This is a genomic window from Povalibacter sp. (assembly GCF_036735925.1).
Taxonomy (GTDB): Bacteria; Pseudomonadota; Gammaproteobacteria; order Steroidobacterales; family Steroidobacteraceae; genus Steroidobacter.
Window position 1 is genome coordinate 1 of record NZ_DAINNK010000001.1, and the last position, 115343, is coordinate 115343.

Consider the following 115343-nt stretch of genomic DNA (forward strand, 5'->3'; position numbering starts at 1 on the left):
GAGCACTGCTTTCACACGGCAGGGGTCACAGGTTCAATCCCTGTACCGCCCACCATCTCTCGTCGCCATGCGACGCCGACTTCGTCCCGCGTCGGGTTCACAAGTCGATACGAACTCAAGAATTCCAGACGGCTTCATCGCACATGTCCGTTCGCACCCGTTTCGCCCCCAGTCCCACCGGCATGCTGCATATCGGCGGAGTCCGGACTGCGCTGTTCTCCTGGCTGTACGCGAAGCGCCATGCCGGCACGTTCGTGTTGCGCATCGAGGATACCGATCGGGAGCGATCGACCGACGAAGCCACGCAAGTCATTCTCGACGGAATGGAATGGCTCGGACTGAGTGCGGACGAGGGTCCGTTCTATCAGACGCGGCGCATGGATCGCTATCGCGAAGTGCTTGCGAAATTCGTCCAGGACGGGCACGCGTACCGCTGCTACTGCACCAAGGAAGAACTCGCCGAGATGCGCAGCCGGCAGGAGGCCGCGAAGCAGAAGCCGCGCTACGACGGAACGTGCCGCCACCGCACCGAACCGCGCCCCGGCGTCGATCCGGTGATCCGCTTTGCCAACCCCGTCGACGGTTCGGTCATCGTCGAAGACGTGATCCATGGCAACGTCGAGTTCCAGAACACCGAACTCGACGATCTCATCATCGCAAGATCGGACGGCACGCCGACCTACAATTTCTGCGTCGTCGTCGACGACATGGACATGAAGATCACGCATGTCATTCGCGGCGACGATCACCTGAACAACACGCCGCGCCAGATCAACATGCTCAAGGCGCTGGGATCGACCCCGCCGGTATACGCGCACGTGCCGATGATCCTGGGCGCGGACGGCGCGAAGCTGTCGAAGCGTCACGGCGCAGTCAGTGTGCTGCAGTATCGGGAAGAGGGCTTTCTTCCGTCGGCGCTGCTGAACTATCTCGTGAGACTCGGCTGGTCGCACGGCGACCAGGAAGTCTTCACGCTGGAAGAGATGCAGGCGCTGTTCGATATCAAGGATGTCAACAAGTCGGCGTCCGCCTTCAATCCCGACAAGCTGCTGTGGCTGAATCAGCAACACATCATGCGATCGACGCCGCAGTCGCTCGTGCCGCATCTGCAGTTCCAGTTCGCGGCGCTGGGTGTCGCGGTCGAGGACAACGCCAAGCTTGCCGCTGTGGCTAAGGCGCAGCAGGAAAGGGCCAAGACGCTGAAGGAGATGGCGCAGAACAGCGTGTTCTTCTTCGCCGAACTCAAGGGTTACGACGAGAAGGCGGCCAAGAAAAACCTCACGGCAGAAAGCGCCCCCGTGCTGGCCGCGGTTCATGAGCGTCTGTCAGCGCTTCCGCAGTGGAATGCTGCTGCTATCCACGATGCCGTCAACAGCGTCGCGGCAGCACTCAACGTCGGGTTGGGGAAGGTTGCGCAGCCCATCCGCGTTGCGGTGTCCGGGACGTCGGTATCGCCGCCGATCGATGTAACGCTGGAAGTGCTGGGACGCGAGACGACGCTGCTGCGCATCGATGCGGCACGCAAGGTTGCACTGGCGGCCTGAGCAAGGCATTTCCTGAAGCGCTCGGAACTCCGAAGTTGCCTTGACAGGTCGAGGGCCCTTCAATACATTGCGCGCCTCCCGCGTGGGGCTATAGCTCAGCTGGGAGAGCGCTTGCATGGCATGCAAGAGGTCGCCGGTTCGATCCCGGCTAGCTCCACCAAGCCCCGTCGGTACGTGCGTCCCCATCGTCTAGAGGCCTAGGACATCGCCCTTTCACGGCGGTAACAAGGGTTCGAATCCCTTTGGGGACGCCATTTCTAATCAAGTACTTAGGGTTAAATCAAAGCCCGGGCGGTCGACCCATGGGAAAATTGTGGGAAAAACACCGGTTCCTGGAAGCGTGCGTAGCACTTGAAACCGACTGACGGAGCCGTCAGTATCGCTATCGGGCATCGCCCACGAGGTCTTCGCAAGAAGGCCGCCGCAAAGGCTCAGATCGAGGATCTGGGCCTTTGTCGTTTCTAGCCCCCGCGTTGGTGCCGCCGCACGAGTTCAAAGCAACTGTATTTGGACCCGCAGACCTCGGCTTGTCCCTCCCTCAGACGAATCTCGATGAGGCGCTTTGCGTCTCGCAGTGCCACGTAGGCGCGGTTCAAAGGGTCGTAACCGGCGATAGCCATTGGCCACAAGAACATATCCGCGACTTGCCCCATGGGGGACGACTTTGATTTAAACCGGATCTCGTGAAGGGTCTCAGCAAATTCCTTTGCCGTCAGCGGGGCATAGGGTGCCGACGTCGTTGTCTCAAAGGGCGGGCCCGCCGTTCTCAGGTCACTGTAGTAGCCAACCAGTCGCTCGTCATCGGCTTTGCTGCTGCGCTCTGGCATGACGCGCAGCTTTCGACCGTCGCGTCGCGCGAACTTCGCCGCACGCTCGACCGCAATGGCGAATGCTGTCTGGCAGAGATGCCATTGTCGGCGGCCGTATTTCTCTCGGTAGCGAGCGTCGTATCCCGGTCGATCGATCGCGCAGGTCACGCCTAGGACCTCCATCGCCAGCAAGGTCTTCGTAAGGTCGTTCATGAACCGGCCGTATTCCGTGCCGTCACGCTTCAGCCAGGTGAATCTGCCCGTGCTGTGGCGGATTTCCACGGAATGCAGTGGATAGTTGATGGACCACCGCGAACAGAAATCCGAATGCAGCTTGCGAGCGCCTGCCTCGTCCTCTTCATTGATCAGGACGCCGCCGAGCGCGAAAAAGTCGCGGACGTTAGGATTAAACCTCAATGGCTTGCGATTCGGTAGGCGTGTGCCTGAATCGTCCATGTAGAAATTTAGAACACGTGGCATGCGGGCAGGATCGGATCAGTCGTTGTTCTTGAGGAGCATGAGGCTGTTGATGGCATCTGGGGATCGTAACGCGGTCAAAGGGTCCGCGCGTCCCTACGTGCCCTATACGCGGCCTTCGGGCTAGAAGGCGAGACAGCGGCGCGCATCCCTGCGCGCTTGGGTGGAGGCGTCCTATCCGGCGCTGAAAAGCGGCTCAGTGAGCATGTCCGGCGGCACTTGATTGCCCGCGGCTGAGGATTCCAGGGCCCGGCGGATGCTGGGAGGGGGATCGATATACACAGCCATGGCAGACCGGGTGTCTCCCGCCTCTAGGAGCGCCTGAACGAGTTGCAGCCACCTCCCGACATCCGAGCCCACGGCTCCCTCGATCAGGCTGTACCACTGCCGCTGTTTCTCGGACTGGGCGAATTCGATCCGGCTCAGCCGCTCCTCGCTCTCCCTCAGGCGCTGCCTGAGGGCGTCCCTCTCGCGGGCATAGTGCTCCGCCACCCGTGCGTTGATGGCAGCCACGTCCTGCTGGCAGCTCTCCACGATCTGGCTCGCCTTGGCGAAGTACTCTGCATCGGGCAGGTCCTCTGTCAGTCCGAGGTCGGCCAGCAGTTCCGCCTCGTCCGCCGGTTCACTAGGGTCCGAACTGTCCGCGGTCTGTGTTCTGCAACAGTCGGCCGCAGTGATGGCAGTCGGCGCTGGTGCCGTGGGAGGAGTCGCGTCGATCGGGCTGGCCGACCCGGCGGGTGGTTCTCCCTTTCGCGGCTGGCCCGTCATCCAGGCAAGCACCTCGTCTTCCCGCCATCCGACGGCTTTGGGGCCGAGTTGGATGGCTTTCGGGAAGGAACCCTCCTTGATTCGCGCATAGAGGGTCGTTTTGGACAGGGTGGTCATGGCGCAGATTTCGCGCCGGCGAAGAATTCGAGACATGGCGAACTCCAATGGTTGACAGACGTGGAAGCCATCGGAGAGCCCAGAGCGCGATCTCGTCATGAGTAACATACCCATCCATGGGTCCTCGCCTCAGAGTGCGATGGGAGCACGAGGCATAGGTCGGTTTACTTTGTGCTCCGCCAGTTCTTCCTCGATCACTGGGATATCGTCTCACCCGATCTGGAGCTTGCCATCCATTTTCAGGGTCGCCGGGAGTGCCAACTGTGTCACAGATCTGGCTGATAGTCCGCGGACTGCGGCAGGCGGGGTGGGGGCGATGGGCGGACCGCTTCAGTCTGGATTCGCCGCTTATAGTTTCTATGATCTTCCTAACAATCATCGCCATGGCATTGTCATAGCGATGCAATGGCAGTACCAAGACATCATAACAATCGCGCCATGAAGCTCTGTCAACCGTTTCCGCGCCGAGAGTCCCAAGCAGACCATGCGGGACAGATCACGAAGGAGTGGCGAACCAGGGCGGACAAACTTTTGGGGGCGAGCTGATCTGTTGTGCGCGAAACATGATCGCTGGAAAACAGAAACTTTTTGAGCCTGCCGAAGCCAAGCAACATACGTTGGCTGGCTGGCTCCAGATTTTTCCGGTGCCTGAGCGCGCCCAGACGCAGGCGGCGCCCGCTAGCGGTCCGAGACCATCGCTAGTTTTCCCACTTTCACCCTGACGCGATACACTGCTGTAAGGTTGCGCAGTACAACTACACGGAGGAGCACCGGCGATACGTCGCTGCGTCAGCGTTCTCGATGCCGCAATTCAGAATGCATGTGACGCTGTTCAAGGGCCAAGAGTCCATCGAACTGTCGCGCCTATCTACGCTGCCGGAGGAGTTGGCTAAGCTCTTCAAGTCCATCGGCGACGATGCGGGCCTGTTGCCCGTGGAAAACCAGTGGCGCGCATCCAAGTTCACGGACGGCTCGCTTCGATTCGAGGTTTCGACTCACGAGGGTGTCTCAGCCAAGACGGCGGCAGCCTGCCGCCGCATCGCCACGTCTGTGTTCGAGGGAAAGCCGCAGGCGGCGCATTCTGCTGGCGCCACTGAAAAGACCTTCCTCCAGTACGCCCAGGTCGCCAAGAAGATTCATCCGGGCGAGGCAGTGTCGGTTGCGGTGCTACCTGCAAAGAAGAGCCCCAAGAAGCCCCCCAAGCCCTACTTAGTCACTGCCGAAGTTGTCGAACGGCTCACCGAATCAGTCCGGCAATTCATCGAGTACCACGGCACCGTTCTGGGCGTCATTCACGCGTTTTACAAGGAAGCAGAGCGCCCACATTTCGACCTGCGCGACGTATCCCGCGGCAACATCATCAAGTGCTTCTTTCCCCGCGAGCTATACGGCGACGTCGTCAGCGCCTTGGCACCCAGAGACCGGCGCGTACACGTATCAGGAATGGTGCGCGCGAATCGCCTCAGCAAAGAAATTGACCAGATCGGCGTCGAGCGACTGAAGCTCGTCGATTCCATCACTGACGAAGAGTTCGAAAAATTCTTTGGCAGTGCCCCGTCAATGACCGGGAGTGTGGGCGCGGCGGACTTTGTGTCTGCCATCAGGGACGATGAGCACTAAAAAAATCTACCTCGACGCCTGCTGCTTCATTGAACTTGCGCTGGATGCCAACGGCAAACAGGTGCATGACGGCGGGAAATTTCTCTGGCATCTGAAAACAGCACTCCGTGCTGGGCGCGATAAGAGACTCACGGTCGTCACGTCGCTCTTCAGTATCGTGGAATGCACTTCCGCCGACGGGGACATCAGCGAAGAGACGCAGAGAATTTTTCGCAGCATCCTGACGTCTGGGTCTGGCGGGGTCACGCCATGGCAGACCGATATTTTCGTTCTTGAGCGGGCCAGGGACCTCAGGTGGAAATACGAGATGAACCTGCGGCCAGCGGACGCGCTTCATGTGGCGAGCGCAATCGACGCCCAGTGCGACGAGTTCTGGACCTGGGATGGCGTCGGTAAATCGGCGAAGTCCATTCTCAATGCGAAGGCTGCGATTGCGCGCCAGGGTGTCGCGGTCGTTGTCCCATCCGACACGCAATGTATCCCTTCCGAGTATCGCCAGGGCTTGCTGCCGATTGACCAAAAGCCCGAAGCTGAATCGCCAGCCACGCCAGGTTAGCTTGGGGCGACGCGTGCGACCTGAGCCAGAGAAGGTCAACCTCAACGTCCGACACGATTTGATCCAGACGACTCATCAACTCCTGAACCAGTTCACGGGTGTGAACCGCGACGGTAGAGCAGGCACTCGCATCGGAGCCGTGTGTCAGCGCCATCTCAAGGCAGTGCAACTGTGCATCGACGGTCATCAGATCGGTGCGCACGTTATCGATCGCAGTCGCGAGGTTAGGCATATGTCACCGATCCGCAATTGAGTGCGGCGACAGAAGTCCAAGCCTCGGTGTCGGAGTCGGGGAGCGAATGCCTCGGACCACGAGTCTGCGGAAGATCCTGTCTAAGGAGCGCCCCTCGTGGTTATGCGATTTGCGGTTCGAACATCTGCAAGCTTCACCCCGCCTGCAAGAAGGCCCTGTCTGAGTTCCTGAAATACGTGCTCTGTTTTCTTGGGATCTTCAATCGTAAGCAATACCGAGAAAGGCACGCCATTGGTTGGAAAGTTGAAGCCAGTCCGCGTGAGCCCTTCGATTACCAATCGCCACTGAGAAGAGGCGCCAATACCTTGGAACTTTTTTTCGTACTGCTTCACCGGGGACCACTTCTGGCCATGCTCGATCAACTTCTTCTCGTATGTCTTGTCGGTCTCGCTTCTCAGTCGGCCTGTCCACGCGATGTCACCGGTATTCGAATCGAATGATTCTTGTCTCAGGTGTGCGTCGAGATTTACGCGAACAAACTCTGCGTCGAAAGATCTATCAACCGGTGGGCGGTAGACAAGAGTCAGCTTGACTCTGCCTCTGCAGTTGCCGGATGAATCTGTCAGGCTCGCGGGCCATGAGAAGGGGAAGACCAGCTCCCGGTCGCGCTCTAGAACGCCATTGAAGAGCAGCGTGATTCCATGGTCCTCCGTTTCGAGCATCTGGGCGCTCTGAGCTGGCAACCCAAACCCCACGAAGTCGCGGGCAATCCGGCGTAGTGATTTGGCGGCAAGATCCTTCGGCGTGCGTGCGTGGTGAATTAGAAGGGCCAGGAGTGTCTCTCTTTCCACTTGTCCTTCGATCTGGTTGGACAAGGCTGCGAGTTGTCTGGCAACGAGTGGTGCCGCGTAGCTAGTTCCACAGCCATCCGTCACATTCCCTGAAGTGTCGATTGACATCAACTCATGCTTGGCGCTGCCACGACCACCGACATGTGCCACGTCTGGCTTCATGCCCAGCGCTGCGCTGGGCCCTCGCCGCGTGTAAGTGGTCGGACGCAATGGCCCCGAACATTTCGGAGGATTCAATGCGCCAACGACGAGGGAGCGAATACTCTCCGCCGGCTGCAGGAGTCGATCTTTGCCTGTATGTCTGTAGTCGGCCAGCATCTGAAGCACATCTGGTGGATCATCTGGCCATTCGGACCGGAAAGTTGACGAAGACAGGTTCCCAGCGGGGAGTACAAAAATGACGTCGTGGAGGTCGGCAATAACATCGAGCATCCAAGCGAACACGCCATAGGCATCATCAGCAACCTGTCGTTCCAGTGCGAGGCTCATGTTGAACACTCGCACGCCAGTCGCTTTTGCGGTGAGGATCTCGATCTCGAGCTGTTCGAGGAAATCTAAGAAGCCCCTTGGATAGAAGGCTTGATAGCCGCTACTGGTGGTAGGGTGCAGAGCGAGGTCGAAGAACTTGCACGGCACTTCTGCAAATAGCTTGTCATCATTAAATTGATCCGACGCTGCAACAAGACCGGCAATGAATGTTCCATGCGACCGATCTTGGCCGCCGGTCGAGCCGACAAAGTCAGTTCGACCTGCGCACCAGCCGTCGAGCGCCTTCAATTTCGCGATGCCAGTGTCGATTACGCCGACGACTGGATACTGGGAAGTCTCATCCGGTGCTTTGAGCGTAGCAGGACCAGCGGGGTTACCCGGCACGGAGTGACCAACTTCGACGATCGGCGGCAACATGATTCTCCGAACAGCGGGGTCTTTGTCTAGAACATCGAGGACAGCTTGGTGCTGTGTCAGTTTGCTCCGTGCGTTGTCTGCGACTCGGAGGAAGATCAACCGTGAACCTTCGTACCGAGCTGGGGGTTTAACCACTTCGACGGGCATTGATCGTAGATTCATCCGGAGGCGATCGAGGTTCTGTTTCGCTCGCGTACGGCGAGTGTCGGACGCAACCTCGCGTGGGTCGGCGAATGTTTCAACAATGTACACGCCGCCAGTTTGCGGGTGCTTCAGCCAATTCATCGCCTCTTCGGCGGAGAAGCGTCGGCGATCAGTTGGTTCATGTGGTCTGAGGATTTGGATTGCCCCCACCTCGCCACGCGCGCGGCTGGGGTTGGGTACAAGTTCATCGGTCTTCTTGTTTTTCTTGTAAGCGACCTCGATTTCCGCGCGATCGACAGCTTGATGAACGGCCGCGATGTTTTCGCTCGTAAGCTCGACAATCATTTCACCAAGCTCGCCGCTTCCAACAATGGGCGTGCGTGCCGGAGGAAATACCGCGGTTGTGGGTCTTCTGGTCTTGGCCCAGGCGTCCCCTTGCAGAACTACGTGAGCGTATTCAACCCCTACATCGGGATTGGCCTTCAGCCTTTTTTCTATCTCCGATAGCTCGCCCAGGATCTTTGTCTTGTGAGCTTCGAACTCGGCGTCGCGTCCTTTGAAGAAATCCTTCACCGAACCCCCGCCATTGTCCTCGGGTCTCTCCAGATAGTTCTTGGTATTGAGAATGACCTGGACTGGATTGTTTGCCATTAGCGCCTCCGCGGAACGCCGTCCTGTTTCAGCCATCGGCTAATCGTCGATTGATCGCGATTGAAGATCTGAGCAAGCTCCCCTTGTGTGAACCGGACGTCTTCATCGGTTACCAACGTCCTCGCTAAGGCCTCAAATTCGCCAACGAGCTTCTGCTGCCGTGGTGATTCACGAAAGTCGGCGCTGAGCTGTGCGTTAACGCGAAGAGCTTCAGCCATGCTGAAGTCGTCGGACTTCTTCAGTACAAACATTCGAAGGATCGCATTGCATAGCGTTTCAATCTCGGCGCCACTGCGTCCTTCTGTGAACCAAGCAAGCAACCGTCGATCAGCATCCGATAGTGTAATGCCCGCCGTGTAACGCTCGACTATGGCCTGCCTCGATGCGAAATCAGGTTTCGGTACATGAACGCGGACATCGAAGCGCCTCCAGATCGCGCTATCGAGGAGTTGTTCATGATTGGTGATCGCGAGGGTGAAGCCGATGCTGGATCGCGAATCTAGGCATTGCAGAAGCGTATTGACTACGCGCTTGATCTCGCCAACTTCATGAGGGTCGTCTCTGATTTTGGCGATCGCGTCGAACTCGTCGAGAAGCAGAACACACTGGTATCTGTTCGCAAAATCGAAAAGCGAAGCGATATTGCGAGCTGTTGTGCCAAGGAACGAGGAGATCAATCCATCGAGTCGCGCAACAACCAGTGGCAGCTCTAGCCGCTTTGCGATGGCGCGGGCGAGCTGTGTCTTTCCGGTCCCTGGCGCGCCGAACAGTAAGCAATTGAGTGGCGGACGTACTGACAGTGCGAGAAATTTTTCAAGATGCGTCCATTCTTCGACGAGTGAGTCAACCGCCGGTTGGAGAGAAGCATTGAAAACGAGGGGGCGGTCATTGAGTTGCGCAGGATGAACGATTTGCGCGAGTAAGTTGCCGGTTTCCCTATCAGCCGGTGGCCTTACTGTAGGGCTCATCACTTCGCCTGCAACGACCGCGCGAGTGAGGATCACTCGCGTGGGCTCGATCTTTCCGCTGCGCTCGTCGCCCGAAAGCAGTTTGGAGAGAGCTCGCGCCTCTTCGGAAGAGCCGGCGGAGGTCAACGCCTCCTGCAATCGTTCGAGGTGCTGGCGAACTGCAACATTAGGATTTTGCAATGCGGAACGCGCCAGCGCCAAAACGATTGAGAAGTGGTCCATAATGCATCCGAGGCCGTGTAAAATGCGCAAGATAGCATTTTAATGCATCGTACCCTATGAATTGATGGGTCTCAACCCGAATATTATGCATAACTGGACGGCTGGCGAAGTTTGAGGGCGCTTTGCGCTTTTCCCAGGTTAGGAGCCGTTTTTCCACCGCGCCGCCGTGGGCTCGTGATCATGTCGTCCTGAAGGCGCACAGCATTCGTCTGCTGGCAGAGCTTTTCCGCACTCTCCGCAAACTCTGGGCTTGTACTTGGTTGGGCGACCAGCCATTTGAATTCACAGCTTCCAGCAGTTCATCGACGCCACCGCAGCGGTCGCGCCGTTCTGCAGCACGCGAATGCTGTGCGCCTTTGTCGAGATGTGGCAGGCGGGTCTCCATCCCCATTCGAGAGCGCGTCGCCTAGAGCGAGAGGTATTGATGCGGACATGGCATGAGATTGCGCAGACAGGCTCATCCAAATGCATTTGCAGAATGGTGCGTCCTGGTCGCGGCCCCAAGGCACGCAGGTCCGGAAGAGGGGAGCAGCACGCAGTAGATTGCTGTAGCTCGGATTTTGAGCTGACGTAGGGGTCCCGCTCCTAGTGTCATCAGGATCGGAACAGGCTGCTTCGCATGTGGCCGATGCAGCGATGTAGATACGTTTTCCCACGGTGCCGGAGTAGGCTCATGTCGCACAGTCGTCGGGTGTCGAGTGTCGGATCTCAGGCAGCGCCTCGGCGGCAAGTTCTTGTTCTGCATTGATGGTCATGAACGTCCTTGATCTCAGCGTGCGTCGTGCTTCCCGCAGAACCTCGTTATGAAGTTCTTGCAAGTCGTCAAGTGGCAATCCCGCCTGATAGCTACGTCGCATGAACGCGAGCGTCGTCTGTCGGATGACCTCGTTGCAGACCAGGCGGATTTCCTTGTGGAACACGCCTGGCGCGCGGATCAATGCGATGACCACGCCGACGAGGGCCGATGCGACGATTGCCGGCCAGACCGGTGCCTGTTGGAAGGCCGACACCAGAATTCCTGCCAAGCCGAAGAGAAGGCCGTGGACGACCGAGTTTCTGATCACAAACCGCCGGAAAGGAAACGAGTCGCTCATCTAGCTGTTCACCAGGATTAATTGAACATGTCTCACAGAGTTTCGACCGCTTTGGAGGTTGCAGTCGCCGCGATCGCAGCTGGACTTCTGGCCGGTGCATACCGCCTTTGGTTCGTAGGCCGATTCTGGTGGTTCGTTGGGTTCTGCATCGCCGTCGTGGCCATCATCTACGCTATCGACGCGCTGGTTCGGAGCCGCCAACGGCGCCAGCCGCGACGTACGGCAGTGATCGATTGACTGGGAGCAGGCCACGTACAGCCTGACGAGCCTGCGACGCACTTCCAGCCTGTGCGGCAGCATTGATCCCTTGCATCGCGGCTGCTGTTTCAAGATTGCCACTCGCCACCATCGCAACACCGAGCTTCTGCCCGAGCTGCTGCAGTCCTTTCATGAGCACGTTGCCGGTGTTCGAGTAGTTGACGACGCCTTCCTTCGGCACCTTCGCGAGTACCAGGCGATAGAACTCATTCAGCGTCGCCATGTCCTGCGGAGAGAAGACGGCTTGCATGTTCTCTCTGTATTGCTTGATGAAGAATTGCTCGTAGCGTGACTTGAACATGCGTGGGCTGACGCCGTTGTCCTTCAAGGCAGGGCGGAACACGTACTCGAGCATGCCTTGCTTGAGCGCCTTGTGAGCTGGGCTGTCCTCGCCGTGGATCTGGACGATGCGCTTCGCAAGTGCGCTGTTGAACGCAGCGGACTTGATGACCTGCTCGCCGGTGGCCGATTCACTCTTGAGCCAGTCCTGGACGGTACGGCCCGCACGACGCTCCGCCAGTCCTTCTGCGCGGCCGGGCGAGTAGAGATCGCGGAATCTGGCATACAGATCGCGGCCACGCTTCCAGGCCTCGACCGCTACTTTGTCACCGGTCACTTTGCCGCTATCGATCGCGCCATTGACCATCTCATCGAATTCGCGGCGCAACACATCGAGGCCCATACGATCCGTCGCATCGGCTGATCGCCACTGCGCGTTCATCAGTTTGCGCAGGTTCTCAAGCTTGGAAAGCGGGATGTTGCCCGGCGTCTGGCCTCGCTCGGCGACAGCGACCATCCATTCCTGCCGAGCCCGAAGGTTATCGAGCAGCGTTGCCGTCTTCGGAAACAACGCCGGATCGTAGTCGATGGAGTTCTTGAGCTTCGCCTCGACGCCATCGAGGAACGATCGATAGCTTGTGGAGTTCAGGGCCGAGCCGGCTTCGCGAGCCGTTGCGTACGCTTCACGATACGCGCCTTGCGCCTTGTCGGCTGCGCGACGCGTTGCAGAAAGCAATGCCTGGCCGGCGTCTGCCGTGTCTCCTGCCAGAGGAGTGTTGCCCGCAATTTCCCGCTTTACCAGGCCGAAGCCGGTTTCATTGTTCGCGCCACGAAGTGCAGCATCGGCGGTCTCGCCTTGGCTGCGCATGATGTTTCCCGCTTTGGTGGTGACATCCATGCGGCGCAGATTCTCCTCAAGAGACTGTTGGGCGTAGTCATCGGTCAATTCGCCTTTCGTCAGCGGCACGCCGAAGCGACGTGAGAGGGCCAACCGGTCGGCGACTCCCGGCACGCTGTGAACGCCAACGCCTGCGTTGGCTGCATCGTCGGCGGCGCGTGACAGTTCACGCAGCAACTGCGGGGTGATCTGATCGACCTTCAGCCCAAGCTGGCGGGCGGCGGCGCGGCCCTGCTCGGTAATGGATTCGCCACGAACGTGAGGGCGAAGGGCGTCCCATGCTCGCTTTACGCTCGTTCCCGCGCTTTGCAGCCATCGTGCTAGGACAGGCGCCATAGCTTGACCTGCTGCGCCCGCTACCCCTGTAACGCCCGCACGCACAGGATCGATGCCCTGCTGTGACCCTTGAGGAATGGCGGCGATGTCCTCGGCAACGCTCGTGGCGCCCGATGCTGCCCCCATCAGAGCGACCTTGCCGAGTAGCGGCCGTGCCAAGCTGGCCGTCCGTCCCGCCGGCAAGTACTTGGCAATGCCTTCTCCAACGCCGAGGACGTCACGTAGGGACGCGCCGGGCTTGTTCACGTAGCCCATCTTCCCCTTGTACGAAATGATCGGGGCCCCGCTCGAATCACGAATGACCGTCGCGTCTGGGAGTACGGTACGGATGATGTCCGCTCTTGCCTCATCATTCGGTGATGTCAGGTAGCCGAGTGCCAATCTCCACTTTGCAAGCTCGGGAGCACCATCGGCATCGAATTCACCTAGCTGCGAATAGTCCGGCTCCGGCTCGTCGAACGGGTCGTCGAGTACGCCGTACTCGGAAGCTTGGTTGCCAGCGGCCCGCAGGCCCAATGGCGAGCCCATCGCATCGGCAGGCTGATCGAAGGGATCAACGAGCGGCATACGTGCGCCTCCACTGATCCATGATCTCCTCGTCCGACGCCTGCGGATTCGCAGCCCTCATCTGGTCCAGGTATTCATTCCAGAACACGAGACGACCGCTCTTTGGGTTCTTGCCGGCGAGCGGCGTACGGCGCATGTAGTCGCGCCATGCGCTCTCCCAGCCTTCGATCTTTCCGGTCTGCTGGCGATAGTTCTCGGCGAACTCGGCGCGCTCGATCTTGCGATCGGCGAGAGCCAAGCCGTAGCCGACGATCATGCGATTTACTTCCGGTAGGTTCTTCGCGTTCGCTACGGTTGCCTGAATGACCACGCGGTCACTGTCCGTCTGCGGGCCCTTCTGCTGCATCTGCTTCGAGAGCACGAGATCATTCGCGGCGGCCTTGTACGCGCCAAAGTCGCTGATCTGGTTCAGCCGGGATTCCGAGATCGGCAGGCCCAGATCGGCAAACAGCGAACCGGCAGCAGCTCGGAAGTCCTGTGTCGGACCGGTGCGCGCCTGGTTGTCACGGAGTGTGGAGAGAATGTCCTTCTCATCTTGTGCCATGCGGCCGTCGCTCAGGACTTGGGCAAAGTCCTCGCCAACCCTCCTACCGTACGACTTCTCGGCTTCTGTCTCGGATCGCTGATCGAGCGTGACGCTGACCGGAGGATTGCCTTCGATGATGCGCCTGCGACGAGCGAGGAAATCGTCTTGAGTGATGAGACCGGCGTTGTAGTCCGCGTGGAGCTGTGACAACGGGTCTTGCGGCTTTGCCGTCTGCGGGCTGCTGTAGATCACCCGGCCGGCCTCATCGACCAGCGCACCATTCACGACATGCGCCTTCGGAGTCGGCTGCTGTGCCAACTTCTGCTTGAATAGCATCGTCTGAAGCGCGTTCTGCAACGACTGGTCCTGAGTGGACTGACCCGTGAGCATCGCATTGCCGATCAACTCGCCGGTGCCGCGCGGCGTTGGCGACGGTCCACCACCTGCGAGCAAGGACGCCGCCATGGCCATCGTGGCGCGTCGGCGGGCTGCTTCGACATCGCTTGGTCCAAGGAGGCCACCATAGGTCTCGGCTGGACCAAGAAGTCCGGTCGTGAGGCGATCCATAAACGCCGGCTTCTGCTGCGGCTGCGGCGCTGGTGTGGGGAATCCCATGCTCATGCTTTGGCCCGGCTGCAATGGCGTCGCGGAGGGTGCCGGGTTCGGAGGCAGAGCGGCCGCCTTCGGCACGCGCTGCTGTTTCTCCTTCTCCTGCTCCAAGAGCAGCGCCATGAGATTCGCTTGCGGTTGCGCTCGAGGGAAGAAGGGGGTGTATTGGGCCATGCTGTTACAGCCTTATCTTGGGTGATTCACGCAGACTCGCGATCAGGCGTCGTGCTTCTCGCGTCTCATGCGACCTCGCGCCGTGCTTCCAACTGTTCTGGCTCGACGCCCGCTTTCCTTCCGGCGTTCTTGGTCCCGTGGATCGCTTCCAGGGTTGCCATCTTCGAATTGCCAAAGCTTGCTTCTTGCGACGTTCGACGCTCCAGCCGTTCATGTGACTCCAAAAGTTCGTTTGCTTGAATCGATGTTCCGCGCGCGGTACTGCCTACTCCGTTGTTCACCTGCTGGTGACCACTGGCGATGTTTGCTTGCTTGACGAAGGCCACCGCCGGTGGATTCTTGACCGTGGCGAGTGTCTCGATGGTCGCGCGACACTGTGACTGTGCCTTCAGTGCCAGACGCATGAATGACTCCGACGCAGGGAGGTGCTCTCGAATGTTGAGCTGCGCAAGCACGGCGTACTCGTTGAACAGCGCGTCGAGGGTATGGGCCTGAATAGCGAGCATGCTTTCCAGCCGGCTGAAGTCCCCGGACGAGGCCTTCGCCCCCTGGTCGCTGAGATCCTTCACGAGTTCATTGATGTTGGCATTGCGGAACCGTCTGTTGTTCCAGCTTGCAATCGTAATGCCGGCTTTGACACTCGGCCGCTGAGTGAATGCAGCAAACTGTCGCTCCTGCTCGGCAGGTTCGCGTGATGTGACTTCGCACACCAAAGCAGCCGCAGGGGCGTGGGCGCTCGCAGGAGTTTGCTTCGGCACTTCGCCGCGGCGCCTCGAAGGCTTGGCATTTGTGTGCTTTCGTGCCACCGCTGCTAGTACCTTGCGCTATGGAGCTCGTCTGCCGCGATGACGCCCGGAGCGCTGCGTGAGAAACGCTCCGCCACTTCCAGCAACGTCTCAACGCGGCCCGACTCGAACTCCGAGAGGTCGCGATGCTGTTCATCCGCTTTGGCGAGAATGTCGCGCGCCTCTGCAACGAACAGTTGTGCCGCGACCGTCGCTAAGCTCATGGGAACCTCACATCTCACGACGTCGAAAGCTACAAGGCGCCATTCCCACGTGCACAACGAAAATGAGAAAAGTGAGAATGGAGCCGCGCACGTCAAATGAGTCCGCGCTCGATCGCATCGGTGCGGATTCGGTAGTACTTCGATTGCGACCAGCCTGTTCGACTGCAGACAATCTTGGCCCGCTCGCCGGCCTCGGCGTCCTGCAACAAGCGCCAGAAGTGGAGAAAGCGTTCGACGTTGACTTCCGTTGGACTGACTTGACGATCTTCGGCGCACTGAGGATCGTCGGGCAGGGAATCGCCGCCCATGAGGGCGGCTTGGCATTCGGCCAGCAGGATGAATGCGCGCGACAGCTTCTGTGCTCTGGGTGACGGCAGCTCCCTTGCGAGTTGAGCTAGCTCGCCCAGGGCCAATGCGACCTCCTGTGCGCCAGAGATTCGAAGGGCAGCCTCGCGGGCCAGGTCGGCGTCGCTCATGACGGTCCCCTCTCAGTTGCGAAACCTGCTTCTGGCTCTGTCGCCTCGTACCGATCGCTTTCCTTCACTGCCTCGGGTTTCGGACCATCACCCTCAGTCTGCGTAGCCCCCACCCCCTGAGTCTTAGAGGCCTCCACCACGGTGGGAGCGAGAAAGGGCAGTTCCTTCTCCCCCATGGTGGGAGCGGTATTGCGGTTCCTCGCTCCACCACGGCGGGAGCGGCCCGCTCCACCATGGGTGGTGTGTGGATTTTTCTTGCCTCGGGCGAGGATTGGGCCGTCATCGCCCTTGCGCCCCTTCATGAGACGCGCTGTTTTCCGTACGAACTCGGGCCAATCGGCCGGTCGTTTCCAGCGTGCCCACGTATGGGATGGCACGGGCGAAGTCGCAACGCCGGGGTCGAACTGAACGGACTCGAACACGTCGATACCGCGCCAGGTCAAAGCGAAGAGACTTGGGAGTTTCGTGCCACGTGAGAGATGACCACGTCGGGTGCACACGATCAGATCGGCGCCTTCGAGCAAGCGCAGACCGGCGTACAACTTCCATTGGGAGGTGATGCCAAGCCGCTTGGCTTCGCTGAACGGCAAAGACAAGTCGCCATTGTTGTGGCTGTTGAATCGTGACGCGAGCGCAAAGAGCACGCTTCGACCCCAGTCCGGCTGTGCGTGATAGGCCTCAGATTCCATGAGTTCCTCTGGAATGAGCGCGTAGCGCTCGCCGCGAGCAACTCCGAGGCGGCTGGCATGAGAGCGACGCGCCATGGATCGGAACGTCAGAGGCTTTCATGTCGCGATACGAACATCCGGGTCAGCCGGGTGGCTTGTTCGATCGCCTTCGGTGCCAACGAATACCGCGCGATGTGCGCGGGCTCGCCACCGTAGCCGGCAACCGTGACCATCTCCGTGCGGATGTCGATCCCTTGCTTGCGCCACTCGCTGACCGTGGAGTTCGCGCAGTGATCGAAGACCGGCGCTTTCTCGAGTTCGAAGGAGGTCTTCGGACCGGTCAGAAGAGCGTCAAGCAGTCGAAGTTTCTTGGCGCGGGGCTTGAGTGCAGCGCCGTGATGGCTAGACTCAGTTGTGCAGTGTTGCTGATCTTGCGGGCTGCCAGTCGGGGCGGCCCATTTGCTGTTAGGCATGTTCACCCGCCCTGGGCGCTCATGCGCTCGATCAGACCGCGGATATCAGAAACGCGCCACGCGGCTGCCTTTGAGCTTCCAGTCAGCTTGACCGGCTTAGGATAGCGGCCGGCTTTGATGCCTTCGTACCAAACGGTTTTTGAAACTGGGAAGACTCGGAGAACAGTCGCGATCTTGATGAACCCCTCTGCTGGCAGATCGGAGTTCGGGGGGCGAGCAGCCATGTGATTGAACCCTCGAAAACCTCTGGAGCGACGCGACAGTTCGGGATGAACGGTCTTGGTTGTCCGAGGCGCGGGGTAATCGTTGCTGGTTAGGGTGGAAGCGAGAACGGTGGAACGAGCGCCAACAAATGCTCCTTTCCTTCACCGAAAGAAAGCGAGGGAAATTCATTTCGATTTCTTTCGCCTCAACTCCGCAAGCTGCATTTCGATAACTCTCTCACCCAGCTGCGAACCAACCGCTTGCGCGAGATGCTTGACGATCCCTGGCGAGATGTTCCCGAATGCTGAGTGCAGATCTTCGGCTACGCGAGCGATGAACGCGCGGTATGGATAGCTACTGTCGCGGCGCGTCCTTCTCCGCTGTTTGTCAGCATGCTGCTTGAGGCTGCGCAGTTCATGCTCTAGCAGCAATGTTCGTACCGGATCTCCATGGAATCCGACACCGAGCTTCTGGATATCACGTACCACTGAATCGATGTGACGCGCAGCTGCTTCTCTCTGCGGCGCGGTCGGCTCGGGGTCTGTGTATCCGCCGGTTAGGCGGAATGATCCAATGGCGAGAATAGCGATCCTGAGAAAGCGGAACTCGGCGCGAGCGTGGCGATATCCTTCAGGTGACGTTCGGCGAGTTTGGAGATTCTGAAAAGTGCGCGCCGCGGCTTTGAAGCTTGCCTCCTTCGCAGTGGCGACTAGGGCCGAGTGTTGTTTCACCAGCTTCAAGTGCTCGGCGACTCTGCGGGTCTGTGACGAGCGCAAAGAATCTATGTCAACATCCAATGGAATGGCCAACAGGCCTCCCGGCGGGACGTGCTCTGGATGTAGGGGATGAAAGAACGGGGAGCGTGGATCTATGCCTCGTTCGTCCATGGGATAAAACACCTCGTCCAAAGATGTTTCGCTAACCAATCTATCGAACGATGCGTAGATCGATGGATCGAGCCCATCGATCGTTGCCTTCTTTTTCGGCATTGCGCTACCCCTCTGCGCATCCCTTGGAAAGGACACCGCGCCAGCCCGGCAAGGGTTTCCGGGTCTTCGGTAGCGAGCCTAGGCGCGATGGTTTCTGATCAACTCGCCGTCAACGTAGCCGAATCCTCGCAGCGATCCAGCACAGCTTTCAGGCGCGACGCGGCGACATCCAACTTGCTTGCCGTCAGGCGCAGATAGTCCGCTTCGCGCTGAAGCCATGACGCCGCGTCGGTGTATGTCTTCGCGAAGCCGGGACTCTGGCTCACGCGTGTGTATAGAGCCTGATCGTCGTCACGAAGAACGACGGCCATCATGCGGACGGCCGCGCCGCGCTTGCGGTCCCATCCCTCATCGTATTTGCCAACGTTGAGCTTGAGACCGCGAAACTTCTGGCGCACCGGCGCCGCACGATTTGCCTTGAACTCACGCTCAGCGAGAGCGAACAACTTGTTTCCCATTGCCATATGAACTTCACCCGTATCGAATCGGCCCGACCCTAACGGGCTGAGTCCCTTGAAATGATTTGTGAGGGAGGCCCCGCGACTTTCGTCGGCGGGGCTCGAAATTTTTCCGAACTCCTACGGCTTCCAAATTAGCGGCGACAATGCACTGACGAGTACATTGAACGCCGGAAAGTCCTTTTCATCGTTGTCGCGGATGAAGGACTCGACACGAATGCGCCCGGTTGCCTTGGATCTGGTGATCTTTCTTCTGCCACCTCGCACGCCGCACGGTGGTAGCGAATCGAGTTCTGTGCGACTCACCAGACCTGCAGCGATCAACGCATCAGGAATTCCAGAGACGTTCAAATTGACAGTCATTCGGCCCGAGCGTTCGCTGTGATCTTGGCGATTGTCGAACTCAAAATCCAAACGAAGGACACGCACCCCCGGCCATGCTCGCTCAAGTGCATCCACCCAGCCGCCGCCGTCTGCATTGCACCAGCGTTGGTCATTGCCCGGATGCTCAATGTTCGTCATCTCCGGCCACTCGGCAGCCGATGCGCTTCTGTTAGCCATGAGCATGACCCCCACTGACAAGCGCCTTCGCCTCGCGGATCGTGGCTTCGGCGGTGCGCCAGAACATCGCGGGGTCCATCTGGTCAGCGATTCTGCTGAGAATTTCGTCAGCGGCGCGCAATGCAAACGTCGGGTGCTGGTCGCCTCCTTCTTCTGCTGACAGCGTATCGATCGCGCCGGACACGATTCCCTTGGCCATCATCAAATCATGTTGCAGTTTGACCAGTTGCACAGCGCCCGCGTGCTTTGGTGAATCGATATTGGGCCTTGCCGGTTGAGCAGACCTCTTTCGATTGGTCTTCGACATGATTGTCACTCCTGTGTCTCGAAATAGGGATGGACGGTGAGCATCGGGGCAGGCTTGCGCAGATGCGGAAAGCTGTCCCAGATGTCCTGCCGATACTGATCCGGCTTTGCCGACGAATCAGTCGGCCGAGTGGGCATCGAGAGATGGAGGACGTTGCCGACGCGGCGAACGGGCGTTGAACGCCTTGCCGGTCTACTATCGCGTGTAGCCATATCTGCACTCCCTTTAAGTGCGGTTGTGGTTAGAGGCGCCGGACCGCTGCAACGGGCCGTGCGCCTCGCTTATTGGGGAACCCTTGCCCCCAAATCTGGAATTCTCATTTCGGTTTCAGTGCCTGGACCTTCTTGTCCACGGTGATGCCGAACGATGGCAGCCGCTCGCGAATCGACTCTGCGACATGCGAGTGGGCGAAGTGGCCGTAGTGTTTCTCCACCATGCGCGTGTCTTTGTGGCCCAGCGTCGTCGCGACGAACATCAGCGGCGTACCTTTCTGCACCAGGTGCGATGCGTAGGTGTGACGCAGCGTGTAGAACGTGGCGGGCGGCGAAATCTTCGCGGCCCCGCAGGCGCCGTTGATCGCGCGCACCCAGTCGATCTTCTTCCATGGGCGGCCATCGCTCTGCATGAAGATGAGATCGTGTCCACCCAGACCGGCGGTCAGAGATTCGAACAGGGCAACGCCGTCATCCGTCAGTGGCACGCGGCGCGGCGGTCGCGTCTTGTCGGTGACCAGTAGCGTCTTGGAATGTGGATCGAAGTCGCGCGCTTCGGCGCGAGCGAGTTCACCGGGGCCGCATCCGGACATCAGTGCGCCCTGGGCGAACTTCCGGAAGTCGGGAGCGCTCGCATTCAGCAGGCGTACCGCTTCGGCCTCGGTGAGCCAGCGCAGCCGTGCGGAGTCCACGCGCGCGAACTTGCCGAGCTTGGCCCACGCATCGTCGGTCGCAATCTTCCGGCGACTCTTGGCGTGATTCAGCATGGCCTTCACAGGCGTAATGATCCGGTTGACCGTGGACCGGCGGCGGCGGCGAAGCTCATCCGTGGACAGTGCCGGGATATCGGCTTTCCTCTTCTCAGGCTTCGGTGGTCGAGGCTTCTTGAAGGCGCGCGGGGTAGGGGTGGGAAGCGTCTTCGCCTTGAAACGCCGCGGCCGTTTGAGGGCCCAGCTCAGCCAGGTGTCCATGTCGGCCGGGGTGAGATCGCCGAGGCGCTTGTCGGCCAGATCGGACTCGAGCACGTAGGCCCTGAGCTTGGCTTCGGTGTCGTCTCCACTCTTGTTGTTGTCTTTCGCCCAGGCGACATAGTCGGCCACGGCATCGGCGACGGTGTAGTGCTTGCCGGCGGCAGCTTCCGCTTTGTGTTTGGTGTCCGCCATCACCAGGCGCTGCGCCTGGCTGAAGGTCAGAACCTCGATGCCGTCGGCGTCCCGGTTGTCGTCGGCTTTCGCCAGCCGGCTCTCGGCGTTCTTGCGGGTGAGGGGGTCATATCGGCGGACAATCCAGGCACTCCCGGCCGAGGACTTGCGATAGCCCAGCGCCAGTCCCTTCTCGATGACCATGAAATAGGGCTCAGGTCGGATTCGGAGCTTCCGCCGAGCCTCAATCGAGGAGAGTTCGTTGCTGCGTTTGACCCGTGCCACGGCGCGTCCGATCGCCGAATCGGGCCCATGGGAAAATCATGGGAAAAATACCGATCCGGACTATGCTGGACAGTGTAGGATAGAAAATACTGTATTTCTAGGGATTTCAGTCACATTCTGGACTATGCCGGTCCGCTCCGGACTGTCTTAACGGCCCTTTCACGGCGGTAACAAGGGTTCGAATCCCTTTGGGGACGCCATTAATGGCCGCCAGGTCAACCTGCCAGCAGATTTCGGCGCCCATCGCCCAAGGTCTGCGGAGCACCCGCTCCGGCCGTCTCGACGCTTGTCATTCTCTCCTAGTCGAAACTACGTATTCCCGCGCCCACTGATGTCGCGACTTCGCGACGTCAGGAAACCTTTTCCATTCAATAAGTTGTTTCCTTCAGCGTGCCTGTTGCACGTCAGCTGTGGGCTGCTGGCGACATTCCTGCGGACATCCAAATTACAAGCATATGATTTTTAAAGAAATAAGCGGATCAGTAGCGTTGGCACGACATTTGTAATTCACCACCTCAATGTTTTCGTCTCGACTTTAGGGAGTTGGTAAACGAGTGCAGCCCAGGATTTTTCTCATTCTTTTCGTCGCGGCGTTGATCACCGGCTGTGGTGGCGGGGATGGAGCTACGAGTTCATCACCTCAGGCGAATCCTCCGCCGGTTACGGGCACGAATTCGGCGCCAACGATTCAAGGTCAGCCGGCGACGGCAATTGTCGTGGGCGAGACATACAGCTTCCAAGTCGCGGCTAGCGATCCGAATGGCGACGCGTTGTCCTTTACTGCCGCCAATCTGCCGGCATGGATGTCGCTGAACGCCAGTACAGGCAGGCTGACCGGTACGCCCGGAGCAGGGGACGTGGGAACGTTTGCCGGAATCAGGATTTCCGTATCGGATGGTCAGGCAGAAGCATCCTTGGTTGCCTTTTCCGTGACCGTGTCCGCTGTCGCCACGGGAAGCGCGGCGCTGTCCTGGTTGTCTCCGACGCAGAATACCGATGGCTCGAGCCTTACCGATCTGGCGGGTTTCACGATTCGATACGGACGTTCGGCCGACGAATTGACGCAATCGGTGTCGATCACGAACCCATCGGTCAGTAGCTACGTGATCGAGAATCTCAGTGCAGGCGCCTGGTTTTTTGCGGTTGTTGCTGTGAACAGCACGGGATACGAAAGCGCGCTGTCCAACGTGGCGACCAAGACGATTGCGTGAGGATCAGGATTTGTCGACCTGCATCTGGCAATAGTTTTCGATGCCGATCCGCTCGATCAGTCCGAGCTGCGTCTCGAGCCAGTCGATGTGTTCTTCCTCTGATTCCAGGATCCGTTCGAAGATCTCGCGGCTGATGTAGTCGCTGGTCTTTTCGCAGTCTGCGATCGCTGCGCGCAGGTCGGGATGCGCCTGCATTTCCAGTTTGAGGTCGCATTCCAGCGCCTCTTTCACGCTTTCCCCGATCAGCAGCTTCCCCAAGTCCTGCAGATTCGGCAGGCCATCTAGAAACAGAATCCGCTCGATCAGCTTGTCGGCGTGCTTCATCTCGTCGATCGATTCTTCCTTCGAATGATGTCCCAGCTTCTTAAGCCCCCAGTTGTCGAACATCCGGGCATGCAGGAAATACTGGTTGATCGCAGTCAGCTCATTCTTGAGGACCGCATTGAGGTGCTTGAGGATGGTTGCGTTGCCTTTCACGGCCGAAGCTCCGGTTCGTCGAAGAGAATCGAGGAGCCCGGATCTTGGACGAGCGGGTGCGATCAGGCAATGTGTGAGAAGAGAAAAACCCGAGGATTTACCTTGAGATACGAACGAAGGGGCGAATGCAAATCAGTTCAGGCGGCGACCGGCCGGCTTGCAGATTCGATCTGACAGGAAATGATTTCCTGAGCCGTGTCTTCACAGCGGCCGCAACAGTTTGCCACCGGTAGATAGCACTGCACTTCGGGAAGCGTTCCAGCACCCCGATCCACGACTTCGCGGATCTGCCGATCGCTGATGCCATTGCAAAGACAGACGTACATGCGCTTGCCCGGTAGGATGGGTGAGGGCAATCTAAATGGAAATGCGAATGATTGTCAATTGTCCGCCACCAGAGACCACGAGCGCGGGCGATTTGACAGTAGGTTCGTGTGAAACCCTTCACGCGGTTGTGAGGGTGGAGTGATTAGACTTCGGTCCGCTTGCTGAATGCGGGCAGGCCGGGTTCCATACCGCTGCTTTGCGCAACGCGCTGAATCCTCAAGTGGTTTTCTTGCCGGTCTACGGGCTTTTGCCTGAGGCTAGGCAATTGCATTTACCAAAGGCACCGGACGAAGTGGCAATAAGAATCTTTCAGCACTACTGGCAGCTTCCACTTGCCCTTCTTGCCCTCGTCGAGGCTTCGCTGTTCTTTCTTGCTCTGTATGCCGCCACTTTGACGGGTTTGGATCCGGCGATCCGCCCGGCAAATCCGTTCCTTCCAGAGATATGGCCGCAGGCCCTGTTGTTCTCCGGCGCGCTGTTTCTTTCGGGGACTGCCATGGGGTTGTACAACGCCCGTCAGCGTTCGCGCCTGACTGGCGTCCTTGCGAGAGTGGGGGCCAGCATGGTGGGCGGCGTTCTCCTGATAGCGGTGATCTTCTACCTGTTTCCGGCGCTGCAAGTCGGGCGTGCGTTGCTCATGACGGCCGCTGTGCTTTCTTTCGTCGGAGCGGCAGTCGCGAGGATCATCTTCGACCGGGTTGCCGATGAGGATGTCTTCAAGAAGCGCGTGTTGGTCTATGGTGCTGGCAAACGTGCGCAGAGCATCGCAAGGCTACGTCGTCGTTCGGACCGTCGTGGATTCCTGCCCGTAGGTTACGTCGCGGCGGGTGGCGACGATCCCGATGGCGTGCCAGAGGCAGCGAGAATCAACTCTTCGGACTCGTTGCTCGGTATCTGTCGCAGCCTGGAGGTCGATGAAGTGGTCGTCGCCATGGACGATCGCCGACGTCAGTTCCCGATGAACGAGCTTCTTGAATGCCGGCTGGAAGGGATCGAAATCATTGAGCTCATCAGTTTTCTGGAGCGCGAAACCGGCAAGGTGCGGCTCGACGTGCTCAATCCGAGCTGGATGATTTTCTCGGAAGGGTTCCGCCAGGGACGAATCCACAGCACCCTGGAGCGCGCATTCGACGTGCTCGCGAGCCTGATTCTGCTGGTCGTGGCGTTGCCGTTCATGCTGCTGACCGCCATGGCGATCAAGCTCACGGAAGGTCCGCGTGCCAGCATTTTCTACAGACAGCTTCGGGTGGGGCAGCATGGCAGGCCCTTCAAGCTTCTCAAGTTCCGCAGCATGCGTGAGGATGCCGAGCGCCACGGTGCGCAGTGGGCGCAGAAGAACGACAATCGCGTTACGAAGGTTGGGTCGTTCATCCGACTGACCCGCATCGACGAGTTGCCGCAGATTCTCAATGTACTGCGCGGCCACATGAGCTTTGTTGGTCCGCGCCCTGAGCGTCCTGAATTCGTTGCACAGTTGAACGAGCGCATCCCGTACTACCGGGAACGACACACAATCAAGCCCGGTATCACGGGATGGGCGCAGTTGTGTTACCCGTACGGCTCGTCCGAACAGGACGCCGCGGAGAAATTGCAGTACGACCTGTTCTATGTGAAGAATCATTCATTGCTGTTCTATCTCGCGATCATTCTGCAGACAGTGGAAGTCATCGTCTGGGGCAAGGGTGCACGCTAGTGTGAGCTGGGTGGCGTGCACCGGCATCCGGCGCGCGAGCTGTGTTTCGGGTGTTCTTCCATGAGCAATGCAGGAGTGGCGACTTACGCGATCGCAGGACTCGGCTTCTTATTCCTGACGCTGTTGCTCGCGATCAGTTGGCGCGGCCGCAGAGTTGGTGCAAGGCTGATCGGCGCGTGCGCTGCGACTTGCGTCTGGGCATTTCTGTTCGCCGTCGAAGCCCGGTTGGGTTCGGCACCTCTCCTTGTCGTCTACGTGGCCGAGGTGCTGCGGGACGCTGTCTGGATACTGGTACTCACCGAACTTGCGCGCCCGACGGCGCCGCGGCTGTTGCTGACCGGCGCGCACGTATTGTGGATCGGTTTGCTGGTGTTCGCCTTGGCGACGCCGTGGCTGCCGGGATTCGGCAGCGGGTCGATGCTGTTGTCGCGTTCAGGGCTGCTGCTGACGCTGTGCGTACTCATTCTGCTCGAGCAGATCTACCGAAATGCATCACACGCGGGACGCAACGCGCTGCGCTACGTCGTTCTCGGTATCGGAGGCATGTTCGCCTACGACCTGTTTCTGTATTCCCAGGCCGAACTGTTGCGCCGCATTTCCATCGATGCCTGGATCGTTCGAGGGATTGTCACCGCACTTGCTGTTCCCATGATTGCTCTGGCGGCGCGCCGCAATCCGCAGTGGTCGTTGGAGGTGTTCGTCTCGCGCCAGGTGGTCTTCTATACGACCACATTCGTCGCGGTGGGCATCTATCTGATCGCGATGGCAATTACGGGATACGTCATGCGCGATCTCGGCGGAGACTGGGGCGCAGTAGGTCAGATTCTTTTCTTTGCCGGTGCCGCGGTGGTGCTGGGATTTCTCCTCTTGTCCGGTGTCCTGCGACGGCAGGTGCTCGTATTCATTAGCAAGCACTTCTACAGCAACAAGTACGACTACAGAATCGAGTGGCTGCGATTCATTCGTACGCTTTCGACGGCAACCGAAGAGGACGCCCGGCGCACTGCGATTCGTGCTGTTGCGCAGATCTTCGATAGCCCGGCCGGACTCTTGTTCGTCGCCGACGAGCGCGGGCGGCAGTTCGTCCCTGTCAGTGCTTGGCCAATGAAGCTGGATGATGTAAGCGGCCTCGCGCCGCTCTGCAACGATTGCGATCTGGTGAAGTTCGTCCGCAAGCGTCAGTGGATCGTCGATCTGCACGAGCACCAACGTATGCCCGACGTCTACGAAAACATCGAACTGCCGGCATGGCTGGCCCGGAATGTAGATCTGCGTATCGTGTCTCCGCTGCCGGAACTGGATCGGCTGTTCGGCTTCTTCGTGCTGTATGACCCGCCGCCGCCATTCGAGCTAACTTACGAGGATCGCGACCTGCTGAAGACTGTCGGCAGGCACGTTGCAACACAACTTGCGCAACACGATGCCGACCGGCGCCTAGCGGAAAGTCGGCAGTTCGAAGCCTACAACCGGCTGACGGCGTTCATGATGCATGACCTGAAGAATTCCGTGGCGCAGCTACAGCTCATCGTGACCAACGCACCCAGGCACAAGCACAATCCGGAGTTCGTGGACGACACCATCGAAACCATTGACAACACGGTCGATCGCATGACCCGATTGATCGAACAGTTGCGGCAGTCGACGGCCGGGCATGTGGTGGAGATCATTCGGTTGGACGATATGGTGCGCAACACGGTGGATCGCTGCAGTCTGCGTGCGCCAGTGCCGCGGTTCGACACGGAAGAGCGGGCGATTCACGTCAAGGCTGATCCGCAGCGCCTGTCGGCGGTCGTCGAACACATCATCAGGAATGCCCAGGATGCCGCACCGGCGGGCGAAATTGTGGTTCGGCTATCGTCCGGAGCGGACGTCGCGACACTGACAGTCACTGACAACGGTAAGGGCATGGACGCCGAGTTCGTGCGGGAGCGCCTGTTCCGCCCGTTCGACAGCACCAAGGGGTCTAAGGGCATGGGAATTGGCGCATACCAGACGCGCGAGTACGTGCAGATGCTCGGCGGATACGTGGAAGTGCAGAGCAGTCCCGGTCGCGGAACGCGATTCTCGATTACCCTTCCGACGGAGCCATTCGAGCGCCCCGTCCGCTACGGTCGATAGTCGACATGGATTGCCGTCGTCTACGGATGTGGCGGAACTCTGATTGTGGCTCAACACGCTAACCCATTGCCGAGCCGGACCCTATCGTGAACGACACCAAGCCTAGGCTGCTCATCGTTGAGGACGACGCTGGACTGCAGCGGCAACTAAAGTGGTGCTTCGACGATCATGAAGTGCTCATGGCGTCCACTCGCAACGAAGCGATTGCGCAATTGCGCCGTTTCGAGCCGCCTGTGGTGTTGCAGGATCTGGGTCTGCCGCCGGATCTGGAAGGCGTGGGCGAGGGCATGGCCACACTCAAGGAGATTCTGAATATCGCGCCTCAGACCAAGGTGATCGTGGTCACAGGCAACCACGACCGCGACAACGCCGTGACGGCCGTTTCCTTGGGCGCTTACGATTTCTACGAGAAGCCGGTCGACACCGATGTGCTGCGCCTGCTTGTCAGCCGAGCGTTCAACCTCCACGCGCTGGAACAGCAGAATCGGCAACTGCGGGAGGCGCAATACAACACGCCATTCCAAGGATTGATAGCCACCGATGAGGCCATGCTCAAGGTCTGCAGGATGGTGGAGAAGGTTGCGCCCGCAGATGTATCGGTGTTGATACTCGGCGAGAGCGGGACGGGTAAGGAACTTCTGGCTCGCGCGGTTCACAACCAGAGCGCGCACACGGCTGGCAGGTTCGTCGCAATCAATTGCGCCGCGATTCCCGAGCAACTCCTCGAAAGCGAATTGTTCGGTCATGAAAAAGGGGCGTTTACCGGCGCAGTCAAGCAAACCCTTGGTAAGGTGGAAATGGCCAATAGCGGTACGCTGTTCCTAGACGAGATCGGCGACATGCCGCTGGCATTGCAGGCCAAGCTGTTGCGGTTCCTGCAGGGGCGGGTGATCGAACGTGTCGGCGGCCGCGAGGAGATACCGGTCAACGTGCGTGTGGTATGCGCGACCAACAAGGATCTTCAGGCGCAGATTGCTGCGCAGCAGTTCCGACAGGATCTCTTCTTCCGCATCGGCGAAGTTACGATCAACGTGCCGCCGCTGCGGGACCGACCGGGCGCCGCAACCGTCCTTGCGCATTCTCTGCTGCGAAAGTTCGGAGGGATTCATGGTCGGCCGAAGCGGGGATTTACGGAGGAAGCCATCGCCGCGCTCGAGGCCTATGAGTGGCCTGGAAACGTTCGTGAGCTTGAGAATAAGGTTAAGACCGCGATGATCATGGCCGAAGGAACGCAGATCACTGCGGAGGATTTGGGCCTGCGTGAAGCCGTCGACGGCACATCGCTGTTCAACCTGAAGGAAGTGCGCGCGCGCGCCGAGCGGCAGGCGATCCGACAGACCTTGATCATCACGGACGGCAACATTTCCAGGACCGCGGAGATGATCGGGGTCAGTCGGCCGACGCTATATGATCTAATGGAGAAGTACGGAATTCGGTCACCGCAGTGAGATCGATGCCGCAACCCGTATCAACATACCAAGGCTCGACTTCATATTTGCCATCGAGCGCTGGTTCGGCGAGTCGTGCAAGGCTCTTGGCTTGTGCGATCGTGGCCTTGCTAGCCGGCGTGTTTGTGCTGCATTGGCCCAGTTCTGACTCGCTGCTGCAGTTGTGGAGCGATACGTCAAAAACTACTTATACGCACGGCTTTGCGATTGCCGTCCTAGTCTTATGGCTGGTGCTGCGTAAACGCGACCAGTTCATCGGTAAGCTCTGTCGGCCGAGCATGCCGGCGGCGCTGTTCGTTCTCCTGGCGGGACTGGTCTGGATCGTCACTGTGCGCAGTGGCATAGAACTCGCGCACCAGTTGCTGTTGCTCGCGATACTGTGGTTGTCGGTGTGGGCGGTCTTCGGGAGGTTGATCGCCTTGCAACTGTGGTTTCCGATCGGATATCTCATCTTTGCGATCCCCCTCTGGGATCAGGCGAACTCGCTGCTGCAGGGTGCGACCGTTGTGGCGGTGCAGTTCCTACTAAAACTCAGCAGCATCCCGGCCTACGTCGAGGGAAACTTTGTGCATCTCGCCGCCGGCGTGTTCGAGGTGGCGGGCGGCTGCAGCGGCATCCACTTTTTCATCGTGTCGCTGGCCATTTCGACACTCTACGGTGAGATTGGGCGTGACAGTGCAAAGGTTCGTGTGCAACTGGCCGCAATCGCCGCCGCTCTCGCGTTGCTGACGAACTGGTTGCGCGTTTACATTATTGTCGTCGCTGGTTATTTGACGAACATGCAGCACTATCTGGTGCGGGTCGAACACTACAATTTCGGTTGGGTCGTGTTTGCAGTGATGATGACCGTGTTCTTCGTGATCGCCCGACGCTTCGTGCCGCCGGCCGAGAAGACGACGCAGGCTGCAGGTTTCGCGGCAGCATCGGTGCCGTCATGGAGCAGGGTTGTTCTGGGCATGTTGATGGCCCTGATCGCCATTATGGCTGCGCCGAGCTGGCAGATCCTGACGCCAGTACAGCCGGCGGCGCTACCGTCGATCGATGCGTTGCTGCCGCAGGCTTCGGGAAGTTGGTCACTCATTTCAGATGAGTCGTCGGCGTGGAATCCTGTGTTCGTTGGAGCGGACTACACGTCAAGGCGCGAATACACGAGCCGCGACGGCTTGCGTGTGCAAGCGTTCGTCGCGAGCTACGCCCTGCAATATCAAGGCAAGGAGCTGGTGGGGTATGGCAATGCGTTCATCGGACCCGGAGAGGGCACGGTTGTTGCTTCGACGCGCGAGTATGCAGACCATCCTATCACGGAGCTGATCGTTCAAGGCCCGCAGGAGCGGTCGGTGATTCGATACTACTATCAGGTCGGAACCCATAGAACAGACCGAGGTATCGTGGCGCAGCTCCGGTATGGCCTGGTTGCGATCCGTGGCGGAGCGTCGTCGTCCGTGATCGCGTTGCGCTCCGTCTGCCGTCTCGATTGTGATGAAGCGCGAGCGATACTGACCGGCTTTGCTGCTCCCGTACCAATTACTTCCACGCCCCGGGTTAACAAATGAGAAGCGAGACAATGTGCCCGATCTTGCGTGCTACAGCGCTCGCGTGTGCGATGGCGTTGTCGGGTTGCGATTGGTTCATCACGGGAGAGGAACGCGTCGCCCGGGCCGAAAATTACCTCGCATCTGGCGACGACCGAGCGGCGGTCATTGAACTACAGAACGCGCTCAGTTCTGACCCCGACAACGTCTCCGCCCGGTTGATGCTGACGCGGGTCTCGCTGCGAATCGGCGATTTGCAGGGAGCGGAGAAAGAATTGCAGCGCGCCATACAATCCCAGGCGCCGGCCGAGGATGCGGCCGTGCTCACGGCGGAGATTGATCTCGCCCAGGGTGACTACACAGGCTTGCTGAAGCGAATTGATGAAGGATCGATCCCGCTCGATTCGACGCAGGCATTGACGTATCGCGGCCTCGCACTGCTGGGGAGCAACGACCGCGCCGCGGCCATCGAAGCATTCAATGCTGCGCTTGCCGCTGATGCGACCTCGATCCGGGCTCGACTCGGCCTCGCTGAGGCATTCGCCCAAGGTGGAGAGTTGGATGCCGCGCTCGCAGAGATCGACAAGATTCTCGTGGACCATCCCGACGATTCGCATGCTTGGCTACTGAAGGGGCGAGTTCTTGCGCGGCTTGGTCAGTTCAAGGCGGCGAACGAAGCTCTAGCGGCAGCACGCAGAGTCGATGGAGGTGAGCTTACTGCTATCGAGCACCGTGCCTTACTGTCGGTGCTGGTCGAAACGGAGCTTGCCGCCGCAGATGTCACGGCGGCACGAGAGGCTCTCGGTGAGCTAAGCCGGCGAGCCGGAGATGCACCAATGGTGCACTTACTCGCCTCACGCATCGCCATGGCGGAACAAGACTACTCCACGGCAGTGGCGGAAGCGCGGAAGGTGGTTGCTGCAGTTCCGGAGCTACCGCAGGGCAGACTGCTGCTCGGCGCGGCGTTGCTTGCCAATGGCAGTCTGAATCAAGCGGAGGTTCAATTGTCGGAGCTGGTGCAGCAGGCGCCGGAGAACATCGAAGCGCGCAGATTGCTGGCAGAGGCGAATCTTCGATTGAGACGGTCTGAAGTGGCTATGCAGGTGCTCGCGCCGTCACAGCAGGCAGCCAGCAGCGATCCTCAAGTCGATGCAATGCTGGGCTGGGCAAATCTCCAGCGCGGCGACCACGCGGTTGTGGTCGATCTGCTGGAGAAAGCTACTACAGCGCAGCCGAACAACGAGAATCTCAAGCTGGACCTCGCGTTGGCCTATATCAGCGCTGGCCAACAGCAGGATGCGATCGATTTGCTCGATACGTTGCCGCCGCGTGTGGGCGACGTGCGTCGGGAACGTTCGGTGATTGCGGCCATCGCCAAGGGAGGAAGTTATGAGGCCGTGCAGCGCGATGTGGAAAGAATCGTATCTACCGACGGTAATGATGCGCGCGTGCTCAACGTCGCTGCAGCCTTCTTCGCGCAGCACCGCAACTTTTCTCGGGCTCGCGATCTGGTGCGCAAGGCGCTGGCGTTGGACCCGAACAACGTCGGGACGTTGTCAAACGCTGCTCGATTGGAAATGGCGGCAGGAGACGACGTAGCGGCCGCCAAAGTCTTGCGAGAATTGCTGGCCATGGATCCCTCGTATCAGGCCGCACGCATTTCACTCGCTCGCTTGGCGCTGCGGAAGGGGAATGTTAAGGAGGCTGCCGCTCAACTAGAGGAATCACGGCGCCTTGATGCCAAAGCTGTAGAGCCGCGTTTGTTTCTTGCCGCGCTGTATTTGAATGAACGTCAGACGCGCCAGGCGAACGAGGTACTCGAAGAACTGAAGGTGCTGGCGGATAGCAGCGCGACGGCGGCTGTAATGACCGGTCGGCTCTATCTAAAAGCAGCGCGCTACGACGAGGCATTGAATCTTTTTCGGGCTGCAGCTCAGCGGGAGCCGGGCAACCCGTCGTGGTTGCTCGAGGTGGCGAGCGCGCAACTTGCGCGTGGCGACAATACTGGCGCGCGCGAATCGATCCACAGGTCATTGCATCTGGATCCGAACTCCATTCCGGCGAACGCGATAATGATCGCGCTCGATCTAAAGGAAGGCCGCAAGGATCAGGTGCTGGCACGTGTTGCACAACTCAAGAAGACTCATCCAGGCAGCGCTATGGTCTCCCTCCTTGAGGGTGACGTCTTACTCGAGTTGCGAGACGCGCTGGCTGCGTCCGACGCCTTCAAGACTTCCTACAGAATCGCACCGTCAAGTGCTGCCGCGATCCGCAGTTACAGAGCGCAAGAGCTTGCTCGCAAGCCGGGATCGACGACGCTGCTCGCGGACTGGGTTCGGCGTCAGCCGGCCGACGTCGGTGCCCGCATGATTCTCGCGCAAGGGCTAATGGTGCAAGGGCAGTCCGCCGCCGCGATCCGACACTACGAACAGGTAGTGGAGAGCGGTGGGGCCAGCGCCATGGTGCTGAATAACCTCGCATGGCTGTATTTCGAAGCAAAAGACGCCAGAGCTGAGTCGACGGCGAAGAAGGCCTACGAGCTTTCTCCGGACGTGGCGGCGATCGCCGATACGTACGGGTGGATCTTGGTTGAAAGAGGTCATGTATCCGACGGGCTTCCCATACTCGAGCGCGCGGTTAGCGCGCCTGGGGCCTCCGCCGAAATGCACTACCACCATGCGGTTGCTCTGGCGAAAAGCGGCCAGCCGGATAGGGCTCGTGACTCACTAAGAAAGCTGCTATTGGTTCCAGAATTTGATTATGCGACCGAAGTACGCAAGCTATTGACGGAACTCGGTGGGTAAGAGGAGGGGTGAGGAGACCGCATACCTCGCTGTCCACCACTGAGATCGTGCCTTAAGGACGACGTTCGTATCGGCCAAAAGCTGGGACATCTCTGCCGCCGGTAGCACAGGTATCTGATAGGCTTGCGATGCTCGGCCCGGCGCCGCGGGCCACACACGTAATGATCATGACCTCGATATCCGCCAAATGGCCCCGCCCCTGCGCGGCGATTGGTCAAATGCTGCTGGTTATGTTCGCCATGGTGTGCGAGCTGGGCTGGTCAGCAGTGCAAGCGGCCGAGTCGGCTCCCCCATCGACGACGTCAGCGGCCATGTTGCCGACCACGGTTGCCACCGTTCCGGCGGAGGCCAAAGTCGGTGATGACTACATAATCGGTCCTGGTGACACGCTGCAGGTGTTCGTGTGGCGCAATCCTGAGCTGACCGTCACGGTTCCGGTGCGTCCTGACGGCAAGATTTCGACGCCACTGGTCGAGGACATGGTCGCCGTAGGCAAGACGCCCTCGCAGCTCGCGCGTGACGTCGAAAAGGTGCTTGAGGAATATGTGCGTTCCCCACAGATCAACGTAATAGTAACGCAGCCGGCGAGCGTGTTCAGTCAGATCAAGGTTATCGGCCAAGTCGTTCGCCCGCAGTCGATCCCGTATCGCGATGGGTTGACCGTACTCGATGCCGTGCTGGCAGTCGGCGGCCTTGGGCCGTTTGCCGCAGGCAATCGTACCAAGATTGTGCGCACCGAGAACGGCAAACCTCGCGAGATCAAGGTGAAGCTCGCAGCACTAGTGAACAACGGCGACATGCGTCAAAACATCGCACTAAAACCTGGCGATGTCATCGTTGTCCCTGAGTCGCGGTTCTGACGATGAAAGAGCTGTTAGATCAGGTTCTTGAAATCGTGAGCGGCGCGTGGCGTTTCCGACGGTACGCGCTAATTACAGCGTGGATTGTGGCCATCGTGGGCTGGCTCGCGGTGTTCGCGATGCCCGACATTTTCCTGGCCAGCTCACGCGTGTTCGTCGACACACGCACGGCGCTTCGGCCGGTGCTGGCCGGATTGACGCTCGATCAGGATGTCAACGCTCAGTTGAACCTTGTGCGGCAATCGCTGCTGGCTACTCCGCAGCTTGATCCTGTGGCGCAGGAGGTCGGGCTGGTGGACGTACGTACTATGAGCGCGCAGCAACGTGCGCGCGTGCTCAGTGGCATGCGTGATCGGATTGCGATCGGAGTGCAGGTCGCAGGTGAAGGTAATGATCGCGATGCGGCTGGTAGCATCTATACTATCCAGTATCGTGATCAGTCCCGTGACCGCGGCCTGCGGGTGGTCGATATCCTCAAGACGCACCTGATCGAAAATACCTTGGGTGGCAAACGCACCGGCTCGGAGAACGTACAACGCTTCCTGCACGAGCAAATCCAGGACTATGAGAAGCGCCTACGTGAGGCCGAGGATCGCCTCGCCGATTTCAAGAAGCGTAATGTCGGGCTGATGCCGGATGAGCAGGGCGGCTACTTTGTCAGGCTGCAGACGGAGATCGACGCCGTAACCGCAGGTCAGGGCAGGCTCGCGATCGCGACGTCGCGCCGCGAAGAGTTGCAGCGGCAGTTGCGAGGCGAAGCTCCGCTCGCAGCGGCAACCGGTATCACCGGTGTCGTGGGCGCGGGTTCGAGCGGCGACACCCTATCGCGCATCAAAGAAACTCAGGCGCAGCTGGATGAACTGCTGTTTCGGTTCACAGACAAGCACCCAGACGTGATCGCTGCGCGCGCGACGCTGCAACAGTTGCAGCAACGACGCGACGCGGAGCTAGCTGCACTACGCCGCGGCGATCCCAATGCGGCGGCGGTTAGCGGCGCGAGTTCCAATCCGGTATACCAGAGCATCCAGCTCGCGCTGAACCAGACCGACGTGGAAATCGCATCGTTGCGGCGCGAGCTGGCCGACCGGCAAGGCAAGGTTGCCGAGTTGCGCGAGATGCTCGATACCATGCCGCAGGTAGAGGCGGAGTACGCACGCCTGAATCGTGACTACGACGTAACCAAGGCAAATTACACGGCACTGGTCGAGCGTCTGGAGAAATCCAGACTCGGCGAGGAAGCGTCAACCAGCGGTTCGGTGCGGTTCGACGTCATCGAGCCGCCGACGGCGTCGTTCAGTCCAGTATCACCGCAGCGCTCGTTCCTCATCATCGGCGTGCTTGGCCTGGCGCTTGGTGCGGGTGCCGGCGTAGCCCTTCTCCTGCATACGCTCAAGCCGGTGTTCACCTCTGCGCGCGGTTTGGGCGAGGTCACAGGTCTCCAGGTTTTGGGGGTGATCAGCATGAGCTGGCTCGAGCGCCAACGTCGGGAAATCCGCCATTCGTATTGGCGTTATTCCGCCGCGGTCGCAGCCCTCTTCATCGTTGGAGTTGTCGTATTGCAGTTGAGTCGCATGGGTATTCGACTCGGTTCGGCGGCGGGTGCATGAGGTACGCATGAGCCTGGTAGAACGTGCCCTGAAGAAATTACAGGAATCGCGCGCAATCACGGACGCAAAATCGCATCAAACCTCGGTGCCCGCCGCGCGCATCATCAATGCGCAGCCCTCAGGCAGTGTCGTCATCCGCGGCATGCCAACACCCGAAAATTTGCCAGTGCCGCGTCGCACGCTGCACATCGATCGCGACATCCTGAGAGACATGCAATTACTTGCGCCGGTGGATTGCGAACGTGCGATCGCCAGCCAGTATCAGCAGGTGAAGCGGCCACTGATCAGCTCGGCGCAGGGCAAGAGCGGCGCCTCTATTCCGAGCGCGCATTTGATCATGCTGACGAGCGCGCTGCCGGGTGAAGGTAAGACGTTTACCAGCATCAACCTGTCTCTCAGCATGGCTCTGGAAAAGGACGTCGAGATCCTACTGGTCGACGCCGACGTCGCCAAACCGCACGTCTCGCGACTGTTCGGACTGTATGAGGAACCTGGGTTGCTCGACCTTCTGGTCGATTCCAGTCTGCATGCCGAATCGCTTATTTTGCCGACCGACGTGCCAGGATTGAGCATGCTATCCGCTGGGAAGCCGATGAACACTGCGACCGAACTGCTTGCAAGCGAGCGCATGACACAGGTAGTGACTCAGCTCGGGAAACCCGGGCGCATCGTGCTGTTCGATTCGCCTCCGCTGCTGCTCTCGACCGAATCACGCGCGCTCGTTCACCATATTGGTCAAGTAGTGCTGGTGGTGCGGGCGGATGTCACGCCGCAGCGCGCGGTGCTGGACGCGATCGACATCATCGGCACAGACAAGCCGGTTAGCCTGATACTCAATCAGGCCAATACACCGCCCTCGAGTGGTTATTACGGTTACGGCTCATATGGCGACGTCGGCGGGGCACCAGCAGCCTCCTGATCGCTCGCGCCTGGTCCGGGGCGCCAGAATTTCGCAAGGGTGGATACTAAAGATGGCAACTGGCACTGCAATGCTTCGCGCTGGCGCCCGCCGAGCTGTATGGGTCTTCCTGGCCAGCCTGACTCTTGCAAGCGCTGTCGCTGCGGAGGTTGCGTACGACGTCAGCGTCGGGATTGGTCACAGTGACAACATACGGCGCACGGAAGTGAACGAGATCGACGAGAACATCACTTCGGTCGGTACGCGATTCTCCGTCGACCACCGTAGCTCGCACGTGCGCGCTGACTTGGTTGGCGATCTGGCCTACGCTGAGTATCTCGACAATACGTTCGATTCCGAGGTGCTGGGTAACTTCACTGGCAAGGCGCGCTTCGCGTTCGTGCCGCAACGCTTCGAATGGGTCTTTACCGACAACTTCGGCCAAGTACTGAGCGATCCATTTGTGCCCGCGACGCCGGAGAATCGCGAGAACATCAATTATTTCACGACCGGTCCGGACTTCACGGTGGGATTTGGCTCGCAGACGCGTGTGCGACTGGGCGCTCGCTATTCGCTCGCGACTTACGAGGACTCACCGCTCGACTCCAGTTCCCTGTCGGGGGAGCTGGCACTGGTCCGTCAACTGTCTACGTCGAACTCGCTGTCCGCGCAAGCGCGTTTCCAGCAAGTCGAATATGATGAGGCGGCGCTGAGCGCGGACTACGAGCAGAGTGAGGCGTTCCTTCGCTACGAGGGGCTCGGCGCGCGCACGCACGTTGGCATCGAAGTTGGCTACACGGAACTCGACCACGAAGCGTCGGACCAGCAAGAGGACGGCCCGCTGGTGCGTGTGGATGTGATGCGGCGGCTGTCGCCCTCGACGACCCTGACGCTATGGGCCGGTCGCGAATTCTCCAACTCCGCCAGTGCCTTTGCGTCCACGCAGGATGCGTCCGGTGCCAACATCGGTGCCGCTCCCGGCCGCCAGGAAGTGCAGCCGTTCATGCACGACTTCGCGACGCTCGGTTGGGTGTGGTCGCGTCAGCGCACGGAACTCGGTCTATCAGCCGCGTGGGATGAGCGTTCCTTCGACCAACAGCCGCTGCTCGATCAAACCACGATGACGTACTCTGCGCAGTTGAGCCGCGAACTGTCCTCGCGCATATCGCTGATGTTGGGTGGCTCGCTCGTGTCCAGCGATTTCGAGCAGCCCGGAGACTACGACGAAACCAACGCGACGGTCGGTCTGCGTTGGCGTCTCGGCGGCCATGTGTCGATGAGTCTGCGCTACGAGTACGCGGACCGCGACGGCGATCTGCCGGACGCGAGCTTCACCGAAAATCGCTATTGGCTCTCTTTTGCGATTAGCCGCGGCGAGTTGCGCAATGCTCCAGTCGGGCCTGAGTTCGCCGTAGATCAGATCCCACAAGGAAACTGATCAGTGCGTTCGGCGTCCACTATCCTCAACGCTATGACGGTAGACGTAGAAGATTATTTCCACGTCGCTGCTCTGTCCGGTTCCATCGATCGATCGCAATGGGAAAACATGGAGTTTCGTGCTGACTCAAGCACACGCCGGCTGCTGGACATATTCGATGGCGCAAGTATCAAGGCCACGTTCTTCGTGCTGGGCTGGGTAGCGAAGAAGAGTCCTCAGCTAATTCGCGAGATCCACGCCCGCGGCCACGAAGTGGCCAGTCACGGCATGAGTCACAAGCTGGTGTTCAACCAATCTCCTGCGGAGTTCGCTGCGGAAACCTATGAGTCCAAGGCATTACTTGAGAACCTTATCGCAGCGCCGGTGCTCGGCTATCGGGCGTCCACTTATTCGATCACCAAACGTTCACTGTGGGCGCTCGATATTCTTAAGGAAGCAGGATTCCAATACGACTCCAGTATTTTTCCAATCCGCCATGATGTCTACGGCATCCCTGATGCCCAAGAGGTTCCGGGGCCGATCCTTACGCCCAAAGGCGCTACGTTGGTGGAATTTCCGATGTCTACTGCATCGTTACTCGGAGTGAAAGTGCCAGTGTCCGGCGGCGGATACTTCCGGCTGCTGCCTTTCTGGCTCACACGTGCCGGACTTAACAAATTGAACCACCGCCTACGGCGGCCGTTCATCTTTTATCTGCATCCGTGGGAGACCGATCACGATCAGCCGCGGATTCCGGCAGGCAAACTATCGCAATTTCGTCACTACACCAATCTGCATCGATGCGAGGCACGCTTGATGCGGTTGTTGGGCGATTTCCAGTTCGCTTCGGTGCGCGAAGTGCTGTCGAGCGCCTCCCTGCTACCCGGCGCACACGATGCGCCGTCACTCTTCGGAGAGAGTAGGCTCTGCTAGTCCGCGTGCCGGTTCGCAGTGGGCGTTTTTTCGTTTCAAATGGTCCTCGTATCTTAAGTTGCTTTCATGCTCGAAGTCGCTTTTTGGTGCCTGCTGCTCCTGGGCGTTTATCCCTACGCAATATATCCAGTGCTAGCCTCGGGAGTCGGCCGATTGCGGCGTCGTGTCGTGCACAGCGACGATGCGTACCTGCCATTCGTGACGGTGATCACAGCGGCCTACAACGAAATCCGACACATGGAGTCAACGATTCGTAACAAGCTAGCCCAAGACTATCCTGCCGAGCGACTCGAAATCATCGTGATCTCGGATGCTTCCGACGACGGGACCGATGCCGTCGTGCAACGCCTAGCCGCTGCGCACCCCAATGTCATCCTTCTGCGCAACGAACCGCGGCAAGGAAAGACTGCTGCACTCAATATGGCTGTTCCGCGTGCGCGAGGTGAAATCGTTGTTTTTGCCGACGCAAACTCAATTTATCGCCCAGACACTATCCGTAAGCTGGTGCGTAACTTCGCGGATCCGGAAGTTGGGTACGTTACTGGCAAGATGCTGTATGCAAATCCCGACGGTTCCTTGGTTGGTGACGGCTGTAGCGCGTTCATGCGCCACGAGAATGCTTTGCGCGTCGCCGAGACGGCGCTAGGTTCTGTGGTCGGTGTTGATGGCGGCGTGGATGCTCTACGCAAGACGCTTTACCGGCACATGAATGCGGATCAGCTGCCGGATTTTGTTCAACCACTTGATGTGGTGGCGCAGGGATATCGCGTCGTGCACGAGCCACTGGCGGTCCTGACAGAAGAAACGCTCACGACGCAGTCTTCCGAGTATCGTATGCGTGTGCGGGTGGCGCTGCGCGCTCTGTGGGCGCTCTGGGACCGGCGCGTGCTTTTGAATCCGTTCCGCTCGGGCATCTTCGCGTGGCAGCTTTGGTCGCATAAGCTGCTGCGCTACATGAGCTTTGCGCCGCTCGCGGCGGCGATGGTTCTGAACTGGCAGTTGCTGCAGCACGGGCCGATCTACGTTCTGGGCGCCGTCGGGCAGGTTCTGTTCGCGCTCTTCGTTCTGTTCGCGTGGGTCGGCCCGAGCGCCCTGGGCAGGTTCGCCCTCAGCCGCTACTGCATGTACTTCGCGCTGCTCAATTTCGCATCCGCCGTCGCGTTCGTACGCTTCGTCCGCGGACAAAAGCAGGTTCTATGGCAGCCGAGAACCGGCTAGCTCAGGGGCGGCCTCCGGTCCCGGTCCTCTACGTTCTCGACGAGCTACGGAACGCGGGCGCAGGCACCGAGACGCAGTTTCTACGGTTGCTGCGTAATCTGGATCGCGGCCGCTTCACGCCAAGCGTGGCGCTGCTGCGTGGCGATGACCGTTACTTCGCCGGCCTGGCCGACGTACACGTCGACGTGCTCGGTATCCGCAGCCTCAGAACGATGAACTTCCTGAGCGAGGCGCTGCAGCTTGCGCGCCGCATGCGCTCGGGGCGTGTCGGCATCGCGCATGTTTACCTGAATGATGCCGCGATCGCGCTGCCGTCGTTTCTGCGGTTGGGTGGTGCGAAGGTGATCGTTTCGCGCCGGGATCTCGGCTTTTGGTACACACCGTCGAATCTACGGCTGCTGCGCGCACAGCGTTTCGCAGTCAGTGCGGTCATCGCGAATTGCGATGCCGTCAAGCAATCGGTGGTGCAGCACGAAGGCTATTCCCCTGATCGCATCGCGGTCATCGAGAACGGATTCGAGCAGCGCAGCGAGCTGCTGGGTCGCAGCGAGGCGCGCCGCAGACTCGGCATCGAGATACAGCGGCCGGTGGTCACCATCGTGGCCAATCTGCGCCCGCTCAAGCGCATCGCGGACGCGATCCAGGCTATCGCCGCCGTGCGCGAGGAATTTCCGCAGATCCTGCTGCAGCTGGTCGGTGAAGATCCGCCGCATCGAGGCTCGCAATCGCATGGACAGGAGATGCGGCAACTCGCCGCCTCGCTTGGGATTGCAGGCCACGTCAGTTTCGTCGGCTCGCAGAGCGATCCGATGCCGTATATCGAGGCGGCCGACGCATGCATGCTGTGCTCCGAAACGGAAGGGCTCTCCAATTCTGTGATCGAATATCTATGGGCGGGCAAGGCGGTGATCGCCACCGACGTAGGCGGCAATCCGGAGCTGATCTCGCAGGGGCGCACCGGCTTCCTCGTACCGGTGGGCGACGTGCGGCAGATGGCGGACAGGCTGCGCGTCGTGCTCGGCTCCGAAGGCCCGGTCATGGGACAACGGGCGCGAGAGCATGCGGTGAGTAATTTTTCGACGCACGTGATGGCGCAACGGCACGCCGACCTGTACGAGCGCGTTCTCAATGGCGGCGGCGAGGGTGCCGGCGTAGCGGTGCGAACCTCATGAGCGCTGGTGAAGCGCGAGCCACGAGCCTCGGGTTCCTGGCGAAACACTCGGCGATCTACGCGGCCGGCAGCATGCTGTCGCGGGTCGCGAGCTTCCTGATGTTGCCGTTGTACACGGCGTACCTCACCCCATTCGACTACGGCGTGCTGGACCTGATCGAGACGACCGTCGGCATGTTCAGCCTGGTTGCGAGCCTCGGAGTCGCGCAGGCGTTGGGCAGGTTCTACTTCGATGACGAGGATCAGCGGCGGCGCAACGCCGTGGTGAGTACCACATTCATCATGGCGACGATTGCGGGAGTGTTGGTGTTCCTGGTGTCGCTGCCGCTGTACGAGCCGCTTACTCGTCTGCTGTTCAAGGAGCCTGTGGATCCCCGCGCTTTCCTGCTGGCGTTCGTGACCATCGCGATCGGCTTGGTCATCGACCTGGGCATGGTGTACCTGCGCGTGGTCAACCGATCGATCCTGTTCGTGGTCGCCTCGATGGCCAACTTGGTGATCGGCGTCGGTCTCAACGCCTATCTCATAGTGGTGGAGAAGCTTGGCATCTTCGCCATCCTGATCGGCAATCTCGCGACCAAGCTCGTCGTCGGACTGCCGCTGTTGGTGTGGATCGTGTCGCGCGTCGGGCTGAAGTTCGACCGCCCTGTGGCCAGGAGCATGTACCGTTTCGGCTTGCCGCTGATGCCATCCGAACTCGCCAGCGTCGCCATCAGCTATTCCGATCGCTATTTCATCAACGGCTTCCTGTCGACCGAGGCGGCCGGTATCTGGGGCATGGCCCAGAAGCTCGGCACGGCGCTGCATCAACTCATCACCAGTCCCTTCCTGATGGCCTTCGTTTCGCAGCGCTTCGATATGGGCCGCTCGCCCAACGCGACCTGGCTGCTCACGTCCTCCTTCCGCTATCACATGGTCGTGCTGATCGTGCCGAGCGCGGTGCTCGCGCTGTTTGCGCCGGAAATCCTGGCCCTGATGACCGCGCCGGAGTTCCAGAAGGCCGGCTGGATCATCCCGTTTGCAGCGCTGTCGATGATCATTCTCGCCACCAAGTACCACTTCGAGTACGGCATCCTGCGAGAGAAGGCCACGCACTATCACATGTTCATCAACACCGGTTCGGCGGCGCTACATGTGGTGCTGAATGCGACTTTGATCGCGTGGCTGGGCCTGCCGGGCGCTATCATTGCGCTGCTGGCCGCGTACTTGGCGAAGAGTGTGAGCTATCTCACGGTCAGCCAGAAGTTCTTCCCGATTCCATACCCGATCGGTCAGTGCACGGCCTTGCTGGCTGCCTCGGCGGTGGTCGTCACGATTGGGCTGACTTTCGCCGGACCCGGCTGGACCTGGATGGGCTTGGCGGAAAAGAGCGTCCTGCTGGTCGCGCTGGCTGTGCTGCCGTTCATCACCAAGGCGCTGTCGCGTGGCGATCTTGCGCGCGTGCAGGATCTGCTGCGCCGGGTGACGGGGCGGCCGGTCGAGCGGGCCTGAGCTTAAGGGAGCGACATGCTGGAAATCCTGTCCAGATTCGTCCTGCATCCGTTGTGGGACCTGAGAGATTCGAGCGTACGAATGCGCACGTATCGCGAGCTACTGCGCTCGCAGTGGGCGCCGATCGAGCAGTTGCGGGCGACGCAAGCCCGTCGACTGCAGGAGATCGGCCGTTACGCGGCCGCGCATTCGCCGCACTATCGCGAGCAGTTCAAGCAGGCCGGGGTCGATCCGCAGCAGTTGACGCTCGAGTCGCTGCAGCGATTGCCGCTGCTGACGAAGACGGAACTGCGCGAGCACACGGAGCAGATGCTTTCGGACGAGTTCGCGCGCGACCAACTGGTGGTGCATAAGACCGGCGGCTCTACCGGTCAGTCGGTTGTCGTCTATCTCGACAAGCTCTGGCAGCAGATCCGCAACGGGGATGAGCTGCGCGCCAACCATTGGGCGGGCTGGTATCCAGGCACCAAGGTGATGGCGATCTGGGGTAATCCGCCGCAGCCGGACAGCTGGCGAGCAAAGCTGCGCTCGGCTCTGCACAGCCGCATGATCTTCCTCGACACGATGAATATCAGCGACGTGACGCTGCGAGAGTTCGTCGAGCACTGGCGGCGCGAGCGGCCGCGCATCGTCTACGGTCATGCGCATTCGATCTTCATCGTTGCGGAGTGGCTGGTGCAGCAGGGTGTTACTGACCTGCATCCACGCGGCATTGTCGCCACTTCGATGATGCTGCTGCCGCAGGAGCGGGTCGTGATCGAGCGCGCGTTCGGCTGCAAGGTCATAAATCGCTACGGTTGCGAGGAGGTCGGTCTGATCGCCGCCGAATGTGAAATTCACGACGGCATGCACCTGAACATCGAGCACCTCGTCATCGAGGTGCTGCGCGAAGATGGATCACCAACGGCGCCGGGCGAGGAGGGGGTGATCGTGGTGACCGATCTGCTCAATCGCGCCATGCCGATGATCCGCTATCGCGTCGAGGACGTCGGCGTGCTGAGCGAAAGGCACTGTACCTGCGGGCGGCAGCTGCCGCTGCTGGAAAAGCTGGTGGGGCGCGTCGCCGACTACCTCAAGAAGGCCGACGGCAGCCGCGTCGCCGGTGTCTCGCTGGTCGAGCGCACGCTGACCCGGATCACCGGCCTAGGCCAGATGCAGCTCGTACAGACGGCGATCGATCGGTTCGAGGTGCGTGTGGTGCCGACCTCGTCGTTCGATCAATCGACGGTCTCGGCCGTCGAGCAGGAGCTGCACGAAGTGTTCGGCGCGAACGTCCAGGTGAGCGTCGAAAAAGTCGAGCGCATTGCGCAAGAGCGTTCCGGGAAATATCGGTTCTCCATATGCAAGATCTAACCTCCAAGCGCACTTACGTGCCGGGTCGCGTCAGCACGGTGATCGCCACGTACAACATGGCGAAGTTCCTCAGCCAGGCGGTCGAGTCCGCGTTGAACCAGACCTACCGCGATGTCGAGGTGTGCATCGTCGACGACGGCTCCACCGACAACACGGCCGAGCTGTTTGAGCGCTGGTGCGGCGATCCGCGCATCAAGCTCGGCACACAGAAGAATGCCGGCCAGGCGGTGGCGAAGAACCATGGTGCGCGTCTGGGCAGCGGCGAGTACGTCGCTTTTCTCGACGCCGATGACTTCTGGACGCCCGACAAGCTCGATAAGCAGCTACCGCTGTTCGCTCTGCCGCGCGTCGGTGTCGTCTACGCGGGATGCCAGCGCGTCGACGAGACAGGTCAGCGGCTGCCGCGCGGCGACTGGAATCCACACAGTGGCAAGGTGACCGGCGAGCTGCTGCTCGAGAATTTCGTGCCCTACGTGACGGCGGTTGTGCGCCACGAAGCCTTCGACAAGGTGGGCGGCTTCGATGAATCGCTCGGCATGGGTATCGACTGGGATCTGTGGCTGCGCATGTCGGTCGAGCACGAGTTCGCGTACGTCGAGGATGTGCTGACGATGTACCGCGTCTGGCCGGGTCAGATGTCCAATAAGTACCGCCAGCGTCTCGACGCGGCCTTGCACATCATGGGGCGCTTCCTGGATCGCTATCCGCACTCGGTGCGGCCGGATCAGATGAAGCAGGCCTGGGCCGAAAGCTATGTCAAGCGCGGCGATGTCCTGCTCACTGCCGAGCGCCGCCGCGTGCCGGCGATCAAGGAAATGATGAAGGCGCTGCGCTACAAGCCGGCATACTGGCCGGCGTGGCGTTCGATCGCGCGGGCGATTGTCACCACCCGTCCGTTCAAGACTGCCACCTGAGCAGCCGCGAGGGGTCGAGCATGAGCATTCGGAACCTGGGGATCTCAGCTGCGCTGCAATCGGCGCGGTTGCTGACGCGCAACCGGCCGCGCATCGTCATGTACCACCGCTTCGGTGTCGAGCCGCATGTGCGCAAGGTTTCGGCCGCCGCCTTCGAGGTGCAGCTGCAATTGATCCGGCAGCACTATCACTCATTGTCCTACGAAGAGCTACTGCAGCGGCTCGCTGATGGCAGCGGCTTTCCGGCGAACTCGGTGGTGCTGACGATCGACGACGCGTATGAGGACGTGTACACAATCGCGATGCCCTTGCTGCTGCGCTGGAAGGTGCCGGCGATCGTCTATGCGCCATCCGCGTACGTCGATCGCGAGACTTGGCTGTGGCCTGACGCGGTCCGGTACATGCTTTTCACTACGGTCAAGCGCGAGCTGCGTCTCGAACTGGCCGGCGTCGAGCATGCGTGGACGTGGGACCGGGACGATCAGGTCGAAGGCATCTGGAACGTCGTGGCGGACGTCGTCAAGACGTTCGAGCGCGAGGACTGCTTGGTGGCGCTCGAACAGATGTCGTCGCAGCTCGCGGTACCGCTGCCCACCGAGCCCGTAGCGGAATATCGCGCGATGACCTGGGAGCAGCTGCGCGCATGGCAGGCCGCGGGTCTGTCGGTCGGCTCACATACGCGAGTGCATCCCAACCTGTCGCGTGAGAGCCGCGACACGCAGGCGCAGGAACTGTTCGGGTCGAAGCAGCGCATCGAAGAGATGCTGCAGAAGCCCTGCGATCACTTCTGTTATCCGTTCGGAGGCATTGAGGACTTCACCAAGGAGACCGTCGAGCTGGTGGCGAAGGCAGGCTACCGTTCCGCGGTGACTACTGTGCTGGGCATGGCCGATGGCGCGCACTTGCTGAAGATTCCGCGCTTCGGTGCTTCCGAGTCGTTCCTGGAGTTCCGCAAGACTGCGACCGGCTGGCGCGGGTTGTCGCACGAGCGCGAGCGCTGGCTGCGGCCATTTTCCACGTCGGCCCGACCAGTCCAGGTTGGCAGTCGAACTTGATCGACGCGGCCACGTGAGTATCGCGTCCGACACTAGGGTGCTGCACGTCATCGACAGCGGAGGGCTGTATGGTGCCGAACGCATGCTTCTCGATCTGGTCGCCGAGCAACTGCGGTCCGGAATGAGTGCCATGGTTTGCAGCCTTGGTCGCGTCGGTGAGCCTACCAAGCCACTGGAGCGTGCCTGCGCGGAGCGCCGCGTGCCGGTGGTGCGCACATACGTGCAGAGCGGTATCAGCACGACGGGTGCCAAAGACATTGCCGCCTCTGCGCGTACGATCGGCGCGAATGTGCTGCATACACATGGCTTCAAGGCTGATTGTCTCGTCGCCTCATTGCCCAGGGATACTCGAGGTGCCAGCGTCGCGACGCTCCATGGCTGGACTGCGCAGCATTGGACCTCCCGTGCCTACTGGTACCGCAAAATTGATCTGCTGGCGCTGCGGCGGCTCGACGCGGTTATCGCCGTCACGCAGGCAATGGTAAGCAAGCATTGCCTCGATCGGCAGTTTGGTGCGATGTTGGGTGTGGTCACAAACGGCATCGACGTGAATTTCGGGCCGGCGCGCACGGCGCTGGAGCCGCATGAGCATGCGGCACTCGATTTTTGTCGAGGTGGCCCGACGGTCTGCATCGTCGGACGGTTGTCCCCGGAGAAAGGTCACGCGCTGTTGCTCGAAGCCGTGGCTCGCCTGCGCGATGGCGGCGCGAAACTACGCGCGCTGGTCATTGGCGCTGGCGCCCTGCAGGCCGAATTGCAGCAGCACGCCGTCCGGCTTAAGCTCACGGAAGCCGTCCATTTCTGTGGATACGTCGCGGATCCGAAGCCGCTGATGTCGGCCTGCGCTGCGCTCGTGAGTAGCAGCTATTCTGAAGGCCTGCCGGTGAGCATGCTCGAAGCCATGGTGTTACAAGTGCCGATCGTGGCGACCGCGGTGGGCGGCGTGCCTGATCTGCTCGGCCACGGCAGGTTCGGCATGCTGATACCTCCTGCGGACGTTGCTGGTCTTGCGGAAGGTCTTGCAGCAGTCGAGAAAGGACCGCAGCGGCTCGCGGCCCTCGCTGCTGCCGCGAATGCGATGGTGCATGAAACATATAGCGCACAACGTATGGCGGCAGGCTACCAGGCGGTTTATGAACTTGCGCAGCATCGTCATGCCGCGCGGGCAGCCTGACCATGCAATCCATGCGATCCCGTTCCAATTCGATCGCAGCGGCCCGGGCCGTGCCGAAGGCTGGCTTGGCCGTTGCTTCGGTCGATGAGAAGCTGCCGCCGGCATTCATCTGCTATTGCCTGTTTGTCGTCAGCTACTTTCTGCACATGGGCTCACGCGTGCCGCCGCTCGGTACGATTCGCATCGACCTGCTGCTCGCCGCGGCGACGATCGCGTTCCTCTTCATGGGAAAGAAGCAGGTCGGCGCCCCGCCGGCGCCGATCGCCACGGCTTCGCGCATCCTGCTGATCATCAGCATCTACGTGCTGGTGTCGCTGCCATTCGTCCGCTGGCCGGGTACGGTGTTGCGTGGCGGCTGGGAAGTGTTCCTGAAATCGCTGTTCTTCTTCATCTTCACCGTGGCCACCGTGAAGACTGAGAAGCGATTGAAGATCTTCCTGTACGTGTTCGTCGGAGTGCAGACGTTCCGTGTGCTCGAGCCCTTGTTCCTGAACATCACCACCGGTTACTGGGGCTCGTTCACGGATATGGGCGACGCGGAGCTGATGAATCGTCTTGCCGGCGCGCCTAGCGATGTGATCAATCCGAACGGACTTGCGTTCGTGATCATCATCGCCGTGTGCTTCCTGCATCACCTGCTCGGGCGCGGTTCGCGCAAGCACCAGGTGGCGTACGTGCTGCTGCTCGCCCCGCTGCTCTATGCGATGCTGCTCACCAGTTCGCGTTCGGGGGCGCTCGTGCTCGCGCTGTTCGGCTTGCTGGTGATCTGGCGTTCCAGGCACCGCGTGGCGGCGCTGAGCGCGGTCGGCGTCATCGTCGTGGTCATTTTTGCGTCCATGTCCGATCTGGAGCGCCAACGCTATATCTCCATCGTGGATCACAGCGCCAAGGGCGGCGCGTCCTCGCAGGGCCGCGTCGAAGGCCTGTGGATCGACCTTGGGGTCGGGCTGCAGCGTCCGCTGTTCGGGCACGGTCTCGGCACGTCGGCCGAGGCGAACTTCCATGCGTACGGCAAGGCGATGCCTTCGCATACGCTGTACACGGAGGTGCTACAAGAGCTCGGCGGCATCGGCCTGATCTTATTTGTGACATTCATGGTCACGACGTGGAAGAACATCAAGCTGGCGATCGCCGAGGCGGAACGCCAGCAGCGCGAATTCTCGCTGCGGGCGGCGCAGGGCCTGCGCGATTTCTTCATTCTGCTGATGATCTTCAGCGTAGCCAGTTACGGCCTCAATGAATACCAATGGTACCTGGTGGCCGGTCTCGCAGTGGTGAGTTGTCGAGTGCTCGGAGTCTTGCCCCAACCCGGCAAACGCGTGCGCCGACAGGCGATAGCCGCCCGTGGCGGCACTGCGCCGCCTCCGGCCCGCGGCGGTATCAAATGACCACTGCCGTGGCTGCGCGCAAGCTGACCGTATTGCTTGTCGTCCGTTGGCCGGTCGGCGGCATCCGCAGCTACCTGCGTTACACCTACGGGCTGATGCCAAGATCAGATCTCGATCTCGTGCTGTGCGGCCCGCGCTCGGAGGATCTCGATGAGTGCGTGAAAGCGCTCGCGGCCTTCGAGCCCAAGGTGTATCGCGCAGCATCGGCCGGTATCCGCGACATCTTCAAGGCCGCTCGACAGGCGCTGAAGGAGAACCATGTTGATGTAATGCACTCGCAGGGCTACAGCTCCGCGGTTTCGGTCGCGCCGCTGGTCGTCCTAGGCCGCAAGCCGCACGTGGTAACGATCCACGACATGTTCACTGAAGCACTGCGCAAGCAGTGGTCGATCAAGATCGGACGGTGGGTGCTGGCAGGCGCGCTTGGCGTGAGTGACGTGGTCCAGCCGACCGGCCGCGCCGTGGAAACCAACTTCAGGCGCCACATGAGCTTCTGGCCGGCGACGCGGCCGACGGTGGAGACGATTCGCAACGGCATCGACCCGCAGCGCTTCTGCGCCCCGGCGCGGCGCGATCTGCGCAGCGAGCTGCAGCTCGCTGCGCAGGACTTCGTGATCGGCTTCATGGGTCGATTCATGGCCATCAAGGGTTTTCACGTGCTGATCAAGGCGATGCAGGAGCTGGTCGGAACGCTGGCGCCACCACGGCGGCCGATCGTGGTCGCGATTGGTTCAGGCGGCTTCGTGCGCGAAGACCGGGCCGCTATCGAGCGCAGTGCGCTCGGAGACCATTTCAGGTTCCTGCCTCATACGAACGAAGTGGGTGCGACGCTGCGTGGCCTGGATGTGCTAGTGATTCCATCGATGTCCGAGGCCAGCCCGATTCTGCCGATGGAGGCGTTGATCTGCGGTGTGCCCGTCATCGCGAGCGCCTGTGACGGGCTCGTGGACGTGCTGCAGGGAACTCCGGCGAGCCTGTTTCCGATCGGCAATGGACATGAGCTCGCGCTCAACTTGCGCGCACGCATGGACGCTCCCGGAAGGCAGGAGGCCGAGGCATACGCTCCGGCAGCGCGTGATCGTTTCGATGCACGCAATTCCGCGGCCAGTCTCGAAGCCGTATTGCGCAGGTTTTCGCGGCGGACGCCAGCATGAGTGCAAGCATCGCGGCATTCTCCACCATCGTGCCCTCCGAAGCTCTAGCACAACCGCTGCCTGTTGCGGTCGTCGCTGACGGAGGTGCGGTGGGCGACTGGGCGCTCAAGATCATGCGCGCGCTGGGGCGACAACAAGAGATTCGGATCAACGCTCTCGCGTGTGTCGATGATCGCTCGGCGACATTGTTCAACTCGACTTCGGCTGCCGGTGATGACGGCCTCGCGTCGTTGGCGTCGTTCACCTCGCAGTCATTGCAGCAGATCGCTGTCGACACAAGAAGCGTCGCGCAAACCGTCGCAGTCGACGCGCTTCTCGAAGCGATCGGCACGCTGCGCCCCGCTGCCGTCTTGTGGCTGTCCAATGTCTCTGTGCCGCGTTTGTTGTCATCAGGCGGTGTCGTCGTGTGGCGGATCGCGACCGCGGTCGGGGACATACCCAGCGGCGGCCTGCAGTGGTCGGCGCTCTCGGAGGATCGACGAGCCATTCGCTTGACCTTGCTGCAAATCGCACCCGACGAGCGCGAGTTCTTGAGCACCGCTCGTATCGGCGCGACGCCGTGGTCTCTCGATGCGACCTTGGATCAGCTCGCGCTAGCTGCTGCAGATGTGTTGGGGAAGGCCGCACGCCAGCCGCAAGGGCGCGCACCGGCTGCGTCGCTCGATGAGAGCGTGGACCCGGCGAATCCGCGATCTGCGCCGCGCTCAGGACTGTTGGGCCAACTCGGGGAACGGCTGCGCCGCGCCTGGTATGCCGCATTCCAGGTGCAGCGCTGGACGATCGGCCTTGCACCGGGGCCGCTGACCGCAGACTGCGGCTGGCTCGCTCGCGGCCGCTTGCTGCCACCGCTGCCGGGCGGGAATTTCCTGGCCGACCCATTCGTCGTGCCGGGCCTTGGGGGACGCGTGTTGCTCGCGGAATGGATGGAAGTGCGGCGTGGGCGCGGCGTGATTGCTCGCGTCGAGCTGAACGAGGCCGGGAAGATCGTCGAGATTCACAAGCTCATCGACAAGCCCGGCTACCACCTCAGCTATCCGCACGTGTTCAGGCACGACGGTGCGCTCTATTGCTGCCCTGAAGCGAGTCACTCGTTCGAGATCACGCTGCATCGCCTGTCGGACGATGCGCGCCAGGTGCTCGACTCCAAGCCGCTGCTGGAGGGAGTGCCTGCCGTCGATCCGACCGTGTTCCGTCACGGCGGCCGCTGGTGGATTCTGTGTACTTCGGCCGCCCGCCGGGGATCGAACACCCATCTGCACGCGTATCATGCCGAGTCCCTCGAAGGCCCGTGGCACGCTCACCGGCTCAATCCGATCGTCATCGACATTGCACGTGCGAGGCCTGCCGGGCGGGTCTTTCAGGCCGGTGGTGCGTGCTACCGCCCGGCTCAGGATTGCACGCAGCGTTATGGCGGAGCACTGCGTCTATATGAGATCGTGGCGCTGACGCCGGACGAATACGAAGAACGTTTTTGCTGGCGCATCGCGCCGCCGCTCGGTCCGAGGGGCAGGCACGGTGTGCACACGCTGAACGAAGCGGACGATGTGATCGTCTACGATGCTTACACGGAATCGTTCTCACCGCTCGCATGGCTGTACCGGCTACGCGAGAGGTCTCGCTGAGCGGATCGCCGACGCCGCACGCTTACCAACCGATGTGGGAGGATTTAATGAGCGAGTTCATTATCGAGCTGAGACGGCGCTTCTGGCGTGCGACGATGCTCGGACTGCCACGTGGCATGCATATGACGCGCTATTCGATGTACAGGCGGCTGACCGAAGTGGGCAAGCAACTGCGCTCGCAGGTGGCTAGCGGGTTGTCGATCAGCCACTCCAAGCACCTCATGGACATGATGGGCGTCAAGCCCGCGCAGATCACCGAGGCGAACTACCCTGAGTACACGATCACCTCGCTGCCGTTCGAGAACGATCAGTTCGACATCGTGACTTCCGACCAGGTGTTCGAGCATGTCGAGGGCGATCCGTTCACGGCGATGGAGGAGAGCCGTCGCGTGCTCAAGCCGGGCGGCATCGCCGTGCATACGACGGTATTCGCCTTTCCGGTGCACGGCTCGCCGAGCGACTTCTGGCGCTACACTCCCGACGCCCTGCGTCTGCTGTGCAGGAAGTTCTCGAATGTCATCGAATGCGGCGGCTGGGGCAGTTTCGAGGCCCTGCAATGGATGCGCCGCGGCCTGCACTTTGATCCCGTGCCGCACGCCACTTGGCACCCGCTGCATAAGGTGGCCACGCGCACAGATCCAGAATGGCCGATAGTGACCTGGATCGTGGCACAGAAGTGACCGCAGTTAAGAAGATACGCTCGATGTCAGCCTGCTGCGGGGGAGCCTAGTTTGCAAGTCTGTTACGTCTTTCAGGATGAGTATCCTTGGGACATTCGCGTTGAGAAGTTCACCTCGAGCCTCGCAGACGCTGGTCATCAGGTCGTCATCCTGTCGCGCAATCGCGCCGGCAAGCCGCGGCAAGAGAATTTGCGCCCGGGCGTGGAGGTGCACCGTCTGCCGATCGGATGGACGCGGATTGATCGCGACCTGATGAACTTCCCGGCCTTCTTCTCGCCGTGGTGGATACGGGCGATCGCGCGCACTGTGCGGCAGCAAAACAGCGACGTGATCATGGTGCGCGACCTGCCGCTGACCGCCGCCGCCGTGTGGGCTGGCCGCACCACCGGGAGACCGGTGGTGCTCGACATGGCGGAAAACTACCCGGCGATGATCCAGGCCACGTGGGATCTGTTCGGGCCACAGCCTTGGGACTATCTGCTGCGCAACCCCTCCTGGCTGCGCCGCCTCGAGCGCTGGATCCTGCCGAAGCTCGACGGCATCTTCGCGGTGTCCGAGCCCAGCCGGCTGCGTGTGATCGGCCTGACGAACGGCGGTGTGCCGGCGTGGACCGTCGAGAATACGCCGCGGCTCGACCTTGTCTACGAACCGGTGCGTGGCGAGGTGACAGAGCAGATCGCGCGTCATCAAGGTTTGAAGCTGCTGTACGTCGGCAACATGGATGGCAAGCGCGGCCTCGACATCGTCGTGCGGGCCTTGCCCGGCCTGCGGGAGATCGATCCGGACGTGCTAGTGATCCTGGTCGGCAAAGGAGTGATGGAGCCGCAGCTGCGCAAGCTCGCAGCCGAACTCGGTGTCGAGCGCAACCTGCTGCTGCCGGGCTGGGTGGACCAGAAGGAGGTGCCGTCGCTGATCGGTGAGGCGGACATCTGCCTGATACCGCATCTGCTCACCGAGCACACCGATACAACGATTCCAAACAAGATCTACGACTATATGGCGCAAGGCAAAGCGGTGTTGGTCACGCAGTGCCGGACGCTGCGACAGATCGTCGAGGGGGCTCGGTGTGGCCGCGTGTACCACGACACCGACCCGTCGCAACTCGTCCAAGCGGTGAGAGGGCTCACGGACGCGAACACGCGTGAAGCGCTGGGCGCCGCCGGCCGCCGTGCGGTCACCGAGAGATTCCATTGGGAAAGGGACGCGGCGACGATGCTGGCGGCACTCGCGACCGTGACCGATACTTTCAACGTCAGACACGCCCGTTCGTAGCCATTCGTAACAAAATGAAGAAAATTTTCTGTGTCTTCGGCACTCGTCCCGAGGCTGTGAAGATGGCGCCGGTGGTACTGGCGCTGCGTGCGCGGCCGAAAGAATTCGATTGCCGTGTCGTCGTCACCGCGCAGCACCGCCACATGCTCGATCAGGTGCTGGCGCTGTTCGGGATCGTTCCCCACCACGATCTGGACGTGATGACGCCCAAGCAGTCGCTCACGGCGATCACTGTGAAGGTGCTGGAGCGGTTGGAGAAAGTGCTGAAGGCAGAGTCGCCCGACATGGTGCTCGTCCATGGCGACACCACGACTTCGCTGTCCGCGTCGCTGTCCGCGTTCTATCACCGGATACCCGTAGGTCACGTGGAGGCGGGCCTTCGCTCGTTCGACAAGGCGAATCCGTTCCCGGAGGAGTTGAATCGTGTGGCCGCCGACGCGGTTTCGAGCTTGCACTTCGCGCCGACCGCGAAGTCGCGGCAGAACCTGCTGAAGGAGGGCATCGATCCAAAAGGCATCTACATCACGGGCAACACCGGCATCGACGCGCTGCGCATCATGAGAGACAGGCTGCGTAAAGGCGTGGTCGCAGCGCCGTCGGCGCAGTTGCAGCGCCTGGCGGCGAAGCCATTCGTGCTGATCACGGCGCATAGGCGCGAGAACTTCGGTGCGCCGCTCGAGTCCATCTGCGCGGCGCTCGCGGATGTCGCCAGCGCCAAGCCGGATCTCAACCTGGTTTATCCCGTGCATCCCAATCCCAACGTACAGGGTCCGGCAACAGCCGCGCTCGGCGGCCTGCCGAACGTGCATCTGCTGCCGCCGCTGGAATACGGTGACTTCCTGTACTTCATGGAGCGGGCGCGCTTCATCGTTACGGATTCCGGGGGGCTGCAGGAAGAGGGCCCCTCGCTGGGCAAGCCGGTGCTGGTGCTGCGCGATGTGACGGAGCGGCCGGAGGCGGTGCGCGCCGGAACGGCGCGGGTCGTCGGCCCCGACCGCGCGACGATCGTGCGCTGGGTCCGCAAGCTGTTGGACGACCGCCGCAGCTTCGACCGCATGGCGAACGCGGTCAACCCTTACGGCGACGGACGTGCGGCGGAACGGACGATCGAAGCGATCCGGCACTTCTTCGGTTACCGGCACGCGCGTATCGGCGAGTTCACGCCGAAGCGCTGAGCGGCTACCCACCGCTCCAGGCTCGACGCATCTAGAGTTTGCGGTAGAAGAACAGCTCGGTCCGGTATTTGGGATCGCGAATCTTGACGCGCGAGGCGTCGATACCGGCAAGCTCGCAGGGCTCGAAGCGGGTGAGTGCGTGCAGATCCTGCATTTGCACGCTGTTGCGAGGCGGTATGTCATCACGACTGACGATGAGGACGCCGCCGTCACGCAGCACCTCCGAGATCGATTCGAGCGCCGCGTTGGCCTGCTCACGCGTATTCAGGCCCCAGCCGATCACTCCGATCAGGAACACCATGTCGAAGGACTGTTTGCCGAACAGAGTGTCCACTTGGGTCACCGAGCCCACGCGGTGTACGGCCGCGCCATAGCGGGCGACGGAAGGCTCGATGTCGATGGTCGCGACCGTCGCTGGAGCAAAGCGCTGAGGATAATCGCGTGTGTAGTGTGCTACGCCTACGTAGAGGATGTCGCCGTCGCCGATCCTGGCGCGCGCGGCGGGAATCAGTTTGCTCTCGATGTAGCGGCGGATCGGGGTCAGCTTGACGCGAATCGTAACGACTATTTCCCAAAGGGAGGGTGCGTACTTGCGTGCGAGAGCAATAAGGCCGGATTTCATTACGCGCGACATTGATTGAAAACGCGCGCGTTATACACCATCCGTGGCGACGCCTACTATCGAACGAAGTACTGAAGCTGCGCGGACGCGCTGTCGCGCAGTGAGAGTGTCGATCTGTCTTACGTCGGCCTAGTTTGCAGTCAGGCTGCTGGGCGCGTTGGGACGCGGGGAGTCCAAGCAGCCGATGCGCTCTGTTGATACGACAATGTTGTCGTACATGTGTCCGGCCGAAGTGTGCGTATTGTGGAAGAACAGGCCGAGGCTGAAGATGTTGATCTTCAGATTTGATGTCGTGCGAAACCATAGGCCGGTCCAAGGTCCGTACTCGACGCCGTCGATCCAGTAGTTGAGCGAGCCGTTGGCGCCCGCCTCGGTGGAGGTCGGCGTGCCGGCATTCATTTCGACTTCGAGGCAATACCAGCGGTTGGTTTGCAGCAGCGGTGGCATGATGCGCTCGCGATGCTCGGGCTTCTTGCAGTAGCCGCCGTCATCGAGGAAGCAGGGGAAGTGATCGCCCCAGCAGGAGCCGTTCGGGTCGGCACAGTCCTGGTACATGCCGCGATAGTACGCGTAGAGATTGAGGCGGCCCTTAACGGGCTCCATCCACGCCGAAAACCAGTCGGAACCGGTCGGGCGATTGCCGGAGCGCCCCATGTAGTCACGATGCCCGGCGTGGAAGCCGCCGCCGTGGTTGTCGGCGTTGAAGTCGTAGCCGCTCTCCCACTTCTGATACCAGCGCACGAACAGCCGATCGTGCTGGCTCGGAAGGATCTTCACCACGTCGTGGCCGCCGCGGCCCTCGGGCACGCGGACGCGGGCGACGGTGTTGTCGCTCAGGGAAAGCGGGCCGGGTTCGAGCACAAGCGTGTTCCACGGCGCCGGATTGCCATCGTAGTCATCCCAGATGCCAAAGCTGCCTTCCTCGAAGCCGCTGCAGAAGATCGTCACGGCGCGCGAGCACAGCGACTCAGGTTCGGGGGCGGAATGGCTGATGCCTGCGGCGAACATAGCCAGCGCGGCGAGCCAGCGCATCGGGAGGCGGGCAAATGGAGTCATCGTGAACCTGCGAAAGGAGACGAGAGCTGCGCGGGACGCAGGCAGTGCCCGATGTCTGACGGGCACTGCCTCTTTCGACTGTTACTGTACAGAGACCGAACTCGGCGGACGGGGATTGGTACTCGCGTCACCGATGCGGAAGCCACTGCTGTTCACCGGGTTGCCGTCGGCTCCGATGACGTACAGATACTTGCCGGTGAGGCTGCTGTAGCCGCCCTGACGCACCGAGATCTCGATGCGCGAGTCGCTCCAGGTGATCGGAATCTGCACTTCACGGCTGCGCTCGGTGCCGCCGCTGCCGTAGACGATGTTCTGCCAGGTCGCCTCATCGCTGATCACCACGCGGTGCCAGGTGTCATCGACGTAGATGGCATCAAAATGCAGGTATTTGCCGGCGCTCAGCTGGTTGTTGCTAATCTGGTCGAAGTACAGGACGCTGTACGAGTTCGGATATGACGACGTACGCATCTGGATGCGGTTAGCGCGCGGGAAGGCAGAGATGCCGCCGCGAGTGTAGTTGAGGATTCCATCGACCGCGCCGATGCTGCCGGCACGATACTCCCATTCGTCGATGATCCACTTGTCCGACTGGTGCGGCAGCTGGAACCACGTCGTTGCCGTGCCCGTCATTTCGGCCACGACGCGTCCGCTGTTCGCGCCGCCGCTGCCGCCCGCATAGCTCGAGTAGACGTTGTGCGTGTACGGGTACCACAAGCGGAAGAACTTCAGGTTGAGGCCATTGGAGGCGGCATCGGTGACGATGTTGAACTCGTAGTACTTCTTCGCCCACACGTACAGCGAGTTCGAGGAGAAGGGCACACCATCCGGACCCATCGCGTCGGATTGACCGGCGACGTCGATGGTGAGAATGCCCCTCGAGTTGAGCGGCTTGAGCGAAGTCGCGGTCGACAACGCGCCGCGCACACCGCCGTCGAACGAGTTGCGGCTGAGCGGCGAGGTCGCCGTGCCGTTCTCGAAGTCCCAGTAGTAGAGCGGCTTGGCATTGGCCTTGCTGCCGAAGCCAGAGCCGTTGATGACGATCGTCTGACCGTTGGCGACCGTGCCGCTAATGCTGTCGATCTGCCCTGCGTGGGCACCGAACATGGTCAGCGCGGCAGCGGCCGCGAACAAGGTGCGCACTGCGCGCGCGATCAATTGACTGCTAGACAATCTCATTCTCATTCCGTCACTCTCGCTGTTGTTGGAGGGAGCACCTGACGCCAGTCATCCAGTGTCCGGTCGCAAGCGTCGACCCTGGAGGCGCCCGCCGATATCGTTCGCGGCAGGCTAATTCACCGGGGTCGGATCCCGCAACGCGTCGCCCGACGGCAACAGCGCGCGACGTACCGGACATAAGCGATGCGAGAATAGGGCTTCGCTGCATCCCACGTAGATAAGGAACTTACTGAAAGGCCGCCTAGTGCGAGCATGAAAGCAAAGCTCCGCGTCGCGGCACCGCGACAGAGGCTCGCTTACGCGAACAGCAAAAGCGGAACTGCGTCACAGAACTCCGCTGTCGGCCCATGCGCGACGCTGTCGAGCGCGATCGACTCAGGTAGGCGAGTTGGCCTTCGATGTCGGTTGCGCAAGGCCGATGCGGTGGACCAGTTGCTGCAGCAAGCGCTGCAGCGCCCGCCGCCCGGGAACATCGACGGTCACTGCGATCACGTAGGCGACACCCAGAGCCAGCACGCAAATCAAGGTCAGTCTTGCCGGTACGCCGAGGACGGGTGCCAGCGCCTCGTAAACGAGCTTGCCCACGATGGCATGTACAAGATACAGGGGATATGTCAAAGCGCCGAGCTGGGATGCGATGGGCGATGCGCCTGTTGTCGAATCGCGGCGGTGTATGGCGATGAACGCAAACGCCGCGAAGAAGGTCGCGACGAGGATAGGCACTACCCACGCGGACAGAGCATCGGGCGTGATGAACTGCGAGCGCTGTGTCACCGACACCCACATGCTTGCGCCGGCAGCGACCAGTAGTGACAGCAGTCGTGCGATGGAGAAACCCCGCGACATCAGCACGTAGAAGAGACAACCGGCAGCGAAGAACGGACCGTATGGATCGAGCACGAAGTAGTCGACGATCCACGGCAGATGGAACAAGCGCGCAGCGATTGCTATGGCGAGCCACGCATACAGCCACCATTCGACTCGGCTCATCTGGCGCAAGGCAAGCAGCAGGAAGATGAGCGCGTAGAAACGAATCTCGATCTCGAGCGTCCAGTACACGCCGTCGATCAGCCGCGCATCGAAGATAGAGGGCACCATGGTCGCGTTGGCCGCGAGCGTGCGCAGGTCGAGCGGCGCGGTATCGACGTCGGGCGCGAGCGGGCTGAGCAGGGCAATGCAGATGGCGGTCAGCGCCATGCCGACCCAGAACGAAGGATAGAGCCGGCTCACGCGCGAGATGACGAACTGCACGGGTCCGCGACCGAGCGAACTCCACAGGATCACGAAGCCGCTGATGATGAAGAACAGGTCGACCCCAAGGTAGCCGTAGCGAGTCATCGCGGACAGGCCGGCCAAGCCACTGCGTTCCAGATCCGTGGCCGACACATAGGAGGAAACGTAGTGATACAGCGTGACCGCGAACGCGGCGATGAAGCGCAGCAGGTCGAGTTCGGGCAGCCGGATCGCGTCACTTTTCGAGGTTTGCATGCGACGATCCTAATACCGCAAGCGCGCAGCGCAGGGAAGCAACAGGTTGCGGTAATGCCCTTTGGTTTGACGCAGAGCGGCCAGCGCGAAGCGGATCATGTGAGGTTGTAAGAAGATTCGACGTTCGCTCACTCGAGCCACACGCCGTGCAGCAGCAGCGGCGGCTGATCAATCTGCGCGGCGTCCAAGCCAAACAGTCCGACGCCGGCGATACTACGCAGGTCGAGGGTGCGATTCGCCGGCGACGCAGCGATCTGCTCGACGGAGAAGCGGAAAATCCGGCGTTGCGCGCCCGGCAGCTCGAGCGCGGCGTTATATCGATCCTCGTAACTCTGATCGTGGATTCGGTCATGTACCCGTAATCGAACGCGGACGTTTCGATGTGCTGCATTTTCGATATCGACGGCGAGAATGTGCCAGCCGCTCCAGTCCGGATAGGGCTCATCGAGCGCGATGCCGGCGCCGCGGGTGAGAGGCAGAGGCAGAGCGCGTGTGCCGCGGAATATGTGAAGCAACTCGGCTGTGCCGATAGTGGGAGTGCGCTGCACGAAGTATAAGTCCAAGGGTGACTTCAAACGGAATATCACCGGGAACTGCCCGCCGCGGTCGGCATAGGCAGCCAGACACCAGGCGAGCGGAGTGAGCGCTACGGCAATCAACGCCACCAGAAAGAACCGGCGCGACGCGAAGCCGGCCTCATGGACTCTCGAGGCCAGGCAAAGGCCTGCGAGGATGCCGACTCCGTCGAAAAACAAATCGTGTAGCGAAGGATCCTTGTAGGTCACGAAGCGTTGTGCAGCTTCGGTGGTCAGTGCGAGGCAGAGGGCGACCGCCGCGGCGATCGCCCGGCTGTTGGCACGGGAGCGCAAGTGATACGCGAGAGCGAAAGTGAGAATAGCGAACGCGGGAGCATGTCCGCTGTCTTCGATCACGCGGAAGATTGCGCGGTCCTGAGGCAGGGCGACGAACAGGACGGCGGCCACCACGATGACGACCGTAATGACAGTGAGCAGCCGGCCGCGGCGGGTCACGGGCTGATCCGCGCTGCGCATCTGACTGGGAGGACGTGCAATGAGTACGATCCGCCAAAGGACTTCTTAGGCAATTGTATGTCGAGCTTTGTCAATACGCCGCAGATCGAGGTCACGGTTCTGGACAGTGTTGCGTCGGTGGAACCGGACGAGTGGCAACAGCTGGTGGATGCCTGCCCGGACGCCACCGTGTTCCAGTCGTACGAATGGCTGGCCTCGTGGTGGAGTTGCTTCGCCCGGCCGCAAGACCGTTTGTTCCTGGTCGTGGCGCGCTGCGCCGGACGCTTGGTCGGGGCGGCTCCCTTATACGAGCGCATCGAGTCGGACGGCGGGCGCGGCGCCGGCGAGATTCGTTTCGTCGGCGAAGAGCATGCTGACTACTCGCTGTTCATCGTTGCCGACGGTATGCCGTCGATCCTGCACTCGCTGCTGCGACCGTTGGCTGCCAAGGTCGCGGCCGGCGGTCGGGCGAAGTTCGACGAAGTCCCAGAGTTCTCGCTGCTTGGCCTGCATCTGCTGCAGCAGGCGCGCACGGCAGGGATGAGCGGCATCAAGTGGCGCCGATCGAGTGTCTGCCCGAGGCTGCGCCTAGATGATGGCGCCCGCGCGCGCGAGGTCGAGGAAGGTCGCGACGTCAGGCGCAAGCTGCGGCGGCTGGAGGCGCTTGGTCGGGTCGAGGTCGAGCACTGCCTGGAGCCCGTGACGATCCTGGAGCTGCTGCCGGAATTGTTTCGCCTGCATGAGCAGCGCTGGCGCAACACGGCTTACCCGAGCCTGTTCGTTAAGCTGAGCAATCAGCAGTTCTACCGCGAACTGGTGACTAGTGCAGCCCGCAAAGGGCGCGTCGTGCTTTCGCTGCTGCGCCTGGACGGCATCATCGTAGCGATGCATTTGGGGTTTCGTTCGCGCGACACCATTATCTATTACAAACCCGCTTTCGATGCCGCTTACGAGAAGTGTTCGCCGGGGAGCCTGCTGCTCGCTTCGCTCGCATCGTATGCGCGGCGCAGCGGGTTGGCTTGGATAGACTTCAGCCGCGGCGACGAGCCGTACAAGCGCAAAGCGTCGACGCTCGTACAGTACAACTCCAGTTTCGAGTGGCTGCCTTCCAGCATCGGCCAGCGTTGCGTCGAAACACTACTGGCTGCGAATCGAACGGTGCGTACCTTCGCGGCGAGCGCTTGCGCCGCGTGTGAGCGAACTGCGTCGAAACAGCCGCTTTCGGTATTGTTCGTCGGGACGATGGCGCACGATGCGCAAGCGCCTACACTCGCTGCGCAAGGGGCGGTGCGGCTCAAGTCACGCACCGCAGACGTGCCGCCGAGGCTGCTGCGCTGGGAGATCGCGATCACCGATGGAGCCGATCTGGCCGCCTGGCTGCTCGAGCGCACTGACCTGCAAGAGACCGACGTGGTGTTGCCGATGGGTAGTGCGCTGGCGCATGCCTTCATCGCCTCAGGTCCGGACGGGCTGCGACCGAAGCTACTGATACCGGATGCAGTGTACGCACCGCATCGAGGCATCGATGCTCTCGGCGATGCCGCGCAACGAGCCGGAGTGCCGACCAGCGCCGCAGAGGACGAGTACGACGATGTGCAGACGGTCTACCGCGAGCTGACTTGCGTGGCCGATCACGGTAGCTTGCAGTACTACCTCTGGAGCGGGCCGCAGGACGGTGCTGCCAATGGCGCCGCGAACTCGAGCGACGAGATCAGCGTCGCCCATGGAGCGCGGCGGCTGCTGGCGCAGGTGGGTTGGCACGGTGTAGCGACGCTGCGCTGGCGCTGTGGCGGGCAGGGTACTCCGAAGCTTGTCGATATCCAGCCGGGGGTGAGCCTGCAAGTGGAACCCGCCAGTGCAGAGGTCACGATCTTTGCGCTCGCTGCTGCGGCGCTGGCGCGCGGTGAGCGTTTGCCGGCTCAGTCCGCCGGCGTGCAGCTCGAGCTGTCGAGGCCATGGTCTGGACGGATGGGGACGTGGGGCGGAGCGAGAATCGGCGGGCTGTTCCGCTCGGGGCCGGTCCCGTTCGTGCCTCTATCGGACGAGTTCGAAGTCGAGTCGGCGGTCTGCTTCTTCGCATCCTGGTCGCTGTGAGGGCAGTCACGACAGATACACCGGGGCCTGCGCTAGTATGAATCATAGGCCTGCGGCGGCGCCTGGGTGCGGCTGCGGGAGTGTTTGGCGTCTGGAGCGTCGTTGCCTCGTGTGCGGAATCGCCGGAATTCTCAGCTTGCCTGATGCGCAGCCCTGCGATCGTGGGCAACTGCGCCAGATGATCGAGTCGCTCGCGCACCGCGGTCCGGACGGTTTTGGCTACCTGCAGGAAGGCCCGGTCGGCCTCGCCCATGCGCGCCTGAGCATCATCGATCTGTCCTCCGGCGACCAGCCGATCGCCAACGAAGACCAGTCCGTGTGGACGGTGTTCAACGGCGAGATCTTCAATTTCATCGAGATCAGGGCCGCCCTGGAACGGGCCGGCCACGTGTTCCGGACGCAGTCTGACACCGAAACCATCGTGCATGCCTACGAAGAGTACGGCGATGACTTCGTCCATCACCTGAACGGGCAATTCGTGATCGCGCTGTGGGATTCGAGGCGCCGGCGACTGCTGCTGGCGCGGGATCGCCTGGGTATCCGACCACTTTTCGTGCAGCGTGACGGCCGGCGGATCCTGTTCGCATCGGAAATCAAAGCCATCCTCGCCGTGAGCAGCCAGCCCCGCCGGCTGGATGTAGACGGCCTCGCCCAAGTGTTCACCTTCTGGTCGACGGTCGGCGAGCGCACGGTCTTCGCCGGCATTCGCAGCGTGCCGCCGGGTTGCATGCTGAAGCTGGAGGGCGAGCGCGAGGAACTGGTGCATTACTGGCACTGGTCGCATCCGGCCGCCGCCGATAGCTCGCGCCTTTCGTTCGACGAGGCCGCCGAACAGGTGCGCGAGCTGATGTCGGATGCTGTGCGCCTGCAGTTGCGGGCCGACGTGCCGGTGGGCGCCTATCTGAGCGGTGGGCTCGACTCCTCGATCATTGCGGCCTTGGTGCGGACGCGCTCCGATGTGCCGCTGCGCACGTTCTCGGTGGTGTTCGACGACGCTGAGTTCGATGAGAGCTCGCATCAGCAAATCATGGTGCGGCACTTGGGCACGCAACACACGTCCGTACGCTGTACGCACGGTGATATCGCCGCCTCTTTCCCGCGGCTGATCGCGCACACCGAGACGCCGATCGTGCGCACCGGGCCGGTGCCGCTGATGATTCTCTCGGAGCACGTGCGGCGCTGCGGCTTCAAAGTCGTGTTGAGCGGCGAGGGCGCGGACGAAGTGTTCGGCGGCTATGACTTGTTCAAAGAGGCGCAGATCCGCCGCTTCTGGGCCCGTCGGCCCGAGTCGCGCTCGCGTCCGCAGCTGCTGAGGCGCCTGTATCCGTACCTGCGTCATTCGCCGGTCGGCAGCGCCGCTTCCGCGGAATCGTTTTTCGGCCAGGGCCTGCGCGACGTCGATTCGCCGTTCTATGGTCACTCGCAGCGTTGGGTCACGACGCGGCGATTGCACGCATTCCTGTCGCGGGATGTGCAGGCACAGATGGCGGGGTGCGTTCCTGAAGCGGCGCTTTCAGAAATGCTGCCGCCGGATTTCGCGCGCTGGTCTGGACTCAGTCGTGACCAGTTCGTGGAGGCGCAGACCCTGCTGTTCGGCTACTTGCTGTCGTCCCAGGGTGATCGCGTGGCCATGGCCAATTCGGTCGAAGGACGAGTGCCATTCCTGGATCATCGAGTGGTCGAATTCGCCAACCAGTTGCCAGCGCGTTACAAGCTGCGCGGGCTCAAGGAGAAGGCGGTCCTGCGTCGGGCGTTCGCGCACCTGCTGCCGCCGGAGGTGGGTGGGCGCGTCAAGCAGCCCTACCGCTCACCGGACATTCAATCGTTTTTTAAGGACGGCCGGGCGCCCGCCTGGGTCGAGGAACTGCTCAGTCCGCAACGTCTCGGCAGCGCGGGATATTTCGACGGCTCCGCGGTACAGCGGCTGCTGGCGAAATGTCGCGCCGGACGTGCCATCGGCTTCGCCGACAACATGGCCTTCGTGGGGATTCTCTCGACGATGCTGGTAGAGGAGCTGTTCCTGAAGCGCGGCGAGGCGGCCGCGGCATACAATGCCGGCCTCGCCAGCGCCGCCGCGGCGCATAACTGAATCCAAGACGCCAGCTGGTTACAACCGCGCTGTCACCCATCGTCCGTCACCAGAAGCTCAACCAAACGTGCAAGGGCCGTGTTCATGTCGATCAAACAACAAGTCCGTCATTTCATCCTGACGAACTATCTGTTCACCGAGGATCCCTCGAAGCTCGCCGATGCCCAATCGCTCATGCAGAGCGGCGCGATGGACTCGACCGGTATCCTCGAGCTGATCATGTTCCTGGAGGAGAAGTTCGCCATCAAGATCGCCGACGACGAGATGGTGCCGGACAACCTGGACGCGGTCGACAACGTGGTCGCCTTCGTCGAACGCAAGCAGGCGGCGCGGTAGAGAGGTTGCGCCTGTGTCTGGATTCCCCACGCTCGTCGGAAATCTGCTGCAGACGGCGGCGCGCGTTCCGCAGGCCACGGCAATCCAGGACGGTGCTGCGACAGTCACCTATGAGCAGTTGCTGCAGCAAGCGGGCACCATCGCGCGCGAGCTGCGTGCGCAGGGATTGCAGGACGGCGAGCGTGTCGTACTGATTATGCAGAACAGCGCCGAGTTCGCCGCGGCCTACTACGCAGTGCTGATGGCCGGTGGTGTGGCCGTGCTGCTGAACGCTGCGGCCAAGCTGCGTGATTTCGAGGCCTGGCTCGCAAACTGCGAGGCATCGTTTGTGCTGACCGATGCGGATAATGACGAAGCGACGCTTGCAGCACGAGCGAGCGTGGCAGCGGCCCGGCACTGGCGCAGCACGGGAAATCCGCGCAGCCCTTTCGGATTGACGCTGAGTGCCGAGCACGCGCCGCCGCGTGCCGTTGACGAGCATGCGCCGGCCTGCATCCTGTACACCTCCGGCACGACCGGTCAGCCCAAAGGTGTCGTGCTCAGCCAGGCGAATCTGGCAAGCAATGCGGCAGCGATCGTGCAATATCTCGGGCTTACCGGCGACGACAGCATCGTCACGGTACTGCCGTTCTACTACTCGTACGGCAGTTCCGTGCTGCATACCCATGTGCAGGTGGGTGCCCGGCTGGTGCTGGAGAAGAATCTGGTCTATCCACACATCGTGGTCGCTAGCATCGCGCGGGAGCGTGCGACGGGCTTCGCCGGTGTGCCTTCGACGTTCGCCTTGTTGCTGTCGCGAGTGAAGCTCGCGGATCACGATCTCGCCGCGATGCGCTACGTGACGCAAGCAGGCGGTGCGATGTCGCCGGCCCTGACGCAAAAACTGCGCGAGGCCCTGCCGGGTGCGGCAGTGTTCGTGATGTATGGTCAGACCGAAGCAACGGCGCGGCTGACTTATCTGCCGCCGCACATGCTCGATCGGAAACTGGGATCAGTCGGTCGTGCGATTGCGGGAGTCGATATCGAAGTGCGTGGCGAGAATGGCGCCGTGCTCGATACCGGCGGAGTCGGCAGCATATGGGTACGAGGGCCGAACGTCATGCTCGGCTACTGGTGTAACGATGTCGCGACTGCCGCGGTGAAGCACGATGGTTGGCTCAATACCGGGGACATGGGTTCGCTCGACGCGGACGGCTATCTCTACCTATCCGGCCGCCGCAGCGACATGATCAAGACCGGTGCACATCGCGTGCATCCGCAGGATATCGAGGACGTGATAGCCGAACTGCCGCAGGTGCAGGAAATTGCGGTGGCAGGTGTCGACGATGAGAGGCTGGGCCAGGCAATCAAGGCTTTCATCGTGCCGGTGCCCGGGGCCAGTTTGAGCCCGATGCAGGTACAGGCTCATTGCCGTCAGCGTCTGGCTGCCTACAAGATTCCAAAATTCGTGGAGATGGTCGACAGCCTGCCTCGCACCATGACGGGCAAGCTGCGACGCGCCGAACTCAAGCAGAGGAAGTAAGACGTGAGTACCCGACAACGACTGTCCTGGGCGGTGCTGAACCTCGACCTGGAAGCGGAAGCGACCAAGATCGCGAACAAGCTGCGTGAGATGACCGCCAACGTATTGCATAAGCGCGGCCTCGTCGTGGCGATTTCCGGCGGCATCGACAGCTCGGCGTCGATCGCCTTGGCGGTGCGTGCCGTCGGCAAGGAGCGTGTGTACGCGCTCGTTTTGCCGGAGCGCGACTCCTCTGAAGACAGCTCGCTGCGCGGCGTGGCACTGGCCAAGCATCTCGGCGTGCGGTACGAAGTGCAGGACATCGCGCCGGCGCTAGTCGGCATCGGCTGCTACAAGTGGCGTGACGAGGCGATCCGCCGTGCCATCCCCGAATACGGCGAGGGGTGGCGCATGAACATCGTGATCTCGGGCGGCACTGAAGGACGCTTCAACCATTTCAAGCTGATCGCCGTCGGGCCCAGCGGCGAGCGGCGCGAGGAGCGCCTCAACCTGCAGGACTACCTGCAGATCGTCGCCGCGACGAATTTCAAACAACGCCTGCGCAAGACGCTCGAGTATTTCCACGCCGACCGACTCAACTACGCGGTCGTGGGCACGCCCAATCGTTTGGAGTACGACCAGGGTTTTTTTGTGAAGAATGGCGACGGCTCTGCCGACGTGAAGCCGATCGCGCACCTCTACAAGTCACAGGTGTATGCGCTTGCGCGGCATCTCGGCCTGCCCGAGCGCATCACGTCCGCGGTGCCAACGACAGACACCTATAGCCTGCCGCAGGGCCAGGACGAGTTCTACTTCGCGCTGCCGTACCAGCAGATGGATCTGGCGCTGTGGGCTCGCAATCACGATGTGTCGGCGAGCGAGCTGGGCGAGGTGCTGCAGATCAGCACCGAGAAGGCCCAGTTCATCTACGACGACATCGAAGCCAAACGGCGCACGACGCAGTATCTGCACCGTCCACCCGTGCTCATGGAAGAGATCATCGAGCTGCACCTGCAGGTATGAAGGTGCGCGGCACCTGCACGCCATGATCCCCGGCACGAACACCGGCGCTGTCTCGGCCTCTGCCGGGGCATATCAGGTTTATGCGGGTGTTGCGGCTGAAGATTGCGCCAAGGCGATCGAACTGTGGCGCGATTGCGGTTTCGGCAGCAGCTCGGCCGAGCGCGACGTTGCCAGGTACCGCTGGTTCTATCAGGTCAACCCGCAAGGCGAGGGACAGATCAATTTCATGCGGCAGGACGCCAGCGGCCCGCCCCTGGGGTTCCTCGGGGTCGGCTGCCGTCGCTGGCTACTGCGTGGAGAGTCGGTGTTTGCCGGTGTGCTGGTCGACTTCGTGGTCCACCCGCAGCATCGTTCGGCTTCCCCGGCGTTGCAACTGCAGCGGCAAGGCAGGGAGCGTGCGACTGCGACCATGACCTTCCTCTATGGTCTCCCGCACACCAAGGCCATTCCGATCTTCAAGCGGCTCGGTGCTCAGTACGAGCTCGCGCTCGTTCGCTACGCGCGTGTGTTGCGCGCGGCCGTTTATCTGCGCCGGCTGATGCCGCAGTGGCTGGCCCGTCCCCTCGCTGCGGCCTCGGACGTTCTCGACGTTGCTTCGATGAAGCTGCGGCTCGTGTTCTCACGCAATCGCGGCGCATGGCACGATGGATTCGATGCTCGCTTCGACGAGCTGTGGCAGCAGGTGGACAAGAGCTCCCGGTCGATCGGCGTGCGTAGTCGAGAATTTCTGCAGTGGCGCTTCGGCGCGCAGCCGGGACACCAGTATCGGACGTTCGTGATCCGCCACCGTGATCGCGACGCGCTACATACATACTTCGTTTGCGAGCTGATTGGCGATCAGCTGATCGTGAAAGACTTCCTGAGCATCGGTACCAGGGCGGACGTGCGGGACGGCTTGCTGCTGCTGTGCCTGCAGAGCATCAAGCTGGGCGCCGCCATCGTGTCCATCCAGGCATGCGGTGATGCCGTGCTGGCGGCCGCGCTGCGCAGCGTCCAGTTCATCGAGCGCGATCGGCGCTGGCTGTATGCGAGCGTGCCGGAGGCGGCACGCGGCAGTTTTGAGGGCCTGGCGTGGTATCTCACCCAGGCCGACGAAGATATCTGACCCAAGGTGATCCGGATGAGACGACGATCCTTGCTGATCGGTGCCGCCGCGGCGGGAGTCAGTGCGCTGGCCGCCCGGCGGCTGATTCGCACGTCGCCAGAGGCTGACATGACGACTTCGACGAGTGACGACACAGATGCAAACGCAGGTGGTTCGGGCATGCGGTTCAGGGATTTCGGCGGCACGGGATTGAAAGTATCCGAGGTCGGCTTCGGCTCTTGGGCGATCGGAGGCCAGGGCTACGGCGCGGTTGACAAGAGCGAGTCGCTGCGAGTGCTAGCGCGCGCCGAGGAACTGGGCTGCAATTTCGTCGATACCGCGGCCGTGTACGGCGAGTCGGAGCGCGTGCTGGGCGAGTTCCTCGAAGGCCGCCGATCGAAATGGATCGTGGCCACCAAATATTCGGGGCAGGATGCAGGGCTCACCGCGACGCTGGAGCGCCAGCTCGCCGATCTGCGCACCGATGTCATCGATTACTATCAGTTGCATTGGGTGCCGAGCGGCAAGGACGCGGGCTTGTTCGATGAACTGGCGGAGGTACGCAAGGCAGGCAAGGTGCGCTTCATCGGCGTATCGCTGTACACGGTCGAAGACATTGACTTCGTGCTCGGGCGCGTGGACCTGGATGGTTTTCAGGTCGCCTTCAATCTGCTGCAGCCCGATCCATTCATGGCGCGCCTGGGCAAGTTGCATGAAGCCGGCAAGGCGATCATCGTCCGCTCTGCACTGCGTGAGGGTTTCCTCACCGGCAAGTTCAAGCGCGATGCAACGTTCCCCGATCCGGCGGACCAGCGCCACAGGTGGACCCGTGAACAGATCGAGCGCACCGTGGAGCAGGTCGAGCGCTTCCGCTTCCTGGAGCAGGAGGCTGGCTCGATGGTGCAGGCCGCGGTCCGCTATCCGCTCAGTTTCCCCGAAGTGTCGACGGTGATCATGGGAACCAAGTCCCTGTCGCAGGCCAAGTCGAATTTCGGCCAGGTGCCGGGCGGCCGGTTGTCGGCTGCGAGCCTCGGGCGCATCCAGGCACTGCAAGTCGAACTCGGCCTGGGTGATCGCTGGCCGCGCTGGTTGCGCCGGTTCGGAATTAGGTGAGCTGGCGCTCCCGGCCGACGCGTTCGCCGAGAACCGAGATGGCGCGCTCCCATGCGCCTTCCATGGCACCGAACGTCGCTGCGCTGTCCAACGCGCGGCGCGCGTTTACCGCACGCGCTGCTTTCAGGATGAAGGCCTTGTTTAGCGTCGCGATCTCCATGCACGAATCCGCTGCACGCTCGAGGTTGGCGACGCCGTTCGCGCCTAGCCATTGCAGGTTCAGTGCGGCCAGCTCGAATGCTGAGCCGACCTGGCGGATCGAAGCGAACGCCCACGCATGATAGTAGGGCAGGCCACGCTGCTGCATGTGCTCCAGGTCGCCATCGAAGCGCTTGCGGAAACGCGGGATCGGATTGGTCGCAGGGATGCGTTGCAAGTGCCGCTGCCATAGCTGCAAAGACAGGGCGACCAGCTGCTCGGTCGGCCGGCGCACAATGCCTTCCGCACGCACAAATTCCGCGAATAGCGGCATGAACGCCGGGTCCGGGGCCGCATCGAGCCGGAACGTCTGCACGAAGTCCTCGCCTTCCAAAGAGTAGTAGCCGGCATTGTGGAAGTAACGCAGGGTGCGTGCCTCAACGTCGATTTCGTTGATTACGATCGTGGTTTTGGTGTGCTGGCGGCGATAGTCGGTGCCGGCGGTGTCAGGCAGCCAGAACGCGTCCGCCTCCGTGCTCACCATACGGCCGGCGGCGGTATGCTCGAGTACGTGCTCCAGCAGTGTGCGCCAGACCGTCAGCTCCTGCACATCGACGCCGTACAGCTCGCGAAGCTCCTCATGCGAGGGCTTGTAGAAGGTCCACTGATCGTCCTCGAAGTCGACTGCGGCGGTGAACGGCAGCATGGCGAGCGGCTCGAGGCGCATCGCGTGCAGTAGCTCGATCCACAGATCTATGTAGCAGTTCTTCTCGACCCAGATGCGTTCTTCGCCATGCAGGGCATGACGGGTGTACGCGAGCGGGTCGAGCCCGCCGATGACGCTGAGGAGGCTCAAGCGAGTGGACGCACGGGCCACAGCAGCCGGCGCACGTCGGCCGGCCAGCGCGCGATCTCCATACCGTGCGTTTTGAACAGCGCCATGACGATGCGCTCCAGGCCGAAGCCGAGACAGGCCGTGTTGGCCACCGCGCCATCGCTGGTGCGGATGTCCCACTTGGAGCCGAAGTGGTCCTGGTGGAAGTTGAACGAACAGCAGGCGGTCGGATTCTCGCGCGAGATGACAGGGATCAGAACCTCGAACTTCAGCCGCTGCTCTTTCTGATTCGCCGCCATCATCTTCCCGCCGCGGCCGAAGAACGGGTCGGAGGCTACGTCGGAGCTCGCCTCGAGGCCGAGTGAGCGCAACAGTTTCAGGCCGCGCTCGAGCCACATGTCACGCCATTCGACCACCTCGCCGGCGCTGCCGGCGCGGATGAATTCGCGCATGCGGAACGATTGCATCCGGGTCGGCTCGGCGGAAGGTTCGTGCCGATAGGCCCAGCCGAGCATCGAAAATAGCCGGCCTCCTTTGGGCAGCACACCCTTGAGCGTCGGATAGAGCGGATAACAGATGGCCGGAGTGAGGCATACGTCGGTGATGCCGAGGTACTCGCCCCAAGGCTCGCCGCTCGCGGCTTTCTGGGCCAGTTCGCGTGCCTGTAGTTCCTTGCCGAAGAAGCTGAACACCGTGCCGCACAGATGCGGAAACGATTCCATGTAGTTGTTCTTCTCGATCACCTTGCGATTGACGATGGGCGGGAATGCCCGCGTCTCGGCGCCATCGTCGCGTGCGATGTCGCTCACTAGATCGTTGAAGCGCTCTAGCACGTCCTCGAACTGCGCACCACGGCCAAACGCGCCTTGCACGCCGACCGGAACGATGTGCCCGTGCGCTACAAGAGTATCGAACAGTTCCTGTGAATCGAAACGGTCGCCTTGCTTGGACATGAGCTCACTCATCCTTGAAGACGAGCAGCATCGAGGCGTTCTTCGCCGCGATGCGTTCATTGGAGATCATCAGCGCGCCGGACAGCGCGTCGCGATACTGACGTCCGAGGCTGAATCTTGAATCGTTCTTATACCCCATGATGCCGATGATCTGTAATGCGTGATGCACGATCTGCGGTACGGCCTCGGAGACGTTGATCTTGAGGTTGTTGGTCTTGAGCGCCCAACCGATCGATAGCAGCTCCTGTAAGCCGTCGGGCTGTCCATTGATGGCGTCGAACTCGTCGGCGAGCGACAGCCAGTTGTGGCGCACCGCCTGCAGTTCGGTTGACACCTGCGCGAGACGCGTCGCCATCGGCGGCACTGTACCTGGTTTCTTGCGCGCATCGGCCCGCACGAAGGCTGCGGCGCGACCGACGGCATCGGCACCAATGCCATACCAGAGCGAAGCCCAAAGGATATGCGAGTACGGAACCATTGACTGAGCCGATGAGTCGGCGAACGAGCCTGGAACGATTTGTTCCTCGGGGCCGGACGATTCGAGTCTGAAGCCCGGGCTGCATGTGCCTCGCATTCCAAGCGTATCCCACGACGTAGTTTGCGTAAGTTCGCAGTCTGTCTTGCGCACGAGCACGAGTATCTGATCGGAAGCGGGTGCATCGGCCGAGCGGCGACAAGTCACGAGAATCGCGTCGGCGTACGCACAGTAGGAACCGGTAGTTGCATCCTTGTTGAGCTTGAAGCGGCCATTGTTGCGTTCTACCGCGCAGATGCTCGAGCGTGTGTCGCCGAAAGTCCCGACTTCCGAGGTCATCGATGCGAGCAGGTATTGATGGGTGACTAAGTCTTGTAGGTAGCGGCGGAAGAACGGCGACTCAGCGCCATGCCGCACCAGGCACGCAAGTTGGCTATAGTGCATTGCCAGAACCATCGCGCTTGAGGCGCAAGCTTGCGCCAGGGTCGCGCAGAAATTTGCGAGTTCGCGCATCGAGCAGCCCGCACCACCCAGTTCCTTCGGAACCAGCGCCGACATGAAGCCGGCGCGCTTCAGCGCATCGACGGTCTCTTGCGGAAAGCGGGATTGTGCGTCTACATCTGCTGCGTGCTTAGCGGCGATTTCGTTGGCTATGGTCCGAATCGCGTTGGGGTCGAAAGAGACAGCGTTGCCGAGGAGGTTGGCGCTCATATCATGAGTTGTCAGGCAGTCTGGGTGTCGTGGCTAGTGTGAGAGCACAGGCGCTGATAGCAATGTGACGTTCGTCGCATTCCCGCGTGCAGTCGTGAGTCTCGCTCGCAGAGCGAGGCTTCAAATAACGAGGCATCATAGCGCGGATCGATGTCGTATGGTGCGCCGTGATCGGGGGGGGCATTCGCGTCCTCAGGTCTCCTGCGAGGCACCAGCACGAACGGTGTCACGAGCGACGAAGCGCCGCTTGAGTGCGAGGAAAGGCTTCTCAATGACGTGGTAGCTGAGCGCTCCCGCCAAGTAGCAGCAACCGGTGAGAATGACCGTGTTAAGCAGTGGATGTTCCAGCGACATCGTACGCACTGACTGCGGCAGAGTCGCTGCGATCGCAAACAACGGGATGTGCAAGACATACATCGCATAACTGTACTTGCCCGTGGAGCGCAGCGGCCCGAACGCCAACAGACGTTGCAGCGTGGAGCTGACTCCTGGCGGGGGGGGCAGAACTAAGCTCAACAGAATCAGAGCGATGGAAATTGCCAGCAACGAGTGGCCATAGGTCAGCGTTGTCGCAGCGAAAGGTGCGAAACCCGAGGTCAACAGCGCTGCCGCGGCGCCCAGCGCCAAGCCACAGGGTGCAAGCAAGTGTCGCCGACGATCGAGGTATTGGATCGTCCCGGAAGCACGTAACAGCAGCGCGCACAAGCCGCCTGCGGCAAGGGCGTCCATTCGGCAGATTGTGAACATGTAAATCATCTCCGGCTTTGCGTCAGAGAACAGCATCGCGCATCGTATGACCAGTGCCGCAACCATCAGCGCAACGCAAAGCGCCAGCGCGCCGTGCGATGAGCTGCGCCGGATGAGTAGCGGCCACAGCAGGTAGAATTGCTCCTCGACCGCCAGCGACCAGAAATGTGGGAAGCCTTGCACGGTCCTGTCGAACGGTTCGGCCCAGTTGGTCAGGAACGTCCACAGCCAGAACTGATGCTGGTACGACACGAGACGTTCCGGACTAAGCTCGACCAGTGCTGGCAGTACAATCAGTCCCGCAAAGAGTACGAGGTAGTACAGCGGCATGATGCGCAGGGCGCGCCGTGCGAAGAAGGCTCGGTAGTAGTTATTGCTATCTCGCGTATCGAGCAGGATGAGGGTAATCAGAAAACCCGACAGCACGAAGAAGATTTGCACGCCGATCCAGCCCGCTTGAGCCAGGAGCTGTGCGGGCCACAGCCAGCCCGAGGCGGTAGAAAAGGCATCGATGTTGTGAACAATCACCAGCAAGATCGAGATGCCGCGCAGTCCGTCCAGCGCCGGCCAATGTCCGTGCTTCCGCATTGTCTCAGGTGCCGTTCGTACTCGTGGTAAGGGGGTGCGCTGCGGTTACTCCTTTCGGGCATGCGTAGCTAAGCGTGTGAGCGGTGAGCACCTCGAGCAGGTTCTTGCGCGACCAATGTGTGGTGAACGTATGGTCGGACTGCTGAAGCACTACAACTTGCACAAGCTCGCGTCGTTGCAGGCGATTGAGTACCGACCCTGCACCACCCTGCAGCAGGTCGAGCCCGGGTTCGTTCTGCGCGAATACGAACAGCACGTCAGTGTTCTGACGAGCAATGCGCAGCAGTTCGCTACCGAGATCGCGGGGTAGCGAGATGCGTGCCGCGCGCGCGATCTCGCGAAGCACATTGTAGCTGGCTGCCTTAATGCGCCTTTGTAGGATATGCATGACTTCGCCCAGATCGACGTTGCCGGTGAGCAAACGCTTCCATAGCTCCCATTCGAGAAGCATCTTGCGATAGTGGCGCATTTGCGAGGCCACGCGGTACTCGGGGATGGCCAGCGACATCCCTGAGATCCAATGAAACGTGAGGGGATTGATGGCGACGACGCTGCGCAATTGTACGCCAGCCACCGCGGCCTTGAATCCATGGTACGCACCTGAACACAGTCCCACCGCATGCACTTCACTCGCGCCATAGAGTTGTTGCATGCGGGCGATTGCGGTGCGGATGTCTTGCTCGGCGCGTGGTGTGTACACATCATTGTCTATGTAGCCCTCGGCGACCGCGCTGTCACCCAGGCCCGATAGATCCATGCGCAGGACGCGGACGCCCCGCGCTGCCAATCGCCGGGCAAGCGTGACGTACAGCCGGTTTGGCCCAATGTGATGTACGGCGCCGGCATTGAGCAGCAGCACTAACGGTGTCGGGTGCTCAGCGGGTGCGTTCTCCGCGTCGCTGACGATGCCGAAGAGCGTGCATTGTTCGTCCAGGAACTGCGCGCTTTCGTGGACTCGAGCCGAACTGCTGGCGCTTGGTGACTCGAACGATGCGCGGGTGCGGAGTGGCTTGCTGCGACCGTCGAGGATTGTCGCAGTAGGGCCGGCCAGCCGCATAATCCACTCCGTTACCGTCGCGATGATCCGGGTCGGAAGCTGCGCTTCATGCGAATCGAGCATCATTGCGGCATAGCCGGGTGGTCGCAGAGACTCGACATTGACGCCAGCGGCCTGCAGATGGCGTGGCCACGCGTCGTTACTCGGCATATCGTCGCGCTCGATGATCAGCACTCGTAGCGACGGCGGTGGCGACTCCTTCATTAGGTCCACGGCGAGCAACGCTTCGCGCGTTTGTAACGTCATTTCGAAGCCGGCGGCTTCGAGCACGTCGCCGTCCGTGACGTCCGGTGGTGAAGTTCGTGGACGTGCGAGCGAAAGGGCTCGCAGCTCACGCAGATAGGTGCGCACGTTTACGATCGGTGCAACGCCGATGAGCGCATCGATGTCGGACCGCTTGGAAGCAACGAGCGTCGCCAAGGTCGCTCCAAGGCGGATGCCCAGAAGGCAGACGCGCTGCACGCCACTATGTGAGCGCAGCGCGTCGATAGCCATTTCGATACTTTTCGTCCAGCTGCGGAGGCGATTATCATCCAAGTCGGTACCAGCCGAGTCTCCGGTACCGTCATAGTCGAAACGCAAAGCAGGGATACCAGCGCGAGCTGCATCGCTTGCCAGATGCTTGATGGCGCGGCGCGCGCATACCGCTTCGTAGCCCGTCGGACTGCAGATCACCAACCCGATCGAGGCCCGCTGTTCGGCCGGCTGGTGTAGCCAGCCGAACAGCGGACGCTCAGGGTCGCCAAAGTATAGTGGGCATCCGCGTTGGGCAATGATCATCGGCACAAGCCACGATGGGCGCCAATCGTTGAGGGCGTTACTTGGATGCGCGCCTCGTCCGTAGCATTGAGGGCGCTCACGTGACCGCGCAGGACACACCCATCATTCTGGGCGCGTAGTCGTACTTTCCTATCGTGGCCTGGCGCGAGATGGAAATACTGGTCGTCGGCGATGTAACCAGCCGCCTCAATGCGGATCCCCTGTGCAAAGTTCCGCGTCGACAGCATCAGTTCATAATTGGTTTCGTCGACGGCAATCGCACTGGCGCTGAGACCAATGTCGTGCGCTCGGACATTTGGAGGTCCAGCGGGAAAATGAAATGCTTCGCTCACAATCTGTTCCTGTTCCACCAACCGTGCGGTCACTATGTCCGCCTGCGGCGGGCCAAATCGATAGGCGTAACTGAGATCCCGGAAGCCGTCGAACAGTGTGGCAACCACGATCGTGGTAGATAGGTGTGCGCCTACTCGAACTCGGCTGCTGCCTGAGCCAACTGGTGTCGCACCGTCTCTGAACAGCGCTAGCTCGATGCGCGCATCGAGTTCCTGAGCCGAATCATTGACGACGTGGATGAACAGACCGTTGCAGCCTTCGTCAGTGAACATGATGCAGCGCGGTTGGAGGGCGCGTCGCAGATAATAGTAGGAAGCTTTCGGCAGTCCGCGAGCATCGATCAAGCCCCAACCGGCCCCCGGCATCAGGTCGCGCAAGAACCAGACCAGTGCCCCACGGCATGTCGACCCGGCCCGCCGCAATTCAGCGAAGGTGCCTGTCATGACTTCGCCGGTGATCACGCGGCTCAATTCGAGATAGCGATCGTGATCCGAGTAACGCAGAGTAACGGGATCGACGCCCAGAACGCTTCGCAGGTAGTGGTCGCGCACATCTTCGAAGTCCCAGCCTGCGCCCAGATCGCGTGGCGTCGACGCTTTCCACGCCGGATGATGAACGCGCAGGCCATGGCCGCCGGGCATAGTTGCAATCGTTCCGGGCTCCGGCACGTTGGCGAAGGCGAGGCACTCGGAGGCGAACCGTACCCCTGACCGACGTGCGTCTTCGAGCGGACGCAAGTACGCACCGATACCATAGTAAGAGCAGCTGCCACTGTCGGGCTGGTGTGGGAAGCTGCCGCCAAAGGCACTCGACGGCCAGTACGTGGTGTCGGTGCAGAATTCAGCACTCAGTTGCGGCAGCGTCTTGTGAAAGAGATCAGGCTGCCACAGGTCACGCGATGCACCCCACATTGCGGCTTGCTGAGCGCCTTCGCTATTGCCGCACAGGATCGCGAGGCATGCGCGTGACTGCAAGCGTTGCAACTGCTGTATGACTTCCTGGCGCACGGAGCTATCGAATGCTGCATCGCCGGCCGGGTAGTCCATGTTCGCAAACATGAAGTCCTGCCATAGCAGCACACCGCGCCGATCGCACTCATCGAGGAAGGCATCGTCTTCGTAGACCATGGTGCCACTCACGCGCAGCATGTTCATGCCGGCTTCGACTACCTGGTCAAAGGCGGTACGATAGACAGACTCATCCGCCCGCAAGCGCACGATGTCGATCGGTGTCCAGCATGCACCGCGGCAGAACACCGCAACGCCATTGACGGCGACGGAAAAATCGCCGTTATCGGTGCGGACCGAGATTGATCTGAAGCCGATCGGCCCAAGGTCCGCGGTGATGGTCTCGCCTGCGCAATGAACGATGAGTGTCGCCGCATAGAGGGCGGGCTCGCCATGCGTATGGGGCCACCACAAGTTCGGGCTGTCGACACCAATGCAGCCGTTGAAGCGACCGCCGTCGTTTGCAGTCAGCGCACTTCCGTACTGATGCGTGCCACGCTGCAGTGTCAGTGAACATGATTCGATGGTAGGTCCGAGGCTGGTCAGATCGACCGAGACCTCTAGCAGCCCGCGGTGTCCTTCCACGCGTGATCGCAGCTGCACGGCGCCAATTTCAACGTTGCGCCGGCATTCGAGCCAGACATCCCGCCACGGCCCCACGGTCGCAGCGGATGGCGACCAGCCCGGCGTGCGACCCAGAATCGTCGTCCGAAACCAGCGCAGTTGTTGATTTTCGATCATTGGCGCTCGCCAGCGCGGCCGCGGGCGCTTCTGCGCCAGCAGCGTGTCGAGCGACCGGCAGCGGATGATCAACTCGCGTTTGCCGGCCGCAGACGGAATGGCGCGCTCGTGAGCAAGGAACATGTTGTCGCTGGCGAGCAGATGCTCGCCGTCGAGCCATACGTCGGCGACGGACGCAATGCCGTCGAAGCCGAGCACGAGCTTTTCACCGTCGGCGCATGGCGGGGCAGCAAAACGAACCCGAAACCACCAGTCCAGCGCGTCGAAGCGACGGGGCGGATCCGTCAGCGACCAGTGGCCGAGCGAACGCAGCGCCTCGGCCGCGCCCATCGCGGAGCTGATGCTGATCCAGCCGGGATTCGCAGCGGCCAGGGCGGCAGGGTGTTCGAACGCGCCTGGCGGTGTCGAACACAGTTCCCATCCTGTGTTGAGGAACTGGCGTCGATATGAACGGATGCTCCTGACCCGGCCGGTCATTGTCGACCTCAGTTACCGTTCAAGTCATCGATTGCGGCGCTGATGGAACTGATCGTATTGAACACGTTGCGCTTCAGCATGTGGTCGGGAAACTCGACTTCGAATTCACCCTCAAGCGCCAGCATGACATTGACGCTCGCGTGTGACGTCATGCCTGCCTGGTAGAGATCCTGCTCGGTCGTGAGTCCTTCGGCATCCGCGCTGAGGCGGCCGTGGTCTTTCAGAATGCGGCGTATGCGCGCCGCGCGGTCGCTGTCTGTCATGAGTATCTTGGAGTTAGGAAAATACGGGGAGATCGTCGTGCACTTCGCTGGACATGGTTCTCTGGGCCACGACGATAGCGGTCGCCAAATCACCCTCATGGCTGAGGCTCAGTGCCAGTTCATAGGTGCCCGCGCGTTCCGCGGCGCGTTGTGCTGCGCCATTCAGGCGCAGCGAGCAGTCGCCGGAGGGTTGCCGCGCAACCTCAAGATCTGTCCAGGCAATACCTTCGTCAGCTAGCTGTAATGCCTTCATCGCCGCTTCCTTGGCGGCGAATCGGGCTGCCAGCCGTTCGTTCCGGCAAGCGGGGGACGAAGCCGCGTAGGCAATTTCCTGGGATGTGAAAATTCTGGTCAAGAAGCGTTCGCCGAATCTCTCGACTGATTCCGCAATATGGCTCACCCGGACGAGGTCGATCCCTACCCGCAGGTTTGCGGGTGCAGAAGGATGGATAACTCGGGTGGGTAGCATGGATGAGGTTTGGGCCGAAACTGTTGGGCACGCATTGTCCGGATTGGAGCCTGCAAGCTCAAGGAACTTACGGGTACGTATTGTCAAGTACGGGGAGGCGCTGCCGCTGTGAACTGAAGCCGGGTTTGCGAGCAACGCGGGGCTATTCGAGATCAGAAGCGTTGCTGGGCTGAATGGCTGATGGGCTAGTATCCGAGTCTAGGATGATCTGACGCAGAGATCGTTTGAGGAACTGAGTCTCGCCCACGTCCAGATTGCGTTCGGCGTGAGCTTCCGCAGCTTTTGCGGCCGAGACCAGTTCGATCACGATCGATCGGCCAGACTCGGTCAATTCCACCTGCGCATGGGGGTCATAATGGCCATGAAGGCGTACCAGTCCGGCAGCGGCCAGGCCGGCCACCAGTTCGTAATTCACATCCTTACCGGTATATGAAAGCAGTTGCTGCAATTCGTGGAGGGTGCGGCGGTTGGAGACTCCCAGCAGGCTCAGCACGAACCACCCCGCTTCGGTCAGGTCATGTCGCTGGAGTTCCCTGCGCACTTGCAGGAACAACTGATGGTGAGCGCGTCCCAGAAGATAGATCAGAAAGTCTTGGCTGAAACTGCTATCGGGTTCGATTCCCAGTGGCTTCTGATCGGTCGGATTTTCCGCATGCACTGCATGGGCATAGCGACCCGCATGGAATACAAGCGGCCGGCGAGGCGAGTGATCGAAAGACTCAACCTGCCCGACGAAGATCATATGATCGCCACCCTCGTAGCGAAAGGCGGTGCGACATTGAAATCGGGCGGAGCAATCCCGCAGCAGCGGCACTTCGCCCAGCCCGCGATCTATCGGCAGGTTCGCGAACTTATCTGCCGATGCGCGCGAGAAGCGCGTCGACATCGATTCCTGGTCAGACGCAAGGATGTGGACGGCAAAGAAATCGGTGCTCATGAAAACCGGCAGGGCCCGGGAAGTTCTCGCCAGGCTCCACAAGATCATTGGCGGGTCGAGCGACACCGAGTTGAAGCTGTTGGCGGTCAGTCCGACATCTGATCCTTCGGAAGAGCGTGCAGTGACAACGGTAACGCCGGTGGCGAACGAGCCTAAAGCGCTGCGAAATGAACGGGCGTAGGTAGGATCGGATTGCATGATTCGAACTGTGGATGCGTCCGCGGGGTGTGGCAAGGCTTGGCTTGTGGGGGTGCCATAGCCACTCGCGAAGGCACTAAGCCGTTTTGAAAACGCACTTCATCTCATCGGCTACATAAATCCTCCTGTCGAAACTGCTGACACATTGCGTCCCCATGACCGTGTGGGTTGCAGGCGAGTACCAGTAACGGATTGTTCTTGCAATGATTAATACTGATGGCACGAATCGTGCTTTATTTTTGCCATGGATGCTGCAGTCGACTGCGCGACGGTTAAAGAAACCCGGAGTGAATCAATGAAAAAGCTGGTTATGGGTGTACTGGGATCGATGCTACTGGCGCTTCCTGGCCTGAGCGCGGCGGTTCCAATGAACTGGACTTACTCCGGAACGTGCTCTTGGGGCAACTGCGAAGACGTGCCTTCGATCGCGGGTTCCCTCTGGGCGGATCCTCAGAGCTATGGTTCGGGTAACGAGATCAACGAGTACGCGCTCTTTGGTGACCTGATCGGCTATACGTTCACCGTCGGTGAATACTCGTTCAGCGGTACGGCCGGCCTCGGCACTTACTACCTAGATTCGGCTGGCAACATTACCGGTGGCTCGATGATCTTCGCCAACTTGTTCGCTCTCGAGTTCCTGGATGTGGGCGGCGCCACCTGGTCGATTCTCGACACAGATTGCCGTCTGTTCAGCTGCCGTGAGAATGAAGCCGGTGGTTCGGGTGCTTATACCAACACCTCCGTTTCGGTTCCGGAGCCAGGTACGCTCGGCCTGTTCGGTCTTGCCCTTCTCGGCGCGGGTCTTGGAACTCGTCGCAGAAAGATTGCCAAGTAAGCAGCGTTGGTTCCCGCCTGGATGATGTTCATCCGGATGATGTGAAATGAAGAAAGCCCCTCATTCGAGGGGCTTTCTGTTTTTGTCGGGTCTCGGCTTCTGTGAGGCCCTGAGTTTGGCGGGCTGAAGTTCTACCGCTGCTTGAAATCCTCCGGCGTCAACTGATGCCGGGCCAACAGCTTGTAGAAGTCCGTTCTGTTTCTTTTCGCCAGCCGCGCCGCCTGGCTCACATTCCCACCGGTAATCTGCAGGATCTGCGACAGATACGTCCGCGTGAAATCGTCCCGCGCCTCATCAAAGGAGGGCAGGCGGGTCGGACCACCGCCCAATGCAGCCTGTACCAGCTCGGCGCTCATGATCGGACTGGTCGCGAGTGCGACGTTCTGGCGGACAACGTTCTCGAGCTGACGGACATTCCCAGGCCAGTCCGCGCTCACGAGCACTTCAACAGCCTCCGGCGCATAGATATGCCGCGGCAACCCCGTTTCCTGCGCGATCTTCTCCAGGAAATGCGACACCAGCAGCGGGATGTCCTCACGACGCTTGTTCAGCGACGGCATCTCGATGTGGACGACGTTGAGGCGGTAGTACAGATCCTCGCGGAAATGCCCGCCCATGATGAGCTGCTTCAGATCGCGATGCGTCGCCGAGATGATGCGCACGTTGACCGTGATCGCATCGGTGCTGCCGACCGGGCGCACCTGGTTCTCCTGCAGCACGCGCAGCAGCTTCACCTGCAGGCGCATCGGCATGTCGCCGATTTCATCGAGCATGAGCGTGCCGCCGTCGGCCGCCTGGAACAGGCCGCGGTGTTCGCGGATCGCGCCGGTGAAGGCGCCTTTGACGTGGCCGAACAGTTCGCTTTCGAGCAAGTTCTCGGCCATCGCGCTGCAGTTGATCGCGACGAACGGACGGTTGCGACGCGGGCTGGCCTTGTGGATGGCGCGCGCGAGCAGTTCCTTGCCCGTGCCGCTTTCGCCCGTGATCATGACGCGGGCGTCGGTGCCGGCGACCATGTGGGCCTGCGCGAGGCGTTCTTCCATCACGGCGCTGCGCGTGACGATTTCGCTGCGCCAGTCTTCGGCGGTATCGGCGAAGCCGGAAACCTTGAGGGCCTTCTGCACCTGGTCGAGCAGTTCCTGCTTGTCGACCGGCTTGGTCAGGAAGGCGAAGGCGCCGCTCTGAGTCGCCTGCACCGCATCGGGAATCGTGCCGTGGGCAGTGAGGATGATGATGCGCAGGCCGGGGGCGCGCGTATGGATTCCCTTCAGCAGTCCGATGCCGTCCATCTGATCCATGCGCAGGTCGGTGAGTACGAGATCGGGACGCACGCGGGCGAGTGCGGCGAGTGCAGACGATGCGCTCTCGACGGCTTCGACGTCGTAGTTCTCGGCGCGCAGACGGATCGTGAGCAGCCGCAGCAGCCCGGGATCGTCGTCAACGACTAGTAGACGGGCTTTGCGTTTCACTGTTTGCGAGGTCGCGATTGCCAGGGGGCGAGGTACTGCGTTCACTGAGATCTTTCTCGATTTCCTTGATGGCTTCCAGCTTCTGCTGGGTCTCGGCCAAGGCACGACGCAAACGGGCGTTTTCCTCGATCTGCGCCTGGACTCGTTTGTCCGAGTTTGCCTGCGAGCGGCCGCGATCGTCGAGTGTCGCTAGCAACCGACGATTCTCGGCTTCCAGCTTCAATCGGGCGTTGGTCTCGTGGATCAACACCAGTGCCAATGTACGTTCCGCCGGCGTCATTCGTTCCGGCGTGGCCAGCAAGGTTTCGAGCAGTTTCTTGCCCTCTGCGGGTTTCGCAGCGGGATGATCGGGCGTGACGAGCGCGGCGGCATATCGCAGCGTATTTGTCGTCGTCGGCGCGCGTGTGTATTCGCGTTCGACTTCGTAGAACACATCCGCCTGTCGTGCGGGGTCCGAACTCGCGAGGCCCTGCATCGTGTCGAGATACGGGCTGAGCGTGTCTTCCGCGGCGGGAATCACGTTCGCGGGCGGCTGCGGTTCCTGCCGCAGCATCGGAAGTTCGCAGCCGGCGACGCATACGCAGGCAACACCGATGGCAGCCCAGCGGCTGCTGCGGACGATCATCCTTGTCGAGAACAAATTGCGACGCCTGCTGTTCATTATCCGTTGTCGACTATCCTGGCCGCGGTCGCTGCACCGGGCGCAATCACAATGTCGTACCTTCCAGCGTCGGTGCGAGCGGCAGGCGGACGCGAAAGTGCGCGCCGGGAAACACGCCATCGACGATCTCGATCGAGCCGCCGTGGGCCTGCACGAATTCATTGACCACTGAAAGTCCGATGCCGGTTCCCTTCAAATGTCCCGCGATGGGCGTTCGTCCGGAATAGAACGCCTGAAAGATCGCTCCGCGTTCGTCGCGGGAAATGCCCGGTCCCGTGTCGCCCACATCCAGCACGAGCAGATCGTCGTCCGCTTTCGCGTGGATGTAGATGTTACCGCCGCGCGGGCTGTATTTGAGCGCGTTCGACAACAGATTATCCAGGATCAGTTTCAGTTTGGCCCGGTCGGCACGCAGCTCGATGTCCTGGACCTTGAGTTCCAGATGCACCCGTTGCGCCAGCAACGTCAGCTGATGCGTTTCCAGCACCGACTTGACCATCGGCCGCAAGCGGAACTCGCTGATCTCGATTCCGGTGTGCCGCGCCTGCCAGGCACTGAACGACAGCAGGTTTTCGATGAGCTGCTGCAGCTTGATGCTGTTGTCGCGCAGGATCGTGGTGACCTCGCGCTGGGCGCTGTCCAGCTCTCCGACCGCGCCGTCCATCAGCAGTTCAGTGCCTTCGCGGATGTTCGCCAGCGGGGTCTTGAGCTCATGGGACATGTGGCGCAGGAAACGGTTGCGTTCCTGCGCGATTTCCAGCAAGCGCATGCGCAGCCATTCCAGCTGCCGGCCGAGATCGGTGAGGTCCGTCGGACCGCGCACCGCGATCGCCTTCGAGAACGTGCCCTTGCCCAGCTGGCTGATCGCCTGGTCGATCTGCCGGATCGGACGCATCAGGACGAACGTGAACATGGCGACCAGCAGCGCCGTCAGCAGGATCAGTCCGGCGGACAGCCAGAACAGATAGCGCTCGGTCTCCGCGGTGGAGGCCTGCATGCGTTGCAGGCCGGTTTCGATCTGCTCGCCCGTGGCATTGGAAAGCTCGAAGGTGGCCTGCCACATCGGCGCGATGGATTCGACCGCTTCGCGCACCTGTTCCGGTGTCGCCGGCGTCAGCGACAGGAATGCGCTGTCGATCCGCCGCAGCCCACTGCGCAGCGTCTGGATATGGGTCTGCCTGACCGGATCGTCGGCCACGCTCTCGATATTGGTCAGCGTGACCAGCAGTCGCTCGCGGCTGTCCCGGTAGACCTGCAGCAGGGCAGGGTCGTTGAGTACCTGGTACAGCTTCGCACCGCGTTCCATCGAGGCGAGCTGCTGGAACAGCTGCTGGGAATAGTGCGTCGCTTCCACCCCGTTGCGGACCAGGCTGGCGCTCTCTTCCGACAGGCTGCGGACCTTGGCGGCACCGATCACCACCGCCAGCAGCAATGGCGCGGAGACCAGCGCAAAGCCGGTCAGCATCAGGCTGCTCAGCGATTTGGGGCGGGGAAAGCGCATGAGCCGGATTCTAGTCCGGGACGAAGGCGGACGGCTGAGCTTGTGGGTGTCGGCATCAGCTGTAGGTCAGGCTTTAGCCTGACGTTCCCCAAGAGGCCGGCTGAAGCCGGCCCCACAGGAAGATCAAAGAAGGCTAGTTCTTCTGCAATCCCGGCTCCGCCAGCAACCGCTTTTCCCAGTCGAGCTGTGACCGGACGATGACTTCGAGATCGTCATACTTCGGTACCCAGCCGAGCACTTCGCGCACGCGCTGGGCCCGAGCCACCAGGCTGGGCGGATCGCCGGCACGGCGGGGCATTTCGACGACCTTGATCGGCTGGCCGTGCTGTTCGTTCACGGTTGAAATCACTTCGCGCACGCTATAACCGTGGCCGTAGCCGCAGTTCAGGGTGCGCGAATCGCCGCCGGCGCGCAGGTAGTCCAGGGCCTTGAGATGGGCGCTGGCCAGGTCCTCGACATGGATGTAGTCGCGCACGCCCGTGCCGTCCTTGGTGGGGTAGTCGGTACCGAAGACCGACAGATGCGGGCGCTTGCCGCTGGCGGTTTCACACGCGACCTTGGTGGGCAGCGTGCCTCTGGTGGGCGACTGGCCGATGCGGCCGGCAGGATCGCTGCCCGCCACATTGAAATAGCGCAGTACCACGTAGCGCAGGGCGCTGGCGGCCGCGAGATCGCGCAGCATCCACTCGCTCATGAGCTTCGAAGTGCCGTACGGATTGATCGGCTGCGTCGGGCTGTCTTCGGAGGCGATGCCGCCTTCCGGGATGCCATACACCGCAGCGGTCGAGGAGAACACGAAGTGCTTCACGCCCGCGGCTTCGCAGCATTGCAGCAGGCTGCGCGTCGAGCAGGTGTTGTTGCCGTAGTACTTCAGGGGATTCGACACGGACTCCGGCACGATGGTGTGTGCCGCGAAGTGCATGACGGTTTCGATGCTGTTTTCTCGCAGCAGGCGCGAAACGAGTTCGCGGTCGCCCGTGTCGCCGACCACCAACGATCCGCTCAATACCGCCGAACGGAAACCCGTGGAAAGATTGTCGAGCACGACGACACGTTCGCCGCGCTCGCCGAGCTGACGTACGACGTGACTGCCGATGTAGCCGGCGCCGCCGGTAACGAGAATGGTCATGAAAGGCCCGCTGGATGAAAAGTTGGGGACACGAAGTAATGCAAGACTAACGTGGATATCATGATCGCCGAAATCGCCACGCTTGTTGAACGACCTCTCACTCCCGCGCCGATGCCACGCCCCGATCCCCATCCCTACGACCGATTGACGCCCGACGCCATCATTGCCGCCGTGGAATCGCTGGGCCGCATTTCCGACCGGCGCATCCTCGCGCTCAATAGTTACGAGAATCGCGTCTACCAGGTCGGCATCGAGGGCGGCTCGCCGATCATCGTGAAGTTCTACCGCCCCGAGCGCTGGACCACCGAGGCGATCTACGAAGAGCATGGCTTTGCGCTCGAACTGGCGGCCGCCGAAATACCGGTCGTACCGCCGCAGGTGCGCAACGGCAAAACGCTGTTCACGTATGAAAGTTTCCGCTTCGCGATCTTCGAGCGTCGCGGCGGTCGCTGGCCTGAACTGGGCTCGCGCACCGAGCGCGAGTGGATGGGGCGTTTTCTCGGCCGCATGCACATGGTCGGCCGGCGCCAGCGCTTCCGTCATCGCGGCCGCATCAGCATCGAAACGCTTGGGGTCGATTCGCGCAACTACCTGCTCGAGAACCGCTGGATTCCGCCGCACCTGGAGTCCGCGTACGACTCGCTGACCTCCGATCTGCTGGAGCACATCGAAAATGCATTCGACGATGCGCGCGGCGCGGCCGAAATCCGCCTGCACGGCGACTGTCATCGCGGCAACGTGCTGTGGACGGACGACGGCCCGCACTTCGTCGATCTCGACGACTGCCTGATGGGACCTGCGATCCAGGATCTGTGGATGCTCATCGCCGGCAACCGTGCCGAGATGAGCGAGCAGTTGGCGCAGCTGCTGAACGGCTACGCACAGTTTGCAACATTCGATACGCGTGAACTGGTTCTGGTCGAAAGCCTGCGCACGCTGCGCATGATCCACTATGCCGCCTGGCTGGCGCGCCGCTGGACCGACCCGGCCTTTCCGCAGGCGTTTCCCTGGTTCCAGGAGCCGCGCTACTGGGAAACCCACGTGCTGCAGTTGCGGGAGCAACTGGCAGCCATTGCCGAAGGCCCGCTGATTCTTTAGCGGGCGCCGCGGAACTGTTCGATTTCAACGCGGCACCGGGCTGTGCTAGCGTCCCGGGCCGCTACTGGAGCACCCAGAACCACCATGATCGAGCTTCGCGTCGCCCATCGCTGTCTTGCCCTCGCAATGCTGCTGGGTCTGTCGGCTTGCGGTGGCAGCGGAGGGGATGACAATCCTTCGCCAGCTCAGCCGACGGTGACGCTGGCAGCCAGTCCGACCTCGATCGATTCGGGCCAGTCATCCACGATGACCTGGTCGAGCACCCATGCGACGAATTGCACGGCTTCCGGCGGCTGGACCGGAACGAAAGCCGCGTCGGGCACGGAGCAGGTGACACCCGCGGCGACGGCAACCTACACGCTGACCTGTACCGGTTCGGGCGGCTCGGCTGCGCAATCGGTGACGGTGACGGTCGATTCCATTTTCTTGCCGGTGCTCACGCTCACGGCAAATCCGACGACGATCACCGGAGGCAGTGCTGCGACGCTGACCTGGTCGAGCACCAGCGTAACGAGCTGCACGGCTTCGGACGGATGGGCCGGAGCGAAGGCCACATCGGGAACGGAGCAGGTGACACCCGCGGCGACGACGACTTACACGCTGAGCTGCACCGGTTCGGGTGGATCGGTTTCGCGATCAGCGACGGTGACGGTCGTCAATCCGCCGCCGACGTTGACGCTGACCGCGAGCGATCCTCTCGTGGCGGCGTCAGGTGCGGCCATGCTCACGTGGACGAGCACGAACGCATCGACCTGCACGGCCTCCGGCGGCTGGTCCGGATCGAAAGCGACCTCCGGCACCGAGTCGACGGGTGCGCTGACGGCAGCGACGACATTTACGCTCGAATGTGCGGGGCCCGGCGGTTCAGCGACTGGATCAACGGTGGTCAGCGTGGCCGCAGCGGGCAACACCGTCGTGCGCGGTCGCATCCAGTTCGAACGCCCGCCTTTCACCGCCGTCGCCGGTCAGGGATTGAACTTCGCCAACCCGGTGATCTCGCCGGCGCGACAGGCCGTGGTCGAGGCGATCAACAATGCAAGCTCGCGGACGCGCATCGCCGCCACGACGACCGATGCAAACGGCAGCTACTGGCTGGAGGTGCCGCAGAACACGCAGATGGTCGTCAGCGCGCGCGCGGAAATGATCAGCAGCGGTTCGGCGCCCACCTGGACCTTCCGCGTCCTCAACAACACGAACAACGGCGCGCTGTATGTTCTGGACGGTGCGGGTTTCGACAGCGGCACTGCCACCGTCACGCGCGATATGCTGGCTACGACCGGCTGGGGCGGCACGGGCTATACCGGTACGCGAGCCGCCGCCCCGTTTGCGATTCTGGATACGGTCTATCGCACCAGGGAACTGATCCTGAGCGCCGTACCGACGACCGCGTTCCCCGCGCTGAACCTCTACTGGAGTCCGGACAATCGAACGACGGTGAGTTCGGCGGCGAACTGGTTCTGCACGACCAACGGCAACATCGGCACGACCTTCTACACCAACGGCGCCCTCGCACTCGATTCCGGCAACTGCACGCCCCAGGTGGCGCTGCCGGCGGGTATCTACGTTCTGGGTGACTACGCCGGCGGCGCAGGCGACACCGACGAATTCGATCAGCACGTCATCGCGCATGAGTTCGGGCACTACATCGAAGACCGCTTCTCGCGATCGGATTCGATCGGCGGAGACCACGGCGCCGGCGACCGGCTCGATCTCCGCGTCGCCTTCGGCGAGGGTTGGGGCAATGCCTATTCCGGCATGACGCTGAATGATCCGGTCTACCGCGATTCCCACGACGGGGTTTCCGCCGATTTCCAGTTCAACATGGAATCCGACAGCGCCGATGCAGAAGGCTGGTACTCGGAATCATCGGTGCACGAAATCCTCTGGGATCTCTTCGACTCGACGAACGACGGCGCCGACACCCTTTCGCTCGGCTTCGCGCCGCTCTATTCGGTCATGACCGGCGCACAGCGCACGACCGAGGCGCTGACCAGCATCTACACCTTCGCTGCGGGATTGCGCGCGCTTTCCAGCTCGACGCAGATTTCGGGGCTCAATGCATTGCTCACGGGTGAATCGATTTCCGCATCGGCAGACGCCTTCGGCAGCGGCGAAACGAACACGGGTGGCATCTCGACCGCGACGCCCATCTATACCGACATCTCCCGCAACCAGCCGCTCAGCATCTGCAGCAGCAGCGACGAGAACGATGGCAAGAAACTCGGCGCTCGCCGCTTCCTGCGGCTGACGCTGGCATCGGCGACGGCACTGGGTATATCCGTGCAGGGCGCCGTAGGGCCCGGTGCGCCGGCCAACGGTCAGCCCGCCTCCGATCCGGACATCTATGTCTACAGCCGCGGCGAACTCATCGAGGCAGGCACCTCGACCGGTTCGTCGGAGACGCTGCCGCAGCGCGTGTATCCGGCTGGCGTGAACATTCTCGAAGTGCACGACTACGTCGGCGGCGTGGTGCCGCACTGCATGACCATTTCCATATCCGGATGACCATGAACGCACAGCACGAAATCAGCGCGCACTGGATGAAGCACGCACGACACCTCTGCTGCATCGCTGCCCTGGCGATGCTGAGCGCCTGCGGTTCAGAACCGGAACCGCCGCCGCCCGCGACCCCGGCTGCCGCCCCGGTTCAAGCAGCGCAGCCGCAACCGGCTGCCGAGGCACCGGCCGATCCCACCGAAAAAATGGCGCGTGCCGTGGGCAACGGCAAGCCCGGCGCGGCTGTCGACATCAAGTATGAGTTTGCGGCCCGGCCCGAACCCGGCAAGCCGGTCGAACTCGAAGTCGTCCTGATCCCGAGCGCCGGGGTCGATTCCATGACGGCGAAGTTCAGCGGCATGGACGGCATCACCCTGGCAGGCGACCTGACCGTGGATTACGCCAGCGTGACGGCGAAGGAGCCCTACAAGCACTCGGTTTCGGTGCTGGCCGACCGGGCGGGGGTGTTCTACGTCACCGTTTCCGTCGACACGGCAATCAGCGGGGCGACGCTGGGGCGGACGTTTGCGATTCCGTTCGTGTCCGGAACCCCACAGGTCACCCAGCAGAAAGCCAGCGTTCCGGCGACGGATTCGACCGGGCAGCCGGTGGAGCCGATGAAGGCGGAGGAGACGACCCGGTAAGGCCCGTCGGGCTTCTCCTTGCATTCCTGTGGGGCCGGCTTCAGCCGGCCTCTGCCTGTGGGTCAGGCTTCAGCCTGACTTCAAAGGCCGGCTGAAGCCGGCCCCACAGGAAGAAGCCGCTTCGGGGCCCGTCCCAGCCCGAAAGCAGGGTTCGCGCCCCACGGACCCGCATCGACCCCCTGATACTGGGCCGGTTCTTCCTATACCATGCGCGGCCTTTTTCCCCCTGCGCCGCGTCCATGTCCATCTCCAAGCTACGCAATATCGCGATCATTGCCCACGTCGACCATGGCAAGACCACGCTGGTCGACAAGCTCCTGCAGCAGTCCGGCACCCTCGACGCGCGCAAGGCCTCGCCTGAACGCGTGATGGATTCGAACGCGCTGGAACGCGAGCGCGGCATCACCATCCTGGCCAAGAACACTGCGGTGCGCTGGCAGGACTACCGCATCAACATCGTCGATACGCCCGGACACGCCGACTTCGGCGGCGAAGTCGAGCGCGTGCTGTCGATGGTCGACTGCGTGCTGCTGCTGGTCGACGCGGTCGACGGGCCGATGCCGCAGACCCGCTTCGTCACCCAGAAAGCCTTCGCGCACGGCCTGCGCCCGATCGTCGTCATCAACAAGATCGACCGCGACGAGGCTCGCCCCAACTGGGTGCTGGACCAGACCTTCGACCTCTTCGACAAGCTCGGCGCCAACGAACAGCAGCTCGACTTCCCGGTGGTCTATGCCTCCGCGCTCAAAGGCTTCGCCGGCAACGATCCGAAGCAGCTCGCGCAGGACATGACGCCGCTGTTCGAAGCCATCGTGAAGCACTGCCCGCCGCCCGCTGTCGACGTCGACGGGCCGCTGCAGCTGCAGGTCAGCCAGCTCGACTATTCGAGCTATGTCGGCGCGATCGGCATCGGCCGCATCAAGCGCGGCAGGATCCGCCGCAACAGCCCCGTCACAGTCATCGATCGCGAAGGCAAGGCGCGCAACGAACGCATCATCCAGGTGCTGGGATTCCTGGGGCTGGATCGGGTCGAGGTCGATGAGGCCAGCGCCGGCGACATCGTCGCCTTCGCCGGCATCGAACATCCCGAGATTTCCGACACCATCTGCGATCCGGCCAGACCCGAAGCCTTGCCGGCGCTGATCGTCGATGAGCCGACCATCAGCATGACGTTCGAGGTCAACACCTCGCCGTTCTGCGGCAAGGAAGGCAAGTACGTCACCAGCCGCCAGATCCGCGAACGCCTGCAGCGCGAAGTGCTGCACAACGTGGCGCTGCGCGTCGAAGATACCGAGGACCCGGACAAGTTCCGCGTCTTCGGCCGCGGCGAACTGCACCTGGGCGTGCTGCTGGAAAACATGCGTCGCGAAGGCTACGAGCTGGCCGTGTCGCGCCCGCGCGCGGTCGTGAAGGAAATCGAAGGCCAGCTCTGCGAGCCGTACGAACAGCTCACCGTCGATCTCGACGACACCTCGCAGGGCGCCGTGATGCAGGCGCTCGGCGAGCGCGGCGCGCAGCTCACGGGCATGCATGCCGACGGCAAGGGGCGCGTGCGCCTCGACTACACGATCCCGTCGCGCGGCCTGATCGGCTTCCAGACCGACTTCCGTACGCTCACGTCCGGCACGGGCCTGATGCACCACATCTTCGATCACTTCGCGCCCGTGCTCGATCGCGACATCGGCCAGCGCCAGAACGGCGTGCTGATCGCCAACTCGCAGGGCAAGGCGCTGGCGTACGCGCTGTTCAGCCTGCAGGAACGCGGCAAGCTGATGATCGGTCACGGCGACGAGGTGTACGAAGGGCAAGTCATCGGCATCCACAGCCGCGACAACGATCTCGTCGTGAACCCGCTCAAGGGCAAGAAGCTCACCAACATCCGCGCCGCCGGCAAGGACGAAAACGTCGTGCTGGTCCCGCCGATCCGCTACACGCTGGAGCAGGCGATGGAGTTCATCGGCGACGATGAACTGGTCGAAGTGACGCCGACGGCGATCCGCCTGCGCAAACGCTTCCTCAAGGAACACGAGCGCAAGCGCAGCGGCAAGGCGGCGGAAGAGGCGGATGAGTAGTCCGGCCTCTGCCTGCGGGTCAGGCTTGTAGGTCAGGCTTTAGCCTGACTCCTTGGAAAGGCCGGCTGAAGCCGGCCCCACAGCCGGAAGGCCGGCTAAAGCCGGCCCCACAGCCGGAAGGCCGGCTGAAGCCGGCCCCACAGGAAGAAAGTCTCCTATCTATCTGCCGCCCAAGGATTTTCTGACGCCCGCCATCGATCCCCTCCGGCTGCGTCGAATCCTCAGAATGTCGCGATAACCCCCCGTCGCGATTGCAAAAATCTTCCAGCTTTCACATAAATCGCGAGCCATTTCACACTTGGCCCGCGCGCGCCGACCTACGATCCGGAGCCTGACCGGGAATAGGTGGAGCCGCGGGCCGCTGGCCCTGCGCGAGGGATTCGGTCGGGACGCAGTCTGCGCCGCTGCGTCAATCGTTGAAGCGTCGGGAATACAAGAACATGCATCGACTGCTGGAAAAGCAGATCCGCGAAGCGACCCGCCCGGACGGCGAGATCGACCTGGGGCGATTGCTGACCATCGTCGAAGGCATCTACGTGCGGGCCGACGAGGAACGGCGCGGCGTCGTGCGTTCCATGCAGCTCATGTCGGACGAGGCGACGGCACTCACGCGCGAGCTGCGCGAAAGCACCGCCAGCCAGCTGCAATCGATCCTCGACCACGTCAAGGACGTGATCATCAGCGTCGACGAAGGTGGCCACGTCGCTTCGATCAATGCGACCGGTCAGCGGGTCTTCGGCCATGCGGAAGCCGACGTGCTCGGTCGTCCGCTCAGCTTCCTGCTGCCGCAACTGGCCAACGAGGAATCGCTGTCGAAGCAGCTCGAAGCGCTCGCCGCCCGGCTCGACGACACGCAGGTCGATCTGGCGCAGCACGAAACGCTCGGTCTGCATTCCAGCGGCAGCTACTTCTCCGCCGAACTCGCCGTCAGCAAGACGCGGCTCAATCGCAGCTGGGTATTCGTCGTCTGCCTGCGCGATACCAGCGATCGCAAAGCGGCCGACGCGGCCCTGCGCGAAAGCGAGGCGCGCTACCGCACGCTGGTCGAACACGCGCCCGAAATCATCGTCGTCGTCGACACCGACCTGAACCGGCTGATCGACGCCAACGAAAACGCCGTGCGTTTCTTCAAGATGGATCGCGAGGCATTGCTGGCGATTGCGCCGGACGCGCTCAGTCCCGAATGCCAGCCCGACGGCTCGGAGTCCGCGAATGCCAGTCGCGCCAACCTCGAGCGAACGGTCGCCGGCGAGGCGCCGGTGCTCGAATGGGTCTTTCGCGACGCCTTCGGCGCCGACATTCCCTGCGAAGTACGCTGGGTTCGCCTGCCGTCCTCGAGCCGCCGCCTGGTCCGCGGCAGCATCACCGACATCACCGAACGCAAGCGCAATGAACTGCTGGCCGCCGGCGAGCGGCGCGTGTTCGAGCGGCTGGCGGCGAACGTCGATCTGCGCGTGACGCTGCAGGCCATCACCGACGTCGTCGAACGCGTCGCGCCCGACAGCATCTGCGCGATCCGCCTGCTCGACGACGAACGCACGCATCTGCACCTGTGTGCCGGGCCGAACCTGCCCGCGCCGTACGCGCAGTCGATGGAGGGTGTCGAAGTCGCGGCGCGCAATGGCTCGTGCGCGGCGGCCGTCTATCTGCAGCGCCAGGTGATCGTCGCGGACATCAGTCGCGATGCCCTGTGGGAACACCGGCGCGATCTGGCGATCGATGCCGGGCTGCGCGCCTGCTGGTCGACGCTGATCTACGCCTCCGACGGTCGCACCTTCGGCACGCTCGCGCTCTACTTCCGCGCGCCGGCCAGCCCGATGCGGCGCGATTTCGAGCTGATGTCGCGCATGACCCAGCTGGCCGGCATCGCCATCGAGCGGCGCATGTCGGAGAGCGCACTGCGCGCCAGCGAAGGCCGCTATCGGCGCCTGTTCGACAACGTGCTCGAAGGCGTCTACAGCTCGACGGTGGAAGGGCGCTTCGTCTCCGTGAATCCGGCGCTGGCGCAGATGGTGGGGCTCGCTTCGCCGACCGAACTGCTGTCGCGGCCGACCGAAACGATCTATCACGACCCGCTGGAGCGCGCAGTCATTATCGCGGCGCTCGAGCGCGACGGCGAAGTGCGCAACGCGGAGTTCCAGCTGCGTCGCGTCGATGGCACGACGCTGACCGTGATCGAAAGCGCGCGCGCCGTGCGCGACGAAAACGGTCGCCTCACCGGTTACGAAGGCACGATCTTCGACATCAGCGAACGCAAGCGCGCCGAGACGGCGATGTTCCAGGAGAAGGAGAAGGCGCAGGTCACGCTGCAGTCCATCGGCGATGCCGTCATCACCACCGATGCCGAGGGCCGCGTCGAATACCTGAATCCCGTGGCGGAAGACCTGACCGGCTGGCATCTGCACGAGGTGGTCGGCAAGGCGCTCGGCGAAGTCGTCGAGATGGTGAATGAGGCGACGCGCGAGCCGCTGGAGAATCCGGCGTCGCGCTCGCTGCGCGAGGATCGCGTCATCGCCATGGCCGACCAGACCGTGCTGGTGAATCGCCGCGGTCAGGAGATCGCCATTCAGGACTCGGCCGCGCCGATTCGCGATCGCAGCGGACGGATCATCGGCGCGGTGCTGGTGTTCCGCGACGTCAGCAAGGAACGGCGTCTGCGCCGCGCGCTTGCCTACCAGGCGACGCACGATGCACTGACCGGTCTCATCAATCGGCGCGAATTCGAGACGCGCCTGAACGAAGCGCTGATCACGGCGCGCGCCAATCACGAAGTCACGCACGTCCTGCTGTATCTGGATCTCGATCAGTTCAAGCTGGTGAACGATACCTGCGGTCATCAGGCCGGCGACCGCCTGCTCAAGCAGATCACCGGTCTGCTGCAGACCCGCGTGCGCACCAACGACATGATCGCCCGCCTGGGCGGCGACGAGTTCGGTGTGCTGCTGCAGCACTGCAATGGCGATCGCGCCGAGAAGATCGCCGACAGCCTGCGCCAGGCGATCCGCGAGTACCGCTTCGAGTGGCCGGACGGCGCCATGAACGTCGGCGCCAGTATCGGCATCGTCGAGATCAACAGCGACAGCGAGAGCATCGCGAGCGTCATGGCGGCGGCAGACGTCGCCTGCTATGCGGCCAAGGACTCGGGCCGCAATCGCGTCCACACCTATCAATCGAGCACGGCGCCGGAACGCCATCGCGAGATGCAGTGGGTGTCGAAGCTCACGCGCGCCGTCGAAGAGAATCGCCTCGAACTGTACTACCAGCCGATCGTGCCCATCGGCGCGAATCGCGATCCGCGCGGCCACTACGAACTGCTGTTGCGCATGCGTGCGGAGAACGGCGCATTGATCATGCCGGCGGAATTCATTCCGGCCGCCGAGCGCTACAACGTCATGCCGATGATCGATCGCTGGGTGGTACGGCAGGCACTGGGGACGCTCGCGCACTACCGCACCGACGGCGATCCACGTCATGCCTACACGATCTCGATCAATCTCTCCGGCACCTCGCTCAACGACGATCGCTTTCTGGAATTCCTGATCGGCGAACTGCAGGGCCACGATCTGAGTCCGGGCGCCGTGTGTTTCGAGATCACGGAAACGGCGGCGATCTCCAACCTGCCGAACGTCGTGCACTTCATGAAGGAATTCCGCGCCCGCGGCTGCCAGTTTTCGCTGGACGATTTCGGCAGCGGCCTGTCGTCCTTCATGTATCTCAAGAACCTGCCGGTCGACTACCTCAAGATCGACGGACAGTTCATCCAGGACGTGAGCACGGACCGGGTGGATCGCTGCATGGTCGAGGCCATCACCCAGATCGGCCATGCGATGGGCATCAAGACGATCGCAGAGCGAGTCGAAACGGCCGAAGTGCTCGCGTGTCTCGCCGACATCGGCGTCGAGTATGCGCAGGGCATCTACGTGGCGGTGCCCGAATCCGTGGAAGCGCTGAGCCGTGTGATGCGCACCGGCCCGCAGTTGCGGCTGGTGCATTCGGCGTAGCCAGATTTCCGACCTGAAAACCGCGCGCCAGCGCCTTATCATCGGCCCGCCCTGCGAAAGGCGGCCGATGCAATGAAATTCACCACCGCGCTGTATGCGTTGCTGCTGTCCGCGACGATTGCCTCGGCGCAATCCGCGCAGACGCCCGCGGGTCTGTATGGCGATCTGTTTGCGCAGGTGCAGCAGCAGCGCCTATTCCCGGACGGCAAGACCTTCGTCGATGCGGTGCCGCGCAGTGCGCCGGATGTCGTCATGGCGGAATACGAACGCCGCCGGCGCGATGCGCAGTTCGATCTGAAGTCGTTCGTGCTGGAACATTTCGAAGTGCCGCAGCCGGTCGACAGCGGCTACCGCAGTGACTTATCGCGGGATGTGGTCGCACACATCGACGAGTTGTGGAGTGTGCTGACGCGACAGGCCGATCGCGTCGATCCGTACTCGTCGCTGCTGCCGCTGCCGCAGCCGTACGTCGTTCCCGGCGGGCGGTTCCGCGAGATCTACTACTGGGATTCGTACTTCACGATGCTGGGTCTCGAACAGAGCGGCCGGCACGAGCTGACGCTCGACATGCTGGCCAACTTCGCGCACCTGATCGATCGCTACGGTCACGTACCGAACGGCAATCGCACGTACTACCTCAGCCGGTCACAACCGCCGTTCTTTGCGGCGATGGTCGAACTCGCCGCGGCGCGCGATGGCGAGCAGGTCTACGTGCGTTTTCGGCCGCAGCTGCAACGCGAATACGAGTTCTGGATGGAAGGCGCCGGCACCGTGGGTGAAGGTGCGGCGCATCGTCGCGTCGTCCGGTTGCCCGACGGATCGGTGCTGAATCGTTATTGGGACGATCAGGCGACGCCGCGCGACGAGTCGTACGCGGAAGACGTCGCAACGGCCGCAGCCTCCGGCCGGCGCGCCGCGGAGGTGTATCGAAACCTGCGCGCCGCCGCCGAAAGCGGCTGGGATTTCAGTTCGCGCTGGCTGCGCGATGGCCGCACGCTGACCAGCATCCGCACCGTCGAGATCGTGCCGGTGGATCTCAACAGCCTGCTGTACCAGCTCGAACGAACGCTGGCTCGCGCGCATCGCGTCGCAGGAGATTCCACCGCGGCCAATACCATCGAGATTGCGGCCGCGAAGCGGCGCCAGGCGATGCGGCAGTATCTATGGAACGCCGACGAGGGTGCGTTCGGCGACTATGCATGGCGGCAGCGCACGCTGACGCCTCATGTGACGGCGGCGACCTTGTTCCCGCTGTACTTCGGCATTGCCGACGTCCGGCAAAGCGCTCAGGTGGCGACGTTCGTGCAGTCGCATCTGCTTCAGCCTGACGGTCTTGCCACGACGATGGAGCGGACCGGACAGCAATGGGATGCACCGAACGGGTGGGCGCCGCTGCAATGGATCGCGATCAAGTCACTGCGGGATCGCGGGCAGCCTGCGCTGGCGCAGGAGATCGCCTGTCGCTGGATACGCGAAAACACCGCAGCGTTTGCCGCGACGGGAAAGCTCGTCGAGAAGTACGACGTGTCGGGCGAGGGTGCTGCGGGCGGCGGCGAGTATCCGTTGCAGGATGGTTTCGGCTGGACGAATGGGGTACTGCGTGCGCTGCTCGCGTTGTACTCGCCGCAGGATTGCGCATCGCGCCTTCACTGAGCCTCGCGATCCGCGGGATCGGTTCGCCAAAGACTAAGCGAATCGAAGATTAATTCTAATGGCCCTAATTGAATCGCCGGGTTACAAAGGTTGCGACCGAATGCCGGCCGCGTATCGCGGCAGCATGCAGCGTGGAGGAGTGTCATGAGCCAGCGAATCATTCTCAGCAAGACCGACGTGGCCCGGCTGCGCTCGATCATTTCGGAGCAGTCGCGCTCGGCCATCCGCGATCTCGATCACCTGGCTGCGCTCGGTGAAGAGATCGATCACGCCAAGATCGTCGATCCGCAGGCGCTGCCGGAGGACGCCGTCACACTCAATTCCATCGTGCGCGTGATGGACACGCAGACGCGCGCGACCGAGGAATACACGCTGGTGTCTCCCTCGCAGGCAGACGTGACGAGCCGCCGGCTTTCCGTGACCGCGCCGCTCGGCGTCGCCCTGCTGGGCTTCCGCGAAGGCGATGAAGTGATCTGGGAAATGCCCGGCGGTGAGCGTCGGCTGAAAGTGCTGCAGGTCGTGCAGCCGCCGCCGGACGGCACGGTGGTGTTCCTGCCGCCCGCGGCCTGAATTTCCGGCTTCTTCCTGTGGGGCCGGCTTCAGCCGGCCTGGGCACTGTCAGGCTGTTTTCAGGCCGGCTGAAGCCGGCCCCACAGGCAGAGCAACTCCCTGATACGGAGACCCTCATGCTCCCTTCGAACTGGAAGCTCGTTGTCTACGGGCTGATCGTCGCCATCGGCTGCCTGTTCGCAGCGCCGAATCTGTTCACGCCGGCGCAGCTCGAGTCCTGGCCGGACTGGCTGCCGAAGAAGCAGGTCGCTCTCGGCCTCGATCTGCGCGGCGGCGCGCACCTGGTGCTCGAGATCGATTCGGATGCGCTGCGCAGCGAGCTCGTCGATGAATCCGCGCTGGCGGAGCGTCAGCGATCTGCACTCGAACAGAGTCTGGAAATCGTGCGACGGCGCATCGATGCGGTCGGCGTCGCCGAACCCACCGTGCAGCGTCTCGGCAGCGATCGCATTCTCGTGCAGCTTCCGGGCGTGCAGGATCCGCAGGAAATCCGCACGCTGCTCGGCAGCACGGCGAAGCTGACGTTCCATCGCGTCCGCTCGATGGTGGCGACCAACACCGGCGCGGTGCCGCCGGGACACATCAGGCTTCCCGATGCGACCGGTCCCGACTTCTACCTGCTCGAACGGCAGCCGATGTTGCAGGGCGAACGATTGATCCAGGCGAGCGCCGGCTTCGACACGCGCGAAGGCGGGCCGGTCGTGTCGTTCCGGTTCGACGATCTCGGTGCCCGACTGTTCGCCAAGATCACGACCGAGAACCTCGGTCGTCAGTTCGCCATCGTGCTCGATGGCAAGGTCATCAGCGCGCCCGTGATCCGCGAGCCGATCACGGGCGGTGCCGGGCAGATCTCCGGTCGCTTTACCACGGCCGAGACGAGTTCGCTGGCGGCGCTGCTGCGTGCGGGTGCGCTGCCGGTGCCGCTCGAGATCGTCGAAGAACGGACGGTGGGTCCGGATCTCGGCAGCGATGCCATTCGCATGGGCGCGCTCACCGGCATGGTCGGTCTGCTGCTGGTGCTGGGCTTCATGACCGTGCTGTACCGGGGCTGGGGCGTGATCGCGAATCTCGCGCTGCTCATCAACGTTGCGCTCACCCTGGCGGCGCTCAGTCTGCTCGGTGCCACGCTGACGTTGCCCGGCATAGCGGGCATCGTGCTCGGCATCGGGCTCGCCGTCGATGCGAACGTCCTCATCAACGAACGCATTCGCGAAGAGACCCGCAAGGGACAGAACGCCGTCGCCGCGCTCGATACCGGCTTCCGGCGTGCGTACGCGACCATCGTCGATTCCAACGTCACCACGCTGATCGCGACCCTGCTGCTGTTCTGGGTCGGTTCGGGACCGGTGCGCGGTTTCGCCGTCACCATGGCGCTCGGCATCATGATTTCGATGTTCACTGCCGTGGCGGTGGTGCGCGCACTGATGGGACTGTATGTCCGCGTGCGGCGGCCGCAGCAGTTCATCATCGGCAGCCTGCTGCCGCAGCGCCTGCTGGCGAAGACGCCGAATTTCCGCTTCATGCGGGCGCGCTTCGTCGGCATCGGACTGTCGATCGTGCTGTCGGTGGCTTCGCTCGCCTTGTTCTTCCGGCCGGGACTGAACTACGGCGTCGACTTCACCGGCGGTACGCTCATCGAAGTGAGCGCGCCGCAGGCCATCGACCTGCCGCACCTGCGTACCGCGCTCGAAGGCGCCGATCTCGGCGAAGTCACCCTGCAGCAGATCGCCAGCGATGCGACCGTGCTGGTACGCATTCAGCAGGGCGAGGGCGGCGAGGCTTCGCAGACGGCCATCGCTGAAGAGGCGCGTGCAGCGATCGCAGAAGCCCTGCCCGATGCGCGCTTCGATCGCGTCGACATCGTCGGCCCGAAGATCAGCGGCGAACTCGCCGATGCCGGCATTCTCGCGGTGCTGCTGGCGAGTCTCGCGATGCTGGTCTATATCTGGATGCGATTCGAATGGCACTTCGCCGTCGGCGCCATCGTGACGCTGGTGCTCGACGTCACCAAGGCGATCGGCTTTTTCGCGCTCACCGGCATCGAGTTCAATCTGACGGCCATCGCCGCGCTGCTCACACTGATCGGCTACTCGGTCAACGACAAGGTGGTGGTGTACGACCGCATGCGCGAAAACCTGAAGCGCTACCCGCGGCAGCCGCTGCGCGACATCATCGATCGCAGCATCAATGAAACGCTGGCGCGTTCGCTCTACACCTCCGCCACGGCGTTCCTCGCGATGGTGCCGATGGCGCTGCTCGGCGGCGCCAGCGTACTGAGCTTTGCCGTGCCGATGGTCTTCGGCATCGTGATCGCGGCGAGTTCATCGGTGTTCATTGCGGCGCCGCTGCTGCTGTTCCTCGGCGACTGGCGGAATCGCCGCCGCGATCCGCGCGCCGATGAGGCGATGACGGCGCTGGAGAATGCGCCGTAGCGACTGTGGGGCCGGCTTCAGCCGGCCTCGGGATGTCAGGCTAAAGCCTGACCCACAAGCAGAGGCCGGCTGAAGCCGGCCCCACAGGCAGTCTGGTCTTCATTGTCAATCGCTCTGGGCGCGATTGCGCCGCTGATCGCAATAATCGATTGTCAAACTGCAAATGACCTTCGGCGCGGGAATCATGTCGCCGCCTTGCCGCCTGGAGGTTCGATGCACGCTGAAGTTTTTCGCTGGTTGTCTGCACCGTTTCGGCTGTGGCGCACGATCGTGCTGGTGTTCATTGCCGGCTTCGCCGTGGCGAAAGTCAGCGGCGACGGCGTCGCGATCCTCTGTACGACGATTGCCTGTGCATTCCTGCTCAGCGGCTTCGAGCGCCGCGAATGGATCGAGATGCCGCTCGACCGGCAGATGGGCGATGTGCTCAGCCGCGTCTGTCTCGCATTGTTCGTCACCTTCGTCGTTTGATTCCGCTCTGTCCCCCGAAGACCAGTCAACGCGACAGTGACATCCGGATGCGCTGGCTCGCGCAGTCGTAACGCGTGCCGCGCGACATGTCGCGCCTTCGGCAAATCCCGCAATCAGTCTGTAGGGGTACGCGCGTCGAGGAATTCCACTACGGGTCGATGGGTGGTCACGCATGGTGGGGTTGTTTAGCATCGGCGCGATTGCAGGGAGACGAACGACATGGAGCACGCATTGAAGTTAGGGATCGACCTTCAAACCCAGCCGTCCATCATCAGCTTCTCGCGCCGTGCGCTGCCGCTGCTCGGCGCCGGTCTTCTGTGTGTCGCGACCAGCGTTCATGCGTCCTCGGCGCTGCTCGCGAGTTCCGAACGCCTGAAGCAGCTCAGCGTCGAGGAACTGCTGGCGCTGGAAGTCACGTCGGTGTCGCGAACTCCGGAATCGCTGGCCGAGGCCGCCGCTGCGATCCGCGTCATCACGCGTGATGAGATCACCCGCTCCGGCGCCACCAGCATTCCGGAGGCGCTGCGCCTGGCGCCGAATCTGCAGGTCGCGCAGGCGAACGCCAGCCAGTGGGCCATCAGCGCACGCGGCTTCAACAACGTGCTGGCGAACAAGCTGCTCGTGATGATCGACGGTCGCACCGTCTACACGCCGCTGTACGCCGGCGTCTTCTGGGACGTGCAGGACACGCTGCTCGAAGATGTCGATCGGATCGAGATCGTGCGCGGCCCGGGCGGAACCCTGTGGGGCGCCAATGCGGTGAACGGTGTAATCAATATCACCACACGTACGGCGGCACAGACGCAAGGTCTGTTCGTGGAAGCAGACGTCGGTACCGAACTGCGTGCGCTGGGTGGAATCCGCTACGGCGGCGAGCTGTCGCCGGACCTGCACTATCGCGTGTATGCGAAGGCCTTCGATCGCGACGATACGCGGCTCGTCGACGGTGCATCGGCGGCAGACGGATGGGATTCGCGCCAGGGCGGTTTTCGCATGGACTGGGAGCGCGAGGCCACGACGCTGACCCTGCAATCGGATCTCTACAGCACGCGACCGGATCCCGACGGCAATGCGCCCGTCGATGCCGACGGCGGCAACGTGCTCGGTCGGTGGCAGCACGTCGTCTCCGACACCTCGGACTTCCAGCTGCAGGTCTACTTCGACCGTACGCGCCGCGACTTCGGCAATGGCTTTGCCGAGAAGCTCGATACCTACGATCTCGACTGGCAACACCGCTTTCAGCTGAGTCCACGCCAGCAGATCGTGTGGGGCCTGGGCGCGCGCCGCATGCACCATGAAGTGAGAAATCTGCCGCTCTTCCAGTTCCGGCCGCCGGACGAGACGCTCGATCTCTACAGCGTCTTCGTGCAGGACGAGATCACGGTGATCCCGGAACGTCTGCGATTGACGCTCGGCACCAAGATCGAACACAACGACTACACGGGTTACGAACACCAGCCGAGCGGACGGCTTTCCTGGACGCCGTCGCCGCGCCAGACGATCTGGGGTGCGATCTCGCGCGCTTCGCGCACGCCCGCGCGCATCGATCGGGATTTCTATCTGAACCTGACGCCGCAGATCGGGCTCATCGCCGGCGGCGATTTCCAATCCGAAGACCTGCTCGCGTACGAGATCGGCTGGCGCCTGCAGCCGGGTGCGGGGCTGTCGCTGTCGCTGTCGGGCTTCTACAACGAATACGACAACCTGCGCAGCGTCGAACCGGGCCCGCCGCCGCTGTTCGTGCCGCTCACGTTCGGCAATGGCGTGCGGGGCGAGACCTACGGCATCGAAGCGGCGGCGACCTACGAGGTGACGGATGCCTGGCGATTGCGCGGCGGCTATACCTTCTTCGACAAGCATCTCTCCGTGAAGCCGGGCAGCCAGGACCTGAACGATGCCTCGGTGGAGAGCAACGATCCGCAGAACCAGGTCGTCATCCAGTCGCTCGTGGATCTCACCTCCGCGCTGCAGCTCGATGCCGTCGTGCGCTACGTCGATGCCTTGCCGGATCCGCACGTGCCGAGCTACGTGGCGGTGGATCTGCGCGTGGCCTGGAATCTCGGCCGTCAGGTCGAGCTGTCGCTGGTGGGGCAGAATCTGTTCGCCGAGCGGCACCTGGAATTCGTGCCGTCGTCTCCCTCCGCGCGCGAGATCGAGCGCAGTGTCTACGGGCGCATTGCATGGCGTCTGTGACGCGACTGTCCGGGAGGTGACGATGCCGGCCGCGCATGTGCAGGCGCGACGCAGGCCGCGCGTTCGCAGAATCGTGCTGGCGATGGCGGGCACGGCCGCTGCGTGGGCGATGTCCTGCGCCTTTGCCGCCGCGCCCGAGTATCAGCTCAAGGCCGTGTTCCTGTTTCAGTTCAGCCAGTTCGTCGAATGGCCGTCGACGGCCTTCGCGCAGGACGATGCGCCGTTCACGGTGTGCGTGCTGGGCGAGGATCCGTTCAAGCAGTATCTGGACGATGCGGTGCGCGGCGAGAAGGTCGATGGACGGCCGTTCGCAGTGAAGCGCCTGCAGCGCGTCGAGCAGGTCGCGGATTGCCACATCCTGTTCATCGCGCAGGCGTCGCCGCAACGGCTCGATCCGATCCTCGATGCATTGCGCGGTCGTTCGATTCTGACCGTGGCCGATTCCGCTGCGTTTGCCGAGCGCGGCGGCGTCATCGAGTTCGTCACCGCCCGCAACAGGTTGCGGCTGCGTATCAATCCGCGCGCCGCCCGTGCGGCCGACCTGACCATCAGTTCGAAGCTGCTGTCGCTCGCGAGTCTGGTGCCAGCGGGGCCGGAGCCTGCGCCATGACGCTGCGCCGCCGGCTCATGCGCGCAGCGCTGCTGACGAGCGGACTCGCCCTGCTGCTCACCCTGGTCGGCTTCGTCGCAGCCCAGCTCATCACGCTGCGCGAATCGACGGTCGCGCACCAGTCGTCGCTCGGCAACGTGATCGCCGCCAACAGCAGCGCAGCTCTGGCGTTTCAGGATCCGGAGGCGGCCCGCGAGATACTCGCCGCACTGCGCGCCGATCCGAATGTAGTAGCCGCCGAGCTGCGCGACCCGGCGGGCAGCCCGTTTGCTGTCTATCCGGCCGACGCGTCGCCGCTGCCGGTGCGGGTGCCGGAAGACGGCGAACATTCGTTCGAAGGTCGTTACCTGATTGCCGCCTATCCGGTGGTGCAGGGCGGCCGCACGCTCGGCACGCTGGTTCTCACTTCGGACATGGCGCCGGTGTACCGGCAGCTTCTCGTGCTCGGCGTCGTCGCTGCCATCGTCGCGCTGGTCGCCTTGTTCGGCGCGTACCTGCTGTCGCGACCATTGCAGCGACAGATTTCCGAGCCGATCGCCGCGTTGGTCGGCGCGGCCAGTGCCGTTTCCGGCCGTGGCGACTACTCGGTGCGTGCGGCGCGCCTGAGCGACGACGAACTGGGCCGGCTCACCGATACGTTCAACGACATGCTGGCGCGCATCGAATCGCAGCTGGGCCGGCTGAACCTGCACAACCGGATCACGCGCGCGATCGGCGACCGGCAGGACCTGCCCAGCATCTTTCGCGTGGTGCTGCAGCATCTCGAAGACGACATGCCGATCGATTTCGGCTGCATGCTGCTCTACGACAGCGCGAGCGAAGTCCTGACGGTGGGCAGCGCGGGGCCGCGCAGTGCGCCGCTCGCGCGGCAACTCGCGATGGCGGAAGGCACACAGATCGTCATCGAGCCCAGCGGCTTCGCGCGCAGCGTGCGCGGCGAACTGGTGTACGCGCCGGACCTGGGCGAGGCGTCCTTCGAACTTCTGCAAGGCATGGTGCAGGCCGGCCTGCGATCGCTGGTCGCGGCGCCGCTGATGGTCGAGAGCCGCGTGTTCGGCGTGCTGGTGGCGGCTCGCCGTGCGCCGCGTGGATTCAGCAGCGGCGACTGCGAGTTCCTGCGACAGCTCAGCGAACATGTCGGGCTCGCCTCGCATCAGGCGCACCTGCATTCGGCCCTGCAGCTCGCGTACGACGAACTGCGACAGACCCAGAAGGCGGTGATGCAGCAGGAGCGCCTGCGCGCGCTCGGACAGATGGCGAGCGGCGTGGCGCACGACATCAACAACGCCATCTCGCCGATCGCGCTGTACACGGAGTCGTTGCTCGAACGCGAAGCGGGCCTCAGCGAGCGCGGGCGAGGGCATCTGACGACGATCCAGCAGGCCATCGAGGACGTTGCCCAGACCGTCGGCAGGATGCGCGAGTTCTATCGCCCGCGCGAAGCACAGTTCGAACTGGCGCGCGTGGACCTGAACCGCGTGGCGCAGCAGGTGCTCGAACTGACGCGCGTGCGCTGGAGCGACGTGCTGCAGGAGCGCGGCATCGTCATTGCGCCGCAGATCGAACTGGCGGCGGCACTGCCGTCGATCATGGGCGCGGAAGGCGAGATCCGCGATGCATTGACCAACCTGATCTTCAATGCCGTCGATGCCATGCCCGAGGGCGGCACGCTCGGTATCCGCACTTGCGTCGTATCGCGGCAGGCGGATGCCGGACTGCCCGCGGACGAGGCGGTCATCCTCGAAGTGAGCGATACGGGCGTCGGCATGGATGAGGACACGCGCCGACGCTGCATGGAACCCTTCTTCACCACCAAGGGCGAGCGCGGCAGCGGCCTGGGACTGGCGATGGTCTATGGCATGGCGCGCCGACATTCGGCGGAGCTGGACATCGAGAGTGCGGTCGGCAGGGGAACGACGGTGCGCCTGAAATTCGCGGTCCGCGCGGGTGAGCCGGAGTCCGTCGTGCGGCTGCCGGCCGACAGCGCAGCGCGGCGCCGCCTGCGCCTGCTCATCATCGACGACGATCCCGTGATCATCGATGCACTGCGGGAAATCCTCGAAGGCGACGGTCATGCCGTCGTCGCCGCAGACGGCGGTCGCAAGGGCATCGATGTTTTCGCGGCCGCGCTGTCAGGTCCGGAACCGTTCAGCGCAGTCATCACCGATCTGGGCATGCCCTATGTCGATGGCCGACAGGTGGCAGCCGACGTGAAGGCGCTGTCGGCTGCGACTCCGGTGCTGCTGCTCACCGGCTGGGGTCAGCGGCTGCTGGACGACCGGGACATTCCACCCTGCGTGGACCGCGTCCTGAAAAAACCGCCGCGGCTGCGCGAACTGCGCAGTGCCCTCGCCGAACTGACGCTGCCCGCATAGGCCGGAAACCATGACCGAGACGACCATCGATACCCCGATCGCGCGCCTGCTGATCGTCGACGACGAAGCAGCGCAGATGACCGCCCTGTGCGACGTGCTGGAAGACGCCGGCTACGTGACGGCCGGATTCACCTCCGGCGTCGAAGCGCTGCAGCATCTGCGCAAGGAACGTTTCGATCTCGTGCTCGCCGATCTGGTGATGCCGCAGATCGACGGCATTGCGCTGCTGCGCGAAGCGCAGGCGATCGATCCGTTCCTGCTGGGCATCGTCATGACCGGTCATGGCGCGGTGGATACGGCCATCGCGGCGATGCAGGCCGGTGCGCTCGACTATGTGCTCAAGCCGTTCCGCCTGAGCGTCATCCTGCCGGTACTGGCGCGTGCGCTGAGCGTGCGGAAGATGCGCGTGGAGATCGCGGCGCTGCAGGCGAGGCTGCGCGAGCATGTCGCGGAGCTGGAACAGGCGAACAAGGAACTCGAAAGTTTTTCCTATTCCGTTTCGCACGACCTGCGCGCGCCGCTGCGGGCCATCAGCAGCTATTCGAGCATCCTGGTGCAGGATTATTCGCAGCAGATTCCCGAGGGCGCGCAGCGCCTGCTGTGCAAGGTGACCGACAATGCGCATCGCATGGGCGAGCTGATCGAGCACCTGCTGCATTTCTCGCACCTGGGCCGGCAGGTGATCAGTCATGAAGCCGTGCGGATCGACAGGATGGTCGCGGAAATCCTCGAGGAACTGCGCAAGGAGGACGACTCGCGGGCCGTGCAGGTGCGCGTCGGCAGTCTTCCCGACACGGTGGGCGATGCCGTGCTCCTGCGCCAGGTGTTCGTCAATCTGCTGGCGAATGCTTTCAAGTTCACGCGTCATGCGAAGCCGGCGGTCGTGGAGGTCGGCTCGCACCTCGAGGGAGGGGAGATCGTGTACGTCGTGCGCGACAACGGCGCCGGTTTCGACATGCGCTACGCCGCCAAGCTCTTCGGCGTGTTCCAGCGTCTGCACAACGACAGCGAGTTTGAAGGCACCGGCATCGGCCTGTCGCTGGCCCAGCGCATCGTGCAGCGGCATGGAGGACGGATCTGGGCCGACAGTGCGATCGGCAGGGGAGCGACGTTCTATTTCACCCTGTCGGCGCCTTCCGCAAACGACGGCTGATCGGCGCGACTGCGCACGCCGTGCAGGCGGCCGAATCCATCGCCGCGCAATCCGGAGGATTCGCTGCAGCGAATCAGGGCGGAGACGCTGTCCAGCAACTGCGCTTCGGTGAACGGCTTGGAGAGATGGCAGCAGCCATGCGTCTCGATCGCCGGCAGGGCCGCGGCCGCCAGGAGCACGCAGGCAATGCCGCGCTGCTGCAGTTCGCGCGCCAGCACAATCCCGGTTCCCGCGTGTGATGCATCGATGATGGCGACGTCGACGTAGGTCAGCGGCACCAGGCCCGTACCCCGGGGCATGAATGCGAGCGCCCCCAGTACTTCGGCGCCCGCATCCACCAGACATTCCCGCAGCGCTCGATAGAGTTGATCGTCGTCTTCGACCAGCAGGATCCTTCTGCCCCGGAGTATGTGCCGGAGTACGTGCGACGAATCAGCAGCGACCGGACTCATCTGATTCTCCCTGTGCACGCGCGAGTCATGTCTGGATCAATACGCCGCATCCGCGAAAGTTCCGTTCGCAGGATTTGCTGCGCGTGCGCAGCGATCACGGCGTTTGCTGCCGCGCGATCAGGCGTCGGCGTCTTCCGTCGCGCGTTCGCTGCGCCGGGGGCGACTGACCCGCGTGCGGGCAGCCGGAGTGCGGGACTTCGCCGGGCGCTTGGGCGGCTGACGGGAGGCGACGATCAGGTCGGTGGTTGTGCGCAGATGATGGACCATGGCCTCGACCAGTCCTTTCGCGTCGCGCGCCAGCGCCAGTGCGACGATCTCCCCGTGTTCCGTGTCGATGTCGCGGTTCGACTCGACCTTGCCCGAGAGCACGCGATAGCGCTCCGACTGTTCATAGAGATGGGCATGCAGGGCGCGCAGGCGGGCGCTGCCGCAGGCGGCGACGAGGGCCGCGTGAAAAGCGGCATGCGCCGTCAGCCATTCGGGATTGACCGAACCCTTCCTGCCGCCGAGCCTTCCCGGCGTCGCGCGCAGGCGATGCGCCGCGGCGAGCAGGCCGGCTTCCCATTCGACATTGCCGAGTTCGACCGAGCGGCGCAGGGCGATGGCTTCGATCTCGCAGCGCACGTCCGTCAGGTCTTCGAGATCGGCGATCGACAGCGGCGCGACGGCAAACCCGCGCTGGTCCTGTGAGACCACGAGCTGGGCGGACACCAGGCGCGACAGGGCTTCGCGGATCGCGCCGGGACTCACCTTCAGTTCGTCGGCGAGATCCTGGATCTTCAGTTTCTTGTCCGGCGCATGGCGTCCCGAAAGGATGTCGCTGCGGATGGCGCGATAGGCCAGCGTGGCCTGGCTGCGCGGTGCGGCGTCTCCGTTCTCTGCTTCTGGCATGGACATAGAGTTTCAGGTCTTTCCTCGAGGGAACGACAAATTGAATATTTTCCGCAGTCTAGCACTGTCGACGCCGCTCACGGCCGGGCGGTCTCGCGGGCTTCGGCGGCGATCAGTTCGTCCATGCGCCGGCGCACCATGACGGCGCCCTTGTCGATCTTCAGCAGGGCCGGGGCCAGCGACCAGAAATCCGCCGCGCCGATGCGCGACTGCTGGGCGGCGATCATCGGCTCGTCCTCGGTGCTGAAGATGTGCGCGCGCATGCGGCGCGTCTGTTCGTTGTACTCGGCGTCGTCGAGCAGGAAGTCGCGGGTCGAGGCGAAGAAGTAGTGCGTCGTGCTCGCCGTTTCCGGCGTCATGATGTGTACGTTGATGGAGTTGCCGCCATTGCTTCGCGGCGTGCCGGCCGGCACGGCGCCGTTCACCAGCTTCATGACGCCCGGTGCGCTCCATTCGACTTCGGTCCAGCTGTCGACGCGATCGACGCCGGGCGGCAGGCGCGGCGCGAGGAGCGGGATCGGCACTTCGTTCTTCGGATGCCAGTGCATGGCGATGATGCCGTCCGGCCGCTGCTCCACCGTGCCGGGCGTGCGCGTGATCGAGCCGCCGCCGAGCGTCGTCGGATGCAGATAGTCGGTGTGCGACAGGTCGAGGATGTTGTCGACGAAGAGCTGGTAGTGGCCCGCGCCGTGGAGGTAACCGCTGTTGAAGGCGGTGTCCGGCGCACTCGCGAGGAAGGACAGGTCGCGGATGCGGGCCGGGTCGGCCTGCGCGGGATCGCCCATCCAGATCCACAGCGCGCGATGCGCTTCCGCCATCGGATAACTGCGCACCGACAACGCACGCGCAATCGGTCCATGCGGATTGCCGACGCAGGCGCCGCTGCTGCCGAACCGCAGGCCGTGATAGCGGCACGTGACGGTGTCGCCCTCGAAGTGACCGAGACTGAGCGGCGCGAAACGATGAGGACAGCGGTCGAAGAGGGCGTGCGGCGTGCCCTGATCGTCGCGCCACAGCACGACGGGTTCGTCGAGCAGCGTGCGGGCGAGCGGCTGGCCGATGCGCAGTTCTTCCGACCAGGCGGCCATGTACCAGACATTGCGCAGATAGTTCATGGCGAGCGGAACCTCTGCCAGCCGAAATACAGCAGCGCGCCTGCCGCCAGCGAGCACGCGCCGAAGGCCGTCGATACCTGCGCGCGATCGAAGCCGGTTGCGAACAGCCAGCCGGCGATCAGCGGCGCGATGGCGCTGCTCACGCGGCCGATACCGCTGACGAAGCCCGTGCCGGACGCACGGTCCGCATCGCCGAACGTGGTGGCGAGCGTGGCGTACAGGCCGGTCGCGCCGCCGAACAGAAAGAAACCGCAGATGCCGCCGGAGAGCATCAGCAGCGGCAGCGACGCCGGCGTCAGGCCGAACAGGATGGCCGCGATGCCGAGTCCGGAGATGGAACCGGCAGTGAGCCAGCGCAGGCCGCCGCGCTGCGCGAGCCAGCCGAGTGCCAGGCCGCTCGCGACGCCGGCCAGGTTGGCGACCGCCGCGACGACACTCGCCGAAGAAGCAGCGAAACCCGCGTCCGCGACCATCTGCGGCAGCCAGCTCAGCACGTAGTAGACCGTGAGCACGAACAGCACGTTGACGCTGGTGATCCAGGCCGTCGTGCCGAGGCGATCCGCGGCGAACAGCAGTGCGTAGCCGCGACGCGCCTGCGTCGTGTGCGGCGGAAGCATTGCCAGCGGACCGTGCCCGAGCCGCTGCAACACCGCATTGACGCGCGCGAGCGCACCGGCATCGCGGCGACTGAGCAGCCAGCCGGGCGACTCGGGCAGGAACAGCGCGACGATCGGCAGCAGCACGGCCGCGGCCATCGCACCGGCCATGAACACGGCGGGCCAGCCGTAGTGATGCATGAGCACGGCGGCGATCAGTCCGCCGGCAACGCCGCCGACGGGATAGCCGATCGCCATGATCGCCACCGTGAACGCACGCCGCCGCGCATTGGCAAACTCCGCTGCGATCGGATTGATGACGGCGACGCAGCAGCCGATGCCGAGCCCCGTCACGACGCGCCACAGTGCGAGTTCGCCGATGGAGTGCGCGTTCGCACACAGCGCCATGCCGGGCGCCATCAGGGCGAGGCTGACGAGCACGAGTGTCTTGCGTCCGTACAGATCGGCGAGCGGCGCCAGCACGATCGCGCCCAGCGCCATGCCGATGAGTCCCGCGGAGAGCACCACGCCGAGCGCCGCCTTGCCGATGCCCCAGGCCGCCGTGATGGCCGGCGCAGCGAAGGTGACCGAGAGCACGTCATAGCCATCGAGCGCCGACAGCACGAACGTGAGTGCGACCGCGACGATCTGCGCGCGACTCATCGGTGCCGAGTCGAGCTGCGCGCGAACGTCGGCGATGGAGTTCACGCCGGCTCAGGCCATCCGGTGGCCCGGCGCAGCGGCGCGTTCCAGCGGTCGCCCCGCCATGCGACGTGCTGATCCGGCCGGACCAGCGTCAGTTTCGTTTCGTACAGCGCCGCCGTTGCAGCATCGTGCAGGCGCACGACCGTCAACGGAATGCGCAATGCCTGTGCTTCGGCCTGCGCGGCTTCGATCTGCGATTGTTCGGCGCCCGGTGCGACGACGAGCGAAAAGCCCTGGCCGAACAGATCGTAGAGCGAGCGTCCATCGTCGAGCCACGCATGCGGAGCGAGGCTGCCGGGTCGCGCCGTTGGCCGGTACGTCTGGCCATCGTGCGGCGGCGGCGGTCCCGGCTCGTCGAAGATCAGCGGCGAATTCTCGTAACGCAGTCCGAGCACGGTGCCGAGCGTGTGGAACTCGCGGCCCTTGGTCGACTGGATGTTGCCGCCGATTTTTTCGCGCAGCGCCGCGCCTTCGGCGGTGTCATCCGCGATCTGCGCCGGCGGCGGACCCGTGGCGATGGCGTGGTTGGCCACGGCTTCGTCGATGACGAAGCGATGTACCGGTCGCCGTTCCTGCGTGTAGCTTGCGATCAGTTCCGGACCGCCCCAGCCCTGCAGCGTGGCCGCGATCTTCCAGCCAAGATCGACGCCGTCGCCGACGCCCATGTTCATGCCGTAACCGCCGAACGGCGGATGCAGGTGACAGGCATCGCCCGCGAGAATGATGCGGCGATCGGCATAGCGATCCGCCAGCAGTTCGCTCGCGACCCAGCTGTCGGCGCTCAGGATTTCGTAGGGCAGATCGATGCCGGTGCGCTCGGCGATCATCGCGGCGGCTTCGGCATTCGAGAGCGTGCGGCCTTCCTCGATGCCGGTCGGTGCGAAGTACCAGATGTCGTCGCGATCCATCGGACCCACGGCGCTGAAGCCCTTCGGACCGAGCTGCCAGTAGATCACCGCGGGGCCATGACGATGCGCGGTGCTGAGCCCGGGCGCGCGGAAGATGATGTTGTAGTTGCGCGAGAGTCCGCTACGTCCTTCCATCTTCGCGCCGAGCAGCGAGCGCACCGTGCTGCGCGAGCCGTCCGCGCCGACGAGGTAGCGCGAGATCACCGTCATCTCGGCGCCGTCAGTACCGACGATGTTCGATACCACGCGGGTCTCGTCCTGCTCGGCCGTGCGGAACGTCGTATCGAAACGCACGTCGATCGTCGGCAGCGAGCGGACGCGTTCGAGCATCACGCTTTCGAGGATGTACTGCGGAATCCACTGCGCATGTTCCGGATACAGCGGCGAGCGCTGCGGCGAGGCATTGAAGGCATTCTCGAAGCGTGCGAGCGGATAGCCCGCGAGGCTCGTGACGAACATCATCGTGTTCGGATAGTCGACGCCGAACGGTGAGGCTGCAGCGAGTCGATCCGCGATGCCCCAGCGCCGCAGATGCGTGCGGGTCCGCACATTCGTGGTCTTGGCGCGCGGCGACGCGCCCGTGCGGTGGTTGCGCTCGACGATCAGGGCACGCACGCCGCGTGTGCCGAGTTCGATCGCGAGCGCGAGACCGACGGGTCCCGCGCCGACGATCAGGACATCTGTTTCGATCTTCATCCGGCTTGCTCGGCTTCCTGATTGACGACGAAGTCGGGCGGCAGGGGCGGGGCCCAGTTCGCCATGCTGTCTTCAGGACCGTAGTTCGTCGGCGTCCACAGCGCATAGTCGTCGATGAAATCCATGTCCGAGTAGTACTCGAGCCACGAGCCCCAGGGATCCTGGATGTAGTGGAAGTAGTTCGAGCCCACCGTGTGCCGGCCGAAGCCCCAGTCGCCGCGGCCCGTCTTTTCCAGCAGCGCGCGGCCCGCACGACCGACGTCATCGGGATCGCGAACCTGGAAGCTCGCGTGATGCATGCCGATGCCGTTGGACTTGCCGAAGCCGAGCACGTGGTGATCGCTGTTCCTGCGCGCGCAACAGAACGCGACGACATCTTCGGCGCGATCGGCGAGACCCATGCCGAGACCCTCGGTCACGAACTTCGCGCTCGCGAGAACGTCGGGCGAGAACATCATGACGTGGCCCAGTCGCAGCGGCTTCACCGGTGCGTACTGACCGATGGGCTGCATCCCGGCGCGACGGTTGCGCACGATGCGGCCGGGCGCGTTGATCTGGTACGGATCGGAGGCGGCGAGCGGCGCGTCCTCCGGCCGTTCCAGCAGGTGATAGAGCACGCCGTGCGGGTCGGTGACCCACAGGCCTTCGGCATCGAAGCCGGCTGGAGCCGCTACGACCTTGCCGCCGGCCGCGGGTACGCTCGCCGCGATCTGCGGCAGATCAGTGGCGCGCAAGGCAATGTGATGCAGCCGCTTGCGCGGCGCGCCGCCGATCAGGATCGCCGACGGGCGCGACTGTCCGATGCACGTAAGCTGCGCGATGTTGCCATTGCGCGAGGCTTCGAGGCCCGCATCGGTATAGAACTTGATCCCCTCGTCGAGCGACGGAACTTCGAGCGCGAACCAGAGTGGGCCGGTGACTGGCATGACATTGCTCCCCTAAATGCGGTTCAGGCCGGGCGTGGGCCGACCCGGTTTTCGATGGCGCCGATCCCGTCGATCTCGCACCGTACGACATCCCCGGGTTGCAGGAACACCGGCGGCTTCATGGCGATGCCGACGCCCTGCGGCGTGCCGGTCGCCAGCAGGTCGCCGGGCTCCAGCGTGAATGCGGTGGAAAGATAGGCGATCTGCTGCCAGACATTGTGGATCAGCTCGCTGGTGTCGCTGTCCTGCCGTACTTCGCCGTTGACCAGCGTACGCAGTCGCAGCGCATGCGGATCGGCGATCTCGTCGGCAGTCACGATCCATGGACCGACCGGCCCATGCGTATCGAAGGATTTGCCGACGGTGAACGTCGGCGAATGCGCCTGCCAGTCGCGCGCCGACACATCGTTGGCCACCATGTAGCCGAAGACGTGGCGGGGTGCGTCGGCTTCGGTGACGCGCTTGGCGGCCTTGCCGATCACGACGCACAGTTCGACTTCGTAGTCGACCTTCTCGCTGACACCCGGATCGATGTCGTCGTACGGCCCGGCGACGCAACTCGTCTGCTTGTTGAACCAGAACTGGTTCTTCGGCACGGCGACGCCGAGGCGGGCGGCTTCCTCCGCGTGCTTGCGGTAGTTCATGCCGATGGCCAGGTACTTGCCCGGCTTCTCCAGCGGCGCCAGCAGCCTGACCGAACGCAGCGGCAGCGTTTCGGTTGCCGAATCAAGCACCGCCCGCACACGCGCCAGCGCCGCATCGCCGCCGGCGATGATCGAGAGCATGGTCGGGTACTCGTGACGCAACGCGTCAAGCGGCACGACCTGATCGTCCCGCAGCACGCCGAGTCGCGGTGCATTGGCTGCCTCAAATCTCAACAGCTTCATCGAAGCATCTCCTTGGTGAGCTGCCGGCCGGCGTGCTCGTGATGTGGCGACTATGCCATTCTCGATTTTGTCTATCAACAAAGATAGAAGTCGACAAAATATATTTTTGGCGATATACATGCGCGCTTCGATGAGGCCGCGACCGCTTCGGTCCCACTCAGGAGGTGCGCCACTACAGCAGTGAACAAACCCCGATGATGTTTCTGTGAATGCTTCCGGAGGCATTGATGCCTCCATGCAAGGAATGACGCTCAAGCAAGGGGGATCTCATGAACCGCATCAACAAGACGAACCGTTCGGGTGGTTTTTTCGTGCTGGCGATGGCAGTCGCCGTCGTCGTGGCGTTCCTGTGGACGCCGGCACACGCGACACCGTCGACAGGAAAGCTGGCATTGGTCGGCGCGATCGTCGTCGACGTGAATACGGGAATACTGATTCGCGGACAGAACATCCTGATCGACGACGGACGCATCGTCAGCATCTCGGCCGGCGCGCCGCCGCCGGGAACGCGCATCGTGTACGCGTTCGGCAAGTATGTCGTCCCTGGCTACAACGACATGCACGCGCATGCGCTCGATTCGTATCCCAATCCGAGCGGTGCGCTCGCACTCATGCTCGCCAATGGCGTCACCGGCTTCAGGCAGATGAGCGGTTCGGATGCGTTCCTGCAGCAGCGCCGCGACGGGCAGCTGCCCATCGGTCCCGATGCGCCAGCGCTGCTCGCGATGCCGGGCGATTTCCTGACGCCGCTCAACGCGGCGATTGCCGAGATGGCGCTGCCCGTCATGCAGGCGCAGCAGGCGGCGGGCGCCGATTTCATCAAGGTGGGCCTCGTCAGCCGCGATGTGCTGTTCGCCGTCATCGACGAAGGCAAGCGTCTCAATATTCCCGTGGCTGGCCACGTGCCGCCGACCGTCGACGTGGTCGCTGCCGCGCAGCGCGGCATGACTTCGATCGAACACATCGGCCCTTCGGACGGACTGCTCGTCGCCTGTTCATCGCAGCGCGATGCGTTGCGCGCCGAACTCGACGCGCTGCCGCCGTTCGGCTCGCTGCCAGTGAATCCGCCCGAGCGGATCCTCGTCAATCCGGCGATCGAAACGACGCCGGACGAAACGCGCCGTCGCCAGATCATCGTCACC

Annotated in this window: 97 protein-coding genes and 2 tRNA genes (1 of these 99 running past the window's edge); 51 read left to right on the forward strand and 48 right to left on the reverse strand. The window is 62.4% G+C overall.

Features of this window, described 5'->3' with window-relative positions:
* The first annotated feature begins 143 nt into the window (after positions 1–143).
* From gltX to V7D81_RS00015, 3 genes are all read left to right on the forward strand, one after another.
* Positions 144–1544: a glutamate--tRNA ligase gene (gltX, locus tag V7D81_RS00005; RefSeq protein ID WP_324313634.1), complete on the forward strand. Its 1401-nt coding sequence runs from the start codon at positions 144–146 to the stop codon at positions 1542–1544.
* Between the two features lie 84 nt (positions 1545–1628).
* Positions 1629–1704, forward strand: a tRNA-Ala gene (locus V7D81_RS00010).
* A gap of 18 nt (positions 1705–1722) precedes the next feature.
* Positions 1723–1798, forward strand: a tRNA-Glu gene (locus V7D81_RS00015).
* A gap of 207 nt (positions 1799–2005) precedes the next feature.
* On the opposite strand, the gene V7D81_RS00020 is transcribed toward V7D81_RS00015, so the two are convergent.
* Both V7D81_RS00020 and V7D81_RS00025 read right to left on the reverse strand, forming a co-directional pair.
* The gene (locus tag V7D81_RS00020; RefSeq protein WP_324313635.1) at positions 2006–2809 is read right to left on the reverse strand and encodes a DUF3800 domain-containing protein; all 804 of its coding nucleotides are present in this window, start codon (positions 2807–2809) and stop codon (positions 2006–2008) included.
* A 195-nt stretch (positions 2810–3004) separates the two neighbouring features.
* Positions 3005–3751, reverse strand: a complete 747-nt coding sequence (locus tag V7D81_RS00025) for a helix-turn-helix transcriptional regulator (protein WP_324313636.1) — start codon at positions 3749–3751, stop codon at positions 3005–3007.
* 780 nt (positions 3752–4531) lie between these two features.
* On the opposite strand from V7D81_RS00025, the gene V7D81_RS00030 reads away from it, so the two are divergent.
* Both V7D81_RS00030 and V7D81_RS00035 read left to right on the forward strand, forming a co-directional pair.
* Positions 4532–5335 carry a hypothetical protein gene (locus V7D81_RS00030; protein WP_324313638.1) on the forward strand — a complete coding sequence of 268 codons (804 nt, stop codon included), beginning with the start codon at positions 4532–4534 and terminating at the stop codon, positions 5333–5335.
* A complete protein-coding gene (locus V7D81_RS00035; RefSeq protein WP_324313639.1) occupies positions 5325–5891 on the forward strand; it encodes a type II toxin-antitoxin system VapC family toxin in 567 nt (188 codons plus the stop codon). The genes V7D81_RS00030 and V7D81_RS00035 overlap by 11 nt, the downstream gene beginning before the upstream one ends.
* Positions 5892–6224: 333 nt before the next feature.
* Here V7D81_RS00035 and V7D81_RS00040 read toward each other — a convergent pair whose 3' ends face one another.
* The 16 genes from V7D81_RS00040 to V7D81_RS00115 form a co-directional block, all read right to left on the reverse strand.
* Positions 6225–8636, reverse strand: a complete 2412-nt coding sequence (locus tag V7D81_RS00040) for a S8 family peptidase (protein ID WP_324313641.1) — start codon at positions 8634–8636, stop codon at positions 6225–6227.
* Entirely contained in the window at positions 8636–9826 is a 1191-nt protein-coding gene (locus V7D81_RS00045) for an AAA family ATPase (protein WP_324313643.1), read from the reverse strand. The genes V7D81_RS00040 and V7D81_RS00045 overlap by 1 nt, the downstream gene beginning before the upstream one ends.
* Positions 9827–10497: 671 nt before the next feature.
* Entirely contained in the window at positions 10498–10920 is a 423-nt protein-coding gene (locus V7D81_RS00050) for a hypothetical protein (RefSeq protein WP_324313644.1), read from the reverse strand.
* A gap of 172 nt (positions 10921–11092) precedes the next feature.
* Complete coding sequence (locus V7D81_RS00055; protein ID WP_324313645.1) at positions 11093–13258, reverse strand: hypothetical protein; 2166 nt, start codon at positions 13256–13258, stop codon at positions 11093–11095.
* Positions 13245–14516, reverse strand: a complete 1272-nt coding sequence (locus tag V7D81_RS00060) for a hypothetical protein (RefSeq protein ID WP_324313646.1) — start codon at positions 14514–14516, stop codon at positions 13245–13247. Before V7D81_RS00060 ends, V7D81_RS00055 begins: the two co-directional genes overlap by 14 nt.
* Positions 14517–14632: 116 nt before the next feature.
* On the reverse strand, positions 14633–15373 hold the full coding sequence (locus V7D81_RS00065; RefSeq protein WP_324313647.1) for a hypothetical protein: 741 nt from the start codon (positions 15371–15373) through the stop codon (positions 14633–14635).
* Positions 15374–15378: 5 nt separating this feature from the next.
* Positions 15379–15576, reverse strand: coding sequence for a hypothetical protein (locus V7D81_RS00070; RefSeq protein ID WP_324313648.1), 198 nt, complete (start codon positions 15574–15576; stop codon positions 15379–15381).
* A gap of 92 nt (positions 15577–15668) precedes the next feature.
* Positions 15669–16052 (reverse strand): hypothetical protein, encoded by a 384-nt coding sequence (locus V7D81_RS00075; RefSeq protein WP_324313650.1) that lies wholly within the window; start codon positions 16050–16052, stop codon positions 15669–15671.
* Entirely contained in the window at positions 16049–16741 is a 693-nt protein-coding gene (locus tag V7D81_RS00080) for a hypothetical protein (protein ID WP_324313651.1), read from the reverse strand. Before V7D81_RS00080 ends, V7D81_RS00075 begins: the two co-directional genes overlap by 4 nt.
* Positions 16742–16827: 86 nt before the next feature.
* Entirely contained in the window at positions 16828–17193 is a 366-nt protein-coding gene (locus V7D81_RS00085; RefSeq protein ID WP_324313652.1) for a helix-turn-helix domain-containing protein, read from the reverse strand.
* Positions 17194–17195: 2 nt separating this feature from the next.
* Positions 17196–17417 carry a helix-turn-helix transcriptional regulator gene (locus V7D81_RS00090; protein ID WP_324313653.1) on the reverse strand — a complete coding sequence of 74 codons (222 nt, stop codon included), beginning with the start codon at positions 17415–17417 and terminating at the stop codon, positions 17196–17198.
* 165 nt (positions 17418–17582) lie between these two features.
* Entirely contained in the window at positions 17583–18386 is an 804-nt protein-coding gene (locus V7D81_RS00095; protein ID WP_324313655.1) for a hypothetical protein, read from the reverse strand.
* 98 nt (positions 18387–18484) lie between these two features.
* Positions 18485–18850: a hypothetical protein gene (locus tag V7D81_RS00100; RefSeq protein WP_324313656.1), complete on the reverse strand. Its 366-nt coding sequence runs from the start codon at positions 18848–18850 to the stop codon at positions 18485–18487.
* 114 nt (positions 18851–18964) lie between these two features.
* A complete protein-coding gene (locus tag V7D81_RS00105) occupies positions 18965–19405 on the reverse strand; it encodes a hypothetical protein (RefSeq protein WP_324313657.1) in 441 nt (146 codons plus the stop codon).
* Positions 19398–19712 (reverse strand): hypothetical protein, encoded by a 315-nt coding sequence (locus tag V7D81_RS00110; RefSeq protein WP_324313658.1) that lies wholly within the window; start codon positions 19710–19712, stop codon positions 19398–19400. Before V7D81_RS00110 ends, V7D81_RS00105 begins: the two co-directional genes overlap by 8 nt.
* Before the next feature lie 316 nt (positions 19713–20028).
* Entirely contained in the window at positions 20029–21270 is a 1242-nt protein-coding gene (locus V7D81_RS00115) for a tyrosine-type recombinase/integrase (protein WP_324313659.1), read from the reverse strand.
* A gap of 635 nt (positions 21271–21905) precedes the next feature.
* On the opposite strand from V7D81_RS00115, the gene V7D81_RS00120 reads away from it, so the two are divergent.
* Positions 21906–22562, forward strand: coding sequence for a putative Ig domain-containing protein (locus tag V7D81_RS00120; protein ID WP_324313660.1), 657 nt, complete (start codon positions 21906–21908; stop codon positions 22560–22562).
* 3 nt (positions 22563–22565) lie between these two features.
* On the opposite strand, the gene bfr is transcribed toward V7D81_RS00120, so the two are convergent.
* Together bfr and V7D81_RS23160 are read right to left on the reverse strand one after the other, a co-directional pair.
* Positions 22566–23039: a bacterioferritin gene (gene bfr / locus V7D81_RS00125; RefSeq protein ID WP_324313661.1), complete on the reverse strand. Its 474-nt coding sequence runs from the start codon at positions 23037–23039 to the stop codon at positions 22566–22568.
* 137 nt (positions 23040–23176) lie between these two features.
* The gene (locus V7D81_RS23160; RefSeq protein ID WP_442958323.1) at positions 23177–23365 is read right to left on the reverse strand and encodes a (2Fe-2S)-binding protein; all 189 of its coding nucleotides are present in this window, start codon (positions 23363–23365) and stop codon (positions 23177–23179) included.
* Between the two features lie 197 nt (positions 23366–23562).
* Here V7D81_RS23160 and V7D81_RS00130 point away from each other — a divergent pair, with 197 nt between their 5' ends.
* The 23 genes from V7D81_RS00130 (at position 23563) to wecB (ending at position 54343) form a co-directional block, all read left to right on the forward strand.
* A complete protein-coding gene (locus tag V7D81_RS00130) occupies positions 23563–25059 on the forward strand; it encodes a TIGR03013 family XrtA/PEP-CTERM system glycosyltransferase (RefSeq protein ID WP_324313662.1) in 1497 nt (498 codons plus the stop codon).
* A 60-nt stretch (positions 25060–25119) separates the two neighbouring features.
* The gene (prsK, locus tag V7D81_RS00135; protein ID WP_324313664.1) at positions 25120–27177 is read left to right on the forward strand and encodes an XrtA/PEP-CTERM system histidine kinase PrsK; all 2058 of its coding nucleotides are present in this window, start codon (positions 25120–25122) and stop codon (positions 27175–27177) included.
* Positions 27178–27263: 86 nt separating this feature from the next.
* On the forward strand, positions 27264–28625 hold the full coding sequence (gene prsR, locus V7D81_RS00140; RefSeq protein WP_324313665.1) for a PEP-CTERM-box response regulator transcription factor: 1362 nt from the start codon (positions 27264–27266) through the stop codon (positions 28623–28625).
* Positions 28626–28726: 101 nt separating this feature from the next.
* A complete protein-coding gene (xrtA, locus tag V7D81_RS00145) occupies positions 28727–30178 on the forward strand; it encodes an exosortase A (RefSeq protein WP_324313666.1) in 1452 nt (483 codons plus the stop codon).
* Positions 30175–32961 carry an XrtA/PEP-CTERM system TPR-repeat protein PrsT gene (prsT, locus tag V7D81_RS00150; protein WP_324313668.1) on the forward strand — a complete coding sequence of 929 codons (2787 nt, stop codon included), beginning with the start codon at positions 30175–30177 and terminating at the stop codon, positions 32959–32961. Before xrtA ends, prsT begins: the two co-directional genes overlap by 4 nt.
* Before the next feature lie 167 nt (positions 32962–33128).
* A complete protein-coding gene (locus tag V7D81_RS00155; RefSeq protein WP_324313670.1) occupies positions 33129–33821 on the forward strand; it encodes an XrtA/PEP-CTERM system exopolysaccharide export protein in 693 nt (230 codons plus the stop codon).
* 2 nt (positions 33822–33823) lie between these two features.
* Entirely contained in the window at positions 33824–35428 is a 1605-nt protein-coding gene (locus V7D81_RS00160) for an XrtA system polysaccharide chain length determinant (RefSeq protein ID WP_324313672.1), read from the forward strand.
* A gap of 7 nt (positions 35429–35435) precedes the next feature.
* Complete coding sequence (locus tag V7D81_RS00165) at positions 35436–36347, forward strand: P-loop NTPase (RefSeq protein ID WP_324313674.1); 912 nt, start codon at positions 35436–35438, stop codon at positions 36345–36347.
* 205 nt (positions 36348–36552) lie between these two features.
* Positions 36553–37764: an outer membrane beta-barrel protein gene (locus V7D81_RS00170; protein ID WP_324313676.1), complete on the forward strand. Its 1212-nt coding sequence runs from the start codon at positions 36553–36555 to the stop codon at positions 37762–37764.
* A gap of 33 nt (positions 37765–37797) precedes the next feature.
* Positions 37798–38676 carry an XrtA system polysaccharide deacetylase gene (locus V7D81_RS00175; protein ID WP_324313678.1) on the forward strand — a complete coding sequence of 293 codons (879 nt, stop codon included), beginning with the start codon at positions 37798–37800 and terminating at the stop codon, positions 38674–38676.
* A gap of 66 nt (positions 38677–38742) precedes the next feature.
* Entirely contained in the window at positions 38743–39894 is a 1152-nt protein-coding gene (locus V7D81_RS00180; protein WP_324313680.1) for a glycosyltransferase family 2 protein, read from the forward strand.
* Positions 39873–41066: a glycosyltransferase gene (locus V7D81_RS00185; RefSeq protein ID WP_324313682.1), complete on the forward strand. Its 1194-nt coding sequence runs from the start codon at positions 39873–39875 to the stop codon at positions 41064–41066. Before V7D81_RS00180 ends, V7D81_RS00185 begins: the two co-directional genes overlap by 22 nt.
* Positions 41063–42556, forward strand: coding sequence for a lipopolysaccharide biosynthesis protein (locus tag V7D81_RS00190; protein ID WP_324313683.1), 1494 nt, complete (start codon positions 41063–41065; stop codon positions 42554–42556). The genes V7D81_RS00185 and V7D81_RS00190 overlap by 4 nt, the downstream gene beginning before the upstream one ends.
* A gap of 15 nt (positions 42557–42571) precedes the next feature.
* On the forward strand, positions 42572–43909 hold the full coding sequence (locus V7D81_RS00195; protein ID WP_324313684.1) for a phenylacetate--CoA ligase family protein: 1338 nt from the start codon (positions 42572–42574) through the stop codon (positions 43907–43909).
* Positions 43897–44823, forward strand: a complete 927-nt coding sequence (locus V7D81_RS00200) for a glycosyltransferase (protein WP_324313685.1) — start codon at positions 43897–43899, stop codon at positions 44821–44823. Before V7D81_RS00195 ends, V7D81_RS00200 begins: the two co-directional genes overlap by 13 nt.
* Before the next feature lie 20 nt (positions 44824–44843).
* Positions 44844–45878, forward strand: a complete 1035-nt coding sequence (locus tag V7D81_RS00205) for a polysaccharide deacetylase family protein (protein ID WP_324313686.1) — start codon at positions 44844–44846, stop codon at positions 45876–45878.
* A 37-nt stretch (positions 45879–45915) separates the two neighbouring features.
* Positions 45916–47052: a glycosyltransferase gene (locus V7D81_RS00210; protein ID WP_324313688.1), complete on the forward strand. Its 1137-nt coding sequence runs from the start codon at positions 45916–45918 to the stop codon at positions 47050–47052.
* Between the two features lie 11 nt (positions 47053–47063).
* Positions 47064–48440 carry an O-antigen ligase family protein gene (locus V7D81_RS00215; RefSeq protein ID WP_324313689.1) on the forward strand — a complete coding sequence of 459 codons (1377 nt, stop codon included), beginning with the start codon at positions 47064–47066 and terminating at the stop codon, positions 48438–48440.
* Positions 48437–49594, forward strand: coding sequence for a glycosyltransferase family 4 protein (locus V7D81_RS00220; RefSeq protein ID WP_324313690.1), 1158 nt, complete (start codon positions 48437–48439; stop codon positions 49592–49594). The genes V7D81_RS00215 and V7D81_RS00220 overlap by 4 nt, the downstream gene beginning before the upstream one ends.
* Positions 49591–51216, forward strand: coding sequence for a glucosamine inositolphosphorylceramide transferase family protein (locus V7D81_RS00225; RefSeq protein WP_324313691.1), 1626 nt, complete (start codon positions 49591–49593; stop codon positions 51214–51216). The genes V7D81_RS00220 and V7D81_RS00225 overlap by 4 nt, the downstream gene beginning before the upstream one ends.
* A gap of 47 nt (positions 51217–51263) precedes the next feature.
* On the forward strand, positions 51264–51896 hold the full coding sequence (locus V7D81_RS00230; protein WP_324313692.1) for a class I SAM-dependent methyltransferase: 633 nt from the start codon (positions 51264–51266) through the stop codon (positions 51894–51896).
* Positions 51897–51947: 51 nt separating this feature from the next.
* A complete protein-coding gene (locus tag V7D81_RS00235) occupies positions 51948–53168 on the forward strand; it encodes a glycosyltransferase family 4 protein (protein ID WP_324313693.1) in 1221 nt (406 codons plus the stop codon).
* 14 nt (positions 53169–53182) lie between these two features.
* Positions 53183–54343: a non-hydrolyzing UDP-N-acetylglucosamine 2-epimerase gene (gene wecB, locus V7D81_RS00240; RefSeq protein ID WP_324313694.1), complete on the forward strand. Its 1161-nt coding sequence runs from the start codon at positions 53183–53185 to the stop codon at positions 54341–54343.
* Positions 54344–54374: 31 nt separating this feature from the next.
* On the opposite strand, the gene V7D81_RS00245 is transcribed toward wecB, so the two are convergent.
* From V7D81_RS00245 to V7D81_RS00265, 5 genes are all read right to left on the reverse strand, one after another.
* A complete protein-coding gene (locus V7D81_RS00245) occupies positions 54375–54965 on the reverse strand; it encodes a class I SAM-dependent methyltransferase (protein ID WP_324313695.1) in 591 nt (196 codons plus the stop codon).
* Between the two features lie 129 nt (positions 54966–55094).
* Entirely contained in the window at positions 55095–56021 is a 927-nt protein-coding gene (locus V7D81_RS00250; protein ID WP_324313696.1) for a hypothetical protein, read from the reverse strand.
* Positions 56022–56102: 81 nt separating this feature from the next.
* Positions 56103–57197: a hypothetical protein gene (locus V7D81_RS00255; RefSeq protein ID WP_324313697.1), complete on the reverse strand. Its 1095-nt coding sequence runs from the start codon at positions 57195–57197 to the stop codon at positions 56103–56105.
* Between the two features lie 375 nt (positions 57198–57572).
* On the reverse strand, positions 57573–58685 hold the full coding sequence (locus V7D81_RS00260) for an acyltransferase family protein (protein ID WP_324313698.1): 1113 nt from the start codon (positions 58683–58685) through the stop codon (positions 57573–57575).
* Between the two features lie 128 nt (positions 58686–58813).
* Positions 58814–59716 (reverse strand): VanZ family protein, encoded by a 903-nt coding sequence (locus tag V7D81_RS00265; RefSeq protein WP_324313699.1) that lies wholly within the window; start codon positions 59714–59716, stop codon positions 58814–58816.
* A gap of 78 nt (positions 59717–59794) precedes the next feature.
* On the opposite strand from V7D81_RS00265, the gene V7D81_RS00270 reads away from it, so the two are divergent.
* From V7D81_RS00270 to V7D81_RS00300, 7 genes are all read left to right on the forward strand, one after another.
* The gene (locus tag V7D81_RS00270; RefSeq protein ID WP_324313700.1) at positions 59795–61810 is read left to right on the forward strand and encodes a GNAT family N-acetyltransferase; all 2016 of its coding nucleotides are present in this window, start codon (positions 59795–59797) and stop codon (positions 61808–61810) included.
* A gap of 109 nt (positions 61811–61919) precedes the next feature.
* A complete protein-coding gene (gene asnB, locus V7D81_RS00275; RefSeq protein ID WP_324313701.1) occupies positions 61920–63899 on the forward strand; it encodes an asparagine synthase (glutamine-hydrolyzing) in 1980 nt (659 codons plus the stop codon).
* A gap of 84 nt (positions 63900–63983) precedes the next feature.
* Positions 63984–64235, forward strand: coding sequence for an acyl carrier protein (locus V7D81_RS00280; protein ID WP_324313702.1), 252 nt, complete (start codon positions 63984–63986; stop codon positions 64233–64235).
* A 13-nt stretch (positions 64236–64248) separates the two neighbouring features.
* Positions 64249–65757 (forward strand): class I adenylate-forming enzyme family protein, encoded by a 1509-nt coding sequence (locus V7D81_RS00285; RefSeq protein ID WP_324313704.1) that lies wholly within the window; start codon positions 64249–64251, stop codon positions 65755–65757.
* Between the two features lie 3 nt (positions 65758–65760).
* Positions 65761–66759 carry an NAD(+) synthase gene (nadE, locus tag V7D81_RS00290; protein ID WP_324313705.1) on the forward strand — a complete coding sequence of 333 codons (999 nt, stop codon included), beginning with the start codon at positions 65761–65763 and terminating at the stop codon, positions 66757–66759.
* A 22-nt stretch (positions 66760–66781) separates the two neighbouring features.
* Entirely contained in the window at positions 66782–67864 is a 1083-nt protein-coding gene (locus V7D81_RS00295; protein WP_324313706.1) for a hypothetical protein, read from the forward strand.
* Between the two features lie 30 nt (positions 67865–67894).
* Positions 67895–68956: an aldo/keto reductase gene (locus tag V7D81_RS00300; RefSeq protein ID WP_324313707.1), complete on the forward strand. Its 1062-nt coding sequence runs from the start codon at positions 67895–67897 to the stop codon at positions 68954–68956.
* Here V7D81_RS00300 and V7D81_RS00305 read toward each other — a convergent pair.
* The 9 genes from V7D81_RS00305 to V7D81_RS00345 form a co-directional block, all read right to left on the reverse strand.
* Positions 68949–69950, reverse strand: coding sequence for a DUF1839 family protein (locus V7D81_RS00305; protein WP_324313708.1), 1002 nt, complete (start codon positions 69948–69950; stop codon positions 68949–68951). The genes V7D81_RS00300 and V7D81_RS00305 overlap by 8 nt on opposite strands.
* Positions 69947–70882: an amino acid--[acyl-carrier-protein] ligase gene (locus V7D81_RS00310; RefSeq protein WP_349257582.1), complete on the reverse strand. Its 936-nt coding sequence runs from the start codon at positions 70880–70882 to the stop codon at positions 69947–69949. The genes V7D81_RS00305 and V7D81_RS00310 overlap by 4 nt, the downstream gene beginning before the upstream one ends.
* Positions 70883–70886: 4 nt before the next feature.
* The gene (locus V7D81_RS00315) at positions 70887–72068 is read right to left on the reverse strand and encodes an acyl-CoA dehydrogenase family protein (protein ID WP_324313711.1); all 1182 of its coding nucleotides are present in this window, start codon (positions 72066–72068) and stop codon (positions 70887–70889) included.
* Between the two features lie 192 nt (positions 72069–72260).
* Positions 72261–73403, reverse strand: a complete 1143-nt coding sequence (locus V7D81_RS00320) for an acyltransferase family protein (RefSeq protein ID WP_324313712.1) — start codon at positions 73401–73403, stop codon at positions 72261–72263.
* Positions 73404–73407: 4 nt separating this feature from the next.
* Positions 73408–75240 (reverse strand): alpha/beta fold hydrolase, encoded by a 1833-nt coding sequence (locus V7D81_RS00325; protein ID WP_324313714.1) that lies wholly within the window; start codon positions 75238–75240, stop codon positions 73408–73410.
* Positions 75237–77798: a glycoside hydrolase family 2 protein gene (locus V7D81_RS00330; protein WP_324313715.1), complete on the reverse strand. Its 2562-nt coding sequence runs from the start codon at positions 77796–77798 to the stop codon at positions 75237–75239. The genes V7D81_RS00325 and V7D81_RS00330 overlap by 4 nt, the downstream gene beginning before the upstream one ends.
* 8 nt (positions 77799–77806) lie before the next feature.
* Positions 77807–78061: an acyl carrier protein gene (locus tag V7D81_RS00335; RefSeq protein WP_324313716.1), complete on the reverse strand. Its 255-nt coding sequence runs from the start codon at positions 78059–78061 to the stop codon at positions 77807–77809.
* Between the two features lie 13 nt (positions 78062–78074).
* Positions 78075–78530, reverse strand: coding sequence for a holo-ACP synthase (acpS, locus tag V7D81_RS00340; RefSeq protein ID WP_324313718.1), 456 nt, complete (start codon positions 78528–78530; stop codon positions 78075–78077).
* 142 nt (positions 78531–78672) lie between these two features.
* The gene (locus V7D81_RS00345) at positions 78673–79665 is read right to left on the reverse strand and encodes a flavin reductase (RefSeq protein WP_324313719.1); all 993 of its coding nucleotides are present in this window, start codon (positions 79663–79665) and stop codon (positions 78673–78675) included.
* A gap of 295 nt (positions 79666–79960) precedes the next feature.
* Here V7D81_RS00345 and V7D81_RS00350 point away from each other — a divergent pair, with 295 nt between their 5' ends.
* Positions 79961–80500: a PEP-CTERM sorting domain-containing protein gene (locus V7D81_RS00350; RefSeq protein ID WP_324313721.1), complete on the forward strand. Its 540-nt coding sequence runs from the start codon at positions 79961–79963 to the stop codon at positions 80498–80500.
* A gap of 131 nt (positions 80501–80631) precedes the next feature.
* Here the strand turns inward: V7D81_RS00350 and V7D81_RS00355 are convergent, their stop codons facing one another.
* From V7D81_RS00355 to galE, 4 genes are all read right to left on the reverse strand, one after another.
* A complete protein-coding gene (locus V7D81_RS00355) occupies positions 80632–81969 on the reverse strand; it encodes a sigma 54-interacting transcriptional regulator (protein WP_324313722.1) in 1338 nt (445 codons plus the stop codon).
* Entirely contained in the window at positions 81938–82594 is a 657-nt protein-coding gene (locus V7D81_RS00360; RefSeq protein WP_324313723.1) for a hypothetical protein, read from the reverse strand. The genes V7D81_RS00355 and V7D81_RS00360 overlap by 32 nt, the downstream gene beginning before the upstream one ends.
* Before the next feature lie 82 nt (positions 82595–82676).
* Positions 82677–84131 (reverse strand): sensor histidine kinase, encoded by a 1455-nt coding sequence (locus V7D81_RS00365; RefSeq protein WP_324313724.1) that lies wholly within the window; start codon positions 84129–84131, stop codon positions 82677–82679.
* 133 nt (positions 84132–84264) lie between these two features.
* Positions 84265–85260, reverse strand: coding sequence for a UDP-glucose 4-epimerase GalE (gene galE / locus V7D81_RS00370; protein WP_324313725.1), 996 nt, complete (start codon positions 85258–85260; stop codon positions 84265–84267).
* A 111-nt stretch (positions 85261–85371) separates the two neighbouring features.
* Here galE and V7D81_RS00375 point away from each other — a divergent pair, with 111 nt between their 5' ends.
* Positions 85372–86358 carry a serine/threonine protein kinase gene (locus tag V7D81_RS00375; protein WP_324313726.1) on the forward strand — a complete coding sequence of 329 codons (987 nt, stop codon included), beginning with the start codon at positions 85372–85374 and terminating at the stop codon, positions 86356–86358.
* A 185-nt stretch (positions 86359–86543) separates the two neighbouring features.
* Here the strand turns inward: V7D81_RS00375 and V7D81_RS00380 are convergent, their stop codons facing one another.
* Genes V7D81_RS00380 through V7D81_RS00390 form a run of 3 tightly spaced genes read right to left on the reverse strand, consistent with a single transcriptional unit; the run spans position 86544 to position 87158 of the window.
* Positions 86544–86681, reverse strand: coding sequence for a hypothetical protein (locus V7D81_RS00380; RefSeq protein ID WP_324313727.1), 138 nt, complete (start codon positions 86679–86681; stop codon positions 86544–86546).
* A 30-nt stretch (positions 86682–86711) separates the two neighbouring features.
* A complete protein-coding gene (locus V7D81_RS00385; protein WP_324313728.1) occupies positions 86712–86912 on the reverse strand; it encodes a hypothetical protein in 201 nt (66 codons plus the stop codon).
* Positions 86913–86951: 39 nt separating this feature from the next.
* Positions 86952–87158 carry a hypothetical protein gene (locus V7D81_RS00390; protein ID WP_324313729.1) on the reverse strand — a complete coding sequence of 69 codons (207 nt, stop codon included), beginning with the start codon at positions 87156–87158 and terminating at the stop codon, positions 86952–86954.
* A gap of 82 nt (positions 87159–87240) precedes the next feature.
* Between V7D81_RS00390 and V7D81_RS00395 the strand changes: the two genes are divergently transcribed.
* The 12 genes from V7D81_RS00395 to V7D81_RS00450 all read left to right on the forward strand — a co-directional run bounded on the left by V7D81_RS00395 (position 87241) and on the right by V7D81_RS00450 (position 107025).
* A complete protein-coding gene (locus V7D81_RS00395; protein WP_324313730.1) occupies positions 87241–88863 on the forward strand; it encodes a hypothetical protein in 1623 nt (540 codons plus the stop codon).
* A gap of 2 nt (positions 88864–88865) precedes the next feature.
* Positions 88866–89498, forward strand: coding sequence for a hypothetical protein (locus V7D81_RS00400; protein WP_324313731.1), 633 nt, complete (start codon positions 88866–88868; stop codon positions 89496–89498).
* Between the two features lie 239 nt (positions 89499–89737).
* Positions 89738–91570, forward strand: a complete 1833-nt coding sequence (gene typA / locus V7D81_RS00405; protein WP_324313733.1) for a translational GTPase TypA — start codon at positions 89738–89740, stop codon at positions 91568–91570.
* A gap of 440 nt (positions 91571–92010) precedes the next feature.
* On the forward strand, positions 92011–95571 hold the full coding sequence (locus V7D81_RS00410) for an EAL domain-containing protein (protein ID WP_324313734.1): 3561 nt from the start codon (positions 92011–92013) through the stop codon (positions 95569–95571).
* Between the two features lie 72 nt (positions 95572–95643).
* A complete protein-coding gene (gene treF / locus V7D81_RS00415) occupies positions 95644–97224 on the forward strand; it encodes an alpha,alpha-trehalase TreF (RefSeq protein ID WP_324313736.1) in 1581 nt (526 codons plus the stop codon).
* Positions 97225–97368: 144 nt separating this feature from the next.
* Positions 97369–97794 carry a nucleoside diphosphate kinase regulator gene (gene rnk / locus V7D81_RS00420; protein WP_324313738.1) on the forward strand — a complete coding sequence of 142 codons (426 nt, stop codon included), beginning with the start codon at positions 97369–97371 and terminating at the stop codon, positions 97792–97794.
* Between the two features lie 116 nt (positions 97795–97910).
* Positions 97911–100226 (forward strand): protein translocase subunit SecD, encoded by a 2316-nt coding sequence (gene secD / locus V7D81_RS00425; protein WP_324313740.1) that lies wholly within the window; start codon positions 97911–97913, stop codon positions 100224–100226.
* Positions 100227–100439: 213 nt separating this feature from the next.
* The gene (locus tag V7D81_RS00430; protein WP_324313741.1) at positions 100440–100694 is read left to right on the forward strand and encodes a hypothetical protein; all 255 of its coding nucleotides are present in this window, start codon (positions 100440–100442) and stop codon (positions 100692–100694) included.
* A gap of 231 nt (positions 100695–100925) precedes the next feature.
* Positions 100926–102887 (forward strand): TonB-dependent receptor plug domain-containing protein, encoded by a 1962-nt coding sequence (locus tag V7D81_RS00435; RefSeq protein ID WP_324313742.1) that lies wholly within the window; start codon positions 100926–100928, stop codon positions 102885–102887.
* Between the two features lie 22 nt (positions 102888–102909).
* On the forward strand, positions 102910–103497 hold the full coding sequence (locus V7D81_RS00440) for a YfiR family protein (protein WP_324313743.1): 588 nt from the start codon (positions 102910–102912) through the stop codon (positions 103495–103497).
* On the forward strand, positions 103494–105872 hold the full coding sequence (locus V7D81_RS00445; protein WP_324313744.1) for an ATP-binding protein: 2379 nt from the start codon (positions 103494–103496) through the stop codon (positions 105870–105872). The genes V7D81_RS00440 and V7D81_RS00445 overlap by 4 nt, the downstream gene beginning before the upstream one ends.
* A 10-nt stretch (positions 105873–105882) precedes the next feature.
* Positions 105883–107025: a sensor histidine kinase gene (locus V7D81_RS00450; protein ID WP_324313745.1), complete on the forward strand. Its 1143-nt coding sequence runs from the start codon at positions 105883–105885 to the stop codon at positions 107023–107025.
* On the opposite strand, the gene V7D81_RS00455 is transcribed toward V7D81_RS00450, so the two are convergent.
* The 7 genes from V7D81_RS00455 to V7D81_RS00485 all read right to left on the reverse strand — a co-directional run bounded on the left by V7D81_RS00455 (position 106986) and on the right by V7D81_RS00485 (position 114201).
* Positions 106986–107477, reverse strand: a complete 492-nt coding sequence (locus V7D81_RS00455; protein ID WP_324313746.1) for a hypothetical protein — start codon at positions 107475–107477, stop codon at positions 106986–106988. The two genes, V7D81_RS00450 and V7D81_RS00455, sit on opposite strands and share 40 nt — an antisense overlap.
* Positions 107478–107594: 117 nt before the next feature.
* Positions 107595–108368 (reverse strand): GntR family transcriptional regulator, encoded by a 774-nt coding sequence (locus tag V7D81_RS00460; protein ID WP_324313748.1) that lies wholly within the window; start codon positions 108366–108368, stop codon positions 107595–107597.
* Positions 108369–108445: 77 nt separating this feature from the next.
* On the reverse strand, positions 108446–109483 hold the full coding sequence (locus V7D81_RS00465) for an aromatic ring-hydroxylating dioxygenase subunit alpha (protein WP_324313749.1): 1038 nt from the start codon (positions 109481–109483) through the stop codon (positions 108446–108448).
* Entirely contained in the window at positions 109480–110787 is a 1308-nt protein-coding gene (locus V7D81_RS00470) for an MFS transporter (RefSeq protein ID WP_324313751.1), read from the reverse strand. The genes V7D81_RS00465 and V7D81_RS00470 overlap by 4 nt, the downstream gene beginning before the upstream one ends.
* Complete coding sequence (locus V7D81_RS00475; RefSeq protein WP_324313754.1) at positions 110784–112388, reverse strand: FAD-dependent monooxygenase; 1605 nt, start codon at positions 112386–112388, stop codon at positions 110784–110786. The genes V7D81_RS00470 and V7D81_RS00475 overlap by 4 nt, the downstream gene beginning before the upstream one ends.
* Positions 112385–113314, reverse strand: a complete 930-nt coding sequence (locus V7D81_RS00480) for a VOC family protein (RefSeq protein WP_324313756.1) — start codon at positions 113312–113314, stop codon at positions 112385–112387. Before V7D81_RS00480 ends, V7D81_RS00475 begins: the two co-directional genes overlap by 4 nt.
* A gap of 23 nt (positions 113315–113337) precedes the next feature.
* Positions 113338–114201, reverse strand: a complete 864-nt coding sequence (locus V7D81_RS00485) for a fumarylacetoacetate hydrolase family protein (protein WP_324313758.1) — start codon at positions 114199–114201, stop codon at positions 113338–113340.
* Between the two features lie 269 nt (positions 114202–114470).
* On the opposite strand from V7D81_RS00485, the gene V7D81_RS00490 reads away from it, so the two are divergent.
* Positions 114471–115343 carry the 5' portion of an amidohydrolase family protein gene (locus V7D81_RS00490; protein ID WP_324313759.1) on the forward strand. It continues 621 nt past the right edge of the window, so only the first 873 of its 1494 coding nucleotides appear in the window; the start codon lies at positions 114471–114473; the stop codon falls past the right edge of the window.

Bases quoted from the DNA above. Each gene is read 5' to 3' on its own strand.
- V7D81_RS00020 (WP_324313635.1), bottom strand. From the start codon at position 2,809: ATGGACGATTCAGGCACACGCCTACCGAATCGCAAGCCATTGAGGTTT.
- V7D81_RS00050 (WP_324313644.1), bottom strand. From the start codon at position 10,920: ATGAGCGACTCGTTTCCTTTCCGGCGGTTTGTGATCAGAAACTCGGTC.
- V7D81_RS00100 (WP_324313656.1), bottom strand. From the start codon at position 18,850: ATGGCAATGGGAAACAAGTTGTTCGCTCTCGCTGAGCGTGAGTTCAAG.
- V7D81_RS00445 (WP_324313744.1), top strand. From the start codon at position 103,494: ATGACGCTGCGCCGCCGGCTCATGCGCGCAGCGCTGCTGACGAGCGGA.
- V7D81_RS00075 (WP_324313650.1), bottom strand. From the start codon at position 16,052: ATGAGCGACGCCGACCTGGCCCGCGAGGCTGCCCTTCGAATCTCTGGC.
- V7D81_RS00315 (WP_324313711.1), bottom strand. From the start codon at position 72,068: ATGAGCGCCAACCTCCTCGGCAACGCTGTCTCTTTCGACCCCAACGCG.
- V7D81_RS00105 (WP_324313657.1), bottom strand. From the start codon at position 19,405: ATGGCTAACAGAAGCGCATCGGCTGCCGAGTGGCCGGAGATGACGAAC.
- V7D81_RS00185 (WP_324313682.1), top strand. From the start codon at position 39,873: ATGGCAGCCGAGAACCGGCTAGCTCAGGGGCGGCCTCCGGTCCCGGTC.
- V7D81_RS00260 (WP_324313698.1), bottom strand. From the start codon at position 58,685: ATGCAAACCTCGAAAAGTGACGCGATCCGGCTGCCCGAACTCGACCTG.
- V7D81_RS00345 (WP_324313719.1), bottom strand. From the start codon at position 79,665: ATGCAATCCGATCCTACCTACGCCCGTTCATTTCGCAGCGCTTTAGGC.
- V7D81_RS00180 (WP_324313680.1), top strand. From the start codon at position 38,743: ATGCTCGAAGTCGCTTTTTGGTGCCTGCTGCTCCTGGGCGTTTATCCC.
- V7D81_RS00025 (WP_324313636.1), bottom strand. From the start codon at position 3,751: ATGTCTCGAATTCTTCGCCGGCGCGAAATCTGCGCCATGACCACCCTG.
- V7D81_RS00310 (WP_349257582.1), bottom strand. From the start codon at position 70,882: ATGTCCAAGCAAGGCGACCGTTTCGATTCACAGGAACTGTTCGATACT.
- V7D81_RS00360 (WP_324313723.1), bottom strand. From the start codon at position 82,594: ATGATCGTCCGCAGCAGCCGCTGGGCTGCCATCGGTGTTGCCTGCGTA.
- V7D81_RS00365 (WP_324313724.1), bottom strand. From the start codon at position 84,131: ATGCGCTTTCCCCGCCCCAAATCGCTGAGCAGCCTGATGCTGACCGGC.
- V7D81_RS00375 (WP_324313726.1), top strand. From the start codon at position 85,372: ATGCCACGCCCCGATCCCCATCCCTACGACCGATTGACGCCCGACGCC.
- V7D81_RS00035 (WP_324313639.1), top strand. From the start codon at position 5,325: ATGAGCACTAAAAAAATCTACCTCGACGCCTGCTGCTTCATTGAACTT.
- V7D81_RS00280 (WP_324313702.1), top strand. From the start codon at position 63,984: ATGTCGATCAAACAACAAGTCCGTCATTTCATCCTGACGAACTATCTG.
- secD (WP_324313740.1), top strand. From the start codon at position 97,911: ATGCTCCCTTCGAACTGGAAGCTCGTTGTCTACGGGCTGATCGTCGCC.
- V7D81_RS00320 (WP_324313712.1), bottom strand. From the start codon at position 73,403: ATGCGGAAGCACGGACATTGGCCGGCGCTGGACGGACTGCGCGGCATC.
- V7D81_RS23160 (WP_442958323.1), bottom strand. From the start codon at position 23,365: ATGTACGTCTGTCTTTGCAATGGCATCAGCGATCGGCAGATCCGCGAA.
- V7D81_RS00070 (WP_324313648.1), bottom strand. From the start codon at position 15,576: ATGAGCTTAGCGACGGTCGCGGCACAACTGTTCGTTGCAGAGGCGCGC.
- V7D81_RS00295 (WP_324313706.1), top strand. From the start codon at position 66,782: ATGATCCCCGGCACGAACACCGGCGCTGTCTCGGCCTCTGCCGGGGCA.
- V7D81_RS00330 (WP_324313715.1), bottom strand. From the start codon at position 77,798: ATGACCGGCCGGGTCAGGAGCATCCGTTCATATCGACGCCAGTTCCTC.
- V7D81_RS00195 (WP_324313684.1), top strand. From the start codon at position 42,572: ATGCTGGAAATCCTGTCCAGATTCGTCCTGCATCCGTTGTGGGACCTG.
- V7D81_RS00080 (WP_324313651.1), bottom strand. From the start codon at position 16,741: ATGGAATCTGAGGCCTATCACGCACAGCCGGACTGGGGTCGAAGCGTG.
- typA (WP_324313733.1), top strand. From the start codon at position 89,738: ATGTCCATCTCCAAGCTACGCAATATCGCGATCATTGCCCACGTCGAC.
- prsK (WP_324313664.1), top strand. From the start codon at position 25,120: ATGAGCAATGCAGGAGTGGCGACTTACGCGATCGCAGGACTCGGCTTC.
- V7D81_RS00200 (WP_324313685.1), top strand. From the start codon at position 43,897: ATGCAAGATCTAACCTCCAAGCGCACTTACGTGCCGGGTCGCGTCAGC.
- V7D81_RS00205 (WP_324313686.1), top strand. From the start codon at position 44,844: ATGAGCATTCGGAACCTGGGGATCTCAGCTGCGCTGCAATCGGCGCGG.
- V7D81_RS00270 (WP_324313700.1), top strand. From the start codon at position 59,795: ATGTCGAGCTTTGTCAATACGCCGCAGATCGAGGTCACGGTTCTGGAC.
- V7D81_RS00410 (WP_324313734.1), top strand. From the start codon at position 92,011: ATGCATCGACTGCTGGAAAAGCAGATCCGCGAAGCGACCCGCCCGGAC.
- V7D81_RS00115 (WP_324313659.1), bottom strand. From the start codon at position 21,270: ATGGTCATCGAGAAGGGACTGGCGCTGGGCTATCGCAAGTCCTCGGCC.
- acpS (WP_324313718.1), bottom strand. From the start codon at position 78,530: ATGCTACCCACCCGAGTTATCCATCCTTCTGCACCCGCAAACCTGCGG.
- V7D81_RS00255 (WP_324313697.1), bottom strand. From the start codon at position 57,197: ATGAGATTGTCTAGCAGTCAATTGATCGCGCGCGCAGTGCGCACCTTG.
- V7D81_RS00350 (WP_324313721.1), top strand. From the start codon at position 79,961: ATGAAAAAGCTGGTTATGGGTGTACTGGGATCGATGCTACTGGCGCTT.
- V7D81_RS00175 (WP_324313678.1), top strand. From the start codon at position 37,798: ATGACGGTAGACGTAGAAGATTATTTCCACGTCGCTGCTCTGTCCGGT.
- V7D81_RS00440 (WP_324313743.1), top strand. From the start codon at position 102,910: ATGCCGGCCGCGCATGTGCAGGCGCGACGCAGGCCGCGCGTTCGCAGA.
- V7D81_RS00165 (WP_324313674.1), top strand. From the start codon at position 35,436: ATGAGCCTGGTAGAACGTGCCCTGAAGAAATTACAGGAATCGCGCGCA.
- treF (WP_324313736.1), top strand. From the start codon at position 95,644: ATGAAATTCACCACCGCGCTGTATGCGTTGCTGCTGTCCGCGACGATT.
- V7D81_RS00460 (WP_324313748.1), bottom strand. From the start codon at position 108,368: ATGCCAGAAGCAGAGAACGGAGACGCCGCACCGCGCAGCCAGGCCACG.
- V7D81_RS00110 (WP_324313658.1), bottom strand. From the start codon at position 19,712: ATGTCGAAGACCAATCGAAAGAGGTCTGCTCAACCGGCAAGGCCCAAT.
- V7D81_RS00045 (WP_324313643.1), bottom strand. From the start codon at position 9,826: ATGGACCACTTCTCAATCGTTTTGGCGCTGGCGCGTTCCGCATTGCAA.
- V7D81_RS00090 (WP_324313653.1), bottom strand. From the start codon at position 17,417: ATGGCTGCTCGCCCCCCGAACTCCGATCTGCCAGCAGAGGGGTTCATC.
- V7D81_RS00475 (WP_324313754.1), bottom strand. From the start codon at position 112,388: ATGAAGATCGAAACAGATGTCCTGATCGTCGGCGCGGGACCCGTCGGT.
- V7D81_RS00055 (WP_324313645.1), bottom strand. From the start codon at position 13,258: ATGCCGCTCGTTGATCCCTTCGATCAGCCTGCCGATGCGATGGGCTCG.
- V7D81_RS00450 (WP_324313745.1), top strand. From the start codon at position 105,883: ATGACCGAGACGACCATCGATACCCCGATCGCGCGCCTGCTGATCGTC.
- V7D81_RS00430 (WP_324313741.1), top strand. From the start codon at position 100,440: ATGCACGCTGAAGTTTTTCGCTGGTTGTCTGCACCGTTTCGGCTGTGG.
- V7D81_RS00040 (WP_324313641.1), bottom strand. From the start codon at position 8,636: ATGGCAAACAATCCAGTCCAGGTCATTCTCAATACCAAGAACTATCTG.
- V7D81_RS00060 (WP_324313646.1), bottom strand. From the start codon at position 14,516: ATGGCGCTGCTCTTGGAGCAGGAGAAGGAGAAACAGCAGCGCGTGCCG.
- V7D81_RS00335 (WP_324313716.1), bottom strand. From the start codon at position 78,061: ATGACAGACAGCGACCGCGCGGCGCGCATACGCCGCATTCTGAAAGAC.
- V7D81_RS00245 (WP_324313695.1), bottom strand. From the start codon at position 54,965: ATGAAATCCGGCCTTATTGCTCTCGCACGCAAGTACGCACCCTCCCTT.
- V7D81_RS00225 (WP_324313691.1), top strand. From the start codon at position 49,591: ATGAGTGCAAGCATCGCGGCATTCTCCACCATCGTGCCCTCCGAAGCT.
- V7D81_RS00155 (WP_324313670.1), top strand. From the start codon at position 33,129: ATGACCTCGATATCCGCCAAATGGCCCCGCCCCTGCGCGGCGATTGGT.
- V7D81_RS00215 (WP_324313689.1), top strand. From the start codon at position 47,064: ATGCGATCCCGTTCCAATTCGATCGCAGCGGCCCGGGCCGTGCCGAAG.
- galE (WP_324313725.1), bottom strand. From the start codon at position 85,260: ATGACCATTCTCGTTACCGGCGGCGCCGGCTACATCGGCAGTCACGTC.
- V7D81_RS00400 (WP_324313731.1), top strand. From the start codon at position 88,866: ATGAACGCACAGCACGAAATCAGCGCGCACTGGATGAAGCACGCACGA.
- V7D81_RS00030 (WP_324313638.1), top strand. From the start codon at position 4,532: ATGCATGTGACGCTGTTCAAGGGCCAAGAGTCCATCGAACTGTCGCGC.
- prsT (WP_324313668.1), top strand. From the start codon at position 30,175: ATGAGAAGCGAGACAATGTGCCCGATCTTGCGTGCTACAGCGCTCGCG.
- V7D81_RS00230 (WP_324313692.1), top strand. From the start codon at position 51,264: ATGAGCGAGTTCATTATCGAGCTGAGACGGCGCTTCTGGCGTGCGACG.
- V7D81_RS00095 (WP_324313655.1), bottom strand. From the start codon at position 18,386: ATGCCGAAAAAGAAGGCAACGATCGATGGGCTCGATCCATCGATCTAC.
- V7D81_RS00220 (WP_324313690.1), top strand. From the start codon at position 48,437: ATGACCACTGCCGTGGCTGCGCGCAAGCTGACCGTATTGCTTGTCGTC.
- wecB (WP_324313694.1), top strand. From the start codon at position 53,183: ATGAAGAAAATTTTCTGTGTCTTCGGCACTCGTCCCGAGGCTGTGAAG.
- V7D81_RS00085 (WP_324313652.1), bottom strand. From the start codon at position 17,193: ATGCCTAACAGCAAATGGGCCGCCCCGACTGGCAGCCCGCAAGATCAG.
- V7D81_RS00190 (WP_324313683.1), top strand. From the start codon at position 41,063: ATGAGCGCTGGTGAAGCGCGAGCCACGAGCCTCGGGTTCCTGGCGAAA.
- V7D81_RS00455 (WP_324313746.1), bottom strand. From the start codon at position 107,477: ATGAGTCCGGTCGCTGCTGATTCGTCGCACGTACTCCGGCACATACTC.
- V7D81_RS00465 (WP_324313749.1), bottom strand. From the start codon at position 109,483: ATGAACTATCTGCGCAATGTCTGGTACATGGCCGCCTGGTCGGAAGAA.
- gltX (WP_324313634.1), top strand. From the start codon at position 144: ATGTCCGTTCGCACCCGTTTCGCCCCCAGTCCCACCGGCATGCTGCAT.
- rnk (WP_324313738.1), top strand. From the start codon at position 97,369: ATGAGCCAGCGAATCATTCTCAGCAAGACCGACGTGGCCCGGCTGCGC.
- V7D81_RS00250 (WP_324313696.1), bottom strand. From the start codon at position 56,021: ATGACTCCATTTGCCCGCCTCCCGATGCGCTGGCTCGCCGCGCTGGCT.
- V7D81_RS00480 (WP_324313756.1), bottom strand. From the start codon at position 113,314: ATGCCAGTCACCGGCCCACTCTGGTTCGCGCTCGAAGTTCCGTCGCTC.
- V7D81_RS00325 (WP_324313714.1), bottom strand. From the start codon at position 75,240: ATGATCATTGCCCAACGCGGATGCCCACTATACTTTGGCGACCCTGAG.
- V7D81_RS00160 (WP_324313672.1), top strand. From the start codon at position 33,824: ATGAAAGAGCTGTTAGATCAGGTTCTTGAAATCGTGAGCGGCGCGTGG.
- V7D81_RS00485 (WP_324313758.1), bottom strand. From the start codon at position 114,201: ATGAAGCTGTTGAGATTTGAGGCAGCCAATGCACCGCGACTCGGCGTG.